Here is a 115,343-nt window from a genome sequence, read left to right on the forward strand (position 1 = left end):
GGCCGAAAATAGCAGCAGCTACATCCGTAATAAATTTGAACTGTCGTACCCCAATAAATCACGTTTTACGCCTTACATTTCTACCGATTTTTTCTATGAAATCGGGAACGGTTTTGACCAAATGCGTAACAAAGCGGGCGTAGAAATTGCGCTCAATAAGCACCATAAACTGGAAATATCGGGCTTTACCGATTACCGCTTGATTGGAAGTCAGGAAAATCGGTTTCTGATTGGCGTGGGCTATAAAGTGAAATTTTGAGGTTTGGGGCGAGCTTTCGCCCCGTTTTATATACTTTTTTGTTTAACTTTCTCACCTATAATGCGCAGTCCATCAAGCGTCAGGCTCCGATTTACTTCCACAAACTCGCCGTGTAAGGTGTCAATAATGGAGGACAAACCACCCGTAGCCAGCGCAATACAATCTCCGTCGAGTTCGCGGCGGATGCGCGTCACCATACCCCGCACCAGACTTTCATAACCCAACAAAATACCCGCCTGAATGGCGTGCGTGGTATTTTTTCCAATGGCTGATTCAGGCAATTTCAACGGTACTTCGGGCAACTGAGCGGTGTTGGAAAACAAGGCTTTGACGGCGGTTTTCAGGCCTGGCGCGATGGCAACGCCCAAAATTCGGCCATCTCCTGATACGGTCGTAAAGGTAAGTGCTGTACCAAAATCCACCACCACGGCATTTCGGTTGTATTTGGTAAAAGCTGCCACGGCATTGGCTACGAGGTCGCTACCGATTTCGTGCGGATGGTCTATTTCCACTTTTAAATCAGGGTATATATCTGGCCCGACCACTACAGGAGGCTCCCCAAAGAGGTTGGAGAGCATGGTACGCAGGGTGGGTGTCAGCGGCGGAACCACACTGCTTAAAACCGTAATTGTGATATTCTCCAAGGCTAAGTCGGCCTCTAAAAAATGAAGCCGTAATTTACTTTCAAAATAATTCGGAGATTCTTCGGGCAGTGAACGCGTACGGAAGATGTGCGTCCATTCTTCATTTTGCCAAATTCCAAAAACGGTGTCAGTATTGCCTGCGTCAACGGCTAAAAGCATGATAGACTGAGGTTTGTGATGGTATATTTTTTATGAATCGAAAATGTTTATTAGAGTAAAATTGGCTTAAAAATTCAACAGAAACTGCCCAAAACACCGAACCGATTCGTAGAAGCAAGTCGTTTTTATCCAATATTCGGCCGTCTTTTTTCGTTGTCTTTCTATTGGTTCAGCCAAAAGTCCTTTATTTTGTGAAACTGAGTTGCGTTCTGGAAAATTTAACCCGCTAATGATTTATGCGCAAGTTAAGCGTTTTTTTATCCCTCTTACTACCTTGTGTTGGATTTGCTCAAGATTTGCCCGACTGGGAAAACCCGACGGTTATCAGCCGAAATACCGAACGGCCTCATACTACGATTATCCCTTACGCCGACGAAGCATCGGCGCTTAAATCTGACCGTGCGGCGTCGCCTTTCTTTAAGTCATTAAACGGAACGTGGAAATTTAAGTGGGTTTCTCACCCCTCCAAAGTGCCAGGTGATTTTTTTCAGGTCAATACTAACATCTCTGGCTGGGATGATTTGCCCGTTCCTTCCAATTGGCAGGTGGTGGGTGCGCGTGAAGGGCGTGCGTACGACCGCCCCATTTTTACAAACATAAAACATCCCTTTCCGACCAAACCGCCCCGCATCACGAGCGATACCAACGCCGTGGGGCTGTATCGTACGTCGTTTACGATTGCTCCCAATTGGCAGGGCCGCGATGTGTTTTTGCATTTTGCGGGAGTTCAATCCGCTTGTTATGTGTGGGTTAACGGATTGCAGGTAGGGTACCACGAAGATGGCATGACACCGGCTGAGTTTAACGTAACAAAATATTTAAGAGCGGGCGAAAACCAACTAACGGTGCAGGTCATCAATTGGTCAGATGGAAGTTATCTGGAAGATCAGGATTTTTGGCGTATCTCGGGTATTTTCCGGGACGTGTACTTGTTTGCCGCGCCTACAATTCACGTCAGAGATTATTATGTGGTCACTGATTTGGATGAAAATTATCAAAATGGTACGCTTAAAGTATCAGCTTTTGTCAAAAATTTCTCGACGCAAGTTCAGGATAAATATCAGGTCAAGTTTAAACTTTATGACCCCGATGGGCGGATTTTTCAGGGGGAATTTGTGAAAAACGTCCCGATGATGGATCCTAAAGATGAGTCTTATCTGACCCTCAATGTGCCTATTACATCGCCTGCACGCTGGACTGCCGAGACGCCAAATCTCTATAAATTGGTGATTCAGGTAGTGGATGGTGAGGGAAAAACGGTGGAAGTGCTCAGCGCCCGGGTGGGTTTTAGGGAGGTGACGCTCAAAAACGGACAGTTGTTGGTCAATGGAAAAGCCGTCATGTTTAAAGGAGTGAATCGGCACGAATTTGACCCCAATACGGGACGGACAATCAGCCGTGAATCTATGATAAAAGATATTTTGTTGATGAAACAACACAATATCAACGCGGTACGCACTTCTCACTATCCAAATGACCCCCTTTGGTACGACCTGTGCGACGAATACGGCTTGTATGTCATTGATGAAGCCAACATTGAAAGCCATGAGTTATGGCAACAAAAAGGAATTGTGTTGGCCAATAATCCCGATTGGAAAGATGCGTTTATTGCCCGTGGCAAAGCCATGGTAGAGCGCGACAAAAATCATCCATCCATCATTATTTGGTCTTTGGGCAATGAGTCGGGGATGGGAAGCAATTTTCAGGACATGGCGCAGATTATCAAGTTGATTGACCCTACGCGTCCTATTCATTACGAAGGACGGGCCAATTATCCCAAAACATTTGAAGAGATTAACCAACCAAGCACCAATTTCGACATTAATGGTACGATGTATCCTTCCGTGAAGGTTATGGAAGCAATGGTTGAAAAAGACCCGAGCCGACCGTTGATTATTTGTGAATACGCCCATTCGATGGGAAACAGCGTCGGTAATTTGCAAGAATACTGGGATGTTATCGAAAAACACCCACGGATGCAGGGTGGATTTATCTGGGATTGGGTTGATCAGGGATTGTTCGTTAAAGATAAAAACGGACGCTCGTATGTCAACCATGTCAATTACATCGATGGTGCCAATGCGGGCGATGGGCTGGTGAATCCAGACCGCACACCTCAACCCGAAATCAATGAAGTGAAGCACGTATATCAATACGTGAAATTTACGCCAAAAGATACGATTTCACCCCAAAGTCAGACTGTTACGCTCATTAATAAATACGATTTTCTAAGCCTTAGCCCTTTTAAATTGGTGTGGCAATTGCTCGAAAATGGAAGGCCAATTCAGCAAGGTGAAATTGCTTCATTGACGGCCGCCGCTGGCAAAAGCCAAAACGTGACCATACCGTTTACCATTCCAGGGGGTACAGGAGGTGAATATTTTTTGAATTTAAGCCTGAAACTGAAAGAAAATATGCCTTGGGCGTCGACGGGGCATGAAGTGGCGTTTCAACAGATGTACATTAAAACGCCGCCAACTCCTAAGCCGCTGCTGACGTGGCCTACCAATGCAACGGTAAAAGTAGGGCTCATTCGGGGTGGAGGAATTCAACTAACCAATTCCCAGTTTAAAGTGATTTTTGACCGCAAATCGGTGGGAATTAGTTCGTTCGTTTATAAAAATCATGAGTTAATCGGGCAACCGCTCCAACCTGAGTTTTGGCGGGTTCCGACCGATAATGATGAAGGTGGAGGAAATGCGGGTTTTGCAGAACGTTGGCGTATGGCTGGCCTAGATAGCCTTCGGCGCATAGGCGGTGATATTCGGGTGGAGCAGATAAGTCCTTCTATTGCGCGTGTACACACCCAAACAACATGGGTGGGAAAAGCGGGGACTTCAATTGTCCACAAAACTACTTATACGGTGTACGGTTCGGGAGATATGCAGGTCAAAAATAACATTCTCGTAAACGGAAATAATGTACCTCCCCTGCCAAAAGTAGGGATGCAGATGCAGCTCCCTGCCGCATATCGTAACCTGAGTTGGTATGGCCGAGGGCCGTTTGAGAGTTATAGTGATCGCAAAACCGCAGCGCTCGTAGGAGAGTACGGCGGTAAAGTAATGGATCAGCACTTTCCGTACATCATGGCCCAAGAGAATGGTAATAAAACAGATGTACGCTGGGCGGCCGTGACAGATTCTTTGGGCTTTGGCTGGCTGGTTATCGGTGAGCCTACGCTAAATTTTAGCGCCAAAGATTATACCGATGCGGATTTATTGGCGGCTAAAACAACGCAAAATCTACCGCGTGGAATGGTTACGGTGCTGCATTTTGATCATCAAATGATGGGTCTTGGCGGGGATGACAGTTGGACCCCGCGTACGCATCCTGAATTTCTTTTGACCGAAAAAGAATACAATTATTCCTTCCGTTTACGCCCTTTAGATGCTACCGTACAAATCGGAACGGTGGTTCAGACGGTGTTGCCCGAAATAACGGCTCAGTCGCAGGCTGCCTCCGAATTGGGTGCGCCAGCGGCCATTGTGAAGGAGGCTCCCACGGGTGTTGTCTCGGATGAAGACCAAGAAGCGGCCATCAAAAAAGCGGAAGCCCGAAAATACGTAAAGAAGAAGCCAGTTCGCAGAAAATCTTCTTCTAAAAAGAAAAAGTCTTCGTCAAAAAAGAAGAAAAAACGGTAATAGATTGCGAGTTACAAACAAAAAAGCCGGGCTAGCCCGGCTTTTTTGTTTGGGTATTTTTGTGGATTTACCACGGATTATTACTTCTTCTCTGGCAACAACACCGCTTTGATGAAGTTGGCATCGCTGAGGTATTTATTGGCCGTTGCTTTGGTGCTTGCGACGGTGATTTTGTTTAGTTGCTTCTCCCAGTCCAAAAGTGCTTTTGGATCTTCGCCCTTGGTGTAGGCGTCGATTAGCTGGCTCTGCCAAAAACCGTTTTCTTTGGTTTGGACTTCCATGGCCCGGCGGGTTTCGGCTTTAAACTTGTCAATATCGGTCTGCGTGGCTCCGTTTTTCTTGATTTCGTCAATGACCGCTAAAGTTTTGACGGCCAATTCTTCGACGCGCTCAGGGCCTGTGCCATAACCAATGCGTAAACTGTAGCGAGGAGCTGGAATCTTGCTGTAAGCCGCCCGAGCACCGATGCCGTATACGCCGCTTTCTTTTTCGCGAATGACTTCAATCAACTTGATATTCAGGATTTCTTCCAACGCATCCAGTTGCCAGTTGTTGTCATCATTGTATTCATAATCACCGCTGTAAACCAATGTCGCCTGACTTTTTTGCTCAATGCCTTTGTAGACTTTCTTCTCAATTTTGCCCTTCGGCGCACGAATACCCAAGTCACGGAATGACTCTTTTTTGCCCTGTGCTGGCAAAACGGCTAGGTATTTTTCAAGCAAAGGTTTGATTTGTTCTACATTGAATGAACCCGTAAAGAAGAAGGTAAAATCAGACGCATCGGCAAAACGCTCTTTATAAATCTCGTACGAGCGGTCTGGGTTGGCCATATCCCAACGCTCTACGCTGATGGGCAAACGACGGAAATTATAGTTGCCCAGCAACGTATTCAAGGTGTCCTGAAAAACCATTTCTGGCGACGGCGACGCTTTCATGTTTTGAATAGCCGAGCGCTGCGTGGTCATGAATCCTTTGATGACTTCGTTGTCTTTGCGGGGTTTTGTAAAGTAGGCGTACACCAGTTGGAGGGCTGTTTCGAGGTCTTTGGGACTGCTGCTACCCGTAAAACCTTCTTCGTTTTCGCTCACAAAAGGACTGATGTTGACCACCTTACCCGTCAGGTATTTTTTGAGGGCGTTTTGGCTGAATTCACCCACGCCGCTCTCTTCTACCACCGCGTCTGAAAGGCCAGCGCTCATAAAATCTTTGTCACTATAAAGCGACGTACCTCCTTGGCTGCGGGCGCCGATGAGGATTTCGTCATTTTTGAAGTCAGTGGGTTTAAGCACAACTTTGACGCCGTTGCTCAACGTAAGTTCGGTCACGCCCAGTTCGGCGATTTGTTTAGTGGAAGTCGTACGGCCCGCTGCTGGTAAATTTTCGATCAACGGTTTGTTGATGACTTTATCTTCGTAGGCGGTCACCCCTTTGCCTGCTCCGTTGACCCATTCCAGAATTTGGGCTTCGGTCGGTAGCTTCGCTTTGTCTTTTTCCGAGGCCATGATAATGACCGTGCGGTTGTCGGGCGTTAAATATTTGGCAGCCAAGGCGTTTACCTCTTCGATTTTGATGCCACTAAGTTGTTCTTTTACAAATTCGTAGTAAAACTCAATGCCTGTTGCGGGCGCATCCTCCAAAAAGTGATTCATGTATTCATTCACATAACTCGCTGATTTGGTTTTGTCTTTTTCTTTGAAGCGCTTTTCAACGCTGGTCAGCAACTGCGTTTTGGTACGCTCTAATTCAGTAGCGGTAAAACCGAAATTTTTCACGCGGATTCCTTCATCCAATACTGCTTTTACGGCCAGTTCAAGGTTACCATCTTTGGCGACGGCAATGTTGCTGAACGAGTCATAATCTCCAATAAAACCGCCGTAGCCCGCTCCGCCAAACAAGAAAGGAGGGTTGGCCTGCTGTTGCAATTCCTGCAAACGTGCCTGCAACATTTGGTTGAACAGGTTGCGTTTGATGGTCTCGCGCGAGTCATTCAAGGTTTTTTCTTCCGCTTTGGGCAATTTTGTTACTATTTGAGCAATCATGTAAGGCTGCTCTGGGTCAGTGACAATTGCTACGCGGGTTCCTTTAAAATCAGCCACTGGATATTTTCCGAGCGGCTTAGCATTGGTGGCTTTCGGAATAGCCCCGAAGCGCTCTTTAATGGTTTTTTCTACCTGATCAATGTCGAAATCACCCACCGCTAGAATTGCTTGCAAATCAGGACGGTACCAGGTTTTGTAGAAGTTGCGGATGGTTTCGTGCGTAAAGTTCTTGAGAATATCTTCGGTTCCAATCACGGTACGTTTACCGTATTTTGAGTCACCGACGAGAATAGGAAGCCATTTATCGCGCATGCGTTGTTGTGCGCCTTTGCCACCGCGAAATTCTTCCAAAATTACGCCGCGCTCCTTGTCAATTTCGGAGCCTTCCATGGTGATGTTGTGCGCCCAATCCTCCAGTACGACAAACGCTTTGTTGAAAATATCGGCGGAGTCGGTCGGTACTGGAAGTTGATATACCGTTTGGTCCTGACCCGTGAAGGCATTTAAGTCATCGCCAAATTTAACCCCAGCGCGTTGGAGGTAGCTGACTAGTTCATTTTTAGGGAAATTTTTTGTGCCGTTAAAAGCCATGTGCTCCGTGAAGTGTGCCAAGCCATTTTCTTTGTCTTCTTCCTGAATCGCTCCTACTTTGTTGACTAGATAGAGTTCGGCGCGCTTTTTGGGTTCTTCGTTTTTACGGATGTAGTACGTCATCCCGTTGGGCAATTTGCCATAGCGGACTTTTGGGTCAAAGGGAATGGGCTTTTTAAGGTCGACTTGGGAAAAGGCTGCATTTGCCCAACCGAAAACTACCATAAATAGTAGTAATTTTGTTTGTTTCATGGATTGCGAAAGTTTAGATGAAAAGAGAAGTAAATGATAAAACAAGTTGTTTACGCACTTGTTCACAAATTTATTGTGGATAAGTGGTCGAAATCAAGGTTTGCTGATAAATAAATTGTCATAACAGTAGGCTAAAACGAAAAAATTAGTTTTTCAACAAAGTTATTGATTTAATGTTATTTGACGATAGTTACAGAACAATAGTCACACCTGTAGAAGGGCTTTTTCGTGATCGAGGAAGTAAATTTTTAGCTTTTGGGTACCCAATCCAAAACGAAGAAGACGTAAAACAATACCTTACTGCATTACGTGAAATTCACCCCAAAGCCAACCATCACTGCTACGCCTACCGCCTTGGGCTAGACCGTACTCATTTTCGCGCTAATGACGACGGCGAACCGTCGGGCTCAGCGGGAAAACCCATTTTAAATACGCTTTATGCCCATGATATTACCAATCTTCTGGTGGTAGTAGTTCGTTATTTTGGGGGTACGCTGTTGGGTGTTCCGGGCTTGATTAATGCCTACAAAGTGGCCACCGAAGAAGCGCTCAGTCAAGCTCAAATTGTGACTAAACACGTGCGCGACGTGTACACGCTGACGTATCCGTACGAACAAATGAACGAGGTCATGAAAGTCATCAAAGCGTTTGACCTGACGCCTCAAAAACAGCAATTCGACAATGAATGTAGCCTTCAAATCGAAATCCGCAAAACGCTCCTGAATCAAGTATTGGGCAAACTGGAAAAAATTGAAGCGTTGCGACTTGATTTTGAAGTAACGATTTAACATTGGAGATTAACTAGGCGTCTGACGGTTTTGAACCGTCAGACGCCTGATTTTCGTATTTCCCGTATTCCGCCACTACTTTCTCCTCAAAACTACAAATTCTTCAATACCCAATCCGTCATCATTTGATAACGGTGCATGAGGGTATTACCGCCACTGATGCCATGATTGCGGTTGGGGTAATAAAAGCTGTCAAACTGTTTGCCAGCCTTGATAAGGGCATTGACAAAATCGACGGAATTCTGAAAATGAACGTTGTCGTCGCCCGTTCCGTGAACTATGAAGAATTTGCCTTTCAGTTTATCAACGTGCTGAATGGGGGAGTTGTCATCGTAGCCCGAAGCATTGTCTTGCGGGCGTTTGAGGTAGCGTTCTGTGTAAACGGTGTCATAATACCGCCACGTGGTAACGGGCGCGCCTGCAATGCCCGCTTTGAAGTACTCGGCACCGATGGTCATGCACAGCGAGGCCATGTATCCGCCGTAGCTGTGGCCGTGAATTCCGATGCGAGACGCATCCACGTAGGGCAAGGTGGCTAAATACTTGGCCCCTTCAATTTGGTCTTCGGTTTCGTATTTGCCAAGTTGAGCGTACGTAACGGTCCGGAAGGCATTGCCGCGCGCGCCCGTACCGCGCCCATCTACCGACACAATCATGTAGCCTTTGCTAGCCAATACCTGAAACCAATAAAACAACCCACCACCCCAAGTATCGGTCACGGTTTGGGAACCAGGGCCCCCATAAACGAACATTAAAACGGGATATTTTTTGGCGGGGTCAAAGTCAAGCGGTTTCATCATCCAGCCGTTGAGGCTTGTGCCCTGCGTAGTGGTAAATTTGAAAAATTCTTGTTTAGAAATGCGATATTCGGTCAAGCGCTCGCGGAGTTTTTGATTTGCCTCCAACGTACGTACCGCTTTGCCCGTAGGTGCCTGATGCAGACTCACAACCAACGGTTCCTGCGCCGACTGGTTATAAATCAAATAATAACTGAAGTCAGGACTCATGTTGACCGTATTTGAACCTGATTTCTCGGTCAATTTTACGGGTTGAGGTACGGGAAGGGGTTTCTTGGATTTTTTGTTGACGGGAGGAGTGGCAAAACTCAAACTGTACAAATGCCGCTCCATCGGCGAAACCATCGGCGAAGTAAAGTACAGTGTCTGCGTTTTTTCGTCGATTCCGACCAAATCCGTTACTTCCCAATCGCCAGAGGTCAGGGTTTTGAGCAACGTGCCGTTCATATCGTATTGGTATAAATGCTTGTAGCCGCTGCGCTCGGAAGATTGGATAAACGATTTGCCGTCGGCCAAATAGGTAAGGTCGTCCGTAAATTCCAAATCCACATAGGTTTTGCTTTCTTCGCTCCACACGGTTTTGGATTGGCCCGTAGCGGCGTCACTGTGCAGAATGTCTAACCGATTTTGCAGTCGATTCATACGTTTAATGGACAATAAACCAGGGTTTTGTGTCCATTTGATGCGCGGAATGTATTGGTCTGCTTCGGGGCCAACGTCTACTTTTGTTTTTTGGTTGGAAGCTAAATCATGGACCCAAATCTCCACCAGTGAGTTGGCTTCTCCTGCTTTTGGATATTTATAACGGTAATCTTTAGGGTACAAATCGCCCCAAAGCTGCATGTTGTATTCAGGAACGCGGCTTTCATCAAAGCGATAAAAAGCAATTTTTTTGCCATCAGGGGCCCATTCAAAGGCCTTAGCAAAACTGAATTCTTCTTCATAGACCCAATCGGAGGCACCGTTGATGATTTCGTTGCGTTTGCCATCGGTGGTGATGGCTTGCTCGTTGAGGGTAGAAAGGTCGGTAAGATACAGGTTGTTGTCTCGAACAAAAGCCACTTTGCTGCCATCAGGAGAAAGCGTTGCCAACATTTGTTTGCCGTTTTTGGAGAGCTGCACTAGCTTTTTGCTCGCCAAATCATACACGTAAAACTCTGCCTTGAACGACCTACGATAGATGCGCTCGATGCCCGTGGTCAACAACAGTTTGCGCTCGTCGGCGCTGAGTTCGTAGCTGTCAAACTGTATATTTTGATTGGTGCCCTCTACCTTGACGGTCGATTGGTCAAAAAGCGTTTCGACGGCTTCGCCCGTGGCAATGCTGTATTTAATGACTTTTCCGCTTTGTTGGGCGGTGTAAAACCCACCCGCTTTCATCCAGTTTACGCCAGATACGCTACGCGGGGTAAAGACAGAGCCTTGTGGGCCGTAAATATCATTGAGGGTAACGGTTTTTTGCTGGGCTTGAACAAACGAGACAAAAAACAAATAAAAAATAAAAGATGGAACGGTAAACCGATAATGGGTTGAAGGAAAGGTTTTTCTCATGAAATTGATGAATAAGTGAACAAATAAGACGCAATGAGACAAAGATAGGGAAAACTTGAGCAACCATTAAATCACCCATATTGCGGGAAAATTCCTCGCGCATTTCCTGTTTTAAGCTTCTTATCTAAAACTCTCTGTTTTCAAAGGGGTACATTTTGAGGAAACAAGTATCTTTGAAAGCCCAAAAAAGGGCTGTCCAAACCTATGCAAAAGAAAGAACGCTATCGTCTTTTAATCGAACATTTCTCGCAGAAATTTCCCGAAGCTGAAACAGAACTAAATTATTCCAATCCGTTTGAACTGTTGGTAGCGGTCATTTTGTCGGCGCAGTGTACCGATAAGCGTATCAATATGGTTACACCGGCACTTTTTCAGCGTTATCCTGACCCGCAGGCCATGGCCGATAGTACCGCAGAGGAAGTATTTCAACTCATTCGGTCGGTGTCGTACCCCAACAACAAAGCCAAGCACCTCGTAGGGATGGCCCGGATGCTGCTTGATAAATTTGACGGCGAGGTTCCGAGCACGATTGAGGAATTGCAACAAATGCCGGGCGTGGGGCGCAAAACGGCCAACGTTATTGCTTCTATCATTTACAATCAGCCCACGATGGCGGTCGATACGCACGTTTTTCGGGTTTCGCACCGGCTGGGCTTGGTTGCCAAAACCGCCACTACTCCTCTGGCGGTTGAGAAAGAACTCGTCAAATATATCCCCGATACGGTGATTCCATTGGCACATCATTGGTTGATTTTGCACGGGCGTTATGTGTGCGTGGCGCGCAGCCCTCAATGCAACAAATGCGAACTGACGCACGTATGTAAGTTTTATGAGACACTGCAAAAAAAATTGAACGCTCCTAAAAAGAAGCAAGAATTGTAGTAATTGGTATAAAAAACGGGTTTTTAGCGTAATTTTGCCCCCTCAAACCAAAGGCCTTACCGATAGGGCTCCAAATCAGATGAAACAAGTCTATTTTACAGCCGGGCCGGCTGAGATGTATCCTACGTTTGAGAAGCACTTACTGACCGCCGTTGAGCAGCAATTGGGTTCGATTTCGCACCGCAGTCAGAAGTTTCGGAGCATTTATCAGTTTACGGTAGAGCAGCTCCGTACTTTGATGAATATCCCTGATACACACGGTATTTTCTTCACGGGTTCTGCCTCGGAAGTGTGGGAGCGGGTGGTACAAAACTGTGTAGAGCACGAAAGTTTTCACTTGGTCAACGGGTCTTTTTCCAAGAAATTTTACGAGTATAGCGCCTCCTTGCGCAAGTACGCCCACAAGCAGGAAAAACCATTTGGCGAAGGGTTTGACTACGCTGAAGTAGAAGTGCCCGAATACGCCGAATTGATCTGTGTCACGCACAATGAAACCAGTTCGGGCGTGCAAATGCGCGAACCCGACATCCACAAACTCAAGCGGAGCAATTCTAAAAAACTCATTGCGGTAGATATGGTGTCGTCGGCTCCGTATCCCGACTTGGATTTTAGCGTGATTGATACCGCGTTCTTTTCGGTTCAAAAAGCTTTTGGCTTACCAGCGGGTTTGGGGGTATGGATTGCCAACGAAAAATGCCTCGCAAAAGCCGAGCGCTTGCAGAAGTACGAGGATGTTAGCATCGGAGCGCACAATAGTTTGCCCATGCTGTGGAAGAATTTTAAGAATTACGAAACTCCCGCTACGCCTAACGTGATTGGCATTTATCTTTTGGGAAAAGTAGCCGAAGATATGAATAAAATCGGTGCCGAAACGGTGCGTAAGCAGACCGAAGAAAAATATAAATTACTTAATAAATACATTGAAACCAGTCGTGCTTTCAGCCCGTCGGTAGCCGAAGAGCGGCATCGTTCGCGCACGGTGATAGTGGCCAATACCCGCATTCCGTCGCCCGAAGTAATTGCTCAGGTAAAACAAGCCAATATGATTGTCGGGAGCGGTTATGGACCTTTCAAGGAAAGTCAAATCCGTATCGCCAATTTCCCTGCGGTATCGTTTGAGCAGGTAGAAGCGTTGATTGGCGAATTGAAGAAATTGGAGAACTAATAAACGAGGCGGGCGATTAAGGCTCGCCTCGTTTAACATACTTCTTATTTGTGCAGACAAAAGTTTAGGGCTTAGTTACTTCACATCCTTTAATTTCAGCGCTGAATAGTGTTTGGCCTTCGGTTTTGAAGCCGGGAGTTAATTCTATGGATTCTTTAGCAGAAAATAACGTGTTGTTTTTAATGACTGGAGCGCCGCTTTTAATAGTACTGTTGGAATAGTATTCGTTACTGTCCGAATAGATATAGCCCAGATTTACGTCTCCATAACACCTTTTTACCCGTACTTCTCCTATTGCCTGACCATAACCGCATACGCTTTCAATGTCGGCTAAAGTATATACATTGCCGGGCGTTGACGAAGCCCATATAGGCGTCACTTTTGTGTATGCCTGTATAGCTGTCCATCCGAAAGCATTGGAATTTACCACCGTTTTGCCGTTCCAACGAGGCGTATTGGAGTTGAGTGTTTCGGCTTTCAGGTAGACAGATGAGTTACTGCCATCAACCCATAAGATAGAGGTGCCATCTGAAGCGGTTAGTTTGACCTGATGGCGTTTATAAATAGAAATTCGAGGCAAACGATAGTTTTTGGCGAAATGACCTTCATGGCTTAATGGCTCTACCTCAACCCCAAAACCGCCCTCATAGGGCATATCAGGAATTTGGACGGTATAATGAAAAGGGCGCTTTGTGACAACCGGGGCCTCAAATCGAAGGGAATCAGGATATATCTGAGCATAAGGCGCAATCGGCCTGAAATACACTTTGTAGTCAGTCGGTACATTTTGCGGATTGCCCTCAATGGAGAACATTACATCCACTATATTTTGCTGACATCTTATACCTGCTTCGACAAGTGCGGTTTGGATTCGATAAGGTCTTACCTTGATTTTTACAGTGTCATTCAGGGATGTAACTCCGCAAATATTTTCCAGCGCATTTAATACCAACAGTGTATCGTTGGAGGGCTTTATATTAATGTAAAGACCGTTTACCATGCCTGAGTTATTATTCACGTAGGCGGCATAATTATACCAAGTACTATTGATCTTAACATTATAAGGTTCATTGGAATTAGAAGTGGAAGATTGTATAATAAGCGGCATATTTTCTCCCTTTAACAGATCAATAGTTTTACTTAAAATCTTATTTCCGTTTAAATCAAATGTATTCACAAACAGAGAAGCTGTTTGGTTGACTGTAATATACGAAGATGCCTCGCGAAAGGCGGTTGGCAGATTGTCGGCTTCTGTCTGAACCGAAGAGATAACAAACTTGCAGAAATTGTTGTCTGCCGAAACAGGTATATTGGTCGGGATCTGAATGGATAAAATTTTTGACTTGCCTCTGCCTACTTCATAAACGACAGGGACGTAATTGATATATCGTACCAACCGGACTAAATACTCATCTTCTGTTGAAAAAGTCCCGGCAGTTTTTATTTCAATTGTATAGGTGCCTCCCAAACAAACTTGTTTCGGACTTTTTACGATGAAAATGTTTTTCTGTGTGGTATTTGTAACGGTTACTGTAACCTCCGGAACAGGGAAATTTTCGGTTTTTCCACATCTGTTTTCGAGGGTCTTCCATCGGAAAGAAGTGGTTTGTGTAATGAGCGGATGCAGGGAAATGTCTCTGGTGTATTCAATGTCACTCGCGAAAATAGATAATGTATCGTCGCGTTGCCCATCGGTAAATATCAACGACCCGGGGGACCCTCCTTTGAATAAAAAAGAGAGATAGCCGTTTCCGGGGCTTGTCATCGGTGTAGATGCCCATGCCGTTACCGGAACAGGTTTTTGAGTTACTTTGATTTGTTGCCAATACAATGAACTTGAAGCGGCCGGAGCATTAGTTTCAATTTTTAGGCCAAAGCTGAATGCCGTAGACTCAAAAGATGAAGCGGCGGGAATCGTAAATACCAAACTGTCGGAGGAAATACGAGTGGTTGGCAATGACAAAACTGTACCGTTGCTCAAATACAGTTTAGCAGTAAAGGTCGTACTGGCAGTAAAAGGAAGTGACGACTTTATTTTTAGCCTTAATTTCTCGTTTTCGCAATAGGTGAGTTTTGGTAAATTCTCAATGTAAAAATCGTTTTTTACAACAAGCTCCCGCTCTCCTGAAACGGAATATTCCCGGGAAATTCCACACGCTGTGATCAACGAATCAACTTTATAATAATGTGTTTTTTCAGGGTTAAGGAAAACGTCGGCCATATATCCGGAACTTGCACCACTATAGCTATTGAAATTATTGACAATGGTGCCATCTGAGAGTTTGAGTGTCAAAGGTCTGCCGGACTCTGTTGTCCCAACACTGCGTATTCTAAGCCAAACTTTATTTTTATATCCCACCGGATTTGTGACACCGTCCAGCCAATCTAACTCAATTTTCGGGGCACTATTCATAAAGATCGGAACGAAATCAGTGGCGGCGTCAGGAGCAATGGATCTTATTCGTACAAAATAAGTTCCTGATGAAAATGAATTATCTAAAGTACCGGTGAAGTTGCGGGCATCTACAACCGTCGTGGAAAGTTGTTTGATGGTGTCGCCTTTAATATTGGCGACTTCGATCACTACTTGGTCAGGGTTAAGTTCACCTGTGTAATCTATATTGACGTTAATTTTTCGATCCTCGCAAATTGCTTTTGGATATACAGATGTTATTTTCAGTTTAAATGGATTTACTTTCACAGTAATGGTATTAGGGGGAATAACTTTGCCTATACCGCACCTGTTCTGAATTTGAACCAGTTGATAAACAGTTGTTTGATTAGGTGATAATGCCCATTCTCCCCCTAAGTACCAAAGGGTACTGTCAGCCAATTTACCGATTACATTGTCATCGCCTCGGTATAATTTATGGCCCACATACCGTGCTTGTCCTGCATTGGTGTATTCATTCGGGAATCTTGAAATAGGGAAAATATCAACTGCCTGCATGGGCTGTTCCAGTTGAATAGTAGGCAAAAGGCCAACATTAAAATATGTTTCATTGCTGACTGCAACCGGGTTGGTCGAGCTTATGCTCGCAACTGGAAACAATTTCCATGTTCGATTTTTATCAGCGTATAGTTTAGGTAGTTTAAATTGCAGAGGAGAGGATGTATTATCAGCGGTTATATAAATAACGGTATCTCTTGACGAGCCCGAATTTTCCTTAAGTTTAAGTACAAATTTATTATCAGGTGCCCAAGAACCTGACAATGCAACAGGAATGCTGATGGTTGATCCTGCACAAAGAGAATAAAAGTTGTCGGAACTAATGGAGATAGATTGGCCTTTGGCTGAAATAGTATTTAGGGCTGATAAATATAATAGTACTACCCAATTAATACGAATCTTATTCGCCATTTATATTAAATTTTAGTGTAAGATTTATGGCTATATTAAATACAATAAAGTTCTTTTTGGTATATTTTGTACCGTTTTATGTGCCAAAAAACTATTTTTTCTTTAGAATTTTATTAAAAAGATGATTTTACAATTGAATTATTAAAAATTAGTACTTTTCAAGCGTCAGCAACCGAATCACTTCCTCATGTTGTGGATAAGTTGCTAATAAATCTGCCCGTTCGGCCAATTCAAAATCAGCAAAATCAAAGCCTGGCGCTACGGTGCAACCTACCAACGAATAATCACTTTCCGCCGCAGGTTTAGAACCAAACCATGTACTGGCCGGCACCACTGCCTGAAATACTTCTCCATTGTCAGGGTTAGAGCCTAATTTGATGATTTCCAGCTTTCCGTCTTCATGAATAACGTAGACATTTAACGGACCGCCCGCGTAGAAATGCCACATTTCATCGGCCTGAATGCGGTGTAGTGCCGAAAAATGATGATTTTCGAGTAAGAAATAAATGCCCGTGCCAAAACTTCTATCTCCCGAAAAACGGCTCGGAAGTGCACTTTGTGAAATGCTTTCCGTCGAACGATAAGTTTCGGTAAAATAGCCGCCTTCAGGATGCGTCTGCATTTGGTATTTGTCTACCCAATACTTTGCCTGTTTCATGTTCAATTCCAAATTTCGTTGCTTTCGGTAAGTATCACAGGTTTTCCATCGGTAATCATAATGGTATGCTCGTGTTGGGCTACAAAACTGCCGTCGTTGGTCACAAACGTCCAACCGTCACCATTTTGGTGCGCAAGCGTGGCTTTGGTGGAAATGAAGGTTTCTACGGCTACAATGGAGTTTTTTCTGAAACGGCTCGTATTGAAGCGGTCATAGAAACAAGGAATTTCGGAGGGCGCTTCGTGCAAACTTCGACCTACGCCGTGCCCGACGAGGTTGCGGATGACCCGATAGCCTGATTTTTTGGCTTCGGTTTCAATCAATTTTCCAATATCGGCAATTCTGACGCCTCCTTTGATTTGATGAATGGCTTTGTGTAAAATCTGCTTCGAGGCGTTGACAAGTTTCAGGTGATTGTGTTTGTCTTCGCCCAATACAAAAGAGCCGCCGTTGTCGGCCCAGAACCCGTCGAGTTCGGCCGAAACGTCAATGTTAACTAAATCACCCTCTTTTAAAATCTTGTGTTCGGAAGGAATACCGTGCGCTACTTCATTGTTGAGGCTGATGCACGTCCATCCCGGAAAACCATAGGTAAGGCGTGGGGCCGATTTGGCCCCAAATTCTTGGAGTATTTGTCCGCCATAATCATCTAGTTCTTTGGCGGTCATGCCGGGGCGCGCATATTCGCGCATCTTTCGGAGGGTAGTGCCGACGGCTTCGCTGATTTTTTTCATGCCGACTAGCTCGGCAGGATTGGTGATAGACATGGGAATATTATTGGTTAAATGAAGCGGTAGATAGAACGTTAAAACCTAAAAGTATTGAGAATAAGCCGCTAAAAAACTACGCCTTTACCAATCCATACCCCGTCACCAATTCCTCAAACTGCTCCAATAGCTTCAAGGTTCTGACACCGGGCTTGCCGTCGCCCACAATTTGACGGCCAATTTGCACCACGGGCATCACCCATTTGGTTGTGCTGGTGGTAAAGGCTTCGTCGGCTTCTTCCAGTTCTTCCACTTTTAGCGGGCGAATTTCTACCTTAAAATCTTTTTTGGCCAGTTCCAATACTACTCGGCGCGTGATGCCGTGCAAAATGTTTTGGTCGGGCGTGATGAGCGTATCGCCTTTGAAAATGAAGAAGTTACTGCGCGTTAATTCACTTACTTCGCCGTCTTTGTGGTATAATAAATCGGCAGCTCCCTGCGATTTCATCTCAGCGGCGAGGCGAATCATGTGGAGATAATTGGTGCTTTTAAGCTCGGGTAGGTCGCGCACAAATTCAAATGGCAATACTTTGATGCCACGGTAACGCCCTTCGGGGTTGTCTTTGGGCAGATTTTCGGCGATAATCAAAAAATTGGGCTCTACCACGCTGACACTGTCGGGCGAATAGCCGCCCGTCAAGACAAAACGGTAGGCAATATCTGGTTTGTCGGCCAGTCTATATAGTTCTGCCAATACATCGGCGGTTTGAGCCTGTGTAAGCGCTACGGGCAGGCGTAGGACTTCGGCCGAACGGGTAAAACGCGCCCAGTATCCATCCCACTCAAAAGGAACGCCGTTGTAGGTACGGAAGTAGTCAAAAAGGCCGTAGCCGCGCAATAAAGCAAGATCGTTGATTTTGACAGAAGCCTGTTCGACAGGGATAATGTCGCCGTTGAAGTAGCAATGCATGGTGAATGAAGATGTCTAAGATGAGTGTTTGCAAAGATAGGGTTTTTGGCATTAACCTTAATTAACATTGTTTCTACGACCATTAACCTACTTTGGCCAAGCGCCTCATTAGTTTTGTCCCGTAGTCATTCAAAAACCCATTACAGCCATGCATTATTTAAGTAAAAGTGTTACAGTTAACTCCCGACAGAACACGACGTTGACAAAAACAAAAAAGGAAACTTCTTTCTTTCAACGTTATGCCCTGTCGGGGCTTTTTTTTCTGGTACTTTCGTCGGCTTCACTTGCCCAAAAATTAACCATCAAAGGAACGCTTCGCGACACTGCCAACCGCCCGCTCGAAGGTGCAACGGTGATGTTGTTGGATGGAAAAGATACGTCGCTTGTTTCTTTTTCGAGGTCCCAATCAACGGGTGCGTTTGAGTTTAAAAACGTAGCCAATGCCCCGTATTTTCTCAAAGCTACCTATGTGGGCTTGCAACCGTTGAGTCAATTAATTCAGTCACAAACAACAGATTTGTTGGATTTAGGAGCGATTCAGATGGCGCCTGTTCCCAAGGATTTAAAAGAAGTAATTGTCAAAGGCGAGCGCGACCCCGTGACCATCAAGCAAGACACCATTGAATACAATGCAGGTTCGTTTAAAGTACAGCCCAACGCGGCCGTGGAAGAACTGCTCAAACGCCTGCCGGGCGTAGAAGTAGACCGCGACGGAACGGTTCGCGCCCAAGGACAGCAGGTGCAACGGGTCACGGTCGACGGCAAAGAGTTTTTTGGCCGAGACCCCAAAATGGCGACCAAAAATTTACCCGCCGACGTGGTAGATAAAGTACAGGTTTTTGACCGAAAATCAGACCAAGCGCAGTTTACGGGCATTGACGATGGTCAGCGGGAGAAGACCCTTAACCTGACGTTGAAAGAGGAAAAGAAAAAAGGGATTTTTGGCAATGTCACGGCGGGGGTGGGTGATGCGAGTCGGTATTCGCTCAAAGGCAATTTTAACCGTTTCAGCAAAACCCGTCAGTTGTCGTTTTTGGGAATGGCCAACAACATCAATCAACAGGGGTTTTCCATAGATGATTACATGAATTTCACGGGAGCTTCGCAACGCATGATGGCTGGCGGTGGGGTGCGGTTGCAGTTTAACTCAGATGATGATGCCGCCATTCCCCTCAATTTTGGTGGGCGCAATAATGGCTTTGTCACCTCGGGCGGGGCGGGCTTGAATTACAATGACCAGCTCAGCAAAAAGACCAAGTTGCAAAGCAACTATTTCTATAATCAACTCGACCAATTGATTGAACGTGAGACCAATCGAGAGACTTTCCTGCCGATGGGTAATTTTAAAACCAATCAAAATACCGCTCAAAAAACCACCAATGCTACGCACCGAGGAAATGTGACCTTGGACCATAAAATTGATTCGCTCAATTCGTTGAAATGGACCAATAACTTCAACTATTCCCAAAATTCGTCCAATACAGGCAGTAGCAGCCTTTCCACCAACGGTAGCGGTGCGCTCGAAAATGAAGGTACACGGCAATCAAATGCACAAGGCGATACTTGGAGAATTAACTCTGAGTTGTTGTGGCGACACAAGTTTGCCAAAAAAGGGCGGACGCTTTCGACCAATTTTATTTTGGGCCTTGAGCAAAGCGACCGCGATGGAACTTTGCGTGCCGTCAATACTTTTTACAATCCCGCTGGTCAAAAAAGCCGTGTGGATACGCTACGCCAGACCAATACACAGGCCAACGACCGTCAAAGCTACGGTATCACGGCATCGTTCACTGAGCCTTTGGGTAAACGTAAGTATTTGGAGGTCAATTATGCGCTGAATCTTTCCCAAAACGACGTTGACCGGCAGGTTTTTGACGTCAACGGCGAGGGGCGTGCGCCGCGCTTCAATGCGCAGTTGAGCAATCAGTTTCGCAATGATTTTACGTATCAACGCGGTGGGTTAAATTTCAGAATGAATACCCAAAAAGCTAACTTTTCCACGGGCATGAGCGTGCAGCGGTCGGCGTTGGATGGGGAGTTGATTTTGCAAAATACCCGCATTGCCCGCACGTTTGTGAATGTGTTGCCCAACCTGCGTTATCAATACAATTTTGCCACCAGCCGCAACCTGAATGTGACCTACGATACCGACGTGCGTGAACCAAGTATTCAGCAACTTTCGCCGATTGTAGACAACAGCGACCCGCTCAATATCGTGACCGGTAATCCCAACCTGCGGCCCGAATACAATCATCGCCTAAACTTGAATTTCTTTAATTTTAATCAGCTCAAATTCAGTAACTTCTTTGCCTTTGCCAACCTGACTTATACCACCAACAAAATTGCCAATGCGCAACAAGTAGATGCTAATTTGGTGCGCACGTATCGCCCCGTCAACGTAAAAGATGATTATACCGTCAACGCCAATATCTCGAAGGGATTTCGGATTAAAGCCCTCGGTACTCGGGTGAATTTTAGTACTAATTTGGTGTTAAATCGGGGCATTACGCCCGTCAACGACGTAGACAACCTCACACGTCGCCTCGAAAGTCGCAACCGGCTTCGGTTGGAATACCGCTACAAGGAAATTTTGGACCTTTCGACGAGTGCGGCCATTACCTACAACCAAACCAGTTATTCGCTCAATCCCAATCTTAATCAGTCGTTTGTGAATCAGGTATATGATGTAGAAGGTAACTTAAAAGTAACCAAAACGTTGACTCTTAACTCGACACTGGACTACAGTATTTACGATTTTGCGGGTTCAACTTTTAACCAAAAAGTGCCCATCTGGAATGCGTCGGTGTCTAAGTTTTTCCTGAAAGGGAACCGTGGAGAACTTAAGTTTTCGGTGGTCGATATGCTCAATCGCAATGTGGGCATCAACCGCATTGCGCAGGCAAATTTCGTACAAGACGAGCGGATTCGCTCCTTGGGCCGCTACTTCCTGTTGAGTTTTACGTACAGCCTCAAAAGCTTCATGGGCGGTATGCCATCGGGCGGAATGCGCGTGATACGCCAAGGGTAAAAATATTCATTTTTAAACAAATAATTAAATCATAAACCAATGAAAAAGACAAGTTTAAGCCTAATTTTGATATTTTGTTTGTTGCAGGCTTTTGGCCAACAAAACGAAGGAATTGTATTGTACGACCAAAAAATTAACATGCACAAACGTATGCAGGATGAGTCGATGAAGGCCATGGTGCCTGAGTTTCGTACCAATAAAATGCAGCTTTTGGTTCGCGCCAGCGAATCGTTGTTCAAGGCTGCCGCGCAACCCAACGAAGACGAAGAAAATACGGATGCCAACGGAAATACGGTGCGCATGGTGATTCGCGTTCCGCAAAATGAAACCTACCGCAACTACGAAACCCAAAAATCCGTAGAATTGCGCGAATTGGCGGGGCAAAAGTTTCTGATTGAAGATACCCTGCGCCGGATGCCGTGGAAATTGGCGGGAGAGACCAAAAAGATTCAGGGCTATGACTGCATGAAGGCTACCATGACCAATAAAGTAAATAACCAGCCCATCGTAGCGTGGTTTACGGAGGCCATCCCCGTACCAAGCGGACCCGCAGGATTTGGCGGATTGCCTGGCTTAATTTTGGAAGTAGACGTCAATGACGGCGACATGATTTACAGCCTGACCAAAGCGGAATTTAAAAAATTGGCGGCCAACGATATAAAACTACCTTCGGGTGGGAAGAAAATAACCGAAGCCGAGTTTACCAAAAAACGCGATGAATTTATGAAGGAAATGGGAGGACAAGGTGGCATCAGAATCATTCGGAATTAGTATTTTGTCGTCTTGAAAGGGCCTATTTGACTCATACACTGTTAACAAAAATGAGGAATACTAAGTCAGCTATTACTTCTTTATCCCTGATGGTCGCCAGTATGCTTTTACTGGCGGCTTTTCAGGTATTTTGGCTGCGCAAAGAATACAATGAACAAAAAAGCCTCCTGCAAAAGGAAGCCGATATTTTGTTCAAAAACACCATTCAGGCCTTGGAAGACTCGGTGATTCAGAAGAAGATAACTTTTCCGATGAAGAAAGTATTTTCGATTGATTCACAAGCTCAAAAAACGAACAAAGTGGCCATTGACCGAAAGTTTACCTTTAGATACACCCACCAAAGTTCGCCTCCTACACCTATCGTTTATTCAGACAAAAAAGCGCCTGACGGCAAAAATGAAAGAGCAGAAGCATTCAACTTATTTTATATTCAAACGGCGGCTCGAATGGCTCAATCGCTGGGTGTAGATACCACGCTTTCAAAAAGTAAACTGCAAGACGTTTTACGAAAAACCCGACCCGAAGATATTCGCGCCATTAAGATGAATTCAGTGGGTAACTTGGACATTACCAAACTGACCGTTGCCGACACTACACCGCAGGGCAAATCTGAAATTATCATTGTAAAATCGCACCAACCTTCTGATACGCTCCAACGAATGCTTGGCCGAATGGCCAAGGTTGTGATGTATAATCGCCCAAATCGCGACAGTGTTTTGTCATTTACGCCACTTTCGGGGGAAAATAATAATATAAGAATATCGGTTGTTGAACGTACTGAAAAACAGGCCTTATCGACGCAAAAGAAAGCTAAGGCGAAAGCCGTGGAAAATCAATTCATTATCCGTTTAGGCAACGATTCGCTCAAAATTCAAGACATCCAACGTGCCTACGTGCGACAAATCAGAAAGTCAAAAATTGACCTGCCGTTTCAGGTTGTACGCCAGGAAGTGAAGTCTTCTCCTGAAAAACAGGAAGTAAAACCTTCGGCTGAATCAAATCAACCCACCTTGTCTACGTCAGCCGTCGCTACGACCATCCCCTTTGGAAGTACATACAGTGCGGTTTTTTCCGATTATAATGGCTTTTTATTGAAGAAAATCCTGCCACAAAGTCTGTTTTCATTTTTTCTATTGGCCATTACAGGCTTGGCTTTTGGGGCGATTTACCAAAATCTTCGCCAGCAGCGCCGCTTGACGGAACTAAAAAATGATTTTATCAGCAACGTGACGCACGAGCTTAAAACGCCCATTGCCACCGTAAGCGTAGCGATTGAGGCGTTGCAGAATTTTGGGGTTTCGCAAAACCCCGAGCAAACCAAAGAATACCTCGAAATATCAAAAAGTGAACTCAATCGCCTGACGTTGTTGGTGGATAAAGTGCTGAAAATGGCGACCTTTGAGCAGCACGGACTGACGCTTTCGCCTGAAACCGTTGATTGGGCCGAACTCATACAATTGGTGCTAAATTCAATGAAATTGCAATTTGAGAAATACGGTGCAAAAGTAGATTTTGATAAAAAAGGACATTCTTTTTTGCTCTCTGCCGACAAAATTCACCTTACCAATGTAGTCTATAATTTGTTGGATAATGCCCTAAAATACACCGAAACACGCCCCCAAATTTCGTTGTTTTTGCAAGAAACCGACGCGGAGCTGCGCCTTTCGGTCAAAGACAACGGCATCGGTATTCAGTCGGAGTTTTTGTCGAGAATTTTTGATAAATTTTTCCGGGTACCCACGGGCGATACGCACGATGTAAAAGGGTATGGGCTAGGATTGAGCTACGTATCATCGGTTGTCAAACAACACCACGGTCGCATCGAAGTAGAAAGTGAAGTAGGCAAAGGCAGTATTTTTACCATCATTATCCTCAAACCGTAGGGGCGGGGCGCAGCGGCAGACCGTTTGCCTCCGCCCGATATGCATTTGCCTCCGCCCGAAACCCAAATTGCGACGCCGACCATTTGCCACCACCCAAAACAAAGCATGACCAAGATTCTGTACGTAGAAGATGAGCCCTTTTTAGGGAAAATTGTAAAAGAAAGCCTCGAAAGCCGCCAATTTGAGGTGTGCATGGTAGCTGATGGGCGAGATGTACTTACCCAATTTAAAGCATTCCAGCCCGTTATTTGTGTGTTGGATGTGATGCTTCCGCACCGAGACGGCTACGCGTTGGCGCAGGATATTCGTCAATTGGCCCCCGAAATGCCCATTATTTTTCTAACCGCCAAAACCCAAACCGAAGACGTGCTGAAGGGGTTTCAGGCGGGAGGCAATGACTATGTGCGTAAGCCTTTCAGCATGGAGGAACTGATTGTCAGGATTCAGAATTTGCTTCAGTTGACCAACGCTAAGCCCGTCTTACTGGCTCCAAACGGCCATATCGGGCTTGGTAGCTATACTTTTTATCCTCATAAGTACGAACTTCACCGCGCCAGCAATCTGCGCAAACTCTCCCACCGCGAAACGGAACTGCTTTCAATATTGGCCGAAAACCGCAACTTCACCGTACCGCGTCGCGATATTTTGATGCGGGTTTGGGGCGACGATTCTTTCTTCAATTCCCGTAATTTAGACGTCTATATCACCCGCCTGCGCGACTATCTGCGCGACGACCCTGCCCTCGAAATCGTCACCCTCAAAGGAGTTGGCTATTTGTTTAAGTGTGAAGGTTGAGAAAACTTCCCCAAATCCCCGCAGTGATAAGGGATAATGCCATTATTTTGTATAGTATTGTTGGGAAAGAAATTTTATTTTTTTCCTATTTATGCCCCTATTAAATGATATGGGCATTATCTTTAGGAACTGTGATGCTCTTGTTAAGAATATTAGAATGCTATTAGAAAATAGACTCTTCAAAATACTTGTCGATAAAATAATATCAAATAATCAAGTAGTGTAATGGGTAAATCTATTTTTAGATAGTAAAACCACTTTGTTGAGAGTGAGGTGTTTGGGAGCAGATTGTAGGCGGATGTTAAATAAAGAGTAAGCTGTATTTTGGAAAAACAGGTCAAAAACCTTCCTGACGCATGTTGTAAGTATTTTAAGCAACTTTATCCTTAGCGTTTGTTTTCCTTGAATAAAAGTAAATAAACATTATTATTGCAATTCAAAACTATAAAATTGTACATTTTAAATTAAAAATTGTACATTAAAAATCTTCATTAATCGTGGAAAAGAAACCTAAAAAAGCCCTCTTATTTGAAGTCGCTTGGGAAGTCTGCAACCAAGTGGGAGGAATTTATACCGTAATTCGGAGCAAAGTCCCTGCGATGGTCGACCAATGGGGGGATGATTATGTATGTTTGGGGCCTTATTTCCCCCAACGTGCTTTAACAGAATATGAGCCTATCACTTCAGACGACGGGTCGGGGATTTATCAGACCGTAGAAAAGATGCGCGAGGCGGGTTTTGTAGTCGAATACGGCTACTGGCTCATTACCGGAAAACCCCGCGTGGTACTGTTTGACATTAGGAGTGTAGCGGCACAGCTAGACCGTATAAAATATGGCCTGTGGGAACGGCATCGAATCTCGACGGTCAATATTGAAGACTTGGTCAATCAAACGTTGGGTTTTGGCGAAATGGTGCGGGTCTTTTTGACCCAGTTTGCGGAAGATTACGCCAAAAAATTTGAAATTACGGCCCATTTTCACGAGTGGATGGCAAGTTCAGGATTGCCAGATTTGCGCAAAGATGATGTTCGGATTGCGACCGTATTTACCACCCACGCTACTATGTTGGGACGGTATATCGCTTCCAACGAGCGTGACTTCTATACCAAACTTCCTTCATTTGATTGGCAACACGAGGCGCGGTACTACGCCATTGAGGCTCAGGCCACCATCGAACGCCTTGCTTACCTGAGTGCTCACGTGAGTACAACCGTCAGCGACGTAACGGCCCGTGAATGTGAAGTGTTTTTGGGTAAATATCCCGACTTGGTGTTGCCAAATGGCCTTAATATTCAGCGTTTTGCCGCAGTACACGAGTTTCAGAACCTACACATGAAGTATAAGGAAAATATCCATCGGTTTATCATGGGTCACTTTTTCCAAAGCTATTCTTTCAATCTGGATAAAACGCTTTATTTCTTCACGTCGGGCCGCTATGAATTTGTCAATAAAGGCTACGATATTACAATGGAGGCCTTGGCGCGGTTGAACTGGAAAATGGTACAGGCCAAGATGGATATGACGGTGGTGATGTTTATCGTGACGCGTCAACCTTATCATTCTATCAACCCCGATGTACTTCAGTCAAGAGCAGTTTTGGGTGAAATACAGGATACCTGCGAAGCGATTGAAAAGCAATTGGGCGATAAATTATTTTTGGCTTCTGCTTCTTCTACCGACCACCATTTGCCTGATTTGAATCAATTTGTGGATGAATATTGGCGCTTGCGTCTCCGTCGAACCATTCAAACTTGGAAAACGAAACGCTTGCCGCCTTACGTAACCCACGACCTGAAACAACCTGATTCTATCACGGAATATTGCGAGCGTTCGGGCCTGAAAAACCACGAGCAAGACCGCGTCAAAATCGTATACCATCCTGATTTTATTGCTTCAACAAATCCACTTTTTGGATTGGATTACGGCCAATTTGTGCGAGGATGTCACTTGGGGATTTTCCCAAGCTACTACGAGCCGTGGGGGTATACGCCGTTGGAGTGCGTAGTGCGCGGTATTCCCACCGTTACGAGCGACCTGTCGGGTTTCGGTGATTTTATCATGCAAATCATGCGAGATTACGAAAACCGAGGTATTTACGTAATCAATCGCAAAACGCAAAACTTTGATCAGGCCGCCGACCAATTGGCCAACATAATGTTCAAATTTGTGCGAATGAACCTGCGCGAGCGGATTCAACAACGTAATAAAGTAGAGAATATTTCGGATGTATTCGATTGGGGAAATCTGCGCTCTTACTACGATACGGCTCACGATTTGGCCGCAAAAAAAGCGTTCAAAACTACGGTGAATTAATTTTTATAGCTTGATTTATCCTCGGCGATGCTTAAAGCGTTGCCGAGGATTTTTTTTATAATTCTTTCCAAGTCTACAACTTTATCACTTCTCCAACGCCCGCCAACTGGATTAATCCCTGATTCTGGGGCTCTTTCTGCAATTTTTGGAGCGAGCGGTAGCAATCGCCCAACGGCTCATCTGACAAATCGAATGTGCCGTAGTGCATCGGAATCATTCGTTTCGCTTTCATTTCGTGGGCTGCCTGTATAGCATCTTTTGGCCCAGCGTGACTGGCAGACATAAACCATTCGGGTTTATAAGCACCAACCCCCAACAGGGCCACATCAACCCCGCCAAAATACTTGGCAAAATCCTGATAGTGCGTTCCATAACCCGAATCTGCCCCAAAATAAATGCTTTTGCCATTGGCTCGAATCAAATACGCACCCCACAGATTTTTGTTGGTATCGTTTAGATAACGTCGCGCCCAATGACGAGCGGGCAAATAGATGATTTCAATCTTAGAAGTATCTGTTTGATAGGTTTGATACCAGCCAGCGGATTGAATATTAGGGCTTTTTGTGAAATTGTTGAGCAGCGTGTCCAGTCCTAGGCCCGTCAAATAAGTAGCATTTGGGTTTTGAGGAGCCAAAGTTTTGAGGCTTTTTTCGTCGCAATGGTCACGGTGGTCGTGCGAGACGATGATGTAATCCATATCCTTTAATTCTGAAACCGCCACGGGCAATTCCGAAAACCGTTTCATCAGCGCAGAGGGACTTTCCAGCACAGGGTCGGTTAAAATTCGGACACCGTTGAGCCGAATAAAAAACGTAGCATGACCTAACCACACAACACAATCGTCGTTATTGTTCAGAAAATCGCTGTTTTTAGTCACTTTCAGGCGAAACGTATCTGTTTTTTTCTCGGCTTTTTGGGGATTGGTTTCACGTTGCCATTTCAATAAATCACTAAACCCAGGCAATGGCTCCAAGTTTTCGTTCAAAAAGCGTCCTTGCGGATTTACAGGGTTGTCTTTCCAATCGTGGCGAACGGTTTTTAAATCAGGATTAGAGCGATAGCCGCTTATCTCCCACGTAAAACGCTCATACATAAAGAAATAAAAACCTCCTGCCAGCGACAGGACAAAAACGAAGCTGATAATCATTTTTTTTAGGGCGAGAAAAGGTATCAACAGATTGAAATTCAGTAATATCAAAAACAGGGGATGTTACTGCATAGTTCGCCCGTAAGTTATAAATTCACTTTTGTTTACTTTAGGTATACAAACCCTGTTACGTTCCTAAACTTTTCCTAACGCTATGGCGCCCACCTTGCCCGTCCGTATCTCGTCGGTAGATGCTTACCGAGGTTTTGTTATGTTTTTGATGATGGCCGAAGTGCTCGAATTCGGTAGTATTTCCAAAGCCCTGCCCGATAGTTCTTTTTGGGCGTTTTTGGCCTATAACCAAGACCATGTCGAATGGGTAGGTTGCTCGTTGCATGATTTGATTCAGCCCTCGTTTTCGTTTTTGGTGGGTGTGGCATTGCCGTATTCTATTGCGAGTCGGATGGCTAAAGGGCAAAATTTCGGAGCTATGTTTGGGCACACCATTCAGCGTTCGTTGATTCTGATTTTTCTCGGTATTTTTCTGCGTTCTATGCATCGCGAACAAACCAATTTTACGTTTGAAGATACACTCACGCAAATTGGTTTAGGTTATCCCGTTTTATTTTGGCTGGGTTTTCGCACCTTCCGTACCCAACTCATTGCTTTGGGCACCATTTTGGTAGGTTATTGGCTTTTCTTTGCCGTCTACCCGCTTCCTGGCGCCGACTTTGATTACGCAGCCGTTGGTGTTACTGCCGATTGGGAACATAATTTAAAGGGGTTTGCAGCTCATTGGAATAAAAATACCAATGCGGCATGGGCATTTGACCAATGGTTTATGAACCTTTTTCCTCGTGAGAAACCTTTCATTAGAAACGGTGGCGGGTATTCTACGTTAAGCTTTATTCCAACGTTGGGTACAATGGTTTTAGGGCTGTTGGCGGGTCAGTGGCTCAAATCAGATTCGGAGCCCATGGAAAAAGTAAAGCGGTTTGCAACTTTAGGCTTAGCCCTTTTGGTGGTCGGTTCTCTTCTCAACTGGCTGGGAATTTGTCCCAATGTCAAACGTATTTGGACGCCTACTTGGGTGTTGTTTAGCGGTGGATGGTGTTTTGTGCTGCTCGCAGCTTTTTACTGGTTGGTAGATATACAGGGGTGGCGTAAAGCATTTATTTGGTTGATTATTATCGGCACTAATTCCATTGCAGCCTACGTTATCTCCCATACCATAGTAGAGTTTATTCATCACTCTATTCAAATACATGTGTCGCAAACCTACGATCAGGTATTTGGAATCACGTATGAGTCCTTGGTTCGGGGTGGATTGATTCTTTTAGTAGAGTGGCTCATTTTGCGTTGGATGTACCGAAATCGGATTTTTGTAAGAATTTAATAAGTTTTTAAGCTCATTTCTTGGACTTTTTAACTATTGCTTCTACTTTTGTAATGCCGCCCCAAAAAGCGGCATTTAATTTATTTTAATTTCTCTATATAATCAATATACTATATCTGGTATTAGGTGTTTAAGATTCTGCTTGTCTTTCTAATTAATCGCAGTAATTGTTCCACGACCAGCATAAATTTCAGAAACGGCTATGAGCTCCATGACAAAACCACCAGTTATTCCTGTCGAGAAACCAAGAGACCTTGAAGATTGGCTGTGGGTTGGTATACCCGTTGGGCTGTTGACGATTATCATAGGATATTTGATTTACAAACACGCAGGAAGTTTTACTATTGACTCTTTCATGGCGGGTTTTAATTCAGATTTAGCGTTTTACCTGATGGTTGGGGTAATGGCTCAGTTGGTAGATGGTGCGTTGGGCATGGGCTATGGCGCTACGGCTACGTCTTTTTTATTGACGCTGGGCGTTCCTCCAGCGGTAAGCAGCACGAGTGTTCACTTATCAGAGATGTTTACCACGGGTGCCTCGGCCATTTCACACTTCAAATTCAAGAATATCAATAAAAAGCTATTCAAAACTTTATTGATTCCGGGTGTAATCGGTTCAGTTATTGGTGCTTATTTGCTTTCGGATGTAATAGATGGCAATGTCATTAAGCCTTTTATCTCGGCCTACATGGTTGTATTGGGTTGTATTATTGTGAGCAAAGGCATTAAAAAGACGAATGTCAAAAAGCCCACTAAGCGACTGGGGGTTCTAGCCATTTTCGGTGGTTTTATGGATGCCGTTGGCGGGGGAGGCTGGGGGCCGATTGTAACTTCTACGCTCATTGGCCGTGGCCGTGACCCGCGCTATACCATTGGTTCGGTCAACGCCGCCGAATTTGCCGTTGCGTTTGCCAGTGGGGTTACGTTTCTCCTTTTTGAGGGTATCAATAGCTGGCAGGTTGTACTGGGATTGATGCTCGGAGGCATGATAGCCGCTCCGCTTGGTGCTTATCTAGTAAACCGGGTCAACCGCCGACCATTGATGGTAATTGTGGGTTTATTGGTGATATTCTTAGGATTAAGGGTTGTATTGAAAGCTATTTTATAGTAAATGTGTAATTTTACGACCTCATCCAATCAGGTCATTTAAAAGACTTGGTGTGTTTTTCAGATTATTTGTTGATCACATCATAAGTCTAATTCTCAAGAAAAGTATGCAACGTAAGACGAAAGCAATCCGCATCCAAACCAAAAAGACGCAATACCGCGAGCATTCGACGCCATTGTTTCTTACCTCAAGTTTCTCATTTGAGTCGGCTGAGCAAGGTAAGGCCCTCTTTGATGAAACCGAGGAAGGTAATATTTACAGCCGTTTTTCAAACCCCAGTGTTCAGGAGTTTGTCGATAAAGTGTGTATGTTGGAAGGTGCTGAGGATGGTCTTGCTACCGCCACAGGAATGGCGGCGGTATTTGCGAGCATGGCGGGAATTCTCAAGTCTGGGGACCACATCATTGCCTGTCGGGCATTGTTTGGGTCGGCGCACCAGATTATTACGCAGATTTTTGCGAAGTGGGGTATTACTTATACGTACTTGGATGCCGATGCTTCTGAAGAACAGTGGGAAGCGGCTGTGCAACCCAATAGCCGCATGGTGTATCTAGAAACTCCGTCTAATCCTGGATTGGAACTGGTTGATTTGGCCATGATTGGTCGTATTTGTAAAAAACACAACCTGATTTTCAACGTGGATAATTGCTTTGCTACCCCCATCATTCAAACACCCGCGGATTTTGGCGCGGATTTGATTGTGCACTCTGCCACCAAATTTATGGATGGGCAGGGACGTGTATTGGGTGGAGTGGTTGTCGGAAAAGCTGAATACATTGCCCCGATTCGCTTTTTTTGTCGTCATACTGGCCCTTCTATGTCGCCGTTTAACGCGTGGACATTGAGCAAAAGCCTCGAAACGCTTGAATTACGCATGGAGCGCCACAGCCAAAATGCGTTGCGTTTGGCCGAAGCCTTGGAGGCATTGCCCGAAGTGAAAAAGGTAAACTATCCTTATTTGCCAAGCCACGCCCAATATGAGCTTGCCAAAGCGCAAATGAACGCGGGCGGTGCCATTGTGACCATTGAATTAGAAGGCGGTTTTGAGCGCGTAAGTGCGTTTATGAAAGCGTTGACCATCCCAACCTTGTCGTCAAACTTGGGCGATACCCGTACCATTATCACCAATCCATTTACGACCACTCACTCCAAACTCAAACCCGACGAAAAAGCGGCTTTGGGTATTACGGAAGGTCTGATTCGTATTTCGGTTGGCTTAGAAGCCGTAGAAGACTTGATTGAAGACTTTACGCAGGCGGCAGTGGTAAGTGCTGAAGTGATTGCGGAGAAGATATAGATAGGTTTGCAAAATATAGCTTTCAGATATGAAATTTCCGCTTACAGCAAGCGAATTGACTAATGAGATTTATATTTCAGTAGATAAATACCTTGAGATTGGAGATTTGCGAGTTAGACAGTTGATTAAAATTTTATCAAACGTGCCTGATGAATTAATAATTGAGGGTCTAATTAAAGTTTTTGAAAATAATAATAGAAGGGAAACTGAGATTTTAGATCAAGAGTTTGCAGGGCAAATTTTGAAAGAAATTAAACCTAAAACAGATGTTTCCCTTGAGATTATTCTAAAAAGAATTTTAAGCAATTGGAATAAAAGTGTAGAAGAGATTCCATTTTGGTTCAAAGAAAACTATGGTACGGAGAGATGTAAAAACACTTTAGAAAGCATTTCCAATGAAGCGGTATTAACTAAAGTTGAAAAAGAGAAATTAGAAACGATGAAGTGGTGGTTGGAAATAAAATAAGTTAGCTGTTGAATTATCGAAATGCTAAAATAAGTTATTTCTCATTAATTTTATTATCTACACACCCCGCGGCTAAAGCCGCACCCCTCTCAAGAGGGGAATTTGCGTTAATCCCCTCTTGAGAGGGGTGCCCGAAGGGCGGGGTGTGTGAAATCAGCAATTATGGAACGTCGTCAAATTATTCCGTATAACCCTAAACTGAAAGAAATAGCCCGACAATTACGAAATAATAGTACTTTATCAGAAGTGTTATTGTGGCTTGAATTGAAGGGGAAAAAAATGCGAGGGTACGACTTTCACCGACAAAAACCGATTGACAATTATATCGTTGACTTTTTTTGTCATGAGCTGATGTTAGTAATTGAAATTGATGGAATCAGTCATACCTGGGAAGAAGTAGCCGTGAATGATGAAATTCGTCAACGAAAAATAGAAAGCTTTGGAATACAATTTCTAAGATTTGACGACAAAGAGATAAAACAAAATATGAGTTTTGTCTTAAATACAATTCACGATTGGATAGTTGAAAAAGAAAAAATCCCCTCTTGAGAGGGGTGTCACGAAGTGACGGGGTGTGTTTAGATAAAAAGGAATTTATAAAAGAGAACACTTATTGACCGGTACCCATGATACTCACCGAAACACATACAACAGAATCGTTACTTAGTTTACTTAGCGGTAAAACAGAAGTGGAAGCATTGCGTTTACTGGCAGAAATGTTTCCTGGACAGGTGGCTTTTTCGACCAGCTTGGGCTATGAAGACCAAGTAATCACGGATATGATTTTAGCCAACGGAATTGACATCCGAATCTTTACGCTAGATACGGGCCGGATGTTTCCCGAAACTTACCTGACGCTCCAGAAAACCAATAATCGCTACGATACCAAAATCGAAGTGATGTTCCCCAAAAACGAAGCCGTTGAACAACTGCTGACCGAAAAAGGCCCTTTGAGTTTTTATGAGTCCATCGAAAACCGCAAAGAGTGTTGTTTTATTCGCAAAGTAGAACCTTTGAATCGTGCGCTGAAAGGTGTGAAAATTTGGGTGACGGGTATCCGTGCTGAGCAATCTCCCAACCGTACCGATATGCAGGCCATTGAGTGGGACGGAGGGCATGAATTGTTTAAATACAATCCACTTTTGCCTTGGACGTTCGACCAAGTAAAAAGCTACGTGAAGGCGCACAATGTGCCTTATAATCCACTGCACGACAAAGGTTTTGTAAGTATTGGTTGTGCCCCCTGTACCCGCGCCATCCGCGAAGGAGAAGACTTCCGCGCGGGCCGTTGGTGGTGGGAAGATGAAAGCAAAAAAGAGTGTGGGTTACACGCTAAATAGAAGAGAAGGAATCCCCGTTCTTTTAAAAGTAAATTACAAAATCAGACACGATAAATCATGTCCAATATCCAAAGTCCAGAGTCTATTGTCCAACGTCAGGACTATTTAGACCAACTCGAATCCGAAGCCATTTACATCATGCGTGAAGTGGCAGGGCAATTTGAGCGCCCCGCGTTGTTGTTTTCGGGCGGTAAAGATTCGATTACCCTTGTACGATTGGCCCAAAAAGCCTTTGCTCCTGGTAAAATCCCTTTTCCATTGGTACATATCGATACGGGCCATAATTTTCCTGAAGCAACTCAGTACCGCGATTGGTTGGCCAATGAAGTAGGAGCAAAGTTGATTGTACGTCAGGTGGAAGATACCATCAAAGCCAAAGGGTTGAAAGAACAAACGGGTAAAAATGCTACCCGTAACTGGCTGCAAACCTTTACGTTACTGGATACCATTGAAGAATTTGAATTTGATGCCTGTATCGGTGGGGCGCGTCGTGACGAAGAAAAAGCCCGCGCCAAAGAACGTATTTTCTCTTTCCGCGATGAGTTTGGTCAATGGGACCCCAAACGCCAGCGTCCTGAATTGTGGAATTTGTTTAATGGCAAAATCAGCAAAGGCGAAAATGTACGTTGCTTCCCGATTTCCAACTGGACCGAGCTCGACGTGTGGTCGTATATTGAGCGCGAAAAAATTCCGTTGCCTAGCATTTATTTCTCGCACCAACGCGAAATGATTTTGCGCGATGGAAATTTGTTGGCCAATGCCGATTTTATTTTCAAAGATGAAAACGACGTAATTGTAACCAAAACCGTTCGTTTTCGCACGGTGGGTGACATGACTTGTACTGCGGCGGTAGAGTCGTATGCTGATACGATTGAGAAAGTAGTCAACGAAATCAAAGCAACGCGCATCAGCGAACGCGGCGAAACCCGCATCGACGACCAACAAACCGAAGCGGCGATGGAAGACCGCAAAAAGGGAGGATATTTTTAGAGGTTACAGCCAAAAGTAGGCAGTTCACAGTAAGATTGAACCGTCCAAAAATAGAACTAACTGTAAACCGCTCGGGCAACCCCGTTTAAACCGTAAATTGAACAAATGGATATTCTAAGATTTATAACCGCAGGTAGTGTTGACGACGGAAAAAGTACGTTGATTGGCCGCTTGCTTTACGATACAAAAAGCATTTTGGCCGACCAAATGGAGGCCGTAGAGCGCGCCAGCAAAACCAGAGGTGACGGCGAAATTGACTTGGCTTTATTAACAGACGGACTTCGTTCGGAGCGTGAGCAAGGCATTACCATCGATGTAGCCTACAAATATTTCCAAACGCCTAATCGGAAGTTTATCAGCATTGATGCGCCTGGTCACATTCAGTATACCCGCAACATGGTGACGGGCGCTTCCAATGCAGATTTGGCCATTATTTTGATTGATGCTCGTCAAGGAGTGGTGGAGCAAACACGCCGGCACTCGTTGATTGCGTCTTTGTTAGGCATTCCTCATATTGTAGTGGCGGTCAATAAGATGGATTTGGTAGGCTATTCAGAAGATGCGTTTCTGCAAATTGCCCAAGAATACAAAAAACTGGCGGATAAGCTCGGAATTAAAGACCTGAAAATCATTCCAGTAAGTGCTTTGGCGGGTGATAACATTGTGGATAAATCGGAAGCCATGTCTTGGTATACGGGCGAAACAATGCTACATTTTCTTGAAAATGTCAACGTGCTGAACGACCTGAATTTGACCGATGCACGTATGGCAGTGCAATACGTACTGCGTCCGCAAACGGAAGAATTACACGATTATCGTGGCTATGCGGGACGAATTCAAAGCGGAGTTTTCAAAAAAGGTGATTCTATCACCGTTTTGCCTTCAGAACAAACTTCTAAAATCGCCAAAATAGAAGTCTACGGCGAAGAAGTAGAAGAAGCTACGGCTCCGCAATCAGTGACGATATTGCTGGAAACTGACGTGGACATCAGCCGCGGAGACTTAATCAGCGGTGCGGGAAATCAGCCGACTTTGAGTCAAGATGTTGAAGCCACTATTTGTTGGATGGACGACCGAAAAGAGCTGAAAGTAGGCAATAAATACACGCTACAACACGGCACAAGCCTAGTACGTTGTTCCGTCAAAGGCATCGAATACCGCATTGATGTAAACAATTATGAGCACTTGGAAGACATCGAAAGCCTCAAGCTAAACGATATCGCTAAAGTGACGCTTCGCACGGCAAAACCGCTTGCCTACGATTCATACCTGAAAAACCGCGCCAACGGCGCAGCTATTCTGATTGATGAGACTTCCCACGTGACCGTCGGTGCGTGCATGGTAGAAGCCTAATTATATTTTTTGTCATCCTCAAAGGACCTGATACGTCCGAATTTGATAAGCCCTCAATTTCTTTCGAAGTTGAGGGCTTTTTTATCGCAGTCTTGAACAGGTGGGTACGGGAATGTTGATGTCGTAATTCCCCGCAACTTTGTATCTTTCCAATAAAACCACGGTTATTCCCCCTTTACACCTATGAAAACCCTGCTGTCTAGTCAAAATTTGTCGGCGATTGGAGTGGTGTTATGCCTGACCACGCCCCTTTTTGCGCAACGCAACGTGACAAACGCTAATGACTCCAATACACCTTTGCATTTGCTGCAACCCGATTATCCAGTACCTTACGGGATTGTGAAAACCGAGGAAGTAAAGGGGATATTGGATAGAATTCACGGATATTTAAACAAGGTGACTCCTGCTGCCTTTGTCAATGCCAAAACGGGTGAAGTACTGACCGATTTATCCAAAATTGACGAAAATACCGCCTTGCAAAAAGGCGATTATCGGCTAGTTAGCTATGAATGGGGGGTTACTTACGGGGGAATGCTCTTGGCAAGCCAGGTAACTGGCGATAATCGTTATAAAGAATACACCGAAAAGCGGCTGGAATTCATCGCTAACGCCGCTCCTTACTTCAAAAAAACGACCGAAGAAAATGCCGATTGGGGTACGAAAGGGCCTCTGCGGGGTTTGTTGACGCCCCATGCTCTGGACGATTGCGGGGCCATGTGTGCTGCCATGATTAAGGCCACGCGTGAAGGGAATAAGTCAAATTTGCGCCCGTTGATTGATAGCCACATTAATTATATTCTGACCAAAGAACATCGACTAAAAGACGGTACGCTGGCCCGAAATCGTCCCCAGCCCAATACCCTTTGGTTGGATGATATGTTTATGGGCGTACCCGCACTTGCGCAAATGGGCAAGCTGACGGGTGATAAAAAATACTACGACGAAGCCGCTAAACAAATACTGCAATTTGCGGGTCGGATGTTTAACAAAGAAAAAGGCGTATACATGCACGGTTGGGTCGAAGGCATGACTGAGCACCCGCAATTTCACTGGGCTAGAGCCAACGGTTGGGCCATTTTGACTAAGGTGGAAGTGTTGGATGTGCTGCCCGAAAATCACCCCTCGCGCCCTGCGATTTTGGCTTTGTTGAAGGCGCACGTCAAAGGACTGGCATCTTATCAATCAGGGTCAGGTTTTTGGCATCAGTTGCTCAATAAAGAAGATTCGTATCTGGAAACATCGGCCACGGCGATTTATACGTATGCCATCGCCCGCGCCATCAATAAAGGCTGGATTGACGGCTTAGCGTATGCACCTATGACGCTCTTGGGATGGAATGCCGTGGCCACCAAAGTCAATGAAAAAGGCCAAGTAGAAGGAACGTGTGTAGGTACAGGCATGGGTTTTGACCCTGCTTTTTACTACCATCGTCCCATCAGCCCTTTTGCGGCTCATGGCTACGGGCCCGTGATTTTGGCGGGGGCTGAGGTGATTAGTTTGTTGAAAAACAAGAAGTTTGAAATCAATGACAGCTCAGTACAGTTGTTGCAGAAGAAGTAAATCCATTGATGTTATTCAACATTTACCTTATAATGGCAAGAATATGAGATGGATTCATTTGTCCGTATGTTGCTGCCTGACCTTACTGACTAGCACCTTTGCTCAACGGCAAATGGAATACCTCAACCGAGGCGTAGTGGCGTTGCCCACTGCCGAAGGAAGCATGTTTATTAGTTGGAGGCTGTTAGGCAATGACCCTGAAAGTGTGGCTTTTAATATTTATCGGAACAAGGAAAAACTAAATATCAAGCCACTGGAGAGCAGTAATTTTACGGACAAAAATCCCATAGATGGGGCTGTTTATAGCGTTCGAACGGTGCTGAAAGGAGTAGAACAGAAAAATGCAGCAGCGGCGGTAAGTTTTAAACAATCCTACTTAGAAATTCCTTTGCAAATTCCTCCTGGCGGCACCACCCCCGACGGGAAAACCTATACCTACAACGCCAACGATGCAAGTGTTGGGGATTTGGATGGCGACGGTGAATACGAAATCATCCTGAAATGGGAGCCTTCCAACGCCAAAGACAATTCCCAAGATGGCTACACTGGTAATGTGTTTTTGGATGCCTATAAACTCAACGGCTCACGATTGTGGCAAATTGATTTAGGGAAAAATATCCGTGCTGGGGCCCATTATACGCAGTTTATGGTCTATGATTTAGACGGGGATGGCAAAGCCGAAATCGCCTGTAAAACTGCCGATGGAACCACGGACGGCAAAGGAAAAACCATCGGCGATGCGTCCAAAGACTACCGAAATGCCCAAGGAAGAATTTTAGACGGAGCGGAGTTCTTCACCATTTTTGACGGACAAACGGGCGCGGCGCTGGCTACCACCGAATATTTGCCGAGTCGCTTTCCGATTGATAGTTGGGGCACACCCCAACATAATGACCGAAACGGCAATCGGGCCGACCGCTTTTTGGCGTGTGTAGCCTACCTCGATGGCAAACAACCCAGTGTCGTCATGTGTCGAGGCTACTATGCCCGTACCGTGCTGGCAGCTTGGGATTGGCGTAATGGAAAATTAACCTCCCGATGGGTATTTGATACTAAAAATGGCTTTCCGAGTTATGAAGGACAAGGAAACCATAACCTCACCGCTGCCGACGTAGACAAAGATGGCAAAGACGAAATTGTATTTGGCGCAATGGTCGTGGATGATAATGGTAAAGGCTTATTTTCCACTGGCTTTGGGCATGGAGATGCCATCCATGTGAGCGACTTAGACCCCACGCACGAGGGATTGGAGGTGTTTGGTATTCACGAAAACAAAGATAAAGATGCCACACGCCCAGGCATGGCGCTGTATGATGCCAAGACAGGCGCAACTTTGGTCAGAACCGCCGAAGGAAAAGACGTAGGCCGAGGGGTAGCCGCCGATATTGACCCCGAGCATTTGGGCGCAGAACTATGGGGGGGGATGATGGTAGATGGCAAAAGTCGCTTGCTAAGCATAAAAGGCGAAGACATTGGCGAAGCGCCTAGTTCCGCTAATTTTCTGGCGTGGTGGGACGGTGATTTGGGCCGTGAATTGCTTGATGGAAACCACATTGACAAATACAAAGGCGGTCGCCTGCTCACCGCCGAAGGTTGTACGTCCAACAACGGTACTAAATCTACGCCTGCGCTCAGCGCTGATTTATTCGGGGATTGGCGCGAAGAAGTTATTTTTAGAACCACCGACAACAAAAATTTACGCATTTATTCGACCACCATCCCGACCGAACATCGCCTCGTCACGCTCATGCACGACCCCCAGTATCGGCTGAGCATTGCTGCCCAAAATGTAGCCTATAACCAACCCCCACATACAAGTTATTACTTGGGTACTGGTATGAAAAAAGTGCCTAAACAGTTGATAAAACTGATTAAACGTTAAAACTAACCACGGACTTAATCGTAATATTCTCTGTTGTACTACTCAGTGGTTAAATGATTAGAGCATTCAAATTCAATAATCGTATGAAATCAACAAAGCTTCTCATTTGCCTTTTATTCATCGCTTCCATGACCTTTGCCCAAAAACTCCCCCCAAAAAAGGAGCTTTTGAAAGCCATGACCTCGGCCAATGCTTATTTTATGAACAAATGGCCGGATGTGGGCAAACCCATCGTTGGCAAAGACCGTACGCGCCCGAGCAACATCTGGACGCGGGGCGTATACTACGAAGGATTGATGGCATTGTATAAACTCGATCCCCAAAAAAGCTATCTTAACTACGCCGTTTCGTGGGGAGAAGCGCACAAATGGGGTTTGCGCAATGGTGTTACTACGCGAAATGGAGACGACCAATGCTGTGGCCAAACCTACATAGATTTGTACCTTATAGATAAAAAAGAGGAGCGCATTCGTGACATTAAAGCCTGCATGGATAACATGGTCAACAGCGACAAAAAAGATGATTGGTCGTGGGTAGATGCGCTGCAAATGGCCATGCCCGTTTTTGCAAAATTGGGCGTGCTGTACAACGATAATCGTTATTACGAAAAAATGTACGAGATGTATATGTTTACCAAAAATCAGCACGGCGACAAGGGCCTTTACAACCCCGCCGAAGGGCTTTGGTGGCGTGACAAAGACTTTGACCCACCATACAAAACGCCAGGAGGCAAAAATTGCTATTGGTCGCGTGGGGATGGTTGGGTAGTGGCCGCATTGGTGCGGGTGTTAGACATTATGCCCAAAGACGCCCCCCACCGCGATGAGTACCAAAAGACCTATTTGGAGATGATGCGCGCCCTCGCACCACTGCAACGTGCGGATGGCTTCTGGAACGTGAGCTTGACCGATGAAACGGATTTTGGCGGCAAAGAGTTGACTGGAACGGCCCTATTTGTGTACGGTATGGCGTGGGGAATGCGCAATGGTTTGTTGGACAAAAAGACCTATCAACCCATCGTAGCCAAGGCCATGAATGCCATGCTCAAAGACTGCGTACATCCCAACGGCTTTTTGGGTTGGGTACAAGGAACGGGCAAGGAGCCCAAAGATGGACAGCCGTTGAGCTTCGAGAAAGAACCCGATTATGAAGATTTTGGCTTGGGATGTTTTCTGTTGGCGGGCACTGAAGTAGCAAAATTGTAGTTTTACCCACCTAATATCTGTCTCGTTTCCCAACCCCTGATGTTCGTCAGGGGTTGGTTTTTTTAGGCGATGTTATGCGTTGTCTTTTGATTTCCTCACAGTGAACCTCTTCGAATCATGTAAAATGGATTTTTTACTTTAACGCGCTGATTACTAATTAAAAGCGTGGCGGCAGTTTGGCCCATCAGTTCAAAATCGGTGGTGATGACCGTAATGTCCAAAAGCTCTTTGAGGGCGGTTTCGTTGAACGAGATTACCCCAATGTCTTTCCCCAAGGTAAGTTCTTTGCGACGGGCTTTTTTGATTAGCTCGGCCAAATCATTTTCTTCCACGGCAATGTAGGCCGTTCCGGCTTCAATCACCGATTCATCGCAGTTTTCTCGGACTTCAAATTCTTTGTGGTAATTGATGCAAAAATTCCGAAATCCGCGCACAATTTCGAGGGGATAATTGCCATCGCTCGGAAAAATCAATACCATTCGTTGGTATTTTGACAACAAATCTGTGGCATTTTCCAGCGCTTCAAAAATGTCTTTGTCAAAACGTTGATAAATACTCAGCGGCTGTTGTGGAAGCTCGGGGATTTCGCGGTCGAGCAGCACTAACTCGTTGGCAGGGATGCTTTTGAGCGTTTGAAGATAATCCGCTTTGTCTAAATCTTCCGTAAAATGGGGCATCACAATGTAGTAATTGTATTTGCCTAGGTTTTTGTCAATGATTTCCTGAAAACGCCCCGCGCTGTAGTGATGAATCTCCAAATCTACCGTGGCTTGGTCGCCCAATGTTTTCAAAAAAGAGTAGTAAATGATTTTTTTATAGGAGCTCAACTTGTTGAAAATGAGCAGTACTTTTAGCTTTTTGTCGTGATTTGATTGAATATAGTATCCTTTCCCTTGTACGGATGTGATGTAGCCGCGCGCGCGTAACTCCCGATAGGCTTTTTCTACCGTGTCGCGGGCCAACAGGTATTCAATGCTTAGCTCGCTGATGGAAGGCAATTGATTCCCTTTTTGCAAAACCCCCCTTTCAATGTCTTTAATCACCGAATGGACAATTTGCTTGTATTTAGGCATTTTGTCGGAAGGATTAAATTGCAATTGATACAGGACTGCCGCGCTTTGGCAATGGTCTATTCCAAAGTGGTGGCCGCGACGGCGAGAGATAGAAGCAATTGTGGTTGTCATAGCAGACTTCTTGAATTTTTCTAAGAAAACCTTAAAAAGTACCTTTTCAGTGGAATGTATAATGTATTGTAATATATGTAGATGATATTAAACTTTGTAAAGATAAAAGGCGATTTATTTATGCAATCGTTATCGGGAACGTTGTCAAAATGAAATGTTTTGGAGAAATTGACCAAAAATCCTGTACAGACGCAAAATTTTGCGACGCTGTCAAATACAAAATGAATAAGAAGAAAATAAGAAAAATTAGATTATTTTAATTTGTTAACCACCAAAAGACGAGACAACTGTATTGTTAGAGTTCAAACAGTCGGCGAACATTTTCGGCAAATGACTGCCCAGACGTAATTTTGGAGCTTTTTTTATCATTGAGAACCAAAATGAATTTACCGTCAAAATGCTTCTGAATTTCACGTATATGGCGGGAATTAAGAATCGCCGACCGACTGACGCGGGTAAAATGGTCGGGGAGTTTTTCCTCCAACGTCGCCACGGTGTAGCTTGTTAGGTACTTTTGTCCTTCTTTGGTGGCTAGAAATACATATTTATCCTCGGCTTCAAAATAGCTGATTTCATCCAGAGGAATCAACAAAATCTTATCGGCAAATTTGACCGAAATCGTGTGTAGGTCTTTTTTAGGTTTGAACTGTTCAATAATCTGTAAAAGGCTGGAATTGAAGGTGTTTTGAGTGGTTTCTTCCTGAGGTGAAGCCATCCTTTTTTTTAATTTTTCCACCGTTTTCTCCAGTCGGTCGTTTTCAATAGGTTTGAGTAAATAGTCAATAGAGTTTTCTTCAAAGGCCCGTATTGCGTACTGATCGTAGGCGGTGGCAAAAATGACCATTGGCATAAACGTCAGTTGAGAAAGCATCTCAAAGCCGTTCATTAGGGGCATTTCGATGTCCAGAAAAATAACGTCGGGCTGTAATTCTTCCACCAGCGTGAGGCCTTCTGCGCCATTGGCAGCCTCGCCGATGATTTCAAACGTTGCTTCAAATTTGTTTAACAGCCGACGCAAACGGGCGCGGGCCAACGGCTCATCGTCGATAAGAAGGGTTTTAAAAGAGGTGTTCATGGCGTATGGGCAGTGGTCTTTTGTTCTGAATAAATAGGCAATGGCAAGTTACAAACTTTTTGCCTGAACCAAACGGCGGCAAGAGGCGTTTTCATTTTGCCGAGAATAACCTGTAATTTTGAAGTAAAAATAACCGTGAGCAACCGACTGATTCATTATAGTATATTGATTACTGGCCTGTTTTTTGCCTCCTGCAACCCCGAACGGCGCGTAGAAGGCTCCAAAGAAGCGGTCGAGAGAATGAAAAGTATGCAAATCAAACGCGTCACTTCTCCCCAAGTAGTGACCATCGTAGATGACTGGGGTGAGCGGATTGTTAAGCAGGCGCAGCTGGACTGGGAAGCACAGGCCAAGAAGCCCAACGCCAATCTTTCAGCATTGTGTCAATTGCAGGGAATTGCTGAAATAGACTCATTGGAGCAATTGTACGGGGTGCAAATCTTGCTTTTGGGAACGAAAGACATGAAAAACGGTCAACTCTCGCCCAAAGAAAAGGAGGTGTTGGATGCGTATCTTTATAATGCCGAAAACAAACTCCCACAATCCACCAATATTCAGAAATTAGGCGACTCGGTGCTGATTTATAATGCGCCCATTGCGGTTCAAAATATGATTTGTCAAAAGTGTTTTGGCGACGATGCCACGAAACTAGGACTCTGGCGCGTAAAGTTTCTAAAGAACGAAGTGATACGAAAAGTAGACGGCAAGTCGTTGGTGAAGAATAAAAAGTAAAAACTGTTTTGTAAACTGTTATCTGTCAAATATATATGAAGCGCATAGCTGCTATTTTGCTGTTGTTGTTGGTGTCGGTTTCGACCTTTTCACAGGTCAAAAACCATGCTACTTGGACGTTTGAAGTGCCCAAAAAAGAGGTAAAAGTGGGAGAAGTGATTGAAATAAAGTTTAACGCAATCATTGATGAAGGATGGGATTTGTATTCGAGTGAATTTCCAGCGGAAGACCCCATTAAAACTACTTTTGAATACAAAAAAAATGGAACATTTGAATTGGTTGGAAAAGTAAAACCCATCGGTTTTCATAACAAAGAGGATGAATTTTTTGGAACCGTCAGCATCGCGGAGGGCAAAGCTTCTTTTGTTCAAAAAATAAGGATTCTAAAGGAAAATCCCGTCATTGAAGGCGTGATTGATGGTCAAACCTGTACCGTCAAAGATGGTCAGTGTGTTTTATTAAAAAGTGATTTTAAGTTTCCTTCGATAAAAGTAACGGCCGCATCGACGGCTGAGGCTTCAAAAACAGACGTTGTTGCCCCAACCGCAGAGCCACAGGTGACTGAAAATGTGCAACCTACAACGACACCCAAAGCAGATACTACTCAGGCCGAAGCCACGGCCTCTGCGGAAAATACAATTTCTGATGTTCCAGTCTCTGAGCCTGAAGAATCGCTTTGGAGCTTTTTGTTGGCGTGTTTCCTCGGCGGATTGGCGTCTATTTTTATGCCGTGTATTTATCCCATTATGCCCATGACGGTGAGTTATTTCACCAAGCAAGAACACGGCACTGGAAAAGCCTTGGTTTACGGGCTTTCGATTGTGGCCATTTTTACGTTGTTGGGCTTTTTGGTGTCGCGTGTTGGCGGTGCACAAGCCGCTAACTTTATCAGTACCCACTGGGCACCCAATGCGATTTTCTTCGTAGTTTTTATCCTTTTTGGTCTTTCGTTTTTGGGATTATTTGAAATTGTATTGCCCAACTCTTTCGTCAACAGTGTGGACAAACAAGCCGACAAAGGTGGCCTCATCGGGATTTTCTTCATGGCGCTTACGTTGGTGGTGGTTTCGTTTTCGTGTACGGCCCCGATTGCGGGTTCTTTATTGATTTTGGCTTCTAAAGGCAACGAAGTAATGCGCCCTGTGTTGGGGATGATATTCTTCTCCTTGCCGTTTGCGGTGGTGTTTACGGGCTTGGCCATGTTTCCCAAATTCCTCAAAAGTCTGCCTAAGTCGGGCGGCTGGCTCAATGAATTTAAAGTCGTTTTTGGCTTATTAGAATTTGCATTGGCGCTCAAATTTTTATCAAATATAGACTTGGCATATCAGTGGCAAGTGCTTGACCGTGAGGTGTTTTTGGCTATTTGGATAGTTTTGTTCTCCATCATTGGTTTTTACGTATTGGGAAAACTGCGGATGGACAAAGACTCACCCGTAAAAGGAATCACAATTCCACGTTTGCTGATTTCATCCGCTACGTTTGCGTTTGTGGTGTACATGATTCCGGGCATGTTTGGCGCGCCGTTGCGGGCGTTGTCGGGGTGGTTGCCTCCCGAGCAAACGCAGGATTTTTACTTGACCAACGCCGTTGGCGGTGGAACTTCGGCTCCTGCCCTGACGGCCTCAGGGCGTCGCAAGCCGCATTTGCCGCACGGATTGGAAGGTTATTTTGACTATGAGCAAGCATTGGCCGAGGCCAAAGCCCAGGGCAAACCCGTATTTATCGACTTTACAGGCTTCAATTGTGCCAATTGTCGCAAGATGGAAGCCAATGTTTGGCCACAGCCAGAAGTATTGGAACGTCTTAAAAAGAATTTTGTGATTGCGTCGCTGTACGTAGATGACAAAACGGAACTGCCTAAGGAAAAGCAGTTTGTGTCTACCTACGACCAACGTGAAAAAACCACCATCGGCGATAAAAATGCCGACTTACAGATTACAAAATTCAACAACAACGCACAGCCGTTTTACTGTTTGGTCACGCCCGAAGGCGAGCTATTGACCAAGCCCGTTGGTTATACAAGTGCCGAAGAATTTACGCGTTTTCTGGATGAAGGATTGACAAAATATAAAAAGTAAAGCCGATAAGAAGGCTTTCTGGAAATAAGAAAGTCTTCGAGAATCCTTCAAAAGCAACTTCCTGAAAGTTTCGGCTTGGGGGAAGTTGCTTTGTTTGTTAAAAAATCTAAAAAAAGCAACCTTTACCGAATCAAAGCATAACTTGTGGAGATTTGCGTTGTACTGCAAGACGGACAACATACGACGAAAGACTTATTGCATGAAAATATTAGACCGATATATTCTCAAGAATTTTTTAATCACTTACGTATTTACGGTACTCGTCACGCTGCTGATTATCTGCGTGATTGACTTCACGGAAAAGGTAGATAATTTCAGAAAAACAAACCCTACGCCCTACGAAATTATCGTAAACTACTATCTCAATTTTATTCCTTATTACGCCAATTACCTCAGTCCGTTGTTGGTTTTTATTTCTACGGTTTTTTTTACGGCGCGTATCGCGGCCCGTACCGAAATCATCGCGATGTTTAGCAGCGGTATCAGCTTTATCAGAATTTTGTTCCCGTATTTTATCGGTTCGGTCATATTGGCGGCTTTTACTTTCTACATGGTAGGCTGGGTTATTCCACGCGCCAACAAAATCCGGTTGGCTTTTGAGTACAAATACATCGAAGAACAATTTTATTTCAACCGTCGGAATTTCCATGTAAAGGTCGCGCCCACTACCTACGCCTACCTCGAAAGCTACAACAATACCTCGCAAACGGGTTATAAGTTTACTTTGGAGCGTATCGAAGGCAATCAACTAAAGGAAAAGCTAACTTCCGACCGCATTACATGGGCTCCCAAGAAGAAAAAGTGGGAAATTCATGACTATAAAGTGCGAAAGTTTGAGGGACAAAAAGAATTCTTAACCCAAGGCGTTAAGATAGATACCGCTATCTCGCTGAGCCCAAAAGACTTTGAGAATGATAAAAACCGCTTTGAAGAGCTGACCTTGAGTCAGTTAAATGAGTACATCGACCTACTCAATTTGCGCGGAGCCGATGGCGTTCAGACGTACCTACTCGAAAAATATACGCGTTTTACGCACCCGTTTGCTTTTATTATTCTGACCATCATAGGCGTAGTGGTATCGGCCCGTAAAAGCCGGCGGGGCTCGGGGTGGCAGATTGCTTTGGGTTTTATTCTGGCGTTTGTGTATCTGCTCTTCTTCATGCTTGCCAAAGGCATTGCCGAATCGGGCAAAATCCCTGCGGTGGCGGCGGTATGGCTGCCCAATATCATCTTTGCGGGCATTGGGTTTGTGCTTTATAAAACCTTACCCCGCTAATAGATTATTTACCCCAAATTGGGGGATATTGATGCATACCTTTGTTTGATGACCTTCCTATTTGCCTAGAAAATCCTATTTTTGTAAAAATCATTCAGCAGACGAATTCCATGAGAAAAACCCTGTTTCTAGTTTTGTGCCTATGGCAAACTACCCATTATTTGCAAGCTCAGGCCCCTGCCCCAGCATCTTACCACGCCAATTCGCGTTTTGAGCAAATGGGCACCCAACTGCCTACCCCAAACACCTACCGCACCGCCTCGGGCGCGCCCGGAAAAGACTATTGGCAAAACCGAGTGGATTACGATATCAAAACCGAGATAGACGACGAAAAACAACGTCTGACAGGCTCGGAAGTGGTGACGTACTTCAATAATTCTCCCGATGAGCTACGCTATGTGTGGATGCAGCTAGACCAGAACGTATTCACCAAAAACTCAATCGCCAATCTTACCCGTACGAGTTCGGTCAATGAAAGAGGAATGCCAATGAGCAGCACTATGCGCTCTATGATTGACAAAGATTATGGGCATAAGATTACGGCCGTAAAAGACCCTAAATCAGGACAGCCGCTGCGCTACACCATCAACGAAACCATGATGCGCATAGAACTTGTGGCCCCTATTAAGACAGGCCAATCGGCGAGTTTCCAGATTGATTGGAACTACAACATCACTGATTTCCGCTTCGCGCAGGGCCGTTCGGGGGCCGAATACTTTGCCAAAGACAACAACTTTATCTACGAAATAGCTCAGTGGTTTCCGCGGGCGTGCGTTTATGATGATGTGAATGGCTGGCAAAACAAGCAGTTTTTGGGGCAAGGAGAGTTTACCTTGGCCTTCGGAAATTACAAAGTTGCCATTACCGTTCCCAACGACCACATCGTTGGCGCTTCGGGAGAACTGCAAAATGCCAACCAAGTGCTTTCGGCTGAACAACTCAAGCGCCTAGAACAGGCCCGTAAAACGTTTGACAAACCAGTGTTGATTGTGAGTCAGGATGAAGCGACAAAGAACGAAGCCAATAAGCCTTCAGGTAAGAAAACCTGGATTTTCAAAGCCGATAACGTACGGGATTTTGCCTTTGCCACTTCGCGCAAATTCATCTGGGATGCAATGAATGTGGAATTGAACGGCAAAAAAATCATGGCGATGTCGTTTTATCCCAAAGAAGCCAATCCGCTTTGGGGACAATACTCGACCATGTTGGTAGCGCATACGGTCAAGACCTATTCAAAGTTTACGTTTGATTATCCTTATCCTGTGGCGCAATCGGTCCACGGTCCTGTGGGTGGTATGGAATACCCGATGATTTCCTTCAACGGTGCGCGCCCAGAAGCGGATGGAACGTATTCAAAAGGAACCAAAGACTTTTTGATTCAGGTAATTATTCACGAAGTAGGTCATAACTGGTTCCCGATGATTGTCAACTCGGATGAGCGCCAATGGTCGTGGATGGACGAAGGATTGAACTCATTTATGGAATATTTGACGACCAAAGAGTGGGACCGCGACATGGGCGGCGACGTGGCCGAGCCGCAAAACATCGTCGAATACATGCGCACCGACCCCAGCAAGCAAGTGCCTATCATGTCGAGTTCTGACAACATCATGGGTTTTGGCCCCAACGCTTATACCAAGCCCGCTACGGGTTTAAACATCCTACGTGAGACCATCATGGGGCGCGAATTGTTTGATTATGCATTTAAAGAATACGCCAATCGGTGGAAATTCAAGCATCCTACCCCGGCTGATTTCTTCCGTACCATGGAAGATGCCTCGGGTGTGGATTTGGATTGGTTCTGGAAAGGTTGGTTCTATGGCACACAGCCCGTTGATCAGGATTTGACCGAGGTCGAATGGTTTGCGTTGGATACGCAGAATCCTGAAGTCAATAAAGCCGAAGCCAAAAAAGCCGCCGAAGCCAAGCGTAACACCGTGGCGCGCCAGCGGGATAAAGACTATATCAAAGAAAGCGTGGTAGACAAAAACCCCGATATGAAGGATTTTTATAATACCTACGACCCATACCAGGTGACCGAAAACGACAAGAAAAAATACGAAACCTATTTGGCAAGTCTGACGCCCGACGAGCGTAAATTAGTCGAATCTGGCTTGAATTTTTATACCATCAAGCTGAAAAATAAGGGCGGGTTACCGATGCCAGTCATTATCAGAATGCAATACGAAGACGGTACGGATTCGGTAGCGCGTTTTCCCGCCGAAATCTGGCGTTTGAATGACCAAGATATTTCGAAAGTGATTACGAGCAAGAAAAAAGTGGTTCAATGGACACTCGACCCGTATCAGGAAATTGCCGACATTGACACTGAAAATAACAGTTTTCCGCGTCAACCTGCGCAACCGACGCGATTCCAGCTGTTTAAATCACAGGGAGTTCAGCGGGCACCCAACCCAATGCGTGAGGCGCAACAAAATCAGCCGCCCAAAACTGGTCAACAGGGCGGTGCCAAAAATTAATAAATGTAGGGGCGGGGTTCACCTCCGCCCTTTTTTTGTGTAAATAAGGGTAATAGTTAGCCATTTTTTGAAAAATACGATGGTAATTTCGGGGCCCTTGAGCAGATGCAAGGCCTGCCCCTACGGGTTTTTGTCATAAATTCCTTTAATTTTGTTTTGGAATTGATTCATGAAAATTACCTAAACCCGACCTGATGTCTACCCCCAAAACCGATGTACCCGTAGCGGTGCGTGAAGGCGAACAATTGGATATAACCAAACTGAATGCGTATTTTGCAGAGCAAGTGCCTGATTTGGGCGTGATTACGGATGTTAACCAATTTCCAGGCGGTTATTCCAATTTAACGTATTTTTTGAAAACCAATAAGGGGAAAGAATATGTCCTACGTCGGCCGCCGTTTGGGGCTAAACACATCAAAGGGGCACACGACATGGGGCGCGAGTTTCGGGTTTTGTCGCTCCTGAAAGCGGCAGAATACGCCAAAATCCCCGTCCCGATTGCCTATTGTGAGGATGAAAGTGTGCTAGATTGTCCGTTTTATGTCATGGAACGGGTGCAGGGAGTGATTTTACGCGCCCATTCTGCTCCCAAAATGGGCATTGACCCCGATACATTCCGACGGCTGTCGGCGGCTTTGGTAGACAATATGGTGGCGCTGCATTCCATTAATATTCAGACCACAGGATTGATTAATTTAGGCAAACCCGAAGGCTATGTGCAGCGTCAGGTGGAAGGTTGGTACAAACGCTACCAACATGCCCAAACCGACGAAGTGCCGGTCTTTGAGCAAGTCTATCAATGGCTGGTGCAAAACCTTCCCGCTGAAAACACGCCTACGCTCATTCACAACGATTATAAATACGACAACGTAGTGCTTAATGCCAACGATTTGACCGACATCCTAGCTGTGTTAGATTGGGAAATGACCACCGTCGGCGACCCGCTGATGGACGTAGGCACTTCGCTCTCATATTGGTCAGAGGCCACGGATGGAGCGTTTGAAAAAAGCTTCAATCTGACGTGGCTTCCGGGCAACTTTACTCGTCAAGAGTTTGCGGAACGCTATGCCCAACAAAGCGGTCGCGATGTTTCCAATATTTTGTATTACTACGTCTTTGGGTTGTTTAAAAATACCGTGGTGATTCAGCAGATTTATGCGCGTTGGAAGCAGGGGTTTAGCAAAGATGAACGCTTTGCGGGGCTAATTATGGGGGTTCATTCTTTGAGCAATACGGCGGCGAAGGCAATTGAGCTAGGCCGCATCAGTTGACGTTCTCTGGTGAAATGCGAGCAGTATTCCAAAATTTAAAAAGCTCGCTTGAGAAAACCGCCTAAATAACTACCCGCAAAAACGGGTAAGAACTGCAGAAAAGCCGTGAACTGCGTAGCGTCGGCGTCAAAAGGCGGAAGTAGCCGAAGGTTGTTGATAAGAAAATAAAAGCCTATGACGAGCATCACCTGCTCCATGGCGAGAATCCAGCCCTTACGCGGTTGAAGTACCCCCAGACTTATGCCCGACAGCACCCCGACTAAAAACGGGAGATGAATCGTTGGGCCATAGAAACAGCTCAAGGCTAAAATAGCGCTGGTAAAGACCGTAAGGAGGGCGTCGCGCGTGAGGGTTTTGTTCCAAAATGGCTCCATAAAACAACCTTTATTAAATACCAAGCGTTTTTAACAAAGGTAAGCCAAAGCCCTTAATGGTCATTTATTTTTTTATTTAACGTCACTGATAATCGAACTACTCAGGCGAAGCAGTTCAATCTCGGTTACTTTGACGTTGTAGGCCGCTTCAATCAGGCGCGATTCGGTGGCTACAGCGTTGCGTTGTGCTTCCCGAAATTCGATGGCCGTTGAGTTTCCGAACTTATAGCGCTCAAACGCCAAATCTACGTTTTGGCGGGCAATTTTAAGGTTTTGCTCTTCAAAACTAAAAAGAGCAATGCTGTTTCGGTACGTATTATAGGTGCGTTCAAGGGCCGAAAGCAACTGCACCATTAGGTCAGACTCCTGATATTCCGCAATCATCGTTCCGATTTTGGCGTTCGCTTCACGACGGCGTTGGTTGTAGCCGTCATAAATCGGAATAACGAGGCGAGCGCCGTAGTTGAGAGAGCCGGTTCGGCTGGTTTTTACGCCAAAACCTACCTCGTTGTTAAGGGTATTGTAGGTATAACTTCCTAACAAATCCACTTGTGGCAGGCGGGCTGCTTTTATTTCACGCTCCGTTACTGAGGCAATTTTACGGTTTTGATTGGCGGCCAGTAAATTCGGATTTTGGCTTTTTAAACTTTGCTGCAATTGCACCAAATCCAAATCTTTCCGAAAGGTAATGGTGTCAGGAGTGTTAAAGTCAAGGTTTAAATCCCTCATTAAGAGTGCATTCAGGGTTACTTTGGTGTTTTGTAAAAATTGCTCCTGCGCCACCAAAGCGGCTTGGTCGCCGTTGTAGTCTACCTGCGCGGCCAAATACTCCGACTTCGAAGTGGCGCCCACTTCGTAATTGGCTTTGGCCAATTCGCGGCGGGTACTCGAAATATCCAACGCGTCTTTGAGTGCTTCTAGGCGCTGTTTTTGGCGAATGATGTCATAGTAAGCCGCTGCTACCTGCGCTACGGTATTTTCAATGTTGATTTTTACGGTGGTTTTGCCAAATTGTTCAATTTCACGTAGTCGCTCAGCGGTGGCAAACATGCCCATTCCGTCAAAAACCGTCCACACCAAGTTGATACCCGAGTTGGAGTTGCGGTTCTGCACACCTCTTTGGATGAGGGGCTCGCGGGTGGTGGTCCCTAGTGGAAAAAACGTTTGGTTAACGCTGTTGTTATTGAAGTTGGCTTGCGTTGAGCCCGTCACGACGGGCAGCATACCAGCATTGCCGCGCGTGTTGTCGTTGTGGGCAATGGCTTCGCGGCTGCGGGCTATTTTGATGGCGTAGTTTTTTTCCAACGCCACAGAAATGGCGTTTTCAAGGGTCAAAAGTTCTTGAGAAAAGGAAGCAAAAGTTGGCGCAAAAAGAATAAACAGCAGTAGCAAAAATCGTGTCATACAAGCAAAAACGAAACAGGTTAGCTTTATTTTGTCATGTCGTTTAGCATCTATTAACGGGAATATAGGCCCCAACAGGGCGACAAAACGCGTTTGACGTTTCAAAAATAACTTTTTATAACGTAGCTTTAAGCATCAATTAAACCCGACACGATGAAAAACTACTTTTACGCGCTATTCGCCGCCTTTTTAGCGTCATGCTCAAGCCAAGAGAAAGCAGACCTAATTGTCTATAATGCGGCCGTTTACACCGTTGATTCTACCTTCAGCAAAGCCTCCGCGTTTGCCATTAAAGAAGGAAAATTTGTGCTTGTTGGCGACTCAGCTTCGGTGTTTGGTGCGTACAAATCCGACTCTGTGCTCAATGCCGAAGGCAAGGCCGTATATCCTGGATTGTACGATGCACACGCGCACTTCTACGGCTTGGGTCAGATGCTCGACCAAGCCGATCTGGTAGATACAAAGTCGCCAGAAGAAATCGTCGAACGCCTGAAAAAGTACCAATCCGAACATCCTGAGGCCGTTTGGATTATCGGTCGAGGTTGGGACCAAAACGACTGGCCTGTCAAAGAATTTCCGACAAAAGATATTTTGGACAAAGCCTTTCCTGACCAACCGGTGTATCTCGCACGCATTGATGGCCATGCAGGCTGGATTAACTCCAAAGCGCTACAGTTGGCCAAAATTACGGCTGATACCAAAGTGGAGGGTGGTTTGGTCGTTCTCAAAAATGGACAACCGACGGGCGTGCTGATAGATCGGGCACAGCAATTGGTAAAAACCCTTAATCCAACGCCAACAAATCAAGAAATCACTTCAAGACTGCTCAAGGCTCAGCAAGTGTGCTTCCAATATGGTCTTACCAACGTGGGTGATGCGGGTGTGGAAACTGATTTGATTGACCACATAGACAGTTTGCAAAAAGCAGGTACGCTCAAAATCCGTTTGTACCCGATGGTGAGGGTGGGCCAAGAAAATATTGACAAAATGCTCAAAAAAGGAGTGTACGTCACCGACCGCCTCAATGTTCGTTCTTTTAAAATCTATGCCGATGGGGCGCTGGGTTCGCGCGGGGCTTGCTTGCTCAAACCGTACAGTGATGCGCCCGAAACGACTGGCTTTTTGCTTTACAGTCCTGCTGAACTTGAAAAATGGATTGAGCAAATCGCCAACAGTGAGTTTCAGGCCAATACGCACTGCATTGGCGACTCAGCCAACCGCTTGATGCTCAATCTGTACGCCAAATACCTGAAAGAAAAAAACAACCGTCGTTGGCGCATAGAGCACGCCCAAATCGTGGATGCGGCCGATGTGTCTACTTTCGGGAAGTTTAACATTCTGCCCTCCGTGCAACCCACGCACGCTACTTCTGACATGTATTGGGCGGTTGAGCGTTTGGGAAAAGAGCGCGCAAAAAATGGCTACGCGTTTCAGGCGTTATTTCAACAAAATGGGAAGGTAACGTTTGGAACGGATTTTCCGGTGGAGGCCGTTTCGCCGTTTTATACGTTTCATTCGGCCGTGTACCGGCAAGACGCCAAAGGATTTCCTGAGGGTGGTTATCAAATGGAAGGCGCGCTCAGCCGCGAGCAAACCATACGCGGTATGACGATCTGGGCCGCTTACGGCAACTTTGAAGAAGGCCGTTTGGGCAGCATCGAAGCGGGCAAAGCCGCCGATTTTATCCTTTTGGAAAAAGATTTGATGACAGCTCCCGCCAATGAACTCCGCGAAGTAAAAGTGCTGAAAACCTACGTAGCTGGCGAGAAAGTGTTTGAGCGGAAGTAGAAAAGAAGCGGTCAACCATTCGCCAAGTCGTTGCCAAATCGTATTATCTTAAATCGTACCAATCGTGACCCTACGCCAACGAGTCTATAACACGCTAGAGTTTTCGGCCATCGGGCGGAGAGGGCTGAGCCTGTACATCAATATCGCGTTGGTGTCCATTATTTTCCTTAATTCCGTCGCTATTATTCTTCATACCGTTCCTGAAATCAGACACAACCAGCATTATGAGCGCTTTTTTCAAGATTTTGAGATTTTTTCGGTCATCATTTTCACCATTGAGTATTTTCTCAGGATATGGTCTTGTGTCGAGAATCCGCGTTATGGAAATGGTTGGAAAGGGCGATTACGGTATATTTTTTCCTTCTGGGCCATCGTTGATTTCTTAGGGATTTTTCCCTTCTATTTCACGTTGCTTACCTCCGATTTTGGCATTATTCGTATTCTACGGGTATTTCGTTTATTCAGATTGTTTCGGGTTACGCGGTATTCGCACGCCCTCAAAATGATTCGGGGCGTCCTTCTGGAAACCAAAGAAGAACTGCTCATCTGTTTTTCGTTTATTATCTTTACGTTGCTGATTTCGTCGAGCGTGATGTATTATTTAGAACACAATATCCAACCTGAACGATTCAAGAGTATCCCCGCGACGCTTTGGTGGGGGGTGATTACGATGACCACGACTGGCTACGGCGATATGTATCCTGTCACAGCGGCGGGCAAATTCTTCGGGGGAATCGTTCTAATTTTGGGAATAGCATTGTTTGCGCTTCCTACGGGTATTATCGCATCGGGCTTTATGGAGCAAATTCGTCGGGATAAAGGACGGAAGTTTATTAAGTGCCCTCACTGCGACGAATGGATTGATATTCAGGAAGTAAAACACGTTCATAAACCAGACAATTTAGCGTGATGCGCATTGGATTTGACGCCAAAAGGGCTTTTAATAACCGTACTGGATTGGGGAATTACAGCCGTTTTGTGCTCAACGCGTTGCAACATTTTGCGCCCCAACATCAGTATTTAGCCTACACACCACAACTCAAGGCGGGGTTTTTTGATGAGTTTTCCGAACAATCTATTCGACTTCCTGACTTTAAAAACAAATTGTACGGTGCGTGGTGGCGGAGTTATGGCATCAAAAAAAACTTGGTGCAAGAGGGCGTTCAGGTGTTTCATGGGTTAAGCAATGAACTCCCCCATGGACTATCAGCGGCGGGGATTAAGTCTGTGGTGACGATTCATGATTTGATTTTTTTGCGTTATCCTGAATTATACCCCGCTATTGACCGTTTTTTTTACCGTCAAAAATTCAAAAATGCCTGTGCCGAAGCCGACGTAGTTGTGGCCGTTAGCGAGCAGACCAAACGGGATATTATTGAATTTTACGGTACTTCACCCAATAAGATAAAAGTGGTGTATCAGGATTGTCACGAGGCATTTCATCAGACTTCCCAAGTTTTAAAACGCGGACGCCCAGTCGGGAGCACCCAGCCTTGGGAAGTATCGCCTCTCCTTCAGAAATACAACATTGGCAAACCCTATGTTTTGAGTGTGGGCACCATCGAAGCGCGCAAAAATCAGCTTCATTTGGTCAAGGCGTTTCATGCGGCGCAATTGCCAGACGCTGAACTGGTGCTGATTGGTGGAAAAACAAGCTATCAGCAAGCAATCGAAGCGTACATTGCGCAACATCAGTTGGTTACAAAAGTCAAAATTTTAAACAATGTTCCCTTTGCCGATTTGCCCGCGTTATACCACTCGGCTCGGGTATTTGCTTACCCTTCGTTTTTTGAAGGATTTGGCATTCCCATTGTTGAAGCCTTGCACAGCGGTGTGCCAGTGGTAGCATCAACTGGCTCGTGTTTGGAAGAAGCTGGCGGCAAAGGCGGCCTGTACGTTGACCCAAATGAAGTGAACGCTTTGGCCCAAACGTTGACCCTACTTTGGCAAGACGAAACATTGCGAAAATCACTGATAACAGAAGGGCAAAAACACGTAAAGGAGTTTGCGGCCGAGAAAATAGCGAAAGAGTTGACGGAAATCTACGCATCTTTGTAGCCATCAACTGGCTGACTGTGTAAGCGTCTGACGGGCTAGGTCGGTACGCCGATGCGGCCCCCGTTCAAACCGTCGGACGCCTGTGCCTCACGCTGGTGTTTTATTTGATGTAGTGCTTTTCTGAAAGTAATTCCATGATACAATTTCCCCAACCGTTTATACAAGAACTAAAAGCCCAATTGGGCGATGAATACGCTGATTTTGAGGCGGCTTTGCAGCAATCACCTCCCGTCAGTATTCGGTATAATTCCGCCAAATTCCCTAATTTTCCAACGGAAGATACCGTAAAATGGTGTTCGGAGGCGCGTTATCTGCCGTCGCGGCCCGTGTTTACGCTTGACCCGCTTTTCCACGCGGGGGCGTATTATGTACAAGAAGCGTCTTCGATGCTGATTGGTGAGGCTTTGGCACAGACCGTCGATCTTTCGGAGTCGTTACGAGTGCTTGATTTGTGTGCGGCACCGGGAGGGAAAACAACGCTTTTGGCGTCAAAATTATCGTCGGATAGCCTTTTATTGGCCAATGAAGTCATTCGTAGTCGGGTGATGATTCTGAAAGAAAATGTGCAAAAATGGGGCTTCCCCAACGTCCACGTAAGCAACCATGACCCTGAAGATTTAGAAAAACTAGCAGGTTTTTTTGACGTAATTTTGATAGATGCACCGTGTTCTGGTGAGGGACTGTTTCGAAAAGACCCCGCTGCCGTTGGCGAATGGTCGATGGAAAATGTGCAGATATGCGCGGGTCGACAAAAACGGATTTTGAGTGCGGCCATGCCGTTGTTGAGCGCGGGCGGTGTTTTGATTTATTGTACTTGTACTTACAACGATGCCGAAAATCAAGACAGCAGCGCGTTTGTGGTAGATACCCATCAGTTTGAAGAAGTAAAGCTGCAATGGCCCGCCGACTGGGGCATTATACCAAAAAAATTGGGGTATCAATGTTACCCCCACAGGGTAAAAGGCGAGGGTTTTTTTCTGGCGGCGTTTCGAAAAACCGCACAACTGGATTCGTTTTATTATAATATGGAAAAGGGCGGACGGCCGCGTTCGTTCAAGCCGTTGCACAAAAAACAGCTAAATGAAATAAGCCGATGGCTGCAAGAACCCGACGATTTTAGTTTTTATGAGAAGCCCAACGGTGAAGTGGTAGCTTTGTTGGAAAGCCAAAAAAATGATTTGATTGTGTTGGATAATTTATTGTTTGCCAAAGGCTTGGGGCTCGAAATGGGGTCTTTTAAAGGCACTGATTTCATTCCTTCTCACGCCTTGGCATTGAGTACGGCGCTTTCAGCTCAGCTGCCACGCCTGGAGCTTTCGGAGGGCGAAGCATTGCAGTTTTTGAAAAAAGAGAATTTGCTTTTTGATGCGCCCAAAGGTTGGCTGTTGGTTACGCATCAGGGGTTAGGATTGGGCTGGGTCAAGGGGCTTGGCAACCGCATCAATAACTATTTGCCCAAAGAATGGCGGATTCGCATGGAGATTCCCGAGTAGGGGCAGGCCCGCAGCGGCGTTCCGTTTGCGTCTGCCCGTATGAACAATAATACGTCTGCCCACCCAATAAAAACATAAAATTGATTAAATTATGACGGGCAGGAGGCCCGTACCACAGAATATGTCTTTACCGAAGCTGCTTTATATTTGTATCAATGATGGTTCTGATACGCGTATCAATAAAGAAATTAAGACCTTAGCTGCTCATTTTGATGTGGTTTATTTGGGCATTGGCCGTGATGATTCGCAAGTGTTTGTCAAGCCTTATTGTGCAGAATTTTGCCTAATTCAAGGCCATCATAAATCTCTTGGAACGCTCGTTCGGTATTTTTTTGCGTTTGTCAAACTCTATTTTAGCCAGTCATTTCGCAGTATTCACGTCATCAATGAGCAGTTGTTGTTGATATTTTTCCCGTTTTTGATTTGGAGTCGGCGGCGGGTTGTGGCCGATATTTTTGATTCTATTTTTCTGCGCTCTGCCAGCCCCATTGTACACTCGCTGCAATCCCTTTTGTACCGATTGCCCAAAAACATCATTGTGACCGACGATAATCGTAAAACCCTCGTTCCGAATGAATTTCAGCAAAAAACCGTCGTTGTAGAAAATTACCCTTACGCTTTTTATGACGTTCAATCCAAGGCAGCGGCGGCCGACGAGTTGCTGATTTTATACAGCGGTTCGTTGGGCGTCACGCGAGGTACGGGGCTCTTGGCAGAATTGTTGAAATGCTCGCCCAAGGTAAAAGTTTGGATGATTGGTTGGGTCTATGACGAGCCTACACGGCTGCTGAGTCAACACCCACAAGTGACCTTTTGGGGCGTAAAAACCCAGCAGGAAACCATGCGACTTGCATCGGAATGTGATTATATTTTGTCGGTTTACGAGCCCATCAACGACAATAACCTCAACGCCAGTCCCAATAAAATTTATGACGCGGTGCAATCGCAAACGCCCGTTATCATCAATGCCGAGATTAAAGTAGCCCGATTTGTAGCCGAGAATCGACTCGGTTATGTATTGGAAAGTTATTATTCTTCCGATTCTGAATTATTACTTCAACAATTGATTGCCCAAAAGAAAGATTTTATTTTTGATAATGACCTCCGACGTCGCTACACGTGGGAGGCCATCGCGCAAAAATTGATAGAAGCGCATTTGCACTAAATTTTTTGAGGCTCTATTTTTTCTTTTTGATGGTATTTGTATTCTGAGGTACGATGCCTTCAGAAACTTTTTGGGCTGGTGAACTACTAGGTTGGTCTCCGCTTCCTCCCCCGCCGGGATTGCAGCCCACTGGTACGGCCAAAAAGTAATGGCCGCTGCTTGGTGTAGCCAAGAAGGCGGTACCGTTTCCGGATGGTGCTAATTCAATATAGCCTGCCCGGTACTCTACCGTAGCCGACGGCGCAATGGTATTGGTATTGGTACCCTTAATCCACTGCGACGCCTGATAGACCGTACTTGTTGGAATGGTGGTGTTGAGGGTGAGGGTTGGAGGGCAGGCGTTCACAACCACAATGAAAGTATCGGCCAAAAACCCATTCCCGCCGTTGTAGCCATCGTTGACGATGTAGGTGGTGTTGGCCACGGGCGATACCGTAATCCCTTTTGTGGTATTTGGCAGACTGCCGCCGCCGAGGATTTTCCACGAGTAGTTTCCTTCCCACGAGGCCGTCAAGTTAAGGGGTAAAGTAGGGTTGTTGTAAGTGGTTTTTTTGTTGACATCCTTCATGATGGTAAACTGGTCTTTGATGGTGTACGGAGGAGTAGAACTTAGACTGTTATCATCAACGAGTTTTAAGTACCTAACATCCAGACGATTTTGATTGATGACAAGCTCTACGCTGCCTCCTGTAGAGAGGAGCGCATCCGTACTATCGCTGTAAAACATGACGGGGTGGGGCCGAGAAGCAACGTTTAATTCTTTGCCGTCGCCCGCTCCTGGGGTAGCACCCCTGCCCGCATTGCCCGTAACTACGTGAACAGCACCGTTGTAGGGGCTATTTTTGATGTATGGCTTTGAGGATGGGCCGTAGGTGCCTGACCAATTTTGTAGTAGTTGGTTAGGGTTTGTCCTAAATTGCGCTTGTGTAGGTGTGCCCGTTACGCCCTGCATCAAGAAAGAACGATCATAAGCGTGCGTATGGGAGGTCACAATTAAATCTACTTTATACTGTTCTAAAACAGGTACCAACAGTTCGCGCATTATCTTTAATTCACCTTCGGGTTTATCCCACGCAGTGGAAGGCGCGTCAGAATCATGGGTTCCTTTGGTATAAGGCGGCGTATGAAATAATACGATTTTCCATTTTTTGGTTGTGGCGGCTAAATCTGCCTTCAACCATTTGACCTGCTGAAGTTGATTGAAAATATTTAAGCGATTAGCGGGATCATCAAACTTCAACAAGAACATCGACATAGGGTAACTGGTGAGACAAAGCCAACCACCGCCCGTACAGCCAGGGATGGCCCCTCGGGTAAGAAAAGCATCTGGGTGATAAGGATTTAGCATGATAACATGTACATCGCCCAAATCGAAGGAATAATAGCCTTTGCTTGAGGAGGGCACCCCGCCAGCTTCTGCCAACGTTGGGTAGGAGAAGGCATTATAACCAGCAATCGTTGAATCAGCGTAGGGTCTATATCCATAATCGTGGTTTCCTAATGAAATCCAAGAAACGGTATTCCTGAATTGATTTGGGTAAACGGGGAATAAATTATAATCAAGTGCCGCGTCAGTCCCGTCGAAAGGCTCCAATTTTGAATTGTCCCCCCCAAAGAGAATGCCATGCAAACGCTTGTTTCCTAGATAGTTCATGTAGGCATTTCGGACATTTACTTGGCGGCGCGTTCCGTCGGTCACACTCGGCAAGCCCAGTGGGTTGTTGCTACATACATCTCCTAAAATCCATAACCTCAACGAATCGGTGGTATTGTTGTTGGGCATACTGTAATAATAATAGTCAGTGCCACTCGCTAGGGTGGTTTCGGTCATTCCGCAGGTATAGCCCACTGAATAATAGTACTTTGTGTTGGGCGATAAGCCCGCTAATGTTACAATATGCTCAACGGTGGTTGCTGGTAAGGTTACTTGCAGATTAAGATTATTGGGGTCGGTTCCGTATTTTACTTTACTGTTGGTGGCTACGTTGGTTTTCCAACGCACAATCACCGACGTAGGCGTGCCTATTTGCAAATAAGGTTGGCGTACAAGCGTTGCCGAAGGACACCCTCCTACCCCTTCAATCGATAAGTCGAAGTAACGGTCTATGCTGGTGCTGGTCATTCCATTCGAGCTATACGGATGGACTTCTACCGCAATGACGTTGGCACCAGTTAATAAATCACTTGGCACATACACTGTTGTATCTTTATAAATGGAGTCGTTGGGAGGAGCTATTGGGGCTACAGTCAACGAATCTACCATTCCTGAGGGCATATTTAACCGAAAAATTTCCCTGCCATTTACATAAGCTACTAGCCCATCATCACACCATGTTTTAATACGATAACCCGTGTGTTGATTTGCATTCGTGATGTTAAAAGACTTTCTGAAATAATGTGTTTTGGAAGAATTGGCGACCGTTCTGCCAGAGCCTTGCGGCCACAGCCACTTGGTGATTGTATGAGTTGGTGCTCCGTCGTCGTAGCCTAAAGTAGCCTGACCGCTACTCCAAGCCGCATCATTGTACCCGCCCGTTTTCCAGTTACCATTTCCTATGTTTACTGGATCCTGAAAAGCCTCACGAAATTTCCAATCCAGTGATTTAAAAGCAATAGGCCATTCAGGGAGAGTGGTCAAGCCTTCGATAGATAAGTCGAAGTAACGGTCGACGCTAGACCCTGACTGGTGTACTTCTACTGCAATAAGGTTGGGGCCAGTTAATAACTGACCTGGAATGGTAATTTCACCATAAATAGAATCATTAGGAGCGGCTGCTGAGGCTGACAAAGTCGAATCTACCGGGGTCATTGGCATATTGAGTCGGTACACTTCAATCCCGTTGACATAGACCACTAACCCATCGTCGCACCACGTTTTGATGCGGTAGCTGCTAAATTGGGCAGGGTTGGTTACATTGAATGATTTTCGAAAATAATTGGCTCTTGGTAGAGAAGAGGAAGTATGTGACCCTGCAGGTCGAAGCCAAGTGTTAATTAAAGGCTTCGGTGGAGTCGATACAATATCCTCATATCCCAGAGGTGCCTGGCCGCTACTCCAAGCTGCATCATTGTAAGCCTCCGTTTTCCAGTTACCGTTTCCGATGTTTACTGCGTCCTGAAAAGCCTCACGGTATTTCCAGCCTGTTGATTTAAAAGCAACAAAAGTGGTTTGTGCTAAGGTGCTTCCAATAATCGATAACATCACGAAAAACACCAGAGATGCCTTAAAGAGAATAGGGGGAGTTTTCATGTTAAGAAAAGTAAAGTGTTTGTATCCAATGCGGTGACTGCTGGGAAGTAAGTTGTAATCGTTTAATGGATAAGGTAAATCACTCCCTGTGTTTTATTCAAAGTCACAGCATATACCCAAAAGTGTATGACCAGAGGTATGCTACGTAATGGAGCAGATAAATCAATGACAGTAACTAAACTGGCAAGTTATTTTGGTTTTGGGGTGGGGATGTTTTTCGTCCAACTCATATCTGATTTTTAATAGGAATGAGATTGGATGGCAATTAAAAAAGGTAAGGCCTTGGTTGTAAGGGTAAAGTTTAAGCTTATATGGTATAATTTAAAGTAAAAATATAATAAAAAAGTTGTAATGCAATTGTTGGCTAACAATAAATTATTTGTTTTGGCAAATCAGATTCGTTTTAGCAATTCAATAGTGGTGAGGTAGATAATGGCACTTTATTTTGCAAAAAAAGAGGTTGAATATTCAACCTCTTTTTTTGCAAAATAAAGACTTAGATAGGGCGTAACCTTGGTTTGCGGGGACATTTCAAATACTTTTTCAGTTCGGGTTTTCTCCGTCTTGATACGGGTACTTCGGTGCCATCCACCATACGCACAAAATCGGAGGTTTGGCGCTGTAATGCATGGTGGATATTGATTAAACAAGATTTATGAATTCTTACAAACGGGAAAGAAAGTAGTTCTTCGTAATAAATCAGACTTTTAGAAGTAAGAAAATGACGACCATCAAGCATGTGGAAAATGGTATAATTTCCAGAACCTTCTAACCGTATGATTTCATCTGTTTGTATTAATGAATTCTTGGAGTAACCGGGAACTAAAAGAGTATTCATTGAGGTAGAGTTTTAAAAATCGAAAATGTTTATTCGGTACTTGCTTTCAGCGCTTAGGCTCTCTTTTCTGGAGTTTTGACGACGCGCTGGAGGATGGCAAAAGGGCTTTATTGCTACTTTCCTGCCCTTGGGTGTTATTGTTGCTTTCGCCACCGCCACCACCAGGGGCGCAACCATCGGGTACGGCCAAGAAGTAATGGCCGTTGCTTGGAGTAGCCAAGAAGGCAGTACCTGTTCCAGAGGGTTTTAACTCAATGTAGCCAGCGTGGTATTCTACCGTAGCCGATGGCGCAATGATGTTGGTATTTGACCCCTTAATCCATTGTGAAGCCCGATAAACCGTATTTGTCGAAATCGTTGAAGTGAGCGTGATTGTTGGAGTACAAACGTTGACGATAAAAGTATCGGCCAAAAACCCATTTCCTCCGTTATATCCGTCGTTGACGATATAGGTAACATTGGCCGAGGGTGCAACCGTAATGCTTTTTGTCGTATTGGGTAGGCTACCGCCGCCGAGGATTTTCCACGAATAGTTCCCTTCCCACGAGGCCGTCAGAATGAGCGGAGGCGTGGGAGTGTTATAGGTTATTTTTTTATTGACATCCTTCATGATAGTAAATGAGTCGGGTTTTGAGCCATCTTGTTTGATGCCCACGAAGTCAATTCGATTCTTGAAAACTCGTAATTCTGACGAACCGCCTAGGCGTTCGGTAGTTGTATAGTACATGACAGGATGCGGAGAGGGAGGTAAGGTATAGTCATACTCCTCACTACTATTTTGCCCTTGTCCGCCGTCTGAATTCACAATATATACCGTACCCTTTCCGCCCGAATTTTTGGTGTAAGGTGCCGAAGCAGGGTAACGCGCTGACTGACTCTGAATAATAGACGACGGTGAAGGTGTACCTATATCAAATACACCATTGATGAGCTTTGAGCGCTGCATTCCGTGAGCGTGGCCAGATAAAACCAAATCTACTTTATACCTTTCCAGAATTGGCACTAAACTTCTTCGGACATTGATTAACATATTATCCGTGTCAGAATCGTGTTTTACCTTTGAATACGGCGGGATATGGAAGAATACGATTTTCCAAAGCTTTTGAGTAGCTGCTAAATCTTTTTTTAACCAATTAATCAGATTTCCAGTAACGGTATCAGCGGTGGTGGCGATTGATGGACCTCCATAGGTAGCCGATGGAATATAGTAAGGGTTGATTTGTACAAAGTGAACATTGCCGACATCGAAAGAATAGTAGTTTTTATCAGAACTGATTCCATCTGCCACCGACGACGGAAATGAAAAAGAATTAAAAATAGCGGCATCCGTTAAGTGAAAGGCGAGGGTGGAATCGCCAGGATTGTTAGGGTCTGGAAAACCGTGATAATCGTGGTTACCAAAAGTGGTCCAACTCGGAAACTTTTTCAATACATCGCCCATCTGGTTGAAAAACTTCTGCTGTAAGATACCATCGGTGCCGTCGCCGGGTTCGGTGGCATAATCTTCTCGGAGGGCTATGTCTCCCATCAACAACACCCCGTCTACGTAATTATTCCCTAAGTAATTCAAGTATGCCTGTCTGGTTTGTGTTTGGCGACTTGTTGAGGTTTTGCCAGAATCCCCAAAAAGCCAGAAGCGTAAAGGACGTTCGGTATCAGCTGGCGGGGTTTTGAAGTAATTATTGGCGTCTCCCTGTATAGCGGTTCCATCGGTACAACCTACTGAGTAATAGTACAACTGATTCGGAGTCAATCCCGTTAGGGTAATGACGTGCTCTGTTGTGGGGGCCGAATCGTCCACAAATTGGGTGAGGCCACCCATTGAGGTTCCGTATTTGACGCGTCCAATAATTGCTGCATTTGTCCTCCATCTAACGGTCATGCTTGTAGGTGTTGATAATTGCAGGTAAGGTTGTCTTGTTAACGTTACACCGCAGGGAGTCGTAACGCCTTCAATGGATAAATCAAAATAGCGGTCAAGACTGGAGGCTGCTTGGTGGACTTCCACGGCAATGACGTTGGGGCCATCCAATAAATCATTGGGTAAGAAAATGGTTGTTTCACCATAAATGGAGTCATTGGCGGGGGCGGTAGAAGCCGAGGTAAGCGAGTCAACGGGTCCAGCAGGCATGTTGAGTCGATATACCTCTTTGTTGTTGAGATAGACCACCAGTCCATCATCGCACCAAGTTTTGATGCGATAACCCGTATAAAGGTTTTTGTTGGTAACATTAAAACACTTTCTAAAATAGTGCGTTCTGGCGCTGTTATTGCCAGTACGGCTCGGATTGAGTGGCCACAACCACGTGTTGATAGTGTGAGTAGGCGTGCCGTCATCATAGCCCAGTGTAGCCTGCCCACTCGACCAAGCCGCGTCATTGTAGGCGTTTGTTTTCCAAGTTCCGTTGCCAAAAGTGGCGGGTTCTTGATTGGCGGTGCGGTATTTCCAGCCCGTTGATTTGAAAGCAATGGGCCATTCGGGGCAGGTGATAATCTGGATTCCCTCAATGGATAAATCAAAATAACGATCCAGACTCACACCTGACTGGTGCACTTCCACAGCGATGACGTTAGTGCCTGGGAGCAAATCGCCTTGCAAATTGATTGTGACTTCGCCATAAATGGAATCATTGGCGGGTGCCATTGAGGCCGAAGTAAGCGAGTCAACGGCACCCGCAGGCATATTTAAGCGATAGACTTCTTTATTGTTGAGATAGACAACCAACCCATCATCGCACCAAGTTTTGATTTTGTAACCCGAAAAGAGGGCAGGATTGGTTATGTTAAATGATTTTCTGAAATAATGCGTTTTTGCGCTGTTGTTGCCCGTTCGGCTTGCGCTGTATGGCCATACCCACGTGTTGATGGTATGAGTAGGCGTGCCATCATCATAGCCCAGCGTAGCCTGCCCACTCGCCCAAGCTGCGTCGTTGTAAGCGTTGGTTTTCCAAGTTCCGTTGCCAAAAGTGGCAGGCTCTTGATTGGCAGTGCGGTATTTCCAACCCGTTGATTTGAAAGTAACTGGCCATTCGGGATACAGAGGTATATTACCTAGTGTTCCCTCAATGGATAAGTCAAAATAGCGGTCAAGGCTCACTCCTGATTGGTGAACTTCCACGGCGATGACGTTGTCCCCTGGGAGTAAATCACTTGGCAGATTGATTGTGACTTCGCCATAAATGGAATCATTGGCGGGAGCCATTGAGGCCGAAGTAAGCGAGTCAACAACACCCGCAGGCATATTGAGGCGGTATACTTCTTTATTGTTTAGGTACACCACCAAACCGTCGTCACACCAAGTTTTGATTTTATAACTACTATAATCATTAGGGTTTCCTACATTAAATGTCTTCCTGAAATAGTGGGTTTTGGCGCTATTGTTACCCGTTCGGCTTGCGCTGTATGGCCACACCCAAGTGTTGATGGTATGAGTAGGCGTGCCATCATCGTAGCCCAAAGTAGCCTGTCCGCTCGCCCAAGCTGCATCGTTATAAGCGTTGGTTTTCCACGTACCGTTGCCAAACGTAGCAGGTTCCTGATTAGCCGTTCGATATTTCCACCCCGTTGACTTGAAGCCTACAAAGGTAGTTTGCGTAAATGCTGCCTGAGCGCCCAGCACGAAAAGCAAGAGCAAAACGAACCGTTTTCTGAATAAGTAATCTGTCAGCTTCATAGTAAAAGTAGCGATTGATGAAAGTAAGCAGTGATAAAAAACTAAGGCGAAGCTAGACGTTGAAACATAACAATTGAATGATAAAATACAACAAAACGAATGATTCTGCTCAGGATTAGGCAGAGCGTATGAGCTTCGTCATCATTGCCACGACGCGGGTGATTTTTGTTACCTGAAGGAGTTTTATGTAGCCAGTTCCCTAAGGCGTTTCGGCCTTTGGCTCACTGGGTGTAGCCATTTACGCAAGGGTGCTATCGCTGTTTGGGAGTTTTGTATAGCTTTCGTCTATCAAATTATAGGCACTATCTTTTTTGTATGAAGAAGCGTATTACTCGACAAAGCATCTATGAGGGCTTTTTGTATGTACTACTCGTGGTGCTGGTGCTGATTCTGATTTTTGTATAATGTCCGTTTTTTACTTGTTGACTCACGGTATTTTCCCTGATTTTTGACCAAAATTTAACAGTGTACCAAAAATGTCACGATTTCTCATTCTCCTTTTTTTGCTCTCCCTATCTATTGGCCTTTTTCAATGCGGTGGAGGCGATCCAGAGCCCGATAATTCAGGAAATAATACTAACAATGGCTCCAACACAGGCGGCGGCACCCTCGGCAAAGGCCAGCCGGGTGTGGTGGGCCTCGCGGGAGTAGAGGCCTGGGACAAACTTGCATCGAGCGAAAAAGACCGCATCAAGAATTGGAATGCGTTGTTTCTGCATCAATCTGTTGGCCAAGATTTAGAAGAAGGCTGTAAAGCCAACGGATTTCCGTTTGATTATTATGGCCCCAACGACAAAACCGATGGCGGTCTACGAGGAGGTATCTTTGTGGATGTAGGCGGCATTGCCAACGGTAACCCGTCCGAAAAAATTAGGGTTTTTCGGGAAAATGCAACCCGCAATAAAGACCTGCTTCAAATCGCGATTTTTAAGTTTGGTTATGCCGACGTCATGGACGATAATTTCGAAAAAGTAAAGACTGAATACAAAGCCTTCGTAGATGCCCTCAGGGCTCAATCGCCCACGCTCCGCTTCGTTCATGTCACGCCGCCATTGGTTTATTCCACCACTTCGTTTGAGGGAAACGCCGCCAAAATGAAGGTGGGGCAATGGATGAAAGATACCTTCAAAAATACCGATGTCATCTTTGATTTACAGGAATTGGAAAGCAACAACGGCGCGTGTCAACAGAATAACGTTTGGCGTATTTGTACCGAAAACCGTAACACCGCTTCCGACCCGTCGGATGTAAATGGCATTGATTCTTCCGACGGACAGGGGCACATCGGCAAAAAAGCAGGGCAGCGCATCAGCAAGGCTTTGTTGATGAGTATTTACAACGCTGGAAAATAATACGACCATGAGTAAATCGGTCTCTTTTATCTATGCTCCCAATATCATCGTTGCACGGGGAACCAAATACGTAGACGATTTTGAAGATTTCCAAAAGCGAGTGCTGTCGTTGTTGGCAGATATTATGAAAGCGAATTGGACGGGGCTAGGAATCATCAACCTTATTGGCCAGATGAGCAATAAAAAAGTCATTATTACGCCCGACCCCATCAATGGAAATGCTTGTGCAGAAGATAGACGAAATCCCAGTTGGGGCAATGCCATAGAAATCCCTGTTTCAGTAGAATATGTGAAGGGAACAGCTCACAAAAATCCAGGTTTTATGCCTGATGAAATAATATTACACGAACTTATTCATGCTTATTTTATGCATCATGGCACAAAGCAAGATATGGCATTGTTTGTTCCCCCGAATTTTTATTACCATACTTTTGGTGAGTTTGCGGCAGTTTTATTGACCAACATATACATGTCGGCAAAAGGCAGGCCAGCGCTACGCAGAGACCACACCGAGGCACAACTCACGGGGATGTGTAGTCACGACGAAGGATTTCTGATACTTCATGCTGACCCAAACCAATTTGGTTATCCCTATTCCCAATTTCCACATGAAAGGTTGATTTGGAATCTGACGCAGCAGGTACCGGAGCTTATTTTCAACTATGTTCGTCACGAAAACGGCGTTTTTAACCCAGTCCGTTATTATTTGAATACACTTCCAGAACGTAGGCTGCGGGAATTGCGGCCGCGTTTGGGAGAGGCTTTCCAAAGAAAGGAAGAGTTAGAAGGAGAGGCGATGAAGCTTGTGAGAGAAGCAGAAAGGGTAGAAAGAGAAGGATGGGACAAATAAAACCTTAATCAATAACAACCATGAAAAAACTAATCGCGTACGTTGTTTTAATCAGCGTTTTCATCCTCAACTCGGGAGCGGGTTGCGGTGACAAAAAAGAAGAACCCGAGCCCGAATATGTTAAACTGCTGGTTGGAGGCCGTTGGGATGTGTACAAAACCTACTCTGAATCAGCAAGTGATAAAATCACCCTTACTATTAAAGATGGCTACTTAGGGTATAAATTTTATACCGATGGCTCAATGGATGGCTGCTTCCAACAAACCTGCGAAAAGCAAGGCCGATGGTCTTACAAAGTAAAAAATGCCGCCGCTGGAACGGGCGAATTAACGCTCTACAATGACAATAAAGACATTGCCGAAGTTTATGGAGACCAACTGACAGGACACTTGGAAATACTTAGCGATAATGAGATTATCTGGGTAGTTAATGGCAGTCCATTTGTGGGAAATACCGATTATAGTTTGGTGAGGTGGTATATGAAAAGAAAATGAATACAGTGGGTCCTTTGCAGGTACTGATTTTCCAATATAGAAATGTTTGTGTTCACTAAAAAAATGGAAAAATGCCGATATTAGGCGAAAAGTATTGCTTCTAAAAATGAAAAAAACGCAGGGCTGTTTGGTTCTTGTGGTCGGTCTAATTCTCGTAGGAGTGCTATTTACGACCATAAAATATTACGGTAGTTATTATTGGGACCTGTATCAGCGTCCGTGGGCGTATAGCCGCGATGCAGATGCGCCGCTGTTGGTTGGTAAATGGCAGGGCCGCTTTACTGATCCCGACGGGGTAGCTAAAAAGCTTGCACTAGAAATTTTCGTTCCAACCACCGATGAAGAACGATGGGAGAAGGCTGGCCGAAAAAGTCGCCGTCGGCGAGGTTCTTCGGCCAACCGCAATTTTGACGGTGTTGCGTTGGTTGAGAGCAAGTTAGGGAAGGAAAGTTATGAGTTATGGGGAGGTGTGAATAAGGACGATTATCATTTGTTTACCCTTGATTTTATTACGGATGAGACGAAGATGTTGCCAATTAATAACTTTTATATCAATGATTCCCGTCCCAACAATTGGCTCAATGATTCGATGACCCTGACGCTGAATTTCAGTTATCGTCGACCCGATAAATCTTCGTTTTGGAGTAGTTCAGACCCACGTTTTGATAAAAAAGTTACCGTTACCCTTAATCGCCAAAAACAATAAGATTTTATCTGATATGGACGCGAAAAAGCTACTATTCTTTGCCCTCATTTCCCTTTTTTTGATCATTGAAGGTTGTAAAAAAGCGGAAGTTGAAACCGACGAATGCAACGCTGACCCTACTGCCTGCGGCTGCCCACAGGAGCCGCCAAGTTGCAGCGACCCAGGAAATAATGGCGGGCAGGCCCTCGGTGGAAAGGTGTATGTCTCACCCAACGGCAGCGACTCCAATGATGGCAGTGAAGGGAAGCCTTTCAAAACCATCCAAAAAGCCGCTGACGTTGCCGACCCCGCCAAAGGTTTGGAAATCATTCTGCGCGGTGGTACCCACCTAAGCGAAGAAGTAAAGTTCAGAACTTCCAATATCAATCTGCATTCCTATCCGGGTGAGTGGGCAGTTATCAAAGCGATAATGACGGTGGAAGATATTTCTAGCTGCCTCTGGTTTAGAGAACCAGAGAGTGAAAATATAACCATTGAAAACGTAGAAATTATAGGGGGGTATTACTACGGAATTAAATTTGAAAGCAACTGGGACGATGACCGAAGTGTGCCTTTTGACAAGCGGAGAGGGGTACGTAACATTAAAATTCTGAATTGTAAAATCCACGATACAGGCCGCGATTGTATCAAAATTACGCCCGGATGCCAAAATATTCAGGTGCTTAACTGCGAAATTTACCGCTCTGGCGTGGGGCCAGCCAACATATCGGCGCAGAATGCCGAAGGAATTGACAACGTAAACGGCTCCAATATGACGGTTCGTAATTGCTATTTTCACGACATTGCCACCAACGCGCTGTATGCAAAAGGAGGGGCAAAAGATTGCATTTTTGAGCAAAATCTCATCATGAATTGCGGCGAGGGTGGATTGGTAGCGGGCTACTTGGATACTGATGCAGAGTGGTTTAATACAACCTCTAACCCCACATATTTTGAAAGCATCAACATCATTATTCGCAACAATATTGTGGTCAATACTAAATGGGAAGGGATTGGATTGTACGCAGCTTTGAACGCACAAGTATATAACAATACGCTCATCAACGTAGCGCAGGAAGCGAGCGCGGCGTTGATGATTGCCCGAGGTGAGATTTATGGTACACCCAAAGGCGATCAATACCCGAATTGCAAAGACCTTAAAATTTCTAATAATATTTTTGTACAAACCGCCGCCGCCAAAGGCTATATTGCCCGCTTGCGGGGCATTCCTCAAGGGACCAATGAATTGAGTAATAACGTTTATTTCAAACCCGGAACGCTCGCTTTCAGAATTGATAAATCTGATGATGATTATACTGAATTTGAGGGTTTTGCAAACTGGAAAACCCAATCTAAATTAGATGCAAGCAGCACCAACGCTGACCCAAAACTCAACGGTCAATACCACCTCACTGCGGGTAGCCCTTGTATTGGTACTGGAAAAGCATTGGGAACTTTGGTAGAAAAAGACTACGATGGTGGTGTGAGAGGAGCAAAACTGGACATCGGAGCCGATCAAGCTGGCAACGGCACAGCGCTATCTATTCCGCCAGCGGTGACAACAATCGGAACCAAAGGCACTGGTGGGGGCAACTGATTTTTAGTTTATTTTAGAACAAAAAAGGCTCCGTGCGGAGCCTTTTTTGTTCTAAAATAAAAGCGTTGTTTAAAGCGCTACTTATTTAATAATTCATCAAAAGTAAGTGAAACATAGTACATCGAACCAACAACCGGATTTCCCCAGCCTGTGCGGTATTGGGTTCCCAAGAGATTAGTGCCGCCAAGTTTGAGGATAGATTTAATACCAGAAATTTTCTTACTCACTTGGGCGTCTAAAGTACCAAAAGCGGGTATGGTAAGTTGATTGTTGTTCTGAGGCAGTCTGGCCAAGGCGGGTTGGAGAAGATCTAACCAATCAAATGCCGCCTGATGGCGCCACACCACATTGAAGCCCCAACCTGAGTTGCCTAAATTACGATTTCCAAAAGTTATATTGTGACGATATTTTGGGGTGTTGTATCCCACTTGAAAACCGTCATCAAGCACGTTGCGATTTTTCTCGCCACTAAACATCTTTACTCCGCCGGCATCAAGGGTGTTATTAGATAGGTTAAAGCCTAAAGTAAAGTTTTTGGGTAATAAATAATCAAAGCCTAAACCGAAACCTTGCGTCTTAATATCTCCGTTATAATTTGTTGACATTGATATTACTTGCGGAATAGCCGCATTTCTGAGTAGTACCCCACCAATGTAATTTTTCATCGTAGTGTTGTAATAATAAACATCTACCAACAATTTTTTGGCAATCATTCCTTTGTATCCCACTTCAAAACTCAAAGCGCGTTCAGGTTTGAATTCTGGGAAACTCCATGCCTGACCAGTAGCAATGTTGACAGAGCCACCGCCCTCCCGAAGTTTATAGTTGTCCCAGAGCGCAGGCAACCCACCAATCAATAAAGATACGGGCGTATTAAGATTGATGTATTGGTTTTGGTTGGTCGGAATTCGGAAACCTGTTTGGTAAGAAGCCCGGATGTTGTGGTTTTTATTGACAGTGTAAACCGCCGAGATACGCGGACTCCATTGGCCAGCAAAGTTTTCGTTTTTATCATAACGAACAGAACCCGTCAACTTAAATACATCATTGAAATTTTTACTCACTTGAGTATACCCTCCAAATTCGTTAATGCTGAACTCGCTCCCATCTGATTTTTTCAAAAATAGTGTACCATTAGAATTCAATGCATATTTTCGGTAATTTCCCCCTACAATAATTTCAACTACTTTAGGATCAATTACTTCATTGAAATTATACATGGCTTCGGCGTGGTACAACCGGGTACGATCTACAAATAAGGCTCCGCTTGGAATGGCATTGGCTTTTACCTGAGCCGCAATTTGGTCGAAGCGCGGATCTCCCGGCAGAACACGGCCTTGGTCTGCCACGCCGCGAGCTGCGGTATGCAAGGCGCCAGCGTTTGAATTAACTGTGCCTAAGGCAGTAGCATAGGCAGCTTGTGGGGTTTGTCCAGCCCTCAATGCTGCCTGAAAAGCAGGTACAAAAGTTTGGAATGCACCACCAGCATACGTAAGGGCATATTGTGGATACCACCCTTGCGCCAAGCCGGCCAAACCCGCTGACGCCGGTGGTACACTTGGTTTCCACGCTTCATTGATGTAGGTGCCGAGCAAACCAGCGGCATAGGTATCTCCCGAGTTTTCGGCGGTCATGTAGCCGCGAACAAAGAAATTAGAGCCTCTCAATTCGGCTTTATACAATCCCATGGTAAAATTCTTGAGCTGATAACGGTCTGAAGAAGTATATACTGTTGACCCCGCTCCCCAGTTGGCCTGAACGATGGCTTCTACTTTATCGTTAATACGATAGTGTAATGCACCATTTAATTTCAAACTTTTTGTGGTATAGTTCACTAAATCAAACTCATTGTAGCCTGTACGCGATACGGCTACATTAGGAAGCAAAATATCGTTTATCAACTGCGTGCTTGGAATACCCGTAGCAGTAGAAAACTGATTAATACCGCCAACCAGTTGAGCCAATGGAGCGCTGATAGCGTTTAATTGAGCAAGTGGTACCCCAAGTAACTGGCCGAATGTGCCACGCAAGCTCGCTAAGCCAGCCCCGCTCGAATTCTCATCTCCATAAACGTTTATGCCGTCATACCCAGGATTACTGCGAGTTCCGTTATCAGGGGTAGTTCCTCGAAAACTTTGGTCGCGATAATCATTCACTTGCCAATCTTGAGCAGTGATGTAGCCAACATTGAGTTTGAAGGCGAATTTATTATTGAAGGCTTTGGCATACCGAAAAGCTACATCATAAAAAGGCGTAGTTTTGGTGGAGCGATTATCGGCGCTCATCAAGCCCAATTTTGTGTAAGCACTTACTCCTTGATAAAGAAATGGATTTTTACTGTTCATCAATAACAATCCATTGATGGCATTGGGGCCATACAAAGCAGAAGCAGATCCAGGAAGAAGCTCAACACTTTCTAAATCAAGTTCGGAAATTCCAACTATGTTGCCTACGGCAAAGTTGAGCCCCGGAGCCTGATTGTCTATTCCGTCAATCATTTGTACCACACGTGTATTGCCATTTCCTGAAAATCCACGCGTATTGACAGAACTAAACATCAACGATTGAGTGCTCACTTCTACCCCTTTTAGGTTACGAATAGCATCATAAAAGTTAGCTGCTGGGGTTTCACGGACGTTACGAATGTCCATTTTCTCAATACTCACGGGCGATTTCAAAACGCTTTCCTCAACCCGAGAAGCCGATACAACTACTTCCTGACCAATCAATGCCTGCTCTTTGAGGACAATTTTGAGATCCGTGCGATCGCCGTTAATCTGTACTTCTTGGGTTTCAAACCCAACAGAGGTGACGACCAAAATAAAAGGTGCGGGGGTATTGGTAGTCAATGAAAAATTACCTTTTGCGTCCGAAATGGTTCCCACCACTTTTCCTTTCACTTGAATGCTCACTCCCACCAATCCATCACGCGTTGTTGCATCCGTTACATTTCCGGCGACTTTTGTTTGAGCCAACACTATGCCTGCGCTCATTAACCATGCCATTGAATAGAGTATGGCATTTCTTAAAATTTTATCCATAGGTTTAAAGTTGTTTTTGGGTGTAACTCATTCGTAATTTTGTGTAATATTCGTTCTTTTGAAAATAGGTTACAATTTTTTCTTCCTATATTCATAAAAAAAATTGTTATGCACGCATAATTGTTAGAAAAGTACAATAATGAACCAACTAAAATCTCTTCCATCGGTACTTTTTTCAGTCCTTTTAGTGATTGTAACCGGGTGTTCAAAATCAGTGACGTTACAAAGTCAATACATTTTAGAGAATGCTCCCGCCGCTCCCGATTATGCCAAATCACTCTACTGGGCGGCACTGCCCACGGTAAAAGATGCCGCCGATAGTGTGCCTCTGAAGTCAGGCCTGAAAGATGGGCAGGCGGTGGCCAAAGCAGATGTTTTTTTTATTCACCCTACAATCTATACGCAGCAACCAACCATCGGCGCTTTTGAGTGGAATGCCGATGTAAATGATGCGGCGTTGAATCAAAAGGTGGACAACTCCACCATTCTCAATCAGGCTTCGGTCTTCAATGGTTCTTGCAAAGTGTACGCGCCCCGTTATCGTCAGGCGCATTACTACAGCTTTGTGACGCAAAACCAACTGGAAAAACAAAAAGCAATGGACTTGGCGTACGCTGATGTGAAAGCGGCGTTTGAGTATTATTTACAAAATTTTCATCAGGGCCGTCCCATCGTCATTGCTTCGCACAGCCAAGGAACGGCCCATGCCAAACGCTTGCTGAAGGATTTTTTTGATGAAAAACCGCTCCGACAAAAACTGGTGTTTGCCTATTTGGTAGGAGACATCACGGGGGTGCCTGCCCAGCCCGATGAATTTAAAACCATTAAACCAGCAAAGACTCCCGAAGAAGTAGGTGGTTTTGCCTCGTGGCACACGTATTTGCGCGGCTTTTTTCCCGACAAGTACGTTCCCAATCACTTTTCTACTGCGGCTTGCACCAATCCGCTGACGTGGCGTTTAACCGAAGAATATGCTTCTCAAAGCCTGAACAAAGGTGGTGTGGGCCTAAAGTTTACGTTTGTGCCACAATTGGCTGATGCGCAGGTTCACCAAGGGCTCTTGTGGATTAATAAACCCTACGTAAAAGGGAGGTCTTTGATACGGAATAAAGTTTGGCATTCGGCCGACATAAACCTTTTTTGGCAAAGTATCCGGGAAAATGTAGCTTTACGAGTTGAAAACTATATCCAACAAGAGCAAAAATAAACCAGAAAATGTAACGTAAAAGGGGATTTATCGTCTGAATACAGTACTTTTCCTGTCAATTATTAACGCTTCACATCACTCATCGCTTATGAATCACAATTTTGTAATTATCATGGCAGGTGGCGCTGGAACACGGTTCTGGCCTTTCAGCCGAAACAACAACCCCAAGCAGTTTCATGATGTATTGGGAACTGGAAAAACACTGCTTCAACAAACCGTAAGTCGTTTTGAAGGGGTTTGCCCTCCCGAAAACATCTACATCGTGACCAGTGCCGAATACTATGATTTAATTAAAAAACAAGTTCCATTCCTGACAGACGACCAAATCTTGTTAGAGCCTAATCGCCGCAATACCGCCCCGTGTATTGCGTATGCGTGTTATAAGATTGCCAAAAAAGACCCTCAGGCAAGGGTGGTGGTGGCTCCTTCCGACCATATTATTCTGAAAGAAGAAATATTTCGTGAAAAAATTCTGTTTGCACTTGAGGCGGCTGGAAAAGAAGAAATTCTGATTACGCTCGGCATTCAACCCACTCGTCCCGATACGGGCTATGGCTACATTCAGTTCATACCTTCCGAAAGTGAGACCAAAAAAGTAAAAACGTTTACCGAAAAACCCCAGTTGGAAATTGCGGTTAAATTTCTGGAAAGTGGTGATTTTGTCTGGAATGCAGGGATATTCGTGTGGAATGTCCAGGCCATTCTTAATGCATTCGCGGCTTATTTGCCCGAAGTAGCAGAGGTTTTTGTGGCGGGCGAGCAAGATTACTATACCGAGCAGGAAAAAACCTTTATTGATAAAGCGTATATGCTTTGTAGAAACGTCTCTATCGACGTGGGCATCATGGAAAAGGCCCAGAATGTCTACGTTGTTTTAAGTGATTTTGGCTGGTCAGATTTGGGAACGTGGAAATCGCTCTACGATATTTCGCCAAAAGATGCGCAGCAAAATGCAACTGACGGTAATATAAAGCTTTATAATACAGGGAATTGCATCATTAAAACACCCAAAGACAAACTCGTGGTGGTGCAAGGGCTGGATGGGTACATCATTGCCGAAAACGACGGTGTACTCATGATCTGTAAAATAGACGAAGAGCAGCGAGTCAGAGACTTTGTGGCAGACGCCAAGCAGCTAGGCAGCCAATATATTTAAACATTCGGGGGAGGCGAGAGCTTCCCCCGCGTTGTTTTAAAAGTCTTGGGGTTAATTTTCAAGAATCGCGGTAGTTTCAATTTCCACCATGTATTCGGGGGCAATTAAACGAGATACTTCTACCATCGTAGTGCAGGGCCGAATCTCCCCAAAAAACTCGCCATGCGCCCGACCAACGGCTTCCCACTGAGAAATGTCGGTTACAAAAATACGGGTGCGGATCACGTCTTTGAGCGAAGCGCCCGCTTCGGCTAATACAGCCTCAATTTTTTTGAGAATAACTTTGGTTTGGACGTAGGGGTCTTCCAATCCTACTACTTGGCCATCTTCAACGGCGACGGTTCCGCTGATTTCAATGACAGCGCCGATTTTGACGGCTCTTGAATACCCCACGGTGGCCTCCCACGGAGAGCCCGAAGAAATATTGGTGCGTGACTGCGGCATAAAAAAACAGAATTAGGTGGTTTTGAAGGAATAAAAGTACATAATCCTGTAAATGAACAAAGATTACAGCCCCAGTTTTTCCAAAAATCCTTTTTTCTCATTCCGTGAAATTTCTACCTCCGAGCCGTCGTCCATCAGCACAGTGCCGCCTTCTCCGCGTACGTATTCTTTGACCCGCAATAGGTTAATCACGGCCGAACGATGGATGCGTAAAAAGTGAGCCGAGGCAAGCATCTGTTCAAATTCTTTGAGCGTGCGCGATGCCACCAGTTTACGAGGAGGCGTTCCGTTAGCGGCGAGGTGAAATACGGTATAATTACTATCTGATTCGAGCCAAACGATGTCCTGAATGGGCACAAACGTGACGCCTTTCAAAGAGGGAATGGCGATTTTATTGAATTGTAACGAAGACAAAGCTAGGCTTTCGTTGTGAGATGCCTGTTGGCTATGGCGTTTTTTTTCAAGGCGTTGCAGTGCAGAACTGAGTTCAATTTCCCGAACGGGCTTCAACAAAAAATCCAGCGCACTCTGACGAATGGCTTCAATGGCGTATTGGTTGTAGGCCGTGGTAAAAATAACTTCAAACGAATAAGGTTCTAATTGGCGTAAAAGCGTAAAACCATCCATCAGCGGCATTTCAATGTCCAAAAAAAGCACGTCAGGTTTCAGTTGTCGAATACCCACAACTGCCTCCTCAGGCGACTGGAAAGTGCTTAAGATGTTGATTTCAGGGGCAACTTTACGCAATTTGATGGCCAGAACTTCAAGGCTCATGCGTTCGTCGTCAACAAGGATGGCTTTAAACATAGCGTTGTTTTTTTCAAAAATAAGGTAGTTACGGCGAAAAAAATGGCCGTTTACTAAATAATGAAAGCCTTTTTAGGCAACGGAAAACAACGTCTATGCTTTTTTATAAACGGTGTCGCACGGGTATTTTCAATCCGTCGAAATTATTGCCCAGTTGTATTTTTGAAATCTTCTGGTGTGTTGATGTTTTGGAGCCAACGGGGTGTAGGACAGGGGAGCAAATGGACGTTAGCTTTTTTTAGAATTTGCAGTGGCGAAAAGCGGTTTTGCTCAAATTGTGCTTGTATGAATGCGTAACTTTCAGGTTCCCAAATGGTTAGTAAAGGTTCAGGAAACAGGGTTTCGGGGTGTTGAAAGGCGGTTGCTATTTGATTGGGCTGACGATGACTGACCAAAAAAGCAATCGTTTCTGACGACACAAAAGGCATATCACAAGCCACGACGAGCCATGCTTCGTTTGGACTATGTTCAAACGCCGACAAAATCCCCCCCAACGGCCCGATTTCACGGTTATCAATCAAGCAGGCGAAACTGTCAAAATTGTCTTTTTGGTCGGCTCTGCAGGAGATAAAAACGGTAGAACAGTACGGCGTCAGCAATTCATATAAATAGCGCCATTGGGGTTGATGATGGTAGGTCAATAGGCTTTTGTCGGTACCCATCCGCGTACTGCGCCCGCCCGCCAGAATCAGGGCATTCATGGCTCAGTGAGAAATGACAATGCCCTAACTTCCGACCAATACGCGTCTTTGTGGCTAAAGGTATCGGGCCTAAAACCACAATGCCCGCCCGACTGCGTGAGTTCCAGCCACACGTTGGGCATATTTGCAATTACATCGGCAGGTAGGCTTTGGTAGGGCACTAGAGGGTCGTTGATGGCGTTGACGATGAGTGTGGGGATGGCCGCTGCGTGAATAAAACCTTTGGAACTGCTTTTCTGGTAATAATCATCGGCCCCTTCAAACCCGTGCAGTGGTCCCGTATAAACGTGGTCAAAATCCCAGAATGTTTTGATATTTTTCCACTTCTTTAAATCAAAGTGCTCGGGATATTGTTGGGCTTTGGCCGCTACTTTGGGCTTTAGCGATTTTAAGAATCGCCACAAATAGATTTTATTTTCTGGTTTTTCGATGTTGCGGCTACAAGCCAATAAATCCATCGGCACGCTAAATGCCACCGCTTTTTTGATGGCAGGATGAATATTAGCTCCGTTTTCGCCGACGTATTTCAACGTCACATTTCCACCCAAACTAAATCCCATCAGGTTGATTTCGGTGTAGCCTTTGGCGAGGGCGTGTTTAATCACAAACTCCAAATCGGTGGTTTCGCCGCTGTGGTAAAATCGCAGTTGGCGGTTTATTTCGCCACTGCAACTTCGGTAATTCCAAGCCAAACAATCAAATCCGTTGGTGGTCAGAAACTTCACCATTCCCGTTACGTACTGCCGGGTGCTGCTTCCTTCCAACCCATGCGACAGAATCACCAAAGGAGGTAATGAAGTAGGTAGATTGGCAGTTTCTTTTTTATCGGTTGTTTTGTTCTTTTTTGAAAAACTCCAGTCTATATCTAAAAAATCATCGTCGGGTGTGGTAAGACGCTCGCGTTGATAGGAAGGATTGATGGTCCGAAAAAGAGCAGGATAAATGCTCTGGTAATGTCCATTGGGCAACCACGAAGGCGGACGGTGGGTATTGGTTGAAATAACAGGCATGAAAATTTTCCAGAAACAAAAAGGATAAATTAGGAACGTTAGCTTCTAAAAGGCAAACATAGCCTTTCCGCTCCGTGTTCCAAGAGTTTCGTAAAATCTTCGTTTGTGGCACTCTCAGCCCAAACTTTGCAGCCAACTCGGGCGGGAGTAAGCTGCTTGAAGCGCAACGCTTTTTCTAGGTCAAATGATTTTTGGAAAAATCCGGTGGTATTTTGTACGTAATCCGCTCCTGCGTCGGCAGCAGTTTTGAGGGCGCGAATGAGGCTAGGCTCGTCAAAAAAATCGGTTTCGATAATTACTGTAAAAATAGCTTCTCTTTGGTGAATCAGTTTGGCGAGTTTGGCAAATTCCACTTTGGGCCAACCGTTTGAATTCGAAAACCAAGCCGATGTATTCATAACCACCTGAATTTCGCGCGCGCCGTCGTTAAGGGCACATTCTGTTTCAGTTTGCTTGGTTTCGGTGCGTTGGTAGCCTAGAGGATACCCAATCACGGTCGATAAAATAGCTTGGGTGGATTCAGGCCAGTCGCGGTGTAATTTTTTGACCCAAAAAGGAGGGACGGTCAACGTGGCAAACCCATTTTGCTGTACGGCTCCAAAAGCCTCAAGCATAGATTCGACCGAGGCCATAGGCGATAAAACACTAAGTTCGATGGCATGATTCATACCCCAAAAACGTCATTGCTTCACAAAAGGTTTGGCAATGGAACGCCGCCCGTCGCTGACCTGAATAAAATACTTACCTGGCGGTAGTTGTGAGACATCAAACTGATTCAGAAATACACTGCCGTTGTCGTAGAGTAGTTTTTTTGCGAATTTAACTCCGTCCATCGTCACAATTTGTGCCGTTAAATCGTAAGTGTTGTCGGATGCATACGCGACGGTCAGGGTATGAACGGTGGGGTTTGGAAAAAGCGATAGGTTTTCTTTAACAATCAATATTTCGGGAACTGTGGCGGGGGAATTTGTTGGGTACGGAGCGTTGGTCAGTATGAGGGGGGCAGACATAATTGAACACCCGTTTTGGGTAATTTCAACCGTATATTTCCCAGGTAATGAGGCGGTCAGCCGCGCTCCGGTTGCGGTCGCAATGGCATTGTCGTTTAAAAACCAGCGGTAAGTCATTCCTTCGCCCGTAATGGTGGTGAGCCGAATACTCCCTTTCGGAGGGATGAGGGTGCCATCGGTGGTTGAAATTACGGGCTGTTGAAGTGCCGAAAGTAACTGAGTCGGCTTTGAAATGGCAGTGCAGCTGTTGCTTCGAATGATGACGTTATAGGTTCCGGGTTCTGTTGGGGTAAGAACCGATGTGGTAGCGCCTGTGATAGCAGTGCCGTTGCGCTGCCATTGATAGCGGTAGCCCAAACCTTCATTCGCGGTCAGCCGTACCGCCTTGCCTGTGCAGATAGCAAAACTTCCTGAAGGGCTGATTTGAGCAGTTAGTGCAGAAACACGGACACTGATGGCTTTGGATTGGGCTGAACATTGATACCCGATGGCTTTGACGGAATACACACCTTCTTGTGAAATATTCAATGAGGTAGAAGTGGAGGTAGCAAGCAGCTGCCCGTCTTTCATCCATTGATAGGTCAGGCCATTGTCGCCTTTGATTTGCATTTTCAGGGCAACATTTCCGCAAAGCGTGGTATCTTTTCCAGCCACTAACTGAACGGCGGCGTTGCAATCCTGAGGGCTTATGCCGCTGATAAACAGCGAGTATGGCTGAGTGCCAGTTTGCAGTGTTCGTTTGTGCCTAATGATTAAAGTGTACACTTTCCCGGGCGTTGGTGATTCAATCACTGCTTGCTCGGTATTGTCCCTAATATTATCGCCCTTTGTGGCCGCTTTGGCGGGATTTGCGGGGTCAAGTACCCACGGAAACCACGTATTGCCCGCATCGTCGCTTAGGCGTATGTCGAGGTCATTGATGAGTTTGATGGTCGGGTCATCTACGGTCTGGGTCGTAATCCGGGTGGGCGTACCTTCGGGGTCGGTCCAACTGAGCGTTACGACCAAGGGAGTGTTGCCCGTTGCGATTATTTTTTGTTGGTAAGTTTCATTCTGTCGAAGTGATTTTTCCAGCACTGCATGATTATTGCCTGAATTAATCAGGACTTGGGCTGCTTTTTCGGCGTTGAGTAGGCCCCAGCCGTATTCGTAGCTTGGACCCAATTTATCGAGTGGTTTGTCGGCTGTGTGGAGTACCAGTCCCTTTAACGTGGCCGAACGCATAAAATAGGCTTTTTGGCGGTAAAAAAGCTCTTGCAACAGAATCAACGTACCCGAAACATTGGCGGTGGCAGTTGAAGTACCCGACATGGTTGCGTAGGCGTTGTCGGCGTTTGAGATGGAGGAAATGATGCTTGTCCCGACGCCCAATAAATCTGGTTTGATGCGGCCATCGTCAGTGGGGCCCCAACCGCTAAAATCGGAGACGGAGAAACCACCGATGCGGCCGTTTTGTAGTTGTAGTTCTGCTCCGCCAACGGTTAAAATATTTTTGGCGTTGGCTTCGGCGGGAATCACGTCGTAGGCATCGTTCTGGTACCGCTCTAAAACACTTGTTTGGTTGGTATTTCGTAAAAAATAAGGCGTTCCGATGGGCGGGCCTGTTTCGCTACGTTTATTATCGGCCGATTTTACAATCAGGTAAAAAGGGTTATTGTAGGCCAATTGATCCAAGTCCCGGGCTTTTTCGTCATAAAATCCAAAGCGATAATCTTCTTTGGTGCTGATGCTCGTATTACCCCACCATTCCCATTTGCGAGTCGGGTCGTTACCTGGCCGGCTTTCATTGTAAAACCACCCCACAACAGGTCCGTAAGAATGATTTGAAATCAACATTTTTGATGCTTCGCGGGACATTTCCACCAAATCGTCGGTATAGTCCCAGACATCTAATTTAGCGGCGTACGCCATTCCTTTGACTTGCGAATTGATACCCGCAGCGGCCATCGTTCCTGATAGATGCGTGGCATGGTCGCTCAGTAGGGTATTGCCGTCTTTTTGACGAATTCGCCCCCCAAATTCAATGTGCGAAAGACGAGGTAAGCCGCCATCCCAGAGGCAAAGGGTGCCATTGAGCTGCGGCAAATCGCCTTTCAAGTCAATCCCCAATCCTCCGCCTTTGTAGAGGTTGGTGGTGTGGGTACCTGTAGAAGCCAGAAGGTTATGAACAGTGTAATAAACAGGTATACCAAATGTATCAACTCCCTGTAAGGTTAAAGTGCGTCCCTTGGCATATTTTTTGCTAATAAACCATTTCTGTTTTTTGGCAAGATTCAGCGCCTTTTGGCGATTTAGGGTGTAGCGTTTTTGGAGGTCGAGGAGGCGTAAACCTGCCGTGTTTTCTGGTACTTTGAGACTGGTTTCAATGGTTTGCCCCTGTACAAAAAAACAAATAACTGATAGATAGACCATTAAAAGTCTACCTATCAGCGAAGAAATACTAAAAAATAGTTTACGGGGTAAAATAGCAGACATCCTCTCACAGTACAGACGCGCAACTTAGTGTTTTACGATGGCATTAATGATGCGCGTTGGTGTACCCTCCACTTCAATTATAGCAAAAAACGTACCGCTTTGTAGCATTTTGAGGTTAAATTGTGTACTAAATTTTTTTTCATCCCCGTCCATCTGTTTTTTCAGTATCAAACGCCCCTGTAAATCATACAAAGAAGCCATTATTTTTTGCAAAATGGGGGTGGGTGAAGTATATTCTAAAATGACAAAATCTTCGGCTGGATTGGGATATAATTTATATACCTCCGCAATCGGAGAAACGGGTTCCACGGCCGTGATTGTAATCCGTACTTCGTCTGAAATCAATTCGCCACATCCATTTACGTTGCCTCTCACCGAGTAGCCGCCCGTTTGTGTTGGCATGTATGTTTTGGCGGTAGCGCCCGCAATCGGCAGCCCGTTAAGCAACCATTGGTTGCCCGTACTTGCGCTGGATGTAAGCTCGATACCGTTGGTCGTAATGGTGGGTTTTTCGGCTTTTTTGGTCGTGATGGTTACGGGCGACGACACCGAAGGCAGACAGTTGTTGACCGAGGTGCTCACGGTATACACGCCTGAATTGCCCGCCGAAAAAGTAGCATTGGTGGCTCCGCTGACGGGCTGATTATTGAAAAACCACTGATACGCGCCGCCGTTTGCGGGGGCGGTAAGATCAATGACCGTGCCTTCGCAAATGGTGGTACTTCCCGTAACCGAAATGGTCGGGTTAGTGCTACTGGAGGACTGAGCCACAACGGGAATCCTGCCACTTGAACAACCCAACGATTTAACCTTCAAATCATAAAAATAGTAATAGGCGTTGGTGAGGGTATCGATACCGCCGTTTTGGGCAAACAATGCCCCTTTCAACGTGATAATATTGGGAATGCTGAACGGAAAGCCCGATACGCCCGCATTGCTTCGGAATATGGTGGCCCCGTTTTCGTACTCAATCGTAATTTTATAATCTCCAGCGGCGGGAATGGCCAAATTAAGTGGGTATACCTTGCCCGGGTCGTTGGGGTCGTCGGAGATTTGGCCCGTCGGGGCACCTTGATTGGGGGCATTAGGGTTTCGGCTGGCGGTCACGTCAATCGTGGTGGTAGAAATAAATTTATCATCTAAACCGTACACGGTAAACGTCAATCGACCAGCTGAGGAGGTGTAGAGCCGAGCGCTTTCTAACAAAACGGGTACTTCGGTGCGGATGAACGGCGCTGGGCCAAAATTTCCAGAATAGGTTCCTCCCGTAAAAGCGGATTTTGTGGCGGGGCCTAATGTGCCGCTGAAATCGTTGAGGGCTACGTAAAATGTCCCACCGGGCAAACGCACACTGCTACTCGTTGAATTGCCGACGGCAATAAATTGAGAAGAAGAAGGGCTATCATACCAAAAAGCGGTTCCGTTGCCTTTGGCGATGAGCGATAGCGGGTCGGTACCGCAGTAAGTTGCAGTGGCCGCAGTAATCGTGGTTAGACCAGCCACTGCTCGTGTCTGAATTAAGGTATTGTTTAGCGAATCCTGATCGTCGGGCAGGAGTATTTTGACCGTAAATAGATAGTTAGTTGCGGGTTTTAATTCACTCAAAAAGGGTGCGGTCAACGAAAATGTAGCTTCCGAAAAAGCCGCTAAAGCCTGCGTAAGGGTTGAGGTAATGGTTCCGAGTACGGCCCCTGATGGCTCGGATACCTGAACCGAAACGGGAATAGCCGTTAGAGCTTCCGAACCGTTGTTTTTAAGTCGAACTGTAACGCTGCTGAGTTGATTGCTGCAAAAATTGTTTTCAGGCGTGACCAATGCTGATAGGCTTACGTCGCGCGTGGGGCGCGTAAAACGCACTAAAAACTCCTGCGTTTCGCCCTTGGCGTATGTGCCGCAGGCTGTTACAGCGGCGGGATTGTTGGTTTCGGTTGTTACGATGCGTATGCGGGACAGGTTATTGAAGATTAACCCAGACGGCGCTTTAAGTACGGTCGAAAAAACGCCGTTGCCCATGACCGCCGATGCAGCTACCGTTTCATTTTCATCGTCAAAATCTCCGTCTGAATTCCAGTCAACAAATGCTTTTACCACTTTATTGAAATCCCCGCCGCAAGAGCCGACGCTTATTTCCAAAGGAATACTTTGCCCCGAAGAAATCGTGACCACTTGACTCATAAAGTCACTGTACGTTTGACAGCCGTTATTGGCAAGCTGTGTAACATTTCCCAGTACCACTTTCGTGATTTTGGTGTCTGCGTTGGATGTAGCCCGGGATTCACAATACGCCTTGCCACCGATGCCGCTGACAATCAGCGCATAAAGTTGGGTGTTGTTGGTCAACGTGCCTTTGTGCTTTATAGTAATGGTGTAGGTGCGCCCCGGAATCGCGTTGGGAATCAAGATTTGCTCCACATTATCCCGAATGTTATCCCCCCGTGTTGCGTTGTTGGCGGGTTGTTCGGGGTCTAGCACCCAGGGCAGCGATTCGGTCGTTCCGTCGGAAATACGGATGTCTAAGTCGTTCATTAACTTAGGGGTACGATTATTAAAATTGGCGGAGTTGACAGCAAAAACAGGGGCTTCTGGGTCGGTCCAGCAAATGGTGGCAATGAGCGGCCCTTTTCCCGAGGCCACCACCTGCGTTGTGTAGATTTCGTTGGGCAACAAGGTGCGCTCGGTGATTAAATGCGATTTATCTTTGTTGAGTAGCACTTCAGCGGCTTGCCGTTGGTCCAACAATCCCCAGCCGTATTGGTAATCGGGTCCAGGATTGCCAGCATCGTCGGCAGTATGCAACACAAGCCCTTTTAATGTGGCCGAACGCATAAACGTACCGTTTAGGCTATGGTATAATTCCTGCAACAAAAAAATAGAGCCAGATACATTGGGCGACGACATCGACGTGCCGTTGAGGGTTGTGTAGGCGTTATTGCCCGTGGAGGTGGTTGAGAAAACGCTCACGCCCACCCCCACAATGTCGGGTTTGATGCGCCCGTCGTCGGTAGGTCCCCAGCTGCTAAAACTTGAAATGCGCGGGTCAGAAATTTGATTATATCCATTATTCAACACGCTGATGGCCCCCACCGTGAGGCTGTTTTTGGCGGTTCCGTAAGTCGAAATTAAATCATATCCCGTTTGGGCGGCGCGGGGAGTGGTGCTTTTACGGTTGCTACTGCCAAAAAAATAGGCAGTTCCTGCGGGCGGGCCAGTAGTGCCCCGGTCGTTGCCCGCCGAATTGACGATGAGATAATAAGGAGCATTATAAGCAATGCGGTCCCATTCGCGGGTGCGTGAATCGTAAAAACCGAATTTGTAGTCTTGAAGATTGTTTACGGTTGAATCCCCGTACCATTCCCATTTAAGGTTGTTGTCGGTGCCAGGCCGCTCGGTATTCAACCGCCAGCCCGACAGGGTGCCGTACGAATGGTTTGAAACGAGTAAGTTGGCGGCCGCATTGGCCATTTCGGGGGTGTCGTTGTTGAAGTCATGGGCCAGTAGGGTTGCCGCGTTGGCCATCCCACGCGCCCGGGGATTAATGCCCGTGGCAATCATGGTGCCGCTTACGTGAGTGGCGTGGCTGCTTACGCTGGTTGCATTGTCTACCTGCGTGATGCGTCCGGTCAATTCGCTGTGGGTTTTCAAAACTGCACCGCCGTCCCAAATCCCCAATCGGTCTTTCATCACGCTGCTACCGCCTGTAAGGTTCAGGCCCAATCCGCCGCCATCGTAGAGCGCGTTGGTACGGGTCGTGATTGCGGCTCCTCGGTTGGTTGTTGTGATGTTATAGAGCGGTTGCCCAGTTTCGCTCACTCCGCTCAAAATCACTACGCTGCCGTCGGAGAAATCTTGCCGCAAAGGCCAATTGTTCTGCCGAGCCAAGGATTTTAGTTGGGAGTTTAGGGTAAGGTACTGATTTTCAATGAGTTTTTGAGATTCTTGGATTTTTTGCAGTTGCTCACCTGAATACAATGGTTTAAGTTGCGCGTAGCTAGTCAACGAAAAAAAGGATAGCCCCAGGAGAATGAATCGTAAACGGTAGTGCATAAGAAGGGTATAAGGGTATTTCTTGTATAAACGAAAAACAGTGGGGTGAAGTTATAAGGGAAATGCAACTTTCCAAAGTACGCTGTTTTGGGTGTCTAAAAGGATGTAAAATGCTGATTTGAGTGATTTTAATCTTGTTTTAAGCAAATACGACTCGGAGAGGCAGAATGTTGCACACCCGCAAAATACACCAAAAAAAACAGCGGCCTTCGCATTTGTCGAAAACCGCTGTTGACAAATAGAATCAAAAACAACTTCATCGGCTCACCTTCTCTAGTTGCTGAAAAACGAAGCGCTAGTCAGCTTCAATGGCTTATGCACGTTGAGGTTTAAGTAGAGGAAAGTTTTTTCTGGACAAAAAAGAGATGTATGCGATGAATAAAACCTGGAGTATGCCATTGGAGGTTTCGGTGATTTGTGCTGAATAATGAACCGTGAAAAGCAAGGTTTTATCGGCTGATTTTTTCCGCTTCATTTGAAAGAGGTATGCGGTTGTTTTTGCTTCCACTTCCAATTACCTCAGTAGACAGAAGGAAAAGAATAGGGTGTTTCACTGCCGTTGATCATCAGGGGTTTAAGTCGACAAGCGTAGCTATTTTTTTAGGTAAAAACAAAATTAACTTTTAAGCCTATTGTGATTTGCCGAAATAGGCTTAAAATGAATAAATTACCCTTGAAATTTCGAAAAAATGCCAAAATCATAATCCCCTATTTTGGGTGAACTAAACAAAGGATGTTCCAACCTACTTTTGTAAAATATAACTCGTATACCCCTTCTCCTTGTTTAAGAAGAGGGGCCGAGGTGAGGTTAACAATGAAAAAATACCTGTTACTGCTTTCTATCTGCATCTCTAATGTCGTTTGGGCCAACAACGTGATTCCTTCCGATTACTGGGATCACCTTGCCCTCAACGAAGGCCTGAGCCAAAACGAAGTGCGTAGCATCGTGCAGGACCACCGAGGGTTGATGTGGATGGGCACGCAAGACGGCCTCAATTGTTATGACGGACAGACCATCAAAAAATACCGCCACAATCCGTTTGACTCTACTACGCTCTCGTACGATGACATTACGTTTTTGTACGAAGATGCGCGGCATCATCTCTGGGTGGGAACCACCAAAGGGCTGAATCGGCGGTTGTTTCGCCACAATACTTTCCAACATTTTCCGCAAATCCAAGGCATGGTTACGAGCATTGTGGAAGATAAAAACCATACGATTTGGGTCGGAACGTCGTCAGGTTTATGGTGCTTGCGGCCACAAGGAGATGAATTTCAGCATTTTTTGTACCGTCATTCGGCAGACGATGCTTATTCGCTTTCGCACGATTTTGTGGGGAGTATGACCCTTGACGCCGATGGGAATTTATGGATAGGAACGGCCAAAGGCCTCAATAAACTATTGATTGGTAATAGCATACGCTTCGAAAATAGTCGTAATCGCTCCTTGCCGCTTTATGACGCTGACCAACCTCCTACGCACGTCTGGAGTGGGCGTGGCAAGGGGTTGTGGGTGAGTGTTCAGGGGCGGTTTGGGTTGGTCAATCCCCAAACGGGTTCATGGGAAGACCTGACGGCAGCCTTGCCCGCCCAAGCCCAAATTTCGACCGTTTGGACCGACCGGCTCGGGGTAGTGTGGATAGGAACGCAGGGAAACGGTATTTTTCGTTATCGTTTTGACGCAACCGCGCGGCAACTGGTACGTCTGGGGAGTTTTCAGGAAGATTTATTGGCCAAAAATGGTCTCAGAAGTAGTCATATTACGTGTATTTATGAAGGGCGAGAAGCATCCGAAGATGTGGTTTGGGTAGGTACACGCGAGGCGGGAGTACAGTTGTATTCACGTTCAAAAAATACATTTCAGCATTGGGAACGGCTATTTAGTAAAGAAAATGCCGCTGGAAAAAGTTACTTCGGCATCGGCACCGATCGACAAGGATTTTTGTGGACGGGGACTTTTGCCCATTTGTACCGAATTGACCGTCAGTCTCAGGCCATTAAAAAATACGCATTACCCAATGATGCCTTGGTCGAAACCATTACTGAAGATGTGCAAGGTACGTTGTGGATAGGTGGCAATGCGGGATTGCTTCGGTATGACCGCTCTCGTGATCGTTTTGTTCCGTTTGTGCTGCCCGCGTTCGACAATAAAAAACCTTGGGTCTTGCGGATTTACGAAGACAAACAACAAAAAATGTGGGTAGGCACTCAGTCTTATTTGGCCAAATTCACTCCGACTGGCTCGCCCGAAATCATTCGGGAACTACCCGCTGCCCAAAATACTAAAATTGAACTGCGTAACGTCGGGGCGATTCAGATGGACACCAAAGGAACGCTCTGGATTGGGATGCGAAACGGATTGGTGCAATGGCCCGCCAACGGAGGGGGTGTCCAATTATTTCAAAATAAGCCTAGTGACCCTAAGTCGTTGATAAACAATACTGTATTGGACGTTCATGTCGATGCTAAACAGCGCGTGTGGGTGTGTACCACCAAAGGACTTAGTCGAGTGATTGAAGAAAATGGAAAGGTGACTTTTGAGCATTTTACCGAAAAAGAAGGCCTTTTAAATGCCTTCGTGTACGGGGCTTTGAGTGACTCAAAAGGGAAAATATGGCTCACCACCAACGGTGGTTTGGTTTGTTTTGACCCCGACAAACGTACTTTTCGCAATTATACCGCCCAAGATGGACTCGGCGGTGGCGAATTTAACTCTGGGGGTTTTCATCAAAGCGCCGATGGAGAGTTGTTTTTTGGTGGCAACGGTATGTTGCTGAGTTGTCGTCCCACCGAATTAGTGCCCAATCGGCACTTGCCCAAAGTCGCGGTTACGTCCTTCAAAAAGTTTGAAAAGGAATGGGACATTGACAGTCTGCTGGCGTTGAAAGAGCCTATCACCCTAAAATACGACGAGAATTTTTTTTCGTTTGAATTGGCGGCGTTAGATTATACCAACCCCACCCAGAATCAATTTGCGTATCAGTTGGAAGGATTTGACAAAGAATGGGTTATGGCGGGTACACGTCGCTATTTGACGTTTACAAATTTGAGCCCTGGTCAGTATACGCTGCGCGTCAAAGCCGCCAACAACGAAGGGCTGTGGAATGATAAAGAAATCCTAAGCATTCCGCTGTATATCCAACCTCCTTTTTGGCAAACGTGGTGGTTTTACGCCGTAGCTTTGTTGGTATTGGTTACGGTAGGTAAGCTGTTTTACGATTATCGAGTACGGGCTAAAGTTAAGTATCTGTTTGATTTGGAGCGGGTTAAGCTGGAGGAGAACGAGCGCGTACGTAAACTTGCGGCCCAAGACTTGCACGATGAATTCGGTAATACGCTGACGCGGATTTCGTTGTTAACGGAGATGATTAAAACCCGTCTCAATGGTCAGGCCAAGGGTGAAATCGGGACGTTGCTCACCAAAATCGGCGACAATTCCAACCGCATGTATCAGGGAACGAAAGATTTTATTTGGGCCATCAATCCCGAACACGATAATTTCTACGAGATTGCCATTCGCCTCAAAGATTTTGGCGACGATGCATTTGATAAAACGGGGATTCGGTTTTCGGTCAATGGCCTCAACGATGAGCTGCACGCGGTGACGCTCTACATGGGCGAAAGCCGGCACTTAGTGTTGCTGTTCAAAGAAGCCATCAGCAACACCCTCAAACATGCCCAAGCCACGGATGTTTCGTTTACTTTTGGCGTTGAAAACGGCGAAATGAGCATCAAATGGGAAGATAATGGCAAGGGCTTTTATGCTGACCAAACCCGGCAGGGTAACGGACTGACCAATATCCAGACCCGCGCTGAAAAAATAGGCGGTAGCGCCATCATCCGAACACTGGAAGGCAAAGGAACTTGTATAGAATTTCGAAAAAAAGTAGGGGCTGGAGTACAATTTAGCCCAAAAATTGACAAAACGGGGCGTTAGCTCTGACTAAATTATTCCAAAAATGCCAATCCGCCTCTCCCTCGTCGAAGACGACCACCTCATCCGCGAAGCATTTACCGATTTGCTGAACAATACCGAAGATTTTTTGGTCGTTAGCTCGTATTCTAATTGTGAAGAATACCTGCGCAACCTCACCACCGACCGCCCCGACGTGGTGCTTATGGACCTCGAACTCCCACGCATGGGCGGTGTAGAAGGCATTGAGCGCACCAAAAAACTACGCCCTCAAACCCAACTCATTGTGGTGACAGTGTACGAAAACGATGAGTTGGTGTTCAAAGCGCTGTGCGCTGGTGCGGGCGGATACCTCACCAAAAACATGCCGCCCAGTCGTCTCATTGAGGCCATTCGTGAGATACGACAGGGCGGCGCGCCCATGAGTACCAATATTGCCCGCATGGTGGTGGCGTCGTTCCAGAAAAATCATCATTCTCCCCTTACCGCCCGCGAAACGGAGGTCTTGGAGCGTATTGCACAAGGAAAAAGTTACACCACCATTGCCGACGAATTGTTTGTGGATAAAGAAACCATTCGGACCCACATCAAAAACATCTACTGGAAGCTCGAAGTCCACTCCAAAGCAGAAGCCATTGAAAAGGCAAGGAAGGAGCGGTTGATTTGAGCGATAACCTACCCGCCCGACGGATCATGTTTATCTGCCTGTTAACTTTACCCGTCCGACGGTTCTAAACCGTCAGACGGGTAGGACATTGATTTGAATATCTACCGAATAAATTTATTGGAAATAATGTTGGGACAAGGAATAACGTTTTTTGCCCCAATCTTAATTCTCAATGGTGCGAAACTCTCCTCCGAAAGCACCTGCTTGGACGGGTTTATAACGACCGGGCTCATGGTAGAGGGTAGCGCTGAAGGTGCCCGCAATGGTACCAAGTTTGCCGTTGTATTCTGTGATGGTGATGGAGCCTTTTGAATAAACCATATCGAAACTGATGGGGTCGACGTATTGAGAATCAAATAATTTTCCAGTTTTTCCGCTTTCTTTACCGTCCATGCGGCAGTTCTCGTCCGACTCAATTGTATAGGTCCCTTTTCCTTTGAAATTTTTGATGGAAACGCTGAGACCTGCTGGATAATTTGCATCTGGGGGCATAACTTCTTGCATACTGATATAAATACGGCTGCCGCTTTCGTCGTTATTGACCGAAACTTTAGGGTTTTCATAGACTCTTCCGTTGACAGTCATTCGATTGGCGGCTACGACGGTCACGTTGGCAACCAGAATGATTTGACTACGTCCGCCCGTTTTTAGGTCAACACTGATAGCCATCGGGTTGGTGGCGGGTACTTTGCTGGGAGCGATGTAAAGTGCCTTCTCTCCTTTGTTGTGAACACTTAACGAACCATTGGCTTTGTTGGCCGATAGTGCGGGTTCGCCGTTGAGACGCCAGTTTCTGAGGTTGGTATGGTCAACGGGCTCCCACGGCTTAAGTGGAGCCAATAATGTTTCTCTTGACTCAGCCTCTTCTTTATCGCTGTGGTTGGGTTGATAGGCCACCGTAAGCATTATTTGTTGGTTTGGAACCAAAACATTAGCGTCGTATTTCAGATAAAAATTCTGATAAAAAGCCAAAGGGTATTTTAGGTCAAATGTCGGGACAGTGAGTGTTTGAGTAGCAACGTCTACTTTGAGGTTAGACTTGCCAAGCCAAGCACCATCTTCGCGTTGTCTGGCCAGACCCACCACATTGGTAGCGGTGCCGTTGAGGCCGTCCTTGCCAAATTTCCAAGCGAGTGAAACAGGTTTATTGAGTTTTGTCTCCTTGGGCGTTACTTCAAATGCTGGCCCGATACCCCCAGCAGCTTTGTTTTCTACCATTTGTAGCCGAAGGGCGGTAGGGGCACTGAGCGCACCCGCTGGAAAAGTCAATTGTAGGCTCCCGTCGGGGGAAGTCAGCGTACCACCTTCGGGGCCGATAGATTTGGCAACGGGCGCACCGATGGGCTTTCCCTTTTCGGTGATTTCGGCAGGGAGGTTGCCTATCGGCTCAACATTAACGAGACTGCCGGGTGTTTGGCAGGCAATTTGACCCACAAGCCAGATGCCCATGGTCAATCGAGGAAGAAAATGTTTCATTTTTGGCTGTATAGTTAAACAAATCGGATTCATCAACGAGCGTTTCAGAGCGCTCCTTGCCCCAAAATTGCCCTAACGTGTGCATTTTAAGTAGCCAAAAATGATTGAATCGTATCTTCCTACGGTTTAATTGAGAAAAAAAGAAGGTGAAGAGAATCTATAATCCTAAACATAAGCCTGTGAATGGAACGTCGCCGCGAAGGCATAAACTTTGTAGAAAATAAGCGCATCAGCCCCCAAACGTCAGCCGCATAAGCAGGTACAGAATCGAAGGACAGGCGAGGCAGCCCAGACCCGTGTAAAAAGTGGCGGTGAGGGCACCGTAAGGAACAAGTTTGGGGTCGGTGGCGGCCAATCCTGCCGTTACGCCGCTGGTGGTTCCCATCAATCCACCGTAGATGAGGGCGGTGTGTGGATTATCGAGGCCGATGTATTTGGCCACGAAGGGCGTACCGATGGTTACGGTGATGGCTTTAACCACCCCCGCCGCAATGCTCAAGGCAATGACGTCTGACGAGGCACCGATGGCCGCGCCCGTTACTGGCCCGACGATGTACGTACATGCCCCCGCGCCGATGGTGGTCAGGCTGACGGCGTCGCGATAACCCCAGAGCAATGCCACACCCACACCGCCCAGAAAAGAAAGTACAATGCCTAAAAACAGCGACAAAGCGCCCACCCAGCCTGTGCGCCTCAACACTAAGAAACTCGCGCCCATAGCGGTGGAAACAATGGCGAAGTCGCGAAACATGGAGCCGCCCAGCGTGCCGAAGCCCGAAAAAATCTTAATATCGGCAATGCCTTTTTCCCCACCCGAATACCCCCCCCCGAAGTAGGCAATGACCAGACCCGCGAGAATAGCAATGGCCGAGGCGGGGATTTTACGACGAGTAAGTTTGTCGGAAATAATGCCCGACAGATAAATGATAAGCCCTACGACCAAAAAGGCAAAGACCAGCCCGTTTTTTTCGAGGAATTTGACGATAATTTCCATGCTTAGTCGGGCTTGGTATTTTTAGAAAGTTTGGCTAAAAGCGGAATGGCAAGCAGGCAAATCACAAAAGGGACAATCCCCGCCACAATGGCGATAAAGCCACTCGAAACCGCCACTTTTACGTTTTGAATGGCCGACATCGCCACGATAATCGGAATGTACATCTGATTCCAAAACTGGATTCCGTTTTCGGTGGATTTATCAAAATAGCCTTTTTTGTGAAGCCAATCGCTCAGGAAAATCAACAGTAACATGGCAAAACCTACTCCGCCTACGTTGGCGTCGACGCCAATGAGTTTACCCAAAAATTCACCGATGAGTTGGCCGATGATGTAGCAAAAAGCCAGAATGGCTACGCCGTAAATAATCATTTTTTGGAGGTTAAAGGTTTAGGGGAACGTTGGTAGGGTTGGTTGTCAGGGAGAACGTCGGCAGGGTTTGAGATTGTGACGATTCACCCTGCCGACGTTAAGGAAATCAAAATAACTTCTTGATGTCGTTTTTGGTGACTTTGCCCATGGCATTGCGGGGGAGTTCGTCGATGATTTTGTAGTGGCGAGGTACTTTGTAGGCGGGCATACGCTCGCGGAGCCATTGGTTGAGTGCTTTTAGGTCGATTTCGGGGTCTTTGACCATCAAGGCCGCAACGACCAATTCACCCCATTCTTCGTTGGGAACGCCCACCACGCTGCAATCGCTGATGGCGGGGTGCGTGCGTAATACTTCTTCGATTTCGAGCGCGGAGATTTTATAACCGCCCGACTTGATGATGTCAATGGAATCGCGGCCCAAGATGCGGTAGTAGCCTTTTTCGACCACGGCCACGTCGCCCGTTTTGAACCAACCATCTTCCGTGAAAGTCTTTTGGGTGGCTTCGGGGCGTTGCCAGTATTCCAAAAATACGTTTTTGCCCTTCACCTGAATTTCGCCAGGTTGGCCCGTTTTGACGACCTGATTTTGTTCATCGACCAACCGAACCCGAACGCCGGGCAGAGGTTTGCCGATGTAGCCTGCTTTGCGCTCGCCGTGGTAGGGATTGCTAATGCCCATGCCGATTTCGGTCATGCCGTAGCGTTCCAGAAGCGTGTGTCCGCTGATGGTTTTCCATTTTTCCATAACTGATACAGGCAATGCCGCCGAGCCAGAAACCATCAGTCGAAAGCCAGAAAGGTTGTCTGAAATGACTTGTTGTTTATCTTTTGGTAGACTTTCCCAGTAGGCAATGAGTTTGAAATAAATGGTCGGGACGGCCATGAATACGTTGATTTTTTCTTGCAAAAATGCCCCAAAGACCGCTTCTGCCGAGAATGACGGTAAGAATTCTACGGTCGCGCCCGACCACAGTGCACACGAAATGACATTAATAATGCCGTGAACGTGGTGCAACGGCAACACGCACAGAATGTGATCATTGGCCGACCATTCCCAGGCTTTTACCAAGGTTGATACCTGCGCTTCGATGGTGCGGTGCGTCGTGACCACGCCTTTGGGCAGGTTAGTGGTTCCGCTAGTATAGAGAATCATTGCCCGGCGGTCGGGTGAAATATTGGGCAATTTTTGGGGAGATAAAGCAGCGTCTTTAATATCCGTTAAGGCAATGAAACGAAGGCCTTTTTGGGTAACCAACGGCGCTAAAAGCTCGGCATATTCGGCCCCCGCCACGATGATTTGCGCGTCGGTATCGTCGATGACGTACTGTAAGGAGGGCAATGGGTACGTGATACACAACGGAACCGCCACGCCGCCAGCGCGCCAAATCCCCCACTGCACGCGCAGATAATCAAAACCGGGCGAAACCATAAAAGCGACGCGAGCTTCGGCCAAATCGGTTGTTTGTTCAAGTAATATTGACGCAAATCCGTGCGAAGCTTCCAGTAAATGTTGGTAGGTATAGGTTTGATTGTCAGCGACAATGGCTTGATTGCCTTGGGTTTGGGAGGCGTTTTTGATTAACTGTAGCATAGGTTAAAAAAAGGAAAGGCTCAAAGCTATTCGAAAACGAGCATTCTGCCAAAAATGAGCGAAGCTTATTGAAAATGGATTTTTACGTTATTAGAAAAGATTATTCACATTGAATCTATAAAAGAAAGAATCTGACGAAAAAGATATGGGTATTGCTCTGTTTTTCAATTTGTTCGTCGGTTGATGGACAAGGGGTTAATGCAACGGCCTTCCTTTTACAATACCCCCGCGGGCGTCATCTATTCCGTGTTGAACAATAAAGGCCAAAGGGTCAATCTCGGCAATGGCGTCGCGTAGGCGGCTCACTTCCAGTCGCGTAACGACAGAATAGAGTACTTTTGTAGCTTCTGTTTGAGCGCCTCTTTTTCCAAATCCTTTTTCGCTATTGAGCACCGTTACACCTTTGTGCAGTTTGTCGGTAAGCAGTTCCCTGATTTCTTCGTGATGGTCTGACACAATCCAGATGGCGGTATATTCTTCAATCCCATGAATCAGAAAATCGACGGTTTTGGAAGCGGTAAAATAGGTGAGCATGGAATAAAGGGCAATATCTACGCCCAAAAAGTAAGCAGCCGTGGCAAAAATGAAAATGTTCATCCCCAGAATGACATCGCCGACCCGCACGCTTGAGTTTCGTCGACTAACCAACAACGCGGCCACTTCTGTACCGTCTAACACCGCTCCTCCTCGCATAGCCAACCCAATACCTGCGCCGATAAAAAAGCCGCCGAAAACCGATGTTAACAATAAATCGGGCGTAACATCTGGAAATTCGACCAAAGCTAGACACAACGCCAAACCCGTAATGGCGGCGGTACTTTTGAACGCAAAGGCCTTGCCGATTTGGCGATAACCCATGATGATAAACGGAAAGTTGATGATAGGGATAAGCACCGCCAACGGAACGTGAAAAATAGAAGCCAACAACATGGAAATTCCAGTAACTCCGCCGTCGATAAAATGGCTGGAAAGCAAGAAACCTTTCAGACCCAATGCGGCGCTGAAAATTCCCGCCGTAATAAGTACTGCATCTTTTACTAATGAACGTTTCGTAATGCCTTGCATACTGTTAATGATAGATATTAAGGGGTGATGATATAGTTTTTAACGCTGAACTTTATCAATTACAGCAATTTTGAGGAGATTCGCAATAACCTTGATATTGACATTGTGTACTAAACTTTTCCTAATTCTATGCGGAGGAGACTATACGGGCCGCGCTCAAAATCTTTTGGTTGTGTGGCCCATACGAGAAGAAGTAAAATTGATTTAGCAGTTCGTGCAACGTTGGGGGCTGTTTTCTCATCTTATCACTAAACCAGCCATGAGATGAAAGAACTACCGATTAATTTTAATGGGGTATTGGGGTGGATAGGCCTCCTTGGAGGGTTGGTTTGGGTGCTGCTTTTTGTGGTACGCTCTGAAAAAATGCTTCAAAAAACCATGAAAATCAACTTGCTGTTTTTTGGTAGAAAGGCAAATCAGGAATACGGAGTTCGCCTACTAAATCGCCTGTTCAGGCTCATGAACGAGGAAAAACCTTATCTCGAAAAAAATATTTCCTTAGAATCACTGGCGGCTCGCCTCAATGTTACGGCGGCGCAGTTGACGCAGGTAATCGACGAAAATTTAGAACAAGGCTTCCCCGAATTGATTTCAACTTACCGTATTCAGGAAGCCAAGCGCTTGCTTGTAATGCCCGAATTCCAACACGGCAAAATGGAAGACCTTGCGTATAAAGTAGGGTATGAGTCAATCGCTCTGTTTGACGACGCTTTTAAAAACTTCACCGAGCAGACCCCCACCGAATATAAAAAGAGAATGAGCATGATTTGTCTGTAAACTATTTTATAAACAATAGTAAAATAGTAGAGAAATCATTGACGCTACCTGTTGCCAAATCGAAAGGAGTTCCTAAATTTGAGGTACCTAAACCTTGATGACGATGAATTGGCTCTTTGCATTTTTATACCGAATTTCCGGATGGGGAATTCTTGGACGGGTTCCTAAAGACCTAAAAAAGGCAATATGGGTAGTTTGCCCACACTGGAACAGCTCTGATTTTTTTATTGGAGTGGGCGTGAGAGCTTTCATTGGGGCTAAAATGGGCTTTCTGGGGAAAAGCTCTCTCTTCAAATGGTATTCGGCTTGGTTTTTTCGAGCATTGGGTGGGTATCCTGTGTACCGTGAAAAATCCAATAATTTGGTAGATGCCGTGGCCGAGACTTTCAAACAAAACGAGTTTATTCACATCGCCATTGCCCCCGAGGGCACCCGCAGCAATACCTCCAAACTCAAAACGGGTTTTTATTTTATGGCGCTCAAAGCCCAAGTGCCGCTTGTTCTTGTTGGCTTTGATTATACCCGAAAACTGGTGGTATTTGGTGAGCCCATTTACCTCACTGGCGACTACGTCAAAGATATGAAGCCCTTCTATGATTTTTACCTGACGATTCAAAGTCCCAAAAAAGAATGGTTGCAGTTGTATGAACAAACGGGCGTTATTCCTTTTCCAAAAGAGCAAAAAGCGGAAAGGTAAAGTTGAGAACTGAAAAACTGAAAAACCGAGAAATTTAAAATGTAAACCGGGAGGCCGTGACGGCATCTTGCTAGATGCCGTTGTAGTAATGATAACGATATAGGCATTTTATGATGCTTAATTTTATAACCCTCTCAAAAATGCCGCTATTCGCTCACTTGCCAAGCCGTCGCCGTAGGGATTATTGGCCTCCGACATTTGCTGGTAAAGGGTTTCGTTTTCGCACAACTCACTGACCGATTGTATAATAGAGTCGCGATTGGCACCCACAAGCTTAACGGTACCCGCATCGATGGCTTCGGGGCGCTCGGTGGTGTCGCGCATGACCAAAACGGGCTTTCCTAAACTCGGAGCTTCTTCTTGCACTCCACCCGAATCGGTCAGAATGGCCCAGCTTTTTTTCATGGCGTACACAAAATTGGTGTAATCCATCGGCGCTGGTAAATGTACGTTGGGTAGGTTGCCCAATCGGTCATAAACTGGCTGCTGAACGTTGGGATTGAGGTGAACGGGGTACACGATTTCTAGGTCTGGGTATTTCTCGGCCAAATGACGTAATGCGTCACAAATTTGGATAAAGCCATCACCGAAGTTCTCACGACGATGCCCAGTCACGAGCAAAATTTTCCGACCTGATTCAAAAATGTGTTGCACAGAAAGCGGAATATCATCAGAAAAACGCGTGGCTCGTTGGCTGACGTAGAGTAAAGAATCAATGACGGTATTGCCCGTTTTTAAGATGAGTTCAGGAGCAATGCCTTCTTTTAATAGCGCCTGTACGTTGCGGTCGGTGGGAGCAAAATAATAATTGGCTAAACGGTCGGTAATGAGGCGATTGGCCTCTTCAGGATAGGGCGATTGAAGATTACCCGTACGCAATCCTGCTTCAACGTGCGCAATCTTAATGCCTGCATAAAAGGCAGCCAACGACGTAGCCATGCACGTAGTGGTATCTCCGTGTACCAACACAACATCTGGTCGATAAGATTGAAAAAGCGTGCGTAGGCCCGTTAGAATACGGCACGTAATATCGGTCAAATCCTGCCCAGCCTGCATCACGTTGAGGTCAAAGTCGGGCGTTAGTTCAAAAATATCCAATACCTGGTCCAGCATCTGCCGGTGCTGTCCAGTCACGCACAGTTTATGCTCTACATGTGGGTTTTGGCTTAAATTTCGTACCACCATGGCCATTTTGATGGCTTCGGGGCGGGTACCGAATACGGTCAATAACTTCATTTTCTGGGTATCAAACAATATATAAATGGCACTGGAGACACGGTTAATTTATGCGATGCTCGCCAGCGTATCGGGTTTCCACCCTACGGCCACAATCTTTCCGTCTTTTTCAACGACAGGGCGCTTAATCACCGAAGGCTTTTCCATCATGAGTGCAATGGCGCTTTCGTTGTCTTGCACGGCGTTTTTTTGTTCGTCAGAGAGTTGTTTCCATGTGGTTCCTGCCCGATTGATGAGGGTTTCTTTGGGCTGTTGGGTGAGCCAGAGCGTCAGCTTTTCGTGCGAAATGCCGTGTTTTTTATAGTCATGAAACGTGAAGGGAAGTTGATTTTCTTTCAGCGCAGTTACTGCTTTTTTGACGGTGTCGCAGTTGGGGATTCCGTAAACGGTCAGCATAAGGGTAAAAGTATTGGTGAATTGAACTGCAAAGTAGAAAACTTTTTTGAGTAGGGCGTGTTAAATAGTCATGAAACTTATTCTAAAAACTACCGTTCAGCAGTCCTACTTACAGGTTTGGAGAGGCTTTGATGAAACACTATTTCGTCGACTGAGTCCTCCTTTTCCTCCCGTTCGGGTGGTTCGCTTTGATGGGTGCCTGAAAGGAAATACGGTGGAATTAGAACTGAGTTTTTTTCTTTTCAAACAACGCTGGACCAGCAAAATTACGGAGCAGCAAGGCAATGCTGAGGAGGTTTTTTTTATTGATGAAGGTGTAAAACTTCCGTTTTTCTTAAGTTATTGGCGGCATCGCCACCGAATCATTAAAGACGGTGAGCATACCATCATTGCGGACGAAATCGAGTTTCGTACGCCTTCTATCCTGACAGATTACCTTTTTTACCCTCTTTTATACGGGCAGTTTTTGTACCGAAAGCCCATTTACCGTAAAGTGTTTTCGTAAATAAATCGAAAAGCCTTATTGGCGGCTCATGTCTCGTAGTAGCTTATTGGCAAAAATAAATTCGTTCAGTTCGGTCACTTTTGACTGGGTAATGGTGGTGTTGTCGCCTTCCCATACTTTATGACCTTTGTAGAGAAACATCACTTTTTCGCCGATTTCCAAGACCGAGTTCATATCGTGCGTAATCACGACGGTAGTAATGTGGTATTCGTCCGTAATTTCCTTGATGAGTTCATCAATTTTGATGGACGTGAGCGGGTCTAAGCCAGAGTTTGGCTCGTCGCAAAATAAATACTTTGGATTCATTACGATGGCCCGCGCAATGCCGACGCGCTTTTTCATCCCGCCGCTGATTTCGGAAGGCATCCGCCCCGCGGCTTGCTCAAGACCTACGCGGCTGAGGCAAAAATTTACGCGGTCTTCTTTTTCACTTTCGCTCATGTTGGTGAGCATTTCGAGCGGAAAGCGTACATTTTGGGCCACGGTCTTGGAATCAAACAATGCCCCCCCCTGAAAAAGAACGCCCATTTCGCGGCGAATCTGCTTGCGAGTGTCTTCATCGCTGTTCCAAAAATCGCGACCGTTGTAGAGTACATTGCCTTGGTCGGGTTTGACAAGACCAATGAGGCATTTGAGCAGCACGCTTTTACCCGTGCCGCTCCCGCCAATGATTAAGTTTGTATCGCCGGGTTTGAACGTCCCGGAAACATCCTCCAATACCATGCGTCCATCGAAGGACTTAGAAATGTCGGTAAATTGAATCATGATTAATTACATGTCAGCATCAGGATTCCAAGGCTCACCCATTGCACTGGCTTCTTCTTCCTTGGCTTCCAATTCTGCGTCTTCTTTTTTAGTGCGCTCTACCCAAGCCGAAACCAAGATGCTGATTTCGTACAAAAGGGTTAAAGGTAATGCAACCAATACCTGACTGAGTACATCGGGAGAAGGAGTAATGACCGCCGCCAAAATCAAGATAACCACAAAGGCGTGTTTGCGGTATTCGCGCATGAAGCGAGGGTTAAGAAAACCGATTCGCGACAAAACAAACGCAACGACTGGCAACTGGAATGTAAGCCCGCAGGCAAGCGTCAATACCGAAATCAGCCCTACATACGAGGTAATGTCAAATTGGTTCTTGATGCGGGGGTCTAATTGGAAATTGGCCAAAAAGTTGATAGCCAGCGGAGAAACAATATAGTATCCGAAGAAAACACCTGACAAAAACAGAAAGGTAACGTAGAAAACCGCACCCCGCGATACGCGCCGCTCAGCAGGCTTAAGACCTGGCTTGATAAAGCGCCATACTTCCCAAAAAGCATAAGGGAACGCAAACAATAAACCTATGATAACCGAAGAAAGTAGTGCCATGGTAAATTGGCCTGCCATCTCACGACTCTGTAACTCAAAGTCTAGTTTTTCGATGCAAAGCCCTTCGGCACCCGTAAAGTCAGCGATTTTGCAAAGCATCCGATAAGTCCAAAAATCAGACTTGGAAGGACCCAATATGATTTTGTCATAGATTTCTTCAATGTAAATAAAAGCGGCAATGGTAAAAATTAAAATCGCCCCTACGGCCCGAATTACGTGCCAACGCAATTCTTCGAGGTGCTCAATAAAACTCATTTCGTCGCCGGTGGCATTCTCTTTATCAAATTCTTGGTCGAGTGGCATTGGTTATTTTATATTGATAGTACTCAATTTTTGTTACAAATAAGAGATATTCTGGTCCTAATAAATACAATGCAATGTACTAACTACTCCATACAAACATACAAAGGTACACGCTTAGACGCTTTTGCGTTACAATTTCTTTAAAAATTAGGTTCAGTTTTGGGCTTCTAGTAGGTTTTTACGACTTTTGAGAAAGATTTACTAGCTGATTTTAAGTGGAATTGAATGGATTTGGCGTAAATTGTCTCTGTTATTCACCCTTAAAATCCGAGTAATCAACTTAAAAACATCCACATAATGGCTTCACTCCCAAAAAATATCCTGACTTTTGAGGAGCCATTTGGTGACACCAATGGCCGAATTACCGAATTACAAACAGCCTCAGAAGGGTATCGCCGTCTGTTGGAAGAAAAAATAGAAGACTTAAAAGTGGATGCCGTCGAAATCGGTAAGCAGGCGTTGGTCATCGGTGGCGTGATTGCGGTGGTTTATTTATTGGTTGATGCGCTATTGCCGGAAGATGAGCCTGAAATAAAAGCAAAAAATACGAGCAACGTTTCGGGGGGCATTGAGCGTCATACAGAAAAAACATCGTGGGTCGTCAAAGCCGTTACTTCTTACGCAACGACTTGGCTACTAGGACTGGCACGACAAAAATTAATGGATTTTTTGGCTACTCAGCAAAATACGAATGCAGGCACAGATACGAACGAAACTTCAAAGTAATCTTCAAAACGGGCGAAAAGCGTTCGCAGTGTTGCTCGACCCCGACAAGGTAGAGTTGGAGTCGTTTCCGTTTATGCTCGCCGAAAGTGTGCGTTACGGAGTCGATTTTTTCTTTGTGGGCGGCAGTCTCATTACCCGGTATGCTTCAGATGAAATTATTGCGGCTATTCATAAACACACACATATTCCTGCGATTCTTTTTCCGGGCAATAGCCTACACATAGAGCCGTCGGCGGATGCTATTTTGTTGCTATCGCTCATTTCGGGCCGCAATCCTGAACTCCTCATTGGGCAACATGTTATTGCGGCTCCGCTGTTGAAAAAAAGCAAATTGGAAATTCTGCCTACTGGTTATATGCTCATTGAGAGTGGCCGTGCCACTACGGTGTCTTACATCAGCAACACCACACCGATTCCCCATGATAAACCCGGAGTGGCGGCCTGTACGGCCATGGCGGGAGAATTGTTAGGGTTGCAAATCATGTATTTAGACGCAGGAAGCGGGGCACAAAAGCCCGTTTCGGCCGAGATGATTGCGGCGGTTCGCCAAGCGGTAGATACCCCCATTATTGTGGGCGGCGGCATTAATTCCGTCGAAAAAGCGCAATCTGCGCTTGAAGCGGGAGCCGATGTGGTAGTGGTTGGAAACGGCATTGAGAAAAACCCCGACCTTTTGCCCGAAATCGCGCAGGCGGTCAGAAGCTTTAACGAAAAAATTATTGCCTGATTAATTCCCCGATGATTTTCCCTTTTTTGTTTCTTCCTTGGCATCTAAACGAGGTGCGTAGGGGTCGTAAGAGAAGCGATTGATGTAAAAAACTTCACGCGGGGCACCTACCCATTTTTCGCTGCCGATTTTCTGGTAACCATACGCCAAAAAGTAATGGTCATGCCACGCTGCCAAAAGTCCGCGCTCGTTGTCTACAATGCGGTCGTTGTCGTCGGCGCTTTTGATGGTAAAGGCCTCTTTTTCACGCACTATTTTGTTGCGCTCTATCACTTCTGTGTTAATCTTTCCGTCTTTGGGATAGCCCAGCACCAGCAACCCATCGCGGCGGGTGACCTGAACCATGGGCAGCAGCTCAATGCTTTCGACATTTTCGAGGGCAAAACAGTTATCCCATAGCAGATTTCCAGCCTTGTCAAATCCACAAACGATGGCGTGTGTATAGCGAAAACCGTCAAATTCTCGGTTGGGGTTTCGGGCTGCCATACCGCCACTATACATGTTCCCATTTTTATATACGGGATAGTACACCTCTGCCACTAGCACGAATTCATCATTGGATTTAATAACTTCATGAACCAGCAATCGGTACCGAAACTTAGGCTCTTTTCCTTCTTCCTTTCGCTTAGAAATTTTTTCTACTACCCGTTGTTTGCGTTTGGGTTTTAGGTAATTAAAAAAGTTTTCTAATTTAGAAAAATCAACCCATTGCAGTTTTTCCGGCTCGGCATCTTTGATTCTTGAGAAATAAAGCCCTTGCGAATATTGGGTACAGCCCTGCGCATAATTGCCGACAATGAGTGATGAAGCCTCGTCGAGCGGCAAGATTTTGCCCGAAATCAGGCCGTTGTTGCCTTCAAAAGGCATCGTCGTTGTTTTGATGAGTTTGCCTTCGTACGAATAAGTTTTGATGGTAAATTGACAATCGCCCCGTTTGATGGTGTAGAGCAACACATTAAGTTGATTGCGTTGTTCGTCGAGTTCGATGTTACTGATTTCAGTGTTGGTGGTGTATAGATACGGCAGTGCTTTGATGCTTTTGTCAAAGAAAGAAAAAGCCATGACCACGGGCCGGCTGTGGTGGTAGCCGCCGATAAAAGCGGTGTTGCCCAATACTTTGAAATGCACAATGTCGGCGCGGGTCAACAAATCTCCCTTAAAAGTCTCGATTTCACCGTTGTGTAAGTCCACGCGCAGCACGGTCAGCTTGTCGCTGTCGGTTTCTTGAAGCAGCCAAAAAAGGTAGTTTTGGTTGTGATAAGTTTTGATGGGATGCAGTTCGTAAGATAACTTATATTCTGCCGACCATTGTTGTTTGAGCAGGGTATCAAAACGAAAAAAAGACCATTTTTCGTTGCCATAATATTCTTCTTTGCGCTGCGTCACCAACAAACCGTCTTTGTTGAGCGGCGTAACGTCAAAATATTCATCGTTGGTTTGGCTGACCTTAAACTCCAACCGTAAAGATTGTTCCAATTGTGCCTGCGCTTCTGAATACAGGGCACCAGTGAACATCAATAAGCGTAGTATTTGTTTCAACATTTTCATTTCTTGACTGTTAAGTGCCGAATGGTTAGAAGTTCATCATAAACGCTTGTTATCAATAAAAGTAGCAAACGCTTTATTTAAAATCAACTTATTTGTGCGCACTGAGGGGTTGAAGATACGAAAATACGATTAAATTATTATTTGCTTGACGAATTTGAAGTACTTTTGCGACTCGTTTGAAACCCTTATCGGTTACTATTCTTTTTAGGGTAACAATGAGCGATTCACGACGAATAACGGAATAATGAATACGGAATTATGCATATAGAATCAATTATCAAGACGTATATCCAAAGCGCATTGCAGGAAATTTATAACGTTGCCGAAGAAACAATCCTGCTTCAGCCGACCAAAAAAGACTTTGAAGGTTTTTATACGTTTGTTACTTTTCCCTACACCAAAAGCCTCCGCAAACCTCCCGTCGAAATCGGGAATAGCCTCGGACAGTATCTGGTAGAAAAATCGGGCGTGGTGAGCAAATTTAACGTGGTGCAGGGCTTTTTGAACCTCAGTATTGCCGAATCGGCTTGGATTGAAGCCCTCAATACCTTGGCGCTTGACCCAAACTTTGGTTTTTCGGCCCCCAATGGGCAATCGGTCATGGTCGAATTTTCGTCGCCCAATACCAATAAGCCTTTGCACTTGGGGCATTTACGGAATAACTTTTTGGGCGACTCGGTGTCCAGAATTTTGAAAGCCAACGGCTACGACGTAGTCAAAACCTGTTTGGTCAATGACCGAGGCATTCATATTTGTAAGTCAATGTTGGCCTACGCCAAGCTCGGCAATGGTGAAACCCCCGAGTCTACTGGACTCAAAGGCGACCACCTGATTGGTAAATATTACGTCTTGTTTGACAAAGAATACAAGCGACAAATCGAAGCCTTGGTAGCCGAAGGCAAGACCAAAGAAGAAGCCGAGAAAAAAGCCCCTTGGATGCTCGAAGCCCAGCAACTGCTTCTGAAATGGGAACAAAGCGATGCCGAAACGATTGCGCTCTGGAAGCAAATGAATGCGTGGGTCTACGCTGGATTTAACGATACCTATCAAAAAATCGGGGTCAGTTTTGACAAGACCTACTACGAATCCAACACTTATCTCTTGGGCAAAGATGCCGTAGACGAAGGCTTGGCGAAGGGTGTGTTCTTCCAAAAACCTGACAATTCGGTGTGGATTGATTTGTCGGCCGAAGGCTTGGACGAAAAACTCGTGTTGCGGGGCGATGGAACTTCTGTTTATATGACGCAGGATTTGGGTACAACCGACCTGAAGTTTGCCGATTTTCACACCAATAAATCCATTTGGGTTGTCGGAAATGAGCAAGATTACCACTTTCAGGTCTTGTTTGCCATTCTTAAACGCTTGGGTCGTGCTTACGCCGAAGGCTGTTATCACCTGAGCTACGGCATGGTGGATTTGCCCTCGGGAAAAATGAAGTCACGGGAAGGAACGGTCGTGGATGCCGATGAACTGGTGGCCGAAGTAACCGCCGCCGCCGCCGAGGAAGGCAACGCCAAAGGAAAAATTGATGATTTTAGCGAGGCCGAAAAACAAAGACTGTTCTCGATGCTAGGCTTAGGTGCCTTGAAGTACTATCTGTTGAAAGTAGACCCGCAAAAGCGAATGCTGTTCAACCCGGCCGAGTCGGTGGAGTTGCATGGGCATACTGGACCGTTTATTCAATATACCCACGCCCGTACTCGCTCGGTGTTGCGGAAAGCGGTACAGATGGGGGTGGAGTGGACCAAACCCGCCGTGACGGTTCCGTTGACGGATTCGGAGAAAGAGGTTATTTTTTGCCTTACCCAATTCCCCGAGCGAGTGGCCGATGCCGCGCGCAATTATTCGCCTGCCTTGATTTCGCAGTATGCTTACGAATTGGCGAAGGCGTACAATACGTTTTATGCAGAAGTATCAATATTGCAAGAACCCAATGCCGATGCCCAACAAGCGCGGCTACTGCTTTCACAAGCCGTAGCCGACGGAATCCAAAAAGCAATGGGCCTATTGGGCATTGAAGTACCAGATAGAATGTAGAAGAAAGTCAGTCAGGAGAGAGCTTATCTCTCCTGACTTTTCTTTTTCTCCGCTTTCATCACATACCCACCAGCGTACTTCCGCGCAAAATGGGCACTACATCGTACAAGTCTCGTTGGAGGCAATACGAAATATCTTTTTGAATACCGAGACGTTGCAGGCGACGTACGTGTGATGAGTTGGACACGTAGCCCAATAAGTCATCTTTGGCTTGCTGATAGGCCCGCATTGCCATCAGGGCGCTGTCTTCGGCAATCATGTATTCTTCCTTGAGGGCTTCTACCAACGCCCCCGCAAAAAGCGTGTCTTCCAAGTTGACGCGGCCTTTCCAGCCTGCACACAACACCAGCACATCGTACGATTGAGATTGAAGGTAGTTGGCCACGGCGCCTAAATTAAGAAACGCCCCCACCAACACCTTTACGGCATCTGCTTTGGCTTTGGTGATAGACAAGGTGCCGTTGGTGGTGGTCATGGCTACGTGCCCACCTACGAGGCGGTCGTCCATGTAGCTAAAAGGAGAATTGTCTAGTTCAAATCCTTCTACTTTCAAGGCGTTGCGCTCCGCTGCTGCGAAATACCCTTTTTGCTGATAGGCATAGCATTCTTCTACCGTAGCAACGGGCGTAATGCTTTCGATGCCATACGCCAGTCCCGTGACCATGCAGGAGGTAGCCCTGAAAATGTCGGCAACAACGACAATGCTATTGTCGATGGCATGAAGGTGTAATAAATCAGGGGTCAGGCAGACGTCAATGGATTTCATACAATATTATTAACGTAACGAAAAGAACAGTTCATAAAACGGTTTTTCGGTTATACGGTTGGTTTTACAAATGGTAATTTTACGACTTGCGCTTTCAGCAATTTTTCGCGCACTTTTACAAAAATCTCGCTTCCTGGTTTGCTGTAAGCTGTAGGGACATATCCCAGTCCGATGCCTTTGCTTAGGGTAGGCGATTGGGTTCCAGATGTTACGTGGCCCAGCACATTTCCTTCGGCATCGCACAGTTCATAATGGCCGCGCGGAATGCCTCGGTCAATCATTTCAAAACCAACCAGTTTGCGTTGTAATCCCGCTTGTTTTTGTTGGAGAAGTGCTTCCGAATTAATGAAATTCTTGGTGAATTTGGTCACCCAACCCAAGCCTGCTTCGAGCGGAGAGGAGGTATCGTCGATGTCGTTTCCGTAGAGACAATAACCCATTTCGAGGCGAAGTGTGTCGCGTGCACCTAGGCCGATGGGTTTAATGCCAAACTCTTTGCCAGCTTCAAAAATATGGTGCCAAACATGAATGGCCGCGTATCGGGGAATGTATAACTCAAATCCGCCCGCCCCAGTATAACCCGTGGCCGAAACGATAATATCCGGTAAACCCGCAAAAGTCCCTTTTTTGAAGGTATAATACTCCATTTCTGCCAAGTGAATACTCGTCAGTTTTTGCAGCGCCTCGGCCGCTTTGGGGCCTTGTACGGCAAAAAGACATAAATCATCTGACGCGTTAATCATCGGAACGCCTTCGGTATTATGGCTCTGAATCCAGTTCCAGTCTTTTTCGATATTGGAGGCATTGACCACCAAAAAGTATTCCTCCTCGTCGATTCGGTACACGAGCAAATCATCTACCGCACCACCTTGTTCGTTGGGCAGGTAGCTGTATTGGATTTTGCCGTCAAACAACACCGACGCGTCATTGGCCGATACCCGCTGAATGAGGTCGAGGGCCTTGGGGCCTTTAAGTATAAATTCACCCATGTGCGACACGTCAAATACGCCTACTCCGTTGCGAACACAATGGTGCTCTTCAAGGTCGGATGAATAGCGAACGGGCATCATAAAGCCAGCAAATGGTACCATTTTTGCTCCCAATTTTTGGTGGAGGTCGTTGAGCGGAACCGTTTTAAGTTGATCAGTCATATGTGGTCTGTTGAAATGTTGGTACAAAGCTACCCTTCTAATTTGAAAATTTGAAAACTGGACAATTTGAAAATACACTTATTTATCACCTTTTGTCGTTTTTTTCGTTTGTACATTTTCAAAATTCGTCTACTTTTGTCTTATACTCAACCTTTTAAGGTGAAATGGGGAAGAAAAAACAACCTGAAAATCAAGTCCCGATTGACTTCCGATTGCAAGACCGTACGTTGCTTCATTTGGGGCAAATCGCGGCCCAGCGCGACGGTGAACGTTTATTTCAGGGACTATTGGCGGGCGATTGGCTATTGGAGCCGGCTGGTGAGGCCGCCGATGTATCGTCGGGGCAGGATATTATCCGCCAGTTAGGCCGCCGTTTGCCTTATCCAGAAGTGGTCAAAGTGGCGCAATTACACGCGGTAGAAACCGAATTTGTCGGCTTTTCAGCTTTGTTTCAAAACAAAGGGTGGGTGTTTTTGAATGCCAAGGCCAATGATTATGAGCGCTGTTATTACACGGCATTACTGACGGCTTCGTTGGGGTTGTACATGAGTTATTCACAGCCAGATGCCTTGTGTCAACGTTCGGAAAAACTCGTTTTTGATGCGTTGCTGCCCGAAAGTGAAGTGCAGAGCTTCTTTCACCGGGGCATTACCAAAATCTCTTCTTCTTTGGCCGTAGATATTGCTGATTTTTTCCGGGTTCCGTTCCCGATTGTGCTAAAACGCGCGCTTTCGTTGGAGGTAATTTCGGATGAGCAATACCGCAACTTCATGACGGTCAAACCTGAGCGCCCCGTGAAGGCGCGCCCGTTGTTCGTTTCTAAATCGGGCGAGTTGGAAGGAGACTTTGACGACGAGCAGTGGATTGGTGGTGGGTTTTAGCCAAGTGATTTTGATAGTATTGATAGATAAAAACTTAAAAAAGGTCATCAAAAAAGGGTTGAAAACTAGTTTTCAACCCTTTTTTGATGACCTTAATCGTGGATTTATACCCCTTCAAACTGACGCAAAAAGCGTACATCATTTTCAGAGTATAGGCGTAGGTCACGAACGCCGTAGCGGAGCTGGGCAATGCGCTCAATACCCATGCCGAAGGCAAAACCAGTGTATTCTTCGGGGTCGATGCCGCAGTTGGCCAAGACGTTGGGGTCTACCATGCCACTGCCAGCAATCTCTACCCAGCCCGTTCCTTTGGATAAACGGTAGGTCTCTTCCGTGTCGGTTCCCAACCAAATGTCAATCTCGGCGCTTGGCTCCGTAAAGGGGAAGAACGACGGACGGAGGCGTATTTTTACGTCTTTGTCAAACATCTCTTTGGAGAAGTGATAAAGCGTGTCTTTGAGGTCTTTGAAACTTACGTTTTTATCAATATACAAGCCTTCTACCTGGTGGAAAAAGCAGTGAGCGCGGGCCGAAATGGCCTCATTGCGGTACACACGCCCGGGCATAATGGCGCGGATGGGCGGCTTTTGGCGTTCCATCATCCGGATTTGTACGTTTGAGGTATGTGTACGCAGGAGCATATCTTGCGTAGGGTCTTCGGCATTTTTGGCCACGAAAAACGTGTCCTGCATTTCGCGCGCGGGATGGTTTTCGGGGAAATTGAGGGCCGTAAAGTTGTACCAGTCTGACTCAATCTCGGGGCCGTCGGCCACGCTGAAACCCATGCGCTCAAAGATTTCGATGATTTTGGCGCGGGCCAAGGTGAGCGGGTGTATACTGCCGAGTTGGTTAGGAACGACGGGCAAGGTTAAATCAACCGACGGCCCACTAAAGCCACTGTCGTTGGCCTCAAACTCGGCCTGAATGACGGCGAAGCGGTCGATGGCGAAATTTTTTAAAGCGTTCAATTCCTGCCCTACGGCGCGGCGCTCTTCTTTGGCAATGTCTTTCAGCCCTTCAAAAAGGGCTTCGACGACGCCTTTGCGTCCTACAAAGCGTTGACGATATTGTTCTAGTTGCTCCTTGGTGGCAACTTCAAACTGTTCTATTTCCTGAAATATCTCTTTGACTCGTTCGGTTAGCATCGGGTGATTAGTGATTGGTGGGTAGTGCTTAGGGACAATTTCAGCACTCAATTAGCTTCAATAATAGACTGCAAAGTTAAACATTCTTCCCAACTAACCACAAACCACCAATCACTGATTACTACTAATTACTGCCCGATACTTTTCCTGTTTTTTGGGGAATGCCCGGCTGAGTAATTTCAAAATTCTCTTCTTTTTTGGCATCGGCGACAATCTTACGCACGTCGGCCAGCAGTTTTTTAGCATCGTACACCACGCCATCTTTGACGGTGTATTTTACGCCACCCACGCGCGTCACTTCGTTTTTTTCATTGAGTCGAATGGCCCCCGTTCCGTAGAGCGTTTTCAGGTTGGCGAGCGGATTTTCTTCGGTAATCACAAAATCGGCCAGTTTTCCTACTTCTATCGAGCCAATATCTTTGGCCATGCCGAGGGCTTCTGCTCCTTTGAGGGTGGCGGCCCGGATGATCTCCATGGGATGGAATCCCGCTTCGCGGAGCAATTCTAGTTCACGGATGTAAGCAAATCCGTATAATTGATAAATAAAGCCCGAATCAGAACCTGTGGTAACGCGCCCACCGCGATTTTTGTATTCGTTGATAAACGCCATCCACAGACGATAATTCTCTTTCCATGCTACTTCCTGCTCCGTGCCCCAGTTGTGCCAATACGACCCGTGAGAGATGCGGCTTGGGCCATAAAAGCGCCACAGAGAAGGCAGCGTGTATTCCTCATGCCATTCGGCGCGGCGGGCCAGCATCAGTTCGCGGTTGGCTTCGTAGATATTGAAGGTGGGGTCAATGGTGAAATCCAGTTTCAACATTTCGTCCATCACCTGATTCCATTTTTCGGTACCGGGTTTAGCCGCTTGTTTCCAGAGTTTACCAGCTTCTTCAAAACGGTTTTGCTCGTTGTTGTAGTTATAATCCGTTGGATAATTTTGGAGGGTTTTGTCGTCAAATAGTGCTTCCGGGAGTCCGTACCAGTGTTCCATACTTGTCAGGCCAGCTCTAGCGGTGGCCAAGGCATTCATGCGCCCTACTTCGGTTTGGGCGTGGTGGGCGGCAGAGCCAAGCCCTAGCTTTTTGTTTTCGTCGAGGGCGGCCTTAAAAACTTCGGGTTCGGCACCGAAGAATTTGATGCCGTCAGCGCCTTTTTTTGCGTTTTGGCGTACCCATTCACGGGCTTGTTCAGGCGTAGAGATAAAGTCGGCAGCTCCTTGTCCGAAAACGGTATAGGCTTTAATTCGCGGAGCAGTAATCAGATTTTTAGCACTTTTTTCTTTTTGGTCCAGCACCCAATCTAGTCCATTCCCACAAGATGGGTCGCGGATGGTCGTGACTCCGTGGGCCATCCAGAGTTTAAACACATATTCGGCATTGGCTCCCTGCTGTACACCACCGATGTGGCCGTGCATATCTACAAAACCGGGCATCAAGTACATGCCTTGGCAATTCATTTCTTTGTCGCCTGGGTTGGCTTTTACGCCATTTTTGGGGTCAGCGGGCATTCCTGGATAACCTGCTTGACGAATTTGGGCAATGCGGTTGTTTTCAACCACAATGTCCATGGGGCCAATTGGGGGTGAGCCCGTGCTGTTGATGATGGTTACGCCTCTGATGATAAGTCGTTTGTGAGGGCCGTCTCCTTCGGCTCGGTTGGGTGCTTTTTGCACTTGAGCCAAAATAGGGAGTGAAACTTGGGCGATAAGGAAGAACAATAAGAAGAAAAGCTTTTTCATAAAGGAAGTTGGGGTAGATGGAGTGTAATGGTATTTCAAAGTTAATCAAGATTAAAGACTTTTGGGCGATGAAGTCTAACAAAAAGGGCGAATACCCGTCGTATTCGCCCTTTTTATGAATGTAGCCTTTTCTAAATCTCCTCTATTTCTATTTCTTCGGCTACTTCTGAGCCATTGGTAGTGGCTTCTTTGATGGTTTTGTTTTCTACTTCTTGCCGTTTGGCTTTGTATTTTTTTATCTGAATTTTGAGGGCCTCAAGGGCTAAATCGGTGGCTTCTTCAAAGCTTTTGCCACTTTCTTTGACGAATAGTTCCGCATTGGGAACCTTGATTTTGACTTCTAAAACTTTATTTTTGACTTTACTGCTTTCACTTTTATCTAATCGGAGGTATACTTCTCCACTGGTTATTCGGTCATAAAATGTTTCGAGTTTTCCTAGTTTCTTTTCAATAAATTCGAGCAATTTTGAATCTGCGTCGAAGTGGATCGCGTGCACTTGAAGTCTCATAATTACGCACAGTTTTAGTTTAACAATTAATTGACAATCATATTTGTGGACTCAAAAGGGGAAAAAATAGCGGTCTGCATCGCCAGACCGCTATCTCTAAAATTGAAGTCTACCTTCAACGATTGTAAATCTAAACTGTGTGTTTTTTTCTTAAAAACCAAGCATTACGGTTAGTTTTTTTGAAATTTTATTTTATTTCACTCATTGTCAGCATATCCATATCCGTGAAGGAATAATTTTCTCCGGCCATTGCCCACAGAAACGAATAACTGGTGGTTCCGGCTCCAGCATGGATGGACCACGGAGGAGAAATAATGGCCTGTTCGTTGGCTACTACCAAGTGGCGGGTTTCTTCGGGAGCCCCCATAAAATGGAAAATACGCTGGTCTTCTTCCATGTCAAAGTAGACGTAAATTTCGGAACGGCGGTCGTGGACATGCGGCGGCATGGTGTTCCAAACACTGCTGTATTTCATGGCCGTCATGCCCATCACGAGCTGGCAGCTCTCCAAGCCGCCCGCGTGGATGTACTTATAAATCGTACGGGTATTGGCTTTTTCGGGAGAGCCCATGTCTACGGGCATGGCATCGGCAGCTTTCATCAAGGCCGTTGGCACAAGACGATGTGCGGGCGTTGAAATCAAAATAAACTTAGCAGGAAACTCTGGGTCTAAACTCTTGAACGAAACCATTTTGTGGCCTTTTCCTACGTACAGGCAGTCGCGTTTTTGAAGTGTAAAAAGTTCTTCTCCTACCATCACAAACCCATCGCCCCCCACGTTGAGAATACCTAATT

At 45.8% G+C, this 115,343-nt stretch carries 86 protein-coding genes (2 of these 86 running past the window's edge); 47 read left to right on the forward strand and 39 right to left on the reverse strand.

Annotation, left to right across the window (positions count from 1 at the left end):
* A protein-coding gene (locus tag NCI00_RS12195; protein ID WP_253527881.1) for a DUF2490 domain-containing protein crosses the window boundary here: on the forward strand, nt 1-259 show its end. The gene continues 488 nt to the left of window position 1, outside the view; 259 of the gene's 747 nt are visible here — the last part of the coding sequence; the start codon falls outside the window, past its left edge; the stop codon is at nt 257-259.
* Between the two features lie 26 nt (nt 260-285).
* Here NCI00_RS12195 and NCI00_RS12200 read toward each other — a convergent pair whose 3' ends face one another.
* Complete coding sequence (locus tag NCI00_RS12200; RefSeq protein WP_166558514.1) at nt 286-1,062, reverse strand: type III pantothenate kinase; 777 nt, start codon at nt 1,060-1,062, stop codon at nt 286-288.
* A 236-nt stretch (nt 1,063-1,298) separates the two neighbouring features.
* Here NCI00_RS12200 and lacZ point away from each other — a divergent pair, with 236 nt between their 5' ends.
* Nucleotides 1,299-4,703 carry a beta-galactosidase, LacZ type gene (gene lacZ, locus NCI00_RS12205; protein WP_253527883.1) on the forward strand — a complete coding sequence of 1,135 codons (3,405 nt, stop codon included), beginning with the start codon at nt 1,299-1,301 and terminating at the stop codon, nt 4,701-4,703.
* A gap of 80 nt (nt 4,704-4,783) precedes the next feature.
* Here lacZ and NCI00_RS12210 read toward each other — a convergent pair whose 3' ends face one another.
* Complete coding sequence (locus NCI00_RS12210; protein WP_253527885.1) at nt 4,784-7,588, reverse strand: M16 family metallopeptidase; 2,805 nt, start codon at nt 7,586-7,588, stop codon at nt 4,784-4,786.
* 173 nt (nt 7,589-7,761) lie between these two features.
* On the opposite strand from NCI00_RS12210, the gene NCI00_RS12215 reads away from it, so the two are divergent.
* A complete protein-coding gene (locus NCI00_RS12215) occupies nt 7,762-8,376 on the forward strand; it encodes an IMPACT family protein (RefSeq protein WP_253527887.1) in 615 nt (204 codons plus the stop codon).
* Between the two features lie 92 nt (nt 8,377-8,468).
* Here NCI00_RS12215 and NCI00_RS12220 read toward each other — a convergent pair whose 3' ends face one another.
* Entirely contained in the window at nt 8,469-10,724 is a 2,256-nt protein-coding gene (locus tag NCI00_RS12220; RefSeq protein WP_253527889.1) for a S9 family peptidase, read from the reverse strand.
* A 204-nt stretch (nt 10,725-10,928) separates the two neighbouring features.
* Between NCI00_RS12220 and nth the strand changes: the two genes are divergently transcribed.
* Nucleotides 10,929-11,606: an endonuclease III gene (gene nth, locus NCI00_RS12225; RefSeq protein ID WP_166558519.1), complete on the forward strand. Its 678-nt coding sequence runs from the start codon at nt 10,929-10,931 to the stop codon at nt 11,604-11,606.
* 79 nt (nt 11,607-11,685) lie between these two features.
* Nucleotides 11,686-12,771 (forward strand): aminotransferase class V-fold PLP-dependent enzyme, encoded by a 1,086-nt coding sequence (locus NCI00_RS12230; RefSeq protein ID WP_253527891.1) that lies wholly within the window; start codon nt 11,686-11,688, stop codon nt 12,769-12,771.
* Between the two features lie 64 nt (nt 12,772-12,835).
* On the opposite strand, the gene NCI00_RS12235 is transcribed toward NCI00_RS12230, so the two are convergent.
* The 4 genes from NCI00_RS12235 to NCI00_RS12250 form a co-directional block, all read right to left on the reverse strand.
* Complete coding sequence (locus tag NCI00_RS12235; RefSeq protein WP_253527893.1) at nt 12,836-16,132, reverse strand: 3-coathanger stack domain-containing protein; 3,297 nt, start codon at nt 16,130-16,132, stop codon at nt 12,836-12,838.
* Nucleotides 16,133-16,280: 148 nt separating this feature from the next.
* A complete protein-coding gene (locus tag NCI00_RS12240; protein WP_253527895.1) occupies nt 16,281-16,790 on the reverse strand; it encodes a cupin domain-containing protein in 510 nt (169 codons plus the stop codon).
* 2 nt (nt 16,791-16,792) lie between these two features.
* Nucleotides 16,793-17,557, reverse strand: a complete 765-nt coding sequence (gene map / locus NCI00_RS12245) for a type I methionyl aminopeptidase (protein WP_253527897.1) — start codon at nt 17,555-17,557, stop codon at nt 16,793-16,795.
* Nucleotides 17,558-17,633: 76 nt separating this feature from the next.
* Nucleotides 17,634-18,467, reverse strand: coding sequence for an aminotransferase class IV (locus NCI00_RS12250; RefSeq protein ID WP_253527899.1), 834 nt, complete (start codon nt 18,465-18,467; stop codon nt 17,634-17,636).
* A gap of 148 nt (nt 18,468-18,615) precedes the next feature.
* Between NCI00_RS12250 and NCI00_RS12255 the strand changes: the two genes are divergently transcribed.
* The 5 genes from NCI00_RS12255 (at nt 18,616) to NCI00_RS12275 (ending at nt 27,259) form a co-directional block, all read left to right on the forward strand.
* Nucleotides 18,616-21,495: an outer membrane beta-barrel family protein gene (locus NCI00_RS12255; RefSeq protein ID WP_253527901.1), complete on the forward strand. Its 2,880-nt coding sequence runs from the start codon at nt 18,616-18,618 to the stop codon at nt 21,493-21,495.
* A gap of 39 nt (nt 21,496-21,534) precedes the next feature.
* Complete coding sequence (locus NCI00_RS12260) at nt 21,535-22,266, forward strand: GLPGLI family protein (protein WP_253527903.1); 732 nt, start codon at nt 21,535-21,537, stop codon at nt 22,264-22,266.
* Between the two features lie 50 nt (nt 22,267-22,316).
* Nucleotides 22,317-24,149, forward strand: coding sequence for a sensor histidine kinase (locus NCI00_RS12265; RefSeq protein ID WP_253527905.1), 1,833 nt, complete (start codon nt 22,317-22,319; stop codon nt 24,147-24,149).
* 39 nt (nt 24,150-24,188) lie between these two features.
* Complete coding sequence (locus NCI00_RS12270; protein ID WP_310586773.1) at nt 24,189-24,944, forward strand: response regulator transcription factor; 756 nt, start codon at nt 24,189-24,191, stop codon at nt 24,942-24,944.
* A gap of 497 nt (nt 24,945-25,441) precedes the next feature.
* Entirely contained in the window at nt 25,442-27,259 is a 1,818-nt protein-coding gene (locus NCI00_RS12275) for a glycosyltransferase family protein (RefSeq protein ID WP_253527907.1), read from the forward strand.
* Nucleotides 27,260-27,332: 73 nt separating this feature from the next.
* Here NCI00_RS12275 and NCI00_RS12280 read toward each other — a convergent pair whose 3' ends face one another.
* Nucleotides 27,333-28,406: an MBL fold metallo-hydrolase gene (locus NCI00_RS12280; protein WP_253527909.1), complete on the reverse strand. Its 1,074-nt coding sequence runs from the start codon at nt 28,404-28,406 to the stop codon at nt 27,333-27,335.
* Between the two features lie 154 nt (nt 28,407-28,560).
* Here NCI00_RS12280 and NCI00_RS12285 point away from each other — a divergent pair, with 154 nt between their 5' ends.
* From NCI00_RS12285 to NCI00_RS12335, 11 genes are all read left to right on the forward strand, one after another.
* On the forward strand, nt 28,561-29,742 hold the full coding sequence (locus tag NCI00_RS12285) for an acyltransferase family protein (RefSeq protein ID WP_253527912.1): 1,182 nt from the start codon (nt 28,561-28,563) through the stop codon (nt 29,740-29,742).
* Between the two features lie 211 nt (nt 29,743-29,953).
* Nucleotides 29,954-30,850 carry a sulfite exporter TauE/SafE family protein gene (locus NCI00_RS12290; RefSeq protein ID WP_229599041.1) on the forward strand — a complete coding sequence of 299 codons (897 nt, stop codon included), beginning with the start codon at nt 29,954-29,956 and terminating at the stop codon, nt 30,848-30,850.
* Between the two features lie 106 nt (nt 30,851-30,956).
* The gene (locus NCI00_RS12295) at nt 30,957-32,147 is read left to right on the forward strand and encodes a trans-sulfuration enzyme family protein (RefSeq protein ID WP_114068524.1); all 1,191 of its coding nucleotides are present in this window, start codon (nt 30,957-30,959) and stop codon (nt 32,145-32,147) included.
* A gap of 28 nt (nt 32,148-32,175) precedes the next feature.
* Nucleotides 32,176-32,613 carry a hypothetical protein gene (locus NCI00_RS12300; protein WP_166558532.1) on the forward strand — a complete coding sequence of 146 codons (438 nt, stop codon included), beginning with the start codon at nt 32,176-32,178 and terminating at the stop codon, nt 32,611-32,613.
* A 162-nt stretch (nt 32,614-32,775) separates the two neighbouring features.
* Nucleotides 32,776-33,162 (forward strand): endonuclease domain-containing protein, encoded by a 387-nt coding sequence (locus NCI00_RS12305; RefSeq protein ID WP_253527915.1) that lies wholly within the window; start codon nt 32,776-32,778, stop codon nt 33,160-33,162.
* A gap of 77 nt (nt 33,163-33,239) precedes the next feature.
* Nucleotides 33,240-33,953, forward strand: coding sequence for a phosphoadenylyl-sulfate reductase (locus NCI00_RS12310; RefSeq protein WP_114462766.1), 714 nt, complete (start codon nt 33,240-33,242; stop codon nt 33,951-33,953).
* Between the two features lie 57 nt (nt 33,954-34,010).
* Nucleotides 34,011-34,943, forward strand: a complete 933-nt coding sequence (cysD, locus tag NCI00_RS12315; RefSeq protein WP_253527918.1) for a sulfate adenylyltransferase subunit CysD — start codon at nt 34,011-34,013, stop codon at nt 34,941-34,943.
* A 105-nt stretch (nt 34,944-35,048) separates the two neighbouring features.
* Nucleotides 35,049-36,296, forward strand: a complete 1,248-nt coding sequence (locus NCI00_RS12320) for a sulfate adenylyltransferase subunit 1 (protein WP_253527921.1) — start codon at nt 35,049-35,051, stop codon at nt 36,294-36,296.
* 183 nt (nt 36,297-36,479) lie between these two features.
* Nucleotides 36,480-37,856 carry a glycoside hydrolase family 88/105 protein gene (locus NCI00_RS12325; protein WP_253527923.1) on the forward strand — a complete coding sequence of 459 codons (1,377 nt, stop codon included), beginning with the start codon at nt 36,480-36,482 and terminating at the stop codon, nt 37,854-37,856.
* Between the two features lie 43 nt (nt 37,857-37,899).
* On the forward strand, nt 37,900-39,738 hold the full coding sequence (locus NCI00_RS12330; RefSeq protein ID WP_253527926.1) for a rhamnogalacturonan lyase: 1,839 nt from the start codon (nt 37,900-37,902) through the stop codon (nt 39,736-39,738).
* 83 nt (nt 39,739-39,821) lie between these two features.
* Nucleotides 39,822-40,943, forward strand: a complete 1,122-nt coding sequence (locus tag NCI00_RS12335; RefSeq protein ID WP_253527928.1) for a glycoside hydrolase family 88/105 protein — start codon at nt 39,822-39,824, stop codon at nt 40,941-40,943.
* 95 nt (nt 40,944-41,038) lie between these two features.
* Here the strand turns inward: NCI00_RS12335 and NCI00_RS12340 are convergent, their stop codons facing one another.
* Complete coding sequence (locus NCI00_RS12340) at nt 41,039-42,127, reverse strand: GntR family transcriptional regulator (protein ID WP_253527930.1); 1,089 nt, start codon at nt 42,125-42,127, stop codon at nt 41,039-41,041.
* A 295-nt stretch (nt 42,128-42,422) separates the two neighbouring features.
* Nucleotides 42,423-43,202 carry a LytR/AlgR family response regulator transcription factor gene (locus NCI00_RS12345; protein WP_253527932.1) on the reverse strand — a complete coding sequence of 260 codons (780 nt, stop codon included), beginning with the start codon at nt 43,200-43,202 and terminating at the stop codon, nt 42,423-42,425.
* 135 nt (nt 43,203-43,337) lie between these two features.
* On the opposite strand from NCI00_RS12345, the gene NCI00_RS12350 reads away from it, so the two are divergent.
* The 5 genes from NCI00_RS12350 to NCI00_RS12370 all read left to right on the forward strand — a co-directional run bounded on the left by NCI00_RS12350 (nt 43,338) and on the right by NCI00_RS12370 (nt 51,039).
* Entirely contained in the window at nt 43,338-43,934 is a 597-nt protein-coding gene (locus tag NCI00_RS12350) for a hypothetical protein (RefSeq protein ID WP_253527934.1), read from the forward strand.
* 35 nt (nt 43,935-43,969) lie between these two features.
* Nucleotides 43,970-46,012 (forward strand): protein-disulfide reductase DsbD family protein, encoded by a 2,043-nt coding sequence (locus tag NCI00_RS12355; RefSeq protein WP_253527936.1) that lies wholly within the window; start codon nt 43,970-43,972, stop codon nt 46,010-46,012.
* Between the two features lie 199 nt (nt 46,013-46,211).
* Nucleotides 46,212-47,288 (forward strand): LptF/LptG family permease, encoded by a 1,077-nt coding sequence (locus tag NCI00_RS12360; protein WP_166558544.1) that lies wholly within the window; start codon nt 46,212-46,214, stop codon nt 47,286-47,288.
* A 110-nt stretch (nt 47,289-47,398) separates the two neighbouring features.
* Entirely contained in the window at nt 47,399-49,768 is a 2,370-nt protein-coding gene (locus NCI00_RS12365) for a M1 family metallopeptidase (protein ID WP_253527938.1), read from the forward strand.
* A 194-nt stretch (nt 49,769-49,962) separates the two neighbouring features.
* Entirely contained in the window at nt 49,963-51,039 is a 1,077-nt protein-coding gene (locus NCI00_RS12370) for a phosphotransferase family protein (protein ID WP_253527940.1), read from the forward strand.
* A gap of 35 nt (nt 51,040-51,074) precedes the next feature.
* On the opposite strand, the gene NCI00_RS12375 is transcribed toward NCI00_RS12370, so the two are convergent.
* Nucleotides 51,075-51,413: a hypothetical protein gene (locus NCI00_RS12375; protein ID WP_253527944.1), complete on the reverse strand. Its 339-nt coding sequence runs from the start codon at nt 51,411-51,413 to the stop codon at nt 51,075-51,077.
* A 72-nt stretch (nt 51,414-51,485) separates the two neighbouring features.
* Nucleotides 51,486-52,817, reverse strand: a complete 1,332-nt coding sequence (locus tag NCI00_RS12380) for a TolC family protein (protein ID WP_253527947.1) — start codon at nt 52,815-52,817, stop codon at nt 51,486-51,488.
* A gap of 153 nt (nt 52,818-52,970) precedes the next feature.
* Here NCI00_RS12380 and NCI00_RS12385 point away from each other — a divergent pair, with 153 nt between their 5' ends.
* The 5 genes from NCI00_RS12385 to NCI00_RS12405 all read left to right on the forward strand — a co-directional run bounded on the left by NCI00_RS12385 (nt 52,971) and on the right by NCI00_RS12405 (nt 59,321).
* Nucleotides 52,971-54,605, forward strand: coding sequence for an amidohydrolase (locus tag NCI00_RS12385; protein WP_253527949.1), 1,635 nt, complete (start codon nt 52,971-52,973; stop codon nt 54,603-54,605).
* Between the two features lie 64 nt (nt 54,606-54,669).
* Nucleotides 54,670-55,515, forward strand: coding sequence for an ion transporter (locus tag NCI00_RS12390; protein ID WP_253527951.1), 846 nt, complete (start codon nt 54,670-54,672; stop codon nt 55,513-55,515).
* Nucleotides 55,515-56,663, forward strand: coding sequence for a glycosyltransferase family 4 protein (locus NCI00_RS12395; RefSeq protein WP_253528345.1), 1,149 nt, complete (start codon nt 55,515-55,517; stop codon nt 56,661-56,663). The genes NCI00_RS12390 and NCI00_RS12395 overlap by 1 nt, the downstream gene beginning before the upstream one ends.
* Before the next feature lie 134 nt (nt 56,664-56,797).
* Nucleotides 56,798-58,156: a methyltransferase RsmF C-terminal domain-like protein gene (locus NCI00_RS12400; protein WP_253527953.1), complete on the forward strand. Its 1,359-nt coding sequence runs from the start codon at nt 56,798-56,800 to the stop codon at nt 58,154-58,156.
* Nucleotides 58,157-58,277: 121 nt separating this feature from the next.
* Nucleotides 58,278-59,321 carry a glycosyltransferase family protein gene (locus NCI00_RS12405; RefSeq protein ID WP_253527955.1) on the forward strand — a complete coding sequence of 348 codons (1,044 nt, stop codon included), beginning with the start codon at nt 58,278-58,280 and terminating at the stop codon, nt 59,319-59,321.
* A 13-nt stretch (nt 59,322-59,334) separates the two neighbouring features.
* On the opposite strand, the gene NCI00_RS12410 is transcribed toward NCI00_RS12405, so the two are convergent.
* The 3 genes from NCI00_RS12410 to NCI00_RS12420 all read right to left on the reverse strand — a co-directional run bounded on the left by NCI00_RS12410 (nt 59,335) and on the right by NCI00_RS12420 (nt 67,082).
* On the reverse strand, nt 59,335-62,571 hold the full coding sequence (locus tag NCI00_RS12410) for a purple acid phosphatase family protein (protein WP_253527957.1): 3,237 nt from the start codon (nt 62,569-62,571) through the stop codon (nt 59,335-59,337).
* 496 nt (nt 62,572-63,067) lie between these two features.
* On the reverse strand, nt 63,068-63,409 hold the full coding sequence (locus NCI00_RS12415; RefSeq protein WP_253527959.1) for a LytR/AlgR family response regulator transcription factor: 342 nt from the start codon (nt 63,407-63,409) through the stop codon (nt 63,068-63,070).
* A gap of 46 nt (nt 63,410-63,455) precedes the next feature.
* On the reverse strand, nt 63,456-67,082 hold the full coding sequence (locus NCI00_RS12420; RefSeq protein WP_253527962.1) for a purple acid phosphatase family protein: 3,627 nt from the start codon (nt 67,080-67,082) through the stop codon (nt 63,456-63,458).
* Nucleotides 67,083-67,558: 476 nt separating this feature from the next.
* Here NCI00_RS12420 and NCI00_RS12425 point away from each other — a divergent pair, with 476 nt between their 5' ends.
* The 5 genes from NCI00_RS12425 to NCI00_RS12445 all read left to right on the forward strand — a co-directional run bounded on the left by NCI00_RS12425 (nt 67,559) and on the right by NCI00_RS12445 (nt 72,060).
* Complete coding sequence (locus NCI00_RS12425; RefSeq protein WP_253527964.1) at nt 67,559-68,434, forward strand: hypothetical protein; 876 nt, start codon at nt 67,559-67,561, stop codon at nt 68,432-68,434.
* A gap of 7 nt (nt 68,435-68,441) precedes the next feature.
* Nucleotides 68,442-69,284, forward strand: coding sequence for a type III secretion system effector protein (locus NCI00_RS12430; protein WP_253527966.1), 843 nt, complete (start codon nt 68,442-68,444; stop codon nt 69,282-69,284).
* A 20-nt stretch (nt 69,285-69,304) separates the two neighbouring features.
* The gene (locus NCI00_RS12435; protein WP_253527968.1) at nt 69,305-69,778 is read left to right on the forward strand and encodes a hypothetical protein; all 474 of its coding nucleotides are present in this window, start codon (nt 69,305-69,307) and stop codon (nt 69,776-69,778) included.
* Nucleotides 69,779-69,884: 106 nt separating this feature from the next.
* Nucleotides 69,885-70,484 (forward strand): hypothetical protein, encoded by a 600-nt coding sequence (locus tag NCI00_RS12440; RefSeq protein ID WP_253527970.1) that lies wholly within the window; start codon nt 69,885-69,887, stop codon nt 70,482-70,484.
* 13 nt (nt 70,485-70,497) lie between these two features.
* Nucleotides 70,498-72,060: a right-handed parallel beta-helix repeat-containing protein gene (locus NCI00_RS12445; protein ID WP_253527972.1), complete on the forward strand. Its 1,563-nt coding sequence runs from the start codon at nt 70,498-70,500 to the stop codon at nt 72,058-72,060.
* Between the two features lie 77 nt (nt 72,061-72,137).
* On the opposite strand, the gene NCI00_RS12450 is transcribed toward NCI00_RS12445, so the two are convergent.
* A complete protein-coding gene (locus NCI00_RS12450; RefSeq protein WP_253527974.1) occupies nt 72,138-75,101 on the reverse strand; it encodes a TonB-dependent receptor in 2,964 nt (987 codons plus the stop codon).
* A 214-nt stretch (nt 75,102-75,315) separates the two neighbouring features.
* Between NCI00_RS12450 and NCI00_RS12455 the strand changes: the two genes are divergently transcribed.
* Together NCI00_RS12455 and NCI00_RS12460 are read left to right on the forward strand one after the other, a co-directional pair.
* Complete coding sequence (locus NCI00_RS12455) at nt 75,316-76,308, forward strand: DUF3089 domain-containing protein (protein WP_253527976.1); 993 nt, start codon at nt 75,316-75,318, stop codon at nt 76,306-76,308.
* 88 nt (nt 76,309-76,396) lie between these two features.
* The gene (locus tag NCI00_RS12460) at nt 76,397-77,464 is read left to right on the forward strand and encodes a mannose-1-phosphate guanylyltransferase (RefSeq protein WP_253527978.1); all 1,068 of its coding nucleotides are present in this window, start codon (nt 76,397-76,399) and stop codon (nt 77,462-77,464) included.
* Between the two features lie 51 nt (nt 77,465-77,515).
* Here the strand turns inward: NCI00_RS12460 and NCI00_RS12465 are convergent, their stop codons facing one another.
* The 7 genes from NCI00_RS12465 to NCI00_RS12495 all read right to left on the reverse strand — a co-directional run bounded on the left by NCI00_RS12465 (nt 77,516) and on the right by NCI00_RS12495 (nt 87,955).
* Complete coding sequence (locus NCI00_RS12465) at nt 77,516-77,908, reverse strand: RidA family protein (protein WP_253527980.1); 393 nt, start codon at nt 77,906-77,908, stop codon at nt 77,516-77,518.
* Between the two features lie 63 nt (nt 77,909-77,971).
* Nucleotides 77,972-78,715 (reverse strand): LytR/AlgR family response regulator transcription factor, encoded by a 744-nt coding sequence (locus NCI00_RS12470; RefSeq protein ID WP_253527982.1) that lies wholly within the window; start codon nt 78,713-78,715, stop codon nt 77,972-77,974.
* Between the two features lie 143 nt (nt 78,716-78,858).
* Nucleotides 78,859-79,416, reverse strand: coding sequence for an NTP transferase domain-containing protein (locus NCI00_RS12475; protein ID WP_253527984.1), 558 nt, complete (start codon nt 79,414-79,416; stop codon nt 78,859-78,861).
* On the reverse strand, nt 79,413-80,426 hold the full coding sequence (locus tag NCI00_RS12480; protein WP_253527987.1) for a YheT family hydrolase: 1,014 nt from the start codon (nt 80,424-80,426) through the stop codon (nt 79,413-79,415). The genes NCI00_RS12475 and NCI00_RS12480 overlap by 4 nt, the downstream gene beginning before the upstream one ends.
* Nucleotides 80,427-80,464: 38 nt before the next feature.
* Nucleotides 80,465-81,094 (reverse strand): deoxyribose-phosphate aldolase, encoded by a 630-nt coding sequence (locus NCI00_RS12485; protein WP_253527989.1) that lies wholly within the window; start codon nt 81,092-81,094, stop codon nt 80,465-80,467.
* Between the two features lie 12 nt (nt 81,095-81,106).
* Nucleotides 81,107-83,848 carry a S8 family serine peptidase gene (locus tag NCI00_RS12490; protein ID WP_253527992.1) on the reverse strand — a complete coding sequence of 914 codons (2,742 nt, stop codon included), beginning with the start codon at nt 83,846-83,848 and terminating at the stop codon, nt 81,107-81,109.
* An 87-nt stretch (nt 83,849-83,935) separates the two neighbouring features.
* Nucleotides 83,936-87,955, reverse strand: coding sequence for a S8 family serine peptidase (locus NCI00_RS12495; RefSeq protein WP_253527994.1), 4,020 nt, complete (start codon nt 87,953-87,955; stop codon nt 83,936-83,938).
* An 814-nt stretch (nt 87,956-88,769) separates the two neighbouring features.
* On the opposite strand from NCI00_RS12495, the gene NCI00_RS12500 reads away from it, so the two are divergent.
* Together NCI00_RS12500 and NCI00_RS12505 are read left to right on the forward strand one after the other, a co-directional pair.
* Complete coding sequence (locus NCI00_RS12500) at nt 88,770-91,892, forward strand: ligand-binding sensor domain-containing protein (RefSeq protein ID WP_253527996.1); 3,123 nt, start codon at nt 88,770-88,772, stop codon at nt 91,890-91,892.
* Nucleotides 91,893-91,914: 22 nt separating this feature from the next.
* Nucleotides 91,915-92,535, forward strand: a complete 621-nt coding sequence (locus tag NCI00_RS12505; RefSeq protein WP_253527998.1) for a response regulator transcription factor — start codon at nt 91,915-91,917, stop codon at nt 92,533-92,535.
* Between the two features lie 162 nt (nt 92,536-92,697).
* Here the strand turns inward: NCI00_RS12505 and NCI00_RS12510 are convergent, their stop codons facing one another.
* The 5 genes from NCI00_RS12510 to NCI00_RS12530 all read right to left on the reverse strand — a co-directional run bounded on the left by NCI00_RS12510 (nt 92,698) and on the right by NCI00_RS12530 (nt 98,032).
* Nucleotides 92,698-94,011 carry a hypothetical protein gene (locus tag NCI00_RS12510; RefSeq protein ID WP_253527999.1) on the reverse strand — a complete coding sequence of 438 codons (1,314 nt, stop codon included), beginning with the start codon at nt 94,009-94,011 and terminating at the stop codon, nt 92,698-92,700.
* A gap of 229 nt (nt 94,012-94,240) precedes the next feature.
* Nucleotides 94,241-95,005, reverse strand: coding sequence for a malonate transporter subunit MadM (gene madM, locus NCI00_RS12515; protein WP_253528001.1), 765 nt, complete (start codon nt 95,003-95,005; stop codon nt 94,241-94,243).
* A gap of 2 nt (nt 95,006-95,007) precedes the next feature.
* Complete coding sequence (gene madL, locus NCI00_RS12520; RefSeq protein ID WP_253528003.1) at nt 95,008-95,376, reverse strand: malonate transporter subunit MadL; 369 nt, start codon at nt 95,374-95,376, stop codon at nt 95,008-95,010.
* Between the two features lie 106 nt (nt 95,377-95,482).
* Nucleotides 95,483-96,967, reverse strand: coding sequence for an acyl-CoA synthetase (locus NCI00_RS12525; RefSeq protein ID WP_253528006.1), 1,485 nt, complete (start codon nt 96,965-96,967; stop codon nt 95,483-95,485).
* A gap of 195 nt (nt 96,968-97,162) precedes the next feature.
* Nucleotides 97,163-98,032 (reverse strand): YitT family protein, encoded by an 870-nt coding sequence (locus NCI00_RS12530; protein WP_114463990.1) that lies wholly within the window; start codon nt 98,030-98,032, stop codon nt 97,163-97,165.
* A 264-nt stretch (nt 98,033-98,296) separates the two neighbouring features.
* On the opposite strand from NCI00_RS12530, the gene NCI00_RS12535 reads away from it, so the two are divergent.
* Together NCI00_RS12535 and NCI00_RS12540 are read left to right on the forward strand one after the other, a co-directional pair.
* Nucleotides 98,297-98,809: a helix-turn-helix transcriptional regulator gene (locus NCI00_RS12535; protein WP_253528008.1), complete on the forward strand. Its 513-nt coding sequence runs from the start codon at nt 98,297-98,299 to the stop codon at nt 98,807-98,809.
* A 103-nt stretch (nt 98,810-98,912) separates the two neighbouring features.
* Nucleotides 98,913-99,506, forward strand: coding sequence for a 1-acyl-sn-glycerol-3-phosphate acyltransferase (locus tag NCI00_RS12540; RefSeq protein WP_253528010.1), 594 nt, complete (start codon nt 98,913-98,915; stop codon nt 99,504-99,506).
* 123 nt (nt 99,507-99,629) lie between these two features.
* On the opposite strand, the gene wecB is transcribed toward NCI00_RS12540, so the two are convergent.
* Both wecB and NCI00_RS12550 read right to left on the reverse strand, forming a co-directional pair.
* Nucleotides 99,630-100,742, reverse strand: a complete 1,113-nt coding sequence (gene wecB, locus NCI00_RS12545) for a non-hydrolyzing UDP-N-acetylglucosamine 2-epimerase (protein ID WP_253528012.1) — start codon at nt 100,740-100,742, stop codon at nt 99,630-99,632.
* A 48-nt stretch (nt 100,743-100,790) separates the two neighbouring features.
* The gene (locus tag NCI00_RS12550) at nt 100,791-101,138 is read right to left on the reverse strand and encodes an arsenate reductase (RefSeq protein WP_253528014.1); all 348 of its coding nucleotides are present in this window, start codon (nt 101,136-101,138) and stop codon (nt 100,791-100,793) included.
* Between the two features lie 70 nt (nt 101,139-101,208).
* Between NCI00_RS12550 and NCI00_RS12555 the strand changes: the two genes are divergently transcribed.
* Nucleotides 101,209-101,643 carry an SRPBCC family protein gene (locus tag NCI00_RS12555; RefSeq protein WP_253528016.1) on the forward strand — a complete coding sequence of 145 codons (435 nt, stop codon included), beginning with the start codon at nt 101,209-101,211 and terminating at the stop codon, nt 101,641-101,643.
* 15 nt (nt 101,644-101,658) lie between these two features.
* Here NCI00_RS12555 and NCI00_RS12560 read toward each other — a convergent pair whose 3' ends face one another.
* Both NCI00_RS12560 and tatC read right to left on the reverse strand, forming a co-directional pair.
* Nucleotides 101,659-102,408: an ABC transporter ATP-binding protein gene (locus NCI00_RS12560; RefSeq protein ID WP_253528018.1), complete on the reverse strand. Its 750-nt coding sequence runs from the start codon at nt 102,406-102,408 to the stop codon at nt 101,659-101,661.
* Between the two features lie 6 nt (nt 102,409-102,414).
* Entirely contained in the window at nt 102,415-103,317 is a 903-nt protein-coding gene (gene tatC, locus NCI00_RS12565; protein ID WP_166558587.1) for a twin-arginine translocase subunit TatC, read from the reverse strand.
* Nucleotides 103,318-103,614: 297 nt separating this feature from the next.
* Here tatC and NCI00_RS12570 point away from each other — a divergent pair, with 297 nt between their 5' ends.
* Together NCI00_RS12570 and NCI00_RS12575 are read left to right on the forward strand one after the other, a co-directional pair.
* On the forward strand, nt 103,615-104,043 hold the full coding sequence (locus NCI00_RS12570) for a hypothetical protein (RefSeq protein ID WP_253528021.1): 429 nt from the start codon (nt 103,615-103,617) through the stop codon (nt 104,041-104,043).
* Nucleotides 104,009-104,770 carry a phosphoglycerol geranylgeranyltransferase gene (locus tag NCI00_RS12575; RefSeq protein ID WP_114463998.1) on the forward strand — a complete coding sequence of 254 codons (762 nt, stop codon included), beginning with the start codon at nt 104,009-104,011 and terminating at the stop codon, nt 104,768-104,770. Before NCI00_RS12570 ends, NCI00_RS12575 begins: the two co-directional genes overlap by 35 nt.
* Here NCI00_RS12575 and NCI00_RS12580 read toward each other — a convergent pair whose 3' ends face one another.
* Nucleotides 104,771-106,312, reverse strand: a complete 1,542-nt coding sequence (locus tag NCI00_RS12580) for a hypothetical protein (RefSeq protein ID WP_253528023.1) — start codon at nt 106,310-106,312, stop codon at nt 104,771-104,773. It abuts the gene before it with no gap.
* A gap of 264 nt (nt 106,313-106,576) precedes the next feature.
* Here NCI00_RS12580 and argS point away from each other — a divergent pair, with 264 nt between their 5' ends.
* Entirely contained in the window at nt 106,577-108,355 is a 1,779-nt protein-coding gene (argS, locus tag NCI00_RS12585) for an arginine--tRNA ligase (protein ID WP_253528025.1), read from the forward strand.
* A 58-nt stretch (nt 108,356-108,413) separates the two neighbouring features.
* On the opposite strand, the gene NCI00_RS12590 is transcribed toward argS, so the two are convergent.
* A complete protein-coding gene (locus NCI00_RS12590) occupies nt 108,414-109,121 on the reverse strand; it encodes a 2-phosphosulfolactate phosphatase (protein ID WP_253528027.1) in 708 nt (235 codons plus the stop codon).
* A gap of 50 nt (nt 109,122-109,171) precedes the next feature.
* Nucleotides 109,172-110,272, reverse strand: a complete 1,101-nt coding sequence (gene gcvT / locus NCI00_RS12595) for a glycine cleavage system aminomethyltransferase GcvT (protein ID WP_114068586.1) — start codon at nt 110,270-110,272, stop codon at nt 109,172-109,174.
* A 164-nt stretch (nt 110,273-110,436) separates the two neighbouring features.
* Between gcvT and NCI00_RS12600 the strand changes: the two genes are divergently transcribed.
* The gene (locus tag NCI00_RS12600; protein WP_166558592.1) at nt 110,437-111,153 is read left to right on the forward strand and encodes a hypothetical protein; all 717 of its coding nucleotides are present in this window, start codon (nt 110,437-110,439) and stop codon (nt 111,151-111,153) included.
* Between the two features lie 104 nt (nt 111,154-111,257).
* Here the strand turns inward: NCI00_RS12600 and pheS are convergent, their stop codons facing one another.
* The 4 genes from pheS to kduI form a co-directional block, all read right to left on the reverse strand.
* A complete protein-coding gene (gene pheS / locus NCI00_RS12605) occupies nt 111,258-112,298 on the reverse strand; it encodes a phenylalanine--tRNA ligase subunit alpha (RefSeq protein WP_253528029.1) in 1,041 nt (346 codons plus the stop codon).
* A gap of 124 nt (nt 112,299-112,422) precedes the next feature.
* Nucleotides 112,423-114,039, reverse strand: a complete 1,617-nt coding sequence (locus tag NCI00_RS12610; protein ID WP_253528031.1) for an amidohydrolase family protein — start codon at nt 114,037-114,039, stop codon at nt 112,423-112,425.
* Between the two features lie 131 nt (nt 114,040-114,170).
* Nucleotides 114,171-114,548, reverse strand: a complete 378-nt coding sequence (gene hpf, locus NCI00_RS12615) for a ribosome hibernation-promoting factor, HPF/YfiA family (protein WP_114068590.1) — start codon at nt 114,546-114,548, stop codon at nt 114,171-114,173.
* A 187-nt stretch (nt 114,549-114,735) separates the two neighbouring features.
* A protein-coding gene (gene kduI / locus NCI00_RS12620; protein ID WP_114068591.1) for a 5-dehydro-4-deoxy-D-glucuronate isomerase crosses the window boundary here: on the reverse strand, nt 114,736-115,343 show its 3' portion. 229 nt of this gene lie beyond the right edge of the window; 608 of the gene's 837 nt are visible here — the last part of the coding sequence; the start codon falls outside the window, past its right edge; its stop codon occupies nt 114,736-114,738.

This window comes from Runella salmonicolor, assembly GCF_024158025.1.
Lineage (GTDB): Bacteria > Bacteroidota > Bacteroidia > Cytophagales > Spirosomataceae > Runella > Runella salmonicolor.

Bases quoted from the DNA above. Each gene is read 5' to 3' on its own strand.
- NCI00_RS12500 (WP_253527996.1), top strand. From the start codon at position 88,770: ATGAAAAAATACCTGTTACTGCTTTCTATCTGCATCTCTAATGTCGTT.
- NCI00_RS12320 (WP_253527921.1), top strand. From the start codon at position 35,049: ATGGATATTCTAAGATTTATAACCGCAGGTAGTGTTGACGACGGAAAA.
- NCI00_RS12340 (WP_253527930.1), bottom strand. From the start codon at position 42,127: ATGACAACCACAATTGCTTCTATCTCTCGCCGTCGCGGCCACCACTTT.
- NCI00_RS12285 (WP_253527912.1), top strand. From the start codon at position 28,561: ATGGCGCCCACCTTGCCCGTCCGTATCTCGTCGGTAGATGCTTACCGA.
- NCI00_RS12425 (WP_253527964.1), top strand. From the start codon at position 67,559: ATGTCACGATTTCTCATTCTCCTTTTTTTGCTCTCCCTATCTATTGGC.
- map (WP_253527897.1), bottom strand. From the start codon at position 17,557: ATGTCTATCACCAATCCTGCCGAGCTAGTCGGCATGAAAAAAATCAGC.
- NCI00_RS12570 (WP_253528021.1), top strand. From the start codon at position 103,615: ATGGCTTCACTCCCAAAAAATATCCTGACTTTTGAGGAGCCATTTGGT.
- NCI00_RS12525 (WP_253528006.1), bottom strand. From the start codon at position 96,967: ATGCTACAGTTAATCAAAAACGCCTCCCAAACCCAAGGCAATCAAGCC.
- NCI00_RS12310 (WP_114462766.1), top strand. From the start codon at position 33,240: ATGATACTCACCGAAACACATACAACAGAATCGTTACTTAGTTTACTT.
- tatC (WP_166558587.1), bottom strand. From the start codon at position 103,317: ATGCCACTCGACCAAGAATTTGATAAAGAGAATGCCACCGGCGACGAA.
- NCI00_RS12550 (WP_253528014.1), bottom strand. From the start codon at position 101,138: ATGCTGACCGTTTACGGAATCCCCAACTGCGACACCGTCAAAAAAGCA.
- NCI00_RS12300 (WP_166558532.1), top strand. From the start codon at position 32,176: ATGAAATTTCCGCTTACAGCAAGCGAATTGACTAATGAGATTTATATT.
- NCI00_RS12370 (WP_253527940.1), top strand. From the start codon at position 49,963: ATGTCTACCCCCAAAACCGATGTACCCGTAGCGGTGCGTGAAGGCGAA.
- NCI00_RS12375 (WP_253527944.1), bottom strand. From the start codon at position 51,413: ATGGAGCCATTTTGGAACAAAACCCTCACGCGCGACGCCCTCCTTACG.
- NCI00_RS12280 (WP_253527909.1), bottom strand. From the start codon at position 28,406: ATGATTATCAGCTTCGTTTTTGTCCTGTCGCTGGCAGGAGGTTTTTAT.
- NCI00_RS12265 (WP_253527905.1), top strand. From the start codon at position 22,317: ATGAGGAATACTAAGTCAGCTATTACTTCTTTATCCCTGATGGTCGCC.
- NCI00_RS12200 (WP_166558514.1), bottom strand. From the start codon at position 1,062: ATGCTTTTAGCCGTTGACGCAGGCAATACTGACACCGTTTTTGGAATT.
- NCI00_RS12580 (WP_253528023.1), bottom strand. From the start codon at position 106,312: ATGTTGAAACAAATACTACGCTTATTGATGTTCACTGGTGCCCTGTAT.
- NCI00_RS12420 (WP_253527962.1), bottom strand. From the start codon at position 67,082: ATGAAGCTGACAGATTACTTATTCAGAAAACGGTTCGTTTTGCTCTTG.
- NCI00_RS12575 (WP_114463998.1), top strand. From the start codon at position 104,009: ATGCAGGCACAGATACGAACGAAACTTCAAAGTAATCTTCAAAACGGG.
- NCI00_RS12480 (WP_253527987.1), bottom strand. From the start codon at position 80,426: ATGCCTGTTATTTCAACCAATACCCACCGTCCGCCTTCGTGGTTGCCC.
- NCI00_RS12435 (WP_253527968.1), top strand. From the start codon at position 69,305: ATGAAAAAACTAATCGCGTACGTTGTTTTAATCAGCGTTTTCATCCTC.
- NCI00_RS12610 (WP_253528031.1), bottom strand. From the start codon at position 114,039: ATGAAAAAGCTTTTCTTCTTATTGTTCTTCCTTATCGCCCAAGTTTCA.
- NCI00_RS12380 (WP_253527947.1), bottom strand. From the start codon at position 52,817: ATGACACGATTTTTGCTACTGCTGTTTATTCTTTTTGCGCCAACTTTT.
- NCI00_RS12540 (WP_253528010.1), top strand. From the start codon at position 98,913: ATGAATTGGCTCTTTGCATTTTTATACCGAATTTCCGGATGGGGAATT.
- hpf (WP_114068590.1), bottom strand. From the start codon at position 114,548: ATGAGACTTCAAGTGCACGCGATCCACTTCGACGCAGATTCAAAATTG.
- NCI00_RS12495 (WP_253527994.1), bottom strand. From the start codon at position 87,955: ATGCACTACCGTTTACGATTCATTCTCCTGGGGCTATCCTTTTTTTCG.
- madL (WP_253528003.1), bottom strand. From the start codon at position 95,376: ATGATTATTTACGGCGTAGCCATTCTGGCTTTTTGCTACATCATCGGC.
- NCI00_RS12400 (WP_253527953.1), top strand. From the start codon at position 56,798: ATGATACAATTTCCCCAACCGTTTATACAAGAACTAAAAGCCCAATTG.
- pheS (WP_253528029.1), bottom strand. From the start codon at position 112,298: ATGCTAACCGAACGAGTCAAAGAGATATTTCAGGAAATAGAACAGTTT.
- NCI00_RS12235 (WP_253527893.1), bottom strand. From the start codon at position 16,132: ATGGCGAATAAGATTCGTATTAATTGGGTAGTACTATTATATTTATCA.
- NCI00_RS12210 (WP_253527885.1), bottom strand. From the start codon at position 7,588: ATGAAACAAACAAAATTACTACTATTTATGGTAGTTTTCGGTTGGGCA.
- NCI00_RS12465 (WP_253527980.1), bottom strand. From the start codon at position 77,908: ATGCCGCAGTCACGCACCAATATTTCTTCGGGCTCTCCGTGGGAGGCC.
- NCI00_RS12360 (WP_166558544.1), top strand. From the start codon at position 46,212: ATGAAAATATTAGACCGATATATTCTCAAGAATTTTTTAATCACTTAC.
- NCI00_RS12560 (WP_253528018.1), bottom strand. From the start codon at position 102,408: ATGATTCAATTTACCGACATTTCTAAGTCCTTCGATGGACGCATGGTA.
- NCI00_RS12250 (WP_253527899.1), bottom strand. From the start codon at position 18,467: ATGCATTGCTACTTCAACGGCGACATTATCCCTGTCGAACAGGCTTCT.
- NCI00_RS12440 (WP_253527970.1), top strand. From the start codon at position 69,885: ATGAAAAAAACGCAGGGCTGTTTGGTTCTTGTGGTCGGTCTAATTCTC.
- NCI00_RS12305 (WP_253527915.1), top strand. From the start codon at position 32,776: ATGGAACGTCGTCAAATTATTCCGTATAACCCTAAACTGAAAGAAATA.
- NCI00_RS12445 (WP_253527972.1), top strand. From the start codon at position 70,498: ATGGACGCGAAAAAGCTACTATTCTTTGCCCTCATTTCCCTTTTTTTG.
- NCI00_RS12255 (WP_253527901.1), top strand. From the start codon at position 18,616: ATGCATTATTTAAGTAAAAGTGTTACAGTTAACTCCCGACAGAACACG.
- NCI00_RS12415 (WP_253527959.1), bottom strand. From the start codon at position 63,409: ATGAATACTCTTTTAGTTCCCGGTTACTCCAAGAATTCATTAATACAA.
- NCI00_RS12475 (WP_253527984.1), bottom strand. From the start codon at position 79,416: ATGAATGCCCTGATTCTGGCGGGCGGGCGCAGTACGCGGATGGGTACC.
- gcvT (WP_114068586.1), bottom strand. From the start codon at position 110,272: ATGACTGATCAACTTAAAACGGTTCCGCTCAACGACCTCCACCAAAAA.
- NCI00_RS12505 (WP_253527998.1), top strand. From the start codon at position 91,915: ATGCCAATCCGCCTCTCCCTCGTCGAAGACGACCACCTCATCCGCGAA.
- NCI00_RS12590 (WP_253528027.1), bottom strand. From the start codon at position 109,121: ATGAAATCCATTGACGTCTGCCTGACCCCTGATTTATTACACCTTCAT.
- NCI00_RS12295 (WP_114068524.1), top strand. From the start codon at position 30,957: ATGCAACGTAAGACGAAAGCAATCCGCATCCAAACCAAAAAGACGCAA.
- cysD (WP_253527918.1), top strand. From the start codon at position 34,011: ATGTCCAATATCCAAAGTCCAGAGTCTATTGTCCAACGTCAGGACTAT.
- NCI00_RS12335 (WP_253527928.1), top strand. From the start codon at position 39,822: ATGAAATCAACAAAGCTTCTCATTTGCCTTTTATTCATCGCTTCCATG.
- NCI00_RS12395 (WP_253528345.1), top strand. From the start codon at position 55,515: ATGCGCATTGGATTTGACGCCAAAAGGGCTTTTAATAACCGTACTGGA.
- NCI00_RS12530 (WP_114463990.1), bottom strand. From the start codon at position 98,032: ATGCAAGGCATTACGAAACGTTCATTAGTAAAAGATGCAGTACTTATT.
- NCI00_RS12215 (WP_253527887.1), top strand. From the start codon at position 7,762: ATGTTATTTGACGATAGTTACAGAACAATAGTCACACCTGTAGAAGGG.
- NCI00_RS12230 (WP_253527891.1), top strand. From the start codon at position 11,686: ATGAAACAAGTCTATTTTACAGCCGGGCCGGCTGAGATGTATCCTACG.
- NCI00_RS12555 (WP_253528016.1), top strand. From the start codon at position 101,209: ATGAAACTTATTCTAAAAACTACCGTTCAGCAGTCCTACTTACAGGTT.
- NCI00_RS12510 (WP_253527999.1), bottom strand. From the start codon at position 94,011: ATGAAACATTTTCTTCCTCGATTGACCATGGGCATCTGGCTTGTGGGT.
- NCI00_RS12490 (WP_253527992.1), bottom strand. From the start codon at position 83,848: ATGGTCTATCTATCAGTTATTTGTTTTTTTGTACAGGGGCAAACCATT.
- NCI00_RS12470 (WP_253527982.1), bottom strand. From the start codon at position 78,715: ATGTTTAAAGCCATCCTTGTTGACGACGAACGCATGAGCCTTGAAGTT.
- NCI00_RS12460 (WP_253527978.1), top strand. From the start codon at position 76,397: ATGAATCACAATTTTGTAATTATCATGGCAGGTGGCGCTGGAACACGG.
- NCI00_RS12485 (WP_253527989.1), bottom strand. From the start codon at position 81,094: ATGAATCATGCCATCGAACTTAGTGTTTTATCGCCTATGGCCTCGGTC.
- NCI00_RS12270 (WP_310586773.1), top strand. From the start codon at position 24,189: ATGCATTTGCCTCCGCCCGAAACCCAAATTGCGACGCCGACCATTTGC.
- madM (WP_253528001.1), bottom strand. From the start codon at position 95,005: ATGGAAATTATCGTCAAATTCCTCGAAAAAAACGGGCTGGTCTTTGCC.
- NCI00_RS12330 (WP_253527926.1), top strand. From the start codon at position 37,900: ATGAGATGGATTCATTTGTCCGTATGTTGCTGCCTGACCTTACTGACT.
- NCI00_RS12450 (WP_253527974.1), bottom strand. From the start codon at position 75,101: ATGGATAAAATTTTAAGAAATGCCATACTCTATTCAATGGCATGGTTA.
- NCI00_RS12535 (WP_253528008.1), top strand. From the start codon at position 98,297: ATGAAAGAACTACCGATTAATTTTAATGGGGTATTGGGGTGGATAGGC.
- NCI00_RS12220 (WP_253527889.1), bottom strand. From the start codon at position 10,724: ATGAGAAAAACCTTTCCTTCAACCCATTATCGGTTTACCGTTCCATCT.
- lacZ (WP_253527883.1), top strand. From the start codon at position 1,299: ATGCGCAAGTTAAGCGTTTTTTTATCCCTCTTACTACCTTGTGTTGGA.
- NCI00_RS12385 (WP_253527949.1), top strand. From the start codon at position 52,971: ATGAAAAACTACTTTTACGCGCTATTCGCCGCCTTTTTAGCGTCATGC.
- NCI00_RS12240 (WP_253527895.1), bottom strand. From the start codon at position 16,790: ATGAAACAGGCAAAGTATTGGGTAGACAAATACCAAATGCAGACGCAT.
- NCI00_RS12290 (WP_229599041.1), top strand. From the start codon at position 29,954: ATGACAAAACCACCAGTTATTCCTGTCGAGAAACCAAGAGACCTTGAA.
- NCI00_RS12355 (WP_253527936.1), top strand. From the start codon at position 43,970: ATGAAGCGCATAGCTGCTATTTTGCTGTTGTTGTTGGTGTCGGTTTCG.
- NCI00_RS12600 (WP_166558592.1), top strand. From the start codon at position 110,437: ATGGGGAAGAAAAAACAACCTGAAAATCAAGTCCCGATTGACTTCCGA.
- NCI00_RS12405 (WP_253527955.1), top strand. From the start codon at position 58,278: ATGTCTTTACCGAAGCTGCTTTATATTTGTATCAATGATGGTTCTGAT.
- argS (WP_253528025.1), top strand. From the start codon at position 106,577: ATGCATATAGAATCAATTATCAAGACGTATATCCAAAGCGCATTGCAG.
- NCI00_RS12345 (WP_253527932.1), bottom strand. From the start codon at position 43,202: ATGAACACCTCTTTTAAAACCCTTCTTATCGACGATGAGCCGTTGGCC.
- nth (WP_166558519.1), top strand. From the start codon at position 10,929: ATGCAAAAGAAAGAACGCTATCGTCTTTTAATCGAACATTTCTCGCAG.
- NCI00_RS12410 (WP_253527957.1), bottom strand. From the start codon at position 62,571: ATGAAAACTCCCCCTATTCTCTTTAAGGCATCTCTGGTGTTTTTCGTG.
- wecB (WP_253528012.1), bottom strand. From the start codon at position 100,742: ATGAAGTTATTGACCGTATTCGGTACCCGCCCCGAAGCCATCAAAATG.
- NCI00_RS12325 (WP_253527923.1), top strand. From the start codon at position 36,480: ATGAAAACCCTGCTGTCTAGTCAAAATTTGTCGGCGATTGGAGTGGTG.
- NCI00_RS12365 (WP_253527938.1), top strand. From the start codon at position 47,399: ATGAGAAAAACCCTGTTTCTAGTTTTGTGCCTATGGCAAACTACCCAT.
- NCI00_RS12430 (WP_253527966.1), top strand. From the start codon at position 68,442: ATGAGTAAATCGGTCTCTTTTATCTATGCTCCCAATATCATCGTTGCA.
- NCI00_RS12260 (WP_253527903.1), top strand. From the start codon at position 21,535: ATGAAAAAGACAAGTTTAAGCCTAATTTTGATATTTTGTTTGTTGCAG.